At 38.0% G+C, this 81,217-nt stretch carries 61 protein-coding genes, 5 tRNA genes and 1 pseudogene; 64 read left to right on the top strand and 3 right to left on the bottom strand.

From position 1 onward, the window contains the following. The first annotated feature begins 539 nt into the window (after positions 1-539). The 38 genes from A2536_05660 to A2536_05475 all read left to right on the top strand — a co-directional run bounded on the left by A2536_05660 (position 540) and on the right by A2536_05475 (position 47,430). Positions 540-5,864, top strand: coding sequence for a hypothetical protein (locus A2536_05660; GenBank protein ID OGF45024.1), 5,325 nt, complete (start codon positions 540-542; stop codon positions 5,862-5,864). Further along, positions 5,864-6,580: a hypothetical protein gene (locus A2536_05655; protein ID OGF45023.1), complete on the top strand. Its 717-nt coding sequence runs from the start codon at positions 5,864-5,866 to the stop codon at positions 6,578-6,580. The genes A2536_05660 and A2536_05655 overlap by 1 nt, the downstream gene beginning before the upstream one ends. Positions 6,581-6,630: 50 nt before the next feature. After that, positions 6,631-7,830 carry a hypothetical protein gene (locus A2536_05650; protein OGF45022.1) on the top strand — a complete coding sequence of 400 codons (1,200 nt, stop codon included), beginning with the start codon at positions 6,631-6,633 and terminating at the stop codon, positions 7,828-7,830. Next, the gene (locus tag A2536_05645) at positions 7,772-8,560 is read left to right on the top strand and encodes a hypothetical protein (protein ID OGF45021.1); all 789 of its coding nucleotides are present in this window, start codon (positions 7,772-7,774) and stop codon (positions 8,558-8,560) included. The genes A2536_05650 and A2536_05645 overlap by 59 nt, the downstream gene beginning before the upstream one ends. A 16-nt stretch (positions 8,561-8,576) precedes the next feature. Continuing rightward, positions 8,577-9,593, top strand: coding sequence for a type I glyceraldehyde-3-phosphate dehydrogenase (locus A2536_05640; GenBank protein OGF45020.1), 1,017 nt, complete (start codon positions 8,577-8,579; stop codon positions 9,591-9,593). Between the two features lie 243 nt (positions 9,594-9,836). Continuing rightward, the gene (locus A2536_05635) at positions 9,837-11,018 is read left to right on the top strand and encodes a phosphoglycerate kinase (GenBank protein OGF45019.1); all 1,182 of its coding nucleotides are present in this window, start codon (positions 9,837-9,839) and stop codon (positions 11,016-11,018) included. Between the two features lie 4 nt (positions 11,019-11,022). After that, positions 11,023-11,889 carry a lipoyl synthase gene (locus A2536_05630; protein ID OGF45018.1) on the top strand — a complete coding sequence of 289 codons (867 nt, stop codon included), beginning with the start codon at positions 11,023-11,025 and terminating at the stop codon, positions 11,887-11,889. Between the two features lie 54 nt (positions 11,890-11,943). Beyond that, the gene (locus tag A2536_05625; GenBank protein ID OGF45017.1) at positions 11,944-12,855 is read left to right on the top strand and encodes a sugar kinase; all 912 of its coding nucleotides are present in this window, start codon (positions 11,944-11,946) and stop codon (positions 12,853-12,855) included. Positions 12,856-12,867: 12 nt separating this feature from the next. Next, entirely contained in the window at positions 12,868-14,049 is a 1,182-nt protein-coding gene (locus A2536_05620; protein OGF45016.1) for an alanine transaminase, read from the top strand. A 5-nt stretch (positions 14,050-14,054) separates the two neighbouring features. Continuing rightward, positions 14,055-14,273 (top strand): hypothetical protein, encoded by a 219-nt coding sequence (locus A2536_05615; protein OGF45028.1) that lies wholly within the window; start codon positions 14,055-14,057, stop codon positions 14,271-14,273. A gap of 8 nt (positions 14,274-14,281) precedes the next feature. Further along, a complete protein-coding gene (locus A2536_05610) occupies positions 14,282-15,337 on the top strand; it encodes a 3-methyl-2-oxobutanoate dehydrogenase subunit VorB (protein OGF45027.1) in 1,056 nt (351 codons plus the stop codon). Further along, a complete protein-coding gene (locus A2536_05605; protein OGF45015.1) occupies positions 15,334-16,158 on the top strand; it encodes a hypothetical protein in 825 nt (274 codons plus the stop codon). Before A2536_05610 ends, A2536_05605 begins: the two co-directional genes overlap by 4 nt. 87 nt (positions 16,159-16,245) lie before the next feature. After that, on the top strand, positions 16,246-16,785 hold the full coding sequence (locus A2536_05600; protein ID OGF45014.1) for a hypothetical protein: 540 nt from the start codon (positions 16,246-16,248) through the stop codon (positions 16,783-16,785). A gap of 28 nt (positions 16,786-16,813) precedes the next feature. Beyond that, entirely contained in the window at positions 16,814-17,233 is a 420-nt protein-coding gene (locus A2536_05595; GenBank protein ID OGF45013.1) for a secondary thiamine-phosphate synthase enzyme, read from the top strand. Between the two features lie 337 nt (positions 17,234-17,570). Then, positions 17,571-17,849, top strand: coding sequence for a hypothetical protein (locus tag A2536_05590; GenBank protein ID OGF45012.1), 279 nt, complete (start codon positions 17,571-17,573; stop codon positions 17,847-17,849). Between the two features lie 208 nt (positions 17,850-18,057). Next, complete coding sequence (locus A2536_05585; protein OGF45011.1) at positions 18,058-19,350, top strand: bifunctional hexulose-6-phosphate synthase/ribonuclease regulator; 1,293 nt, start codon at positions 18,058-18,060, stop codon at positions 19,348-19,350. A 123-nt stretch (positions 19,351-19,473) separates the two neighbouring features. Further along, entirely contained in the window at positions 19,474-19,962 is a 489-nt protein-coding gene (locus A2536_05580; protein ID OGF45010.1) for a hypothetical protein, read from the top strand. Between the two features lie 124 nt (positions 19,963-20,086). Further along, positions 20,087-20,683, top strand: a complete 597-nt coding sequence (locus A2536_05575) for a hypothetical protein (protein OGF45009.1) — start codon at positions 20,087-20,089, stop codon at positions 20,681-20,683. After that, on the top strand, positions 20,676-21,548 hold the full coding sequence (locus A2536_05570) for a hypothetical protein (GenBank protein ID OGF45008.1): 873 nt from the start codon (positions 20,676-20,678) through the stop codon (positions 21,546-21,548). The genes A2536_05575 and A2536_05570 overlap by 8 nt, the downstream gene beginning before the upstream one ends. Further along, positions 21,548-23,539 carry a disulfide reductase gene (locus A2536_05565; GenBank protein OGF45007.1) on the top strand — a complete coding sequence of 664 codons (1,992 nt, stop codon included), beginning with the start codon at positions 21,548-21,550 and terminating at the stop codon, positions 23,537-23,539. Before A2536_05570 ends, A2536_05565 begins: the two co-directional genes overlap by 1 nt. Positions 23,540-23,644: 105 nt before the next feature. Next, entirely contained in the window at positions 23,645-24,052 is a 408-nt protein-coding gene (locus A2536_05560; GenBank protein ID OGF45006.1) for a hypothetical protein, read from the top strand. Next, a complete protein-coding gene (locus A2536_05555) occupies positions 24,045-24,884 on the top strand; it encodes a hypothetical protein (protein OGF45005.1) in 840 nt (279 codons plus the stop codon). Before A2536_05560 ends, A2536_05555 begins: the two co-directional genes overlap by 8 nt. A gap of 115 nt (positions 24,885-24,999) precedes the next feature. Beyond that, positions 25,000-26,025: a hypothetical protein gene (locus A2536_05550; protein OGF45004.1), complete on the top strand. Its 1,026-nt coding sequence runs from the start codon at positions 25,000-25,002 to the stop codon at positions 26,023-26,025. Positions 26,026-26,208: 183 nt separating this feature from the next. Further along, a complete protein-coding gene (locus A2536_05545) occupies positions 26,209-27,039 on the top strand; it encodes a hypothetical protein (GenBank protein ID OGF45003.1) in 831 nt (276 codons plus the stop codon). A gap of 271 nt (positions 27,040-27,310) precedes the next feature. Next, positions 27,311-29,026, top strand: a complete 1,716-nt coding sequence (locus A2536_05540) for a formate--tetrahydrofolate ligase (GenBank protein OGF45002.1) — start codon at positions 27,311-27,313, stop codon at positions 29,024-29,026. A gap of 140 nt (positions 29,027-29,166) precedes the next feature. Continuing rightward, positions 29,167-29,487: a hypothetical protein gene (locus A2536_05535; protein ID OGF45001.1), complete on the top strand. Its 321-nt coding sequence runs from the start codon at positions 29,167-29,169 to the stop codon at positions 29,485-29,487. A gap of 103 nt (positions 29,488-29,590) precedes the next feature. Continuing rightward, positions 29,591-30,793 carry a hypothetical protein gene (locus tag A2536_05530; protein ID OGF45000.1) on the top strand — a complete coding sequence of 401 codons (1,203 nt, stop codon included), beginning with the start codon at positions 29,591-29,593 and terminating at the stop codon, positions 30,791-30,793. 190 nt (positions 30,794-30,983) lie between these two features. After that, complete coding sequence (locus A2536_05525) at positions 30,984-32,417, top strand: hypothetical protein (GenBank protein ID OGF44999.1); 1,434 nt, start codon at positions 30,984-30,986, stop codon at positions 32,415-32,417. A gap of 46 nt (positions 32,418-32,463) precedes the next feature. Then, the gene (locus tag A2536_05520) at positions 32,464-33,345 is read left to right on the top strand and encodes a hypothetical protein (protein OGF44998.1); all 882 of its coding nucleotides are present in this window, start codon (positions 32,464-32,466) and stop codon (positions 33,343-33,345) included. Between the two features lie 6 nt (positions 33,346-33,351). Further along, positions 33,352-36,267, top strand: coding sequence for a hypothetical protein (locus tag A2536_05515; protein OGF44997.1), 2,916 nt, complete (start codon positions 33,352-33,354; stop codon positions 36,265-36,267). A 73-nt stretch (positions 36,268-36,340) separates the two neighbouring features. After that, positions 36,341-38,575, top strand: a complete 2,235-nt coding sequence (locus A2536_05510) for a hypothetical protein (protein ID OGF44996.1) — start codon at positions 36,341-36,343, stop codon at positions 38,573-38,575. A gap of 110 nt (positions 38,576-38,685) precedes the next feature. Next, positions 38,686-39,918, top strand: coding sequence for a hypothetical protein (locus tag A2536_05505; protein OGF44995.1), 1,233 nt, complete (start codon positions 38,686-38,688; stop codon positions 39,916-39,918). After that, on the top strand, positions 39,900-40,715 hold the full coding sequence (locus A2536_05500; protein OGF44994.1) for a hypothetical protein: 816 nt from the start codon (positions 39,900-39,902) through the stop codon (positions 40,713-40,715). The genes A2536_05505 and A2536_05500 overlap by 19 nt, the downstream gene beginning before the upstream one ends. Then, positions 40,712-42,844: a hypothetical protein gene (locus A2536_05495; GenBank protein OGF44993.1), complete on the top strand. Its 2,133-nt coding sequence runs from the start codon at positions 40,712-40,714 to the stop codon at positions 42,842-42,844. The genes A2536_05500 and A2536_05495 overlap by 4 nt, the downstream gene beginning before the upstream one ends. Positions 42,845-43,010: 166 nt before the next feature. Continuing rightward, complete coding sequence (locus A2536_05490) at positions 43,011-44,315, top strand: hypothetical protein (protein OGF44992.1); 1,305 nt, start codon at positions 43,011-43,013, stop codon at positions 44,313-44,315. A 12-nt stretch (positions 44,316-44,327) separates the two neighbouring features. Further along, positions 44,328-45,476: a hypothetical protein gene (locus tag A2536_05485; GenBank protein ID OGF44991.1), complete on the top strand. Its 1,149-nt coding sequence runs from the start codon at positions 44,328-44,330 to the stop codon at positions 45,474-45,476. Between the two features lie 132 nt (positions 45,477-45,608). Further along, positions 45,609-46,850: a competence/damage-inducible protein A gene (locus tag A2536_05480; GenBank protein ID OGF44990.1), complete on the top strand. Its 1,242-nt coding sequence runs from the start codon at positions 45,609-45,611 to the stop codon at positions 46,848-46,850. Positions 46,851-46,863: 13 nt separating this feature from the next. Continuing rightward, positions 46,864-47,430: a 2'-5' RNA ligase gene (locus A2536_05475; protein OGF44989.1), complete on the top strand. Its 567-nt coding sequence runs from the start codon at positions 46,864-46,866 to the stop codon at positions 47,428-47,430. Positions 47,431-47,555: 125 nt separating this feature from the next. On the opposite strand, the gene A2536_05470 is transcribed toward A2536_05475, so the two are convergent. Further along, on the bottom strand, positions 47,556-49,331 hold the full coding sequence (locus A2536_05470) for a hypothetical protein (protein OGF44988.1): 1,776 nt from the start codon (positions 49,329-49,331) through the stop codon (positions 47,556-47,558). 165 nt (positions 49,332-49,496) lie between these two features. On the opposite strand from A2536_05470, the gene A2536_05465 reads away from it, so the two are divergent. The 7 genes from A2536_05465 to A2536_05435 all read left to right on the top strand — a co-directional run bounded on the left by A2536_05465 (position 49,497) and on the right by A2536_05435 (position 58,319). Continuing rightward, a complete protein-coding gene (locus A2536_05465; protein OGF44987.1) occupies positions 49,497-49,769 on the top strand; it encodes a DNA-binding protein HU in 273 nt (90 codons plus the stop codon). 116 nt (positions 49,770-49,885) lie between these two features. Then, complete coding sequence (locus A2536_05460; GenBank protein ID OGF44986.1) at positions 49,886-52,729, top strand: hypothetical protein; 2,844 nt, start codon at positions 49,886-49,888, stop codon at positions 52,727-52,729. Further along, complete coding sequence (locus A2536_05455) at positions 52,701-53,300, top strand: hypothetical protein (GenBank protein OGF44985.1); 600 nt, start codon at positions 52,701-52,703, stop codon at positions 53,298-53,300. Before A2536_05460 ends, A2536_05455 begins: the two co-directional genes overlap by 29 nt. Next, complete coding sequence (locus tag A2536_05450) at positions 53,288-54,163, top strand: 4-(cytidine 5'-diphospho)-2-C-methyl-D-erythritol kinase (protein ID OGF44984.1); 876 nt, start codon at positions 53,288-53,290, stop codon at positions 54,161-54,163. The genes A2536_05455 and A2536_05450 overlap by 13 nt, the downstream gene beginning before the upstream one ends. A 185-nt stretch (positions 54,164-54,348) precedes the next feature. Continuing rightward, the gene (locus A2536_05445; protein OGF44983.1) at positions 54,349-54,729 is read left to right on the top strand and encodes a septation protein SpoVG; all 381 of its coding nucleotides are present in this window, start codon (positions 54,349-54,351) and stop codon (positions 54,727-54,729) included. 33 nt (positions 54,730-54,762) lie between these two features. Continuing rightward, the gene (locus tag A2536_05440; protein OGF44982.1) at positions 54,763-56,838 is read left to right on the top strand and encodes a hypothetical protein; all 2,076 of its coding nucleotides are present in this window, start codon (positions 54,763-54,765) and stop codon (positions 56,836-56,838) included. Positions 56,839-56,939: 101 nt separating this feature from the next. Next, positions 56,940-58,319, top strand: a complete 1,380-nt coding sequence (locus A2536_05435) for a hypothetical protein (protein OGF45026.1) — start codon at positions 56,940-56,942, stop codon at positions 58,317-58,319. 67 nt (positions 58,320-58,386) lie between these two features. Here the strand turns inward: A2536_05435 and A2536_05430 are convergent, their stop codons facing one another. Both A2536_05430 and A2536_05425 read right to left on the bottom strand, forming a co-directional pair. Then, a complete protein-coding gene (locus A2536_05430) occupies positions 58,387-59,634 on the bottom strand; it encodes a hypothetical protein (GenBank protein ID OGF44981.1) in 1,248 nt (415 codons plus the stop codon). Next, positions 59,619-60,641, bottom strand: a complete 1,023-nt coding sequence (locus A2536_05425; protein ID OGF44980.1) for a hypothetical protein — start codon at positions 60,639-60,641, stop codon at positions 59,619-59,621. Before A2536_05425 ends, A2536_05430 begins: the two co-directional genes overlap by 16 nt. Before the next feature lie 509 nt (positions 60,642-61,150). Here A2536_05425 and A2536_05420 point away from each other — a divergent pair. The 19 genes and pseudogenes from A2536_05420 to A2536_05330 all read left to right on the top strand — a co-directional run bounded on the left by A2536_05420 (position 61,151) and on the right by A2536_05330 (position 81,081). After that, positions 61,151-62,431, top strand: coding sequence for a transcription termination factor Rho (locus tag A2536_05420; protein ID OGF44979.1), 1,281 nt, complete (start codon positions 61,151-61,153; stop codon positions 62,429-62,431). 127 nt (positions 62,432-62,558) lie between these two features. Further along, complete coding sequence (locus A2536_05415) at positions 62,559-62,834, top strand: 50S ribosomal protein L31 (protein ID OGF44978.1); 276 nt, start codon at positions 62,559-62,561, stop codon at positions 62,832-62,834. A gap of 5 nt (positions 62,835-62,839) precedes the next feature. After that, on the top strand, positions 62,840-63,913 hold the full coding sequence (locus tag A2536_05410; GenBank protein OGF44977.1) for a peptide chain release factor 1: 1,074 nt from the start codon (positions 62,840-62,842) through the stop codon (positions 63,911-63,913). Further along, positions 63,910-64,770: a protein-(glutamine-N5) methyltransferase, release factor-specific gene (locus tag A2536_05405; GenBank protein OGF44976.1), complete on the top strand. Its 861-nt coding sequence runs from the start codon at positions 63,910-63,912 to the stop codon at positions 64,768-64,770. Before A2536_05410 ends, A2536_05405 begins: the two co-directional genes overlap by 4 nt. Then, the gene (locus A2536_05400) at positions 64,763-66,013 is read left to right on the top strand and encodes a UDP-N-acetylglucosamine 1-carboxyvinyltransferase (GenBank protein ID OGF44975.1); all 1,251 of its coding nucleotides are present in this window, start codon (positions 64,763-64,765) and stop codon (positions 66,011-66,013) included. Before A2536_05405 ends, A2536_05400 begins: the two co-directional genes overlap by 8 nt. A gap of 184 nt (positions 66,014-66,197) precedes the next feature. After that, on the top strand, positions 66,198-66,569 hold the full coding sequence (locus A2536_05395; protein OGF44974.1) for a hypothetical protein: 372 nt from the start codon (positions 66,198-66,200) through the stop codon (positions 66,567-66,569). Positions 66,570-67,009: 440 nt separating this feature from the next. Then, positions 67,010-67,082: transfer RNA gene (locus A2536_05390), tRNA-Lys, on the top strand. A 309-nt stretch (positions 67,083-67,391) separates the two neighbouring features. Beyond that, positions 67,392-67,473: transfer RNA gene (locus tag A2536_05385), tRNA-Leu, on the top strand. Positions 67,474-67,563: 90 nt separating this feature from the next. Beyond that, positions 67,564-67,638 (top strand) — tRNA-Gly (locus A2536_05380). Between the two features lie 162 nt (positions 67,639-67,800). Beyond that, positions 67,801-67,877 (top strand) — tRNA-Val (locus tag A2536_05375). 132 nt (positions 67,878-68,009) lie between these two features. Next, positions 68,010-68,087 (top strand) — tRNA-Asp (locus A2536_05370). 205 nt (positions 68,088-68,292) lie between these two features. Further along, complete coding sequence (locus tag A2536_05365) at positions 68,293-69,024, top strand: hypothetical protein (protein ID OGF44973.1); 732 nt, start codon at positions 68,293-68,295, stop codon at positions 69,022-69,024. 547 nt (positions 69,025-69,571) lie between these two features. Then, a pseudogene (locus tag A2536_05360) lies at positions 69,572-70,748 on the top strand (AAA family ATPase). A gap of 230 nt (positions 70,749-70,978) precedes the next feature. Then, a complete protein-coding gene (locus tag A2536_05355; GenBank protein ID OGF45025.1) occupies positions 70,979-72,004 on the top strand; it encodes a cell filamentation protein Fic in 1,026 nt (341 codons plus the stop codon). A 750-nt stretch (positions 72,005-72,754) separates the two neighbouring features. Further along, positions 72,755-72,985 carry a hypothetical protein gene (locus A2536_05350; protein ID OGF44972.1) on the top strand — a complete coding sequence of 77 codons (231 nt, stop codon included), beginning with the start codon at positions 72,755-72,757 and terminating at the stop codon, positions 72,983-72,985. A gap of 270 nt (positions 72,986-73,255) precedes the next feature. Beyond that, a complete protein-coding gene (locus A2536_05345; GenBank protein ID OGF44971.1) occupies positions 73,256-76,735 on the top strand; it encodes a hypothetical protein in 3,480 nt (1,159 codons plus the stop codon). Continuing rightward, on the top strand, positions 76,716-79,871 hold the full coding sequence (locus A2536_05340) for a hypothetical protein (GenBank protein OGF44970.1): 3,156 nt from the start codon (positions 76,716-76,718) through the stop codon (positions 79,869-79,871). Before A2536_05345 ends, A2536_05340 begins: the two co-directional genes overlap by 20 nt. Then, a complete protein-coding gene (locus tag A2536_05335; GenBank protein ID OGF44969.1) occupies positions 79,871-80,749 on the top strand; it encodes a hypothetical protein in 879 nt (292 codons plus the stop codon). The genes A2536_05340 and A2536_05335 overlap by 1 nt, the downstream gene beginning before the upstream one ends. Positions 80,750-80,826: 77 nt before the next feature. Further along, positions 80,827-81,081 carry a hypothetical protein gene (locus A2536_05330; protein ID OGF44968.1) on the top strand — a complete coding sequence of 85 codons (255 nt, stop codon included), beginning with the start codon at positions 80,827-80,829 and terminating at the stop codon, positions 81,079-81,081. Positions 81,082-81,217: the final 136 nt, after the last annotated feature.

The raw sequence follows: 81,217 nt of genomic DNA, 5'->3' as shown, positions 1-81,217 counted from the left end.
CGTTCCTCCTTATAATTTTGTTCTCGTAAAACTTATTATACAGGATACGTCGCTGTTTTACTTCATACACATCTTTTGATTATAACTCGACCCGAAATCCAAAGTAGAAAGCATGCCATTGTTGACTTGCAAAATATTAAGGGTTTGCGGGATTTCGGGTTTGATTTCGCAGATTGCAAAGCTACAGGATTCTCCGCCCTTGGCCCGCCTATTGGCGAGGTCTCGCACAGCATAGTAGCGGACGAGATCTCACCATAGGTGGACACTGATTATGCAATAGACATAAAGGTTGTATTAATTCTAATTTGATAGTTTTACTTTGTTTTTAGGGGTATGATTCAAAAAAATAAACTATAAAAGTACATCTTAAAGCAGAAGAAGAGTGCAGTAAAGTTGATTTATCTGTGTCATCTCTCTTCTATCTGTGATATCAGACCCGGAATCCTCTCAATATTCGGGTCAGGTTTCATATTGTAAATTAATAGTTTTTGTGATAAAATCAATATAATTATACTTGATTTAAGGAAAAGGGATCAGAGATGTTTTTGAATAGAAAAACAGAAATCTTCTCTTTAATATGTATTATTGCTGGTTTTACTATTTTTGTAGTTTTCAGCGCAGGTTTTCCTGTCTTCTGTCTTGCTGAGAGTATAATTTCACAAAATGAACCGATAACAAAAGAAGAAAAACCTGTATTTGTTCCTGAAATAACCAATATTAATGTTGAAAAAAAGGAAATAACAGCAGAAGATTTAATAAAATTACTAAATGTTACTGAAGAAGGGACTATTCAAAGCAAGCAGATTCCTGTTTTAAATCCTCCTGTACAAAATATTACACCGGAATGGAAATTTACAGATAATTTTACTTTTTCTCCAATCGTACAGTTAAGCGATGTTACTCCGGAAATAGGCCCAATTGCTCCTGAATCAAAATCACTTTTAATATCAGGAGATTTGAACAATAAAAAAACCGACGTTGATGTTACACTAAAAGAAAGTATGCCTGAAGGTTTGTTTGGTAAAATTGGTGTTGATCTCCCTTTAGAGTCAAGGCTTGAAATTACAGGCAGAAAAGGTGTGTCAATTAATTATGGCAATGTAATTCGTACAAATCCTCCTGTAGGTGTCCCTGTGTCTGGCGGCAGTTCAGCCGGAGGAATTACAAGCGGGTTCTCTCTTACACAGGATTTACAGGTAAGATTATCGGGGACTGTCGGAAAAAGAGTAACAGTAAATGTTGATTATGATGATACAAAAGAACAACAAAGGGATATTTCACTTGTTTACAAGGGTGAACCTGATGAACTAATACAGCAAGCGCAATTCGGAGATGTAATACTATCTTTGCCAAATACAGAGTTTACCGGCTATAGTAAAAGTATTTTTGGAGGCGATATAGAATTAAAATATAAAAATCTGTCACTCAAGGCTATCGGAGCGCAAACGAAAGGTAAAACAAAAACTGTCAGTTTCTCCGGAGGTTATTCGCAGCAAAAACTGGATATCAGCGATACTTCTTTTGTAAAACAAAAGTATTTCAAACTCCAGGCCAACGATACGCATCTTCCGTTAACTCCGGGAACAGAGCAAATATGGATTGATGACTTAAATGGATACAATAATAATTATCCTCCGAATTATACTACTACGGGAGACCGAGGAGGAAAAGATATTACAATATATACACAGAAAACAGTATCTGGAAAATATTCACTTGATTGTCTGCATCCCGGTACAGATTATACGATTGATTATACTACAGGAATAATCACCTTTAATAGATCAATACAAACTAATTATGTTGTTGTAGTTGCTTATAAGTATTCTAATGGAACAATCAAACTCGGATATGATTCAAATGATATTTTTGATTTTGATGATTCTGCTTATACTTCGGATAGGGTTCTCCAACCATTATTGGGTGATGCTTCATATTATGACAGACAATTAATGAATTATTACGGGTTAGGAAACAAAAAAATTCTAAATCCTCAATATGATCCCGAATTTGTTTTTAAGATTTACGATCAAAATAATACAGAGTTGCCGATTACTAATTTTAGTTATTCCATGGATTTAGATAACGGACTGTTTTGTGTCAAAACATCTACAACAAGCTCGACAAATTATGAAAAACCTTTTGCCTTACCGACAAAACCTGATGCATATCCCACAAAAGATTCCGCTTTGACGCAGAACAGATATAAAATACATGTGGAGTATAAATATAAATTTAAAACTTATCAATTACCTAATTTTAGTATAGTTAAATATAGCGAAACATTGCTTATGGATGGAAATAAACTTTCCCGAGATGTTGATTATACAATTGACTATGATTCCGGTTTTATTTTCTTCTTTAATGAGGATAAAATAACAGATAAAACAAAAATCGATGTTACGTATGAATACATGCCTTTTGGTGGCGGTTTTCAAAGCAACCTTTTTGGAGTTAGAGCTGAGTTAAGGCTTGATCCTCTGTCGATTGGTTCAACATATTTATATACAGGCGGGCAGACGCCTATTGATGTACCTGCTGCCGGCTCTACACCCGCAAGTTTAGGTTTACTGGATATTGACGGCAAAATTTCTATTTCTCAAACGATGATCGATTCTGTTTTTGGAAGAATATTTTTCTTACCCACGGATATAAGTATATCCGCGGAAATGGCCAAAAGTACATATAATCCGAATATATTCCAATCAAAAACAGGTGAACCCGGAGTGGGGATGATTGACGGAATGGAAAGCTCGGATAATATAACAGGACTTGGAATAGACTATAATGCATGGTTTACTTCCAGTGTACCAACTGATCAAACGGCTACTTTAACGGATAACAACAGATATCTTATAAAAGATTTTTTATATTATGAAGAGTACAGTCATGACACTACGATAACGACCAAGAAGCAGATGCTAAAGATTGAATATAATCTGAATCCAGGGAATTGGGATTCAATAAGATATGTTATTTCTCCGAATGGTTCTGACTTTAGCAAATTTAAATATTTAGAAATATGGATGAATACAGACTGGTCAAAAGATGTTGACTTCAATGTTGATATTGGAACTATTTCTGAAGACATTAATAATAACGGTAAGTTAGATACGGAGGATACAAATGGTGATGGAGCTATAAATATTGGAGAGGATGTCGGTATATCCGTAAACACAAGTACAGGTTTCTCAACCGTTGGAGCCGGCAATAATAATAGCCAGAGGCCGAAGCCTGATACGGAAGATCTTAATAATAATGGAATATTAGAAGGTAACGATAAAGAGAGTTTTTTTAGATATTCTTTTAATACCGGAAGTATTCCTGCGTCAAATATAGCAAGCACTGTTGTTAACTCACTTGGCACCTGGAAATTGATAAAAATACCTTTACAGTTTGAAGCTCCTGTTACTCCTATCGGAAGTCCTGCACCTAATGCTTCTTTTGTAAAGCATGCAAGAATTTGGTTGAAAAGCGCGACGGGAGCTGCAAGTTCAATTTTGCTTGAATCAGTGCAGTTTTCCGGGAATAAATGGGAGCTAAAGGATTTAAACCCCGTGAAAACGTTAAATGTTAGAGCCGTTAATCAGCTGTTGGATAGTTCTTACATCCCGTTAACAGATGTTTTTTTTATTGCAAATACAACAGCTGATTTAAACAGAGAGCAATCACTCAGCCTGACGTATAGTTCTACAAATACCAGCGGTTTAACAATACCTTATGTTTATAAAAGTATATCAAAACCGATAAATTTCATGGAATACAGAAATATCAGGTTTGATATTTATAAAAAGAAAGCTACGACCGGTGATAAAATATTCCTTAGAATAGGAAGTGATGAGACAAGTTATTTGGAATATAGAGTCAGTCTGGACTCTGTTGCCGCCGGCTGGCAAACAATAACAATACCTATTTCCGGTCCGGATGATTCCGCTCATGCTGCAAGTTTTTATCTTAACAATGTAAAGGTTATAAGCCTTGGTGTTTTAAGTTCCGGCACCGATGGGGAAATCTGGTTAAATAATTTGAGATTGTCTGACCCCGATATTAAAGAAGGTTTGGCTTCTAGACTCGGCGGTACTGTAAGATTTGGAGATTTCTTTTCGACTACGCTTGATTATAAGAATATTGACAGCATGTTTAACTTCTTCGAAGATTCCAGTGTTAACTCCTCACTTGCGGTGTCTCAGACTTACGCCAGTGTAAAACAGAACCAGATGTATTATTCAGTATCCTCAAATTTAAAACTCGCAGATTTTATGCCTGTTAATATCACCTACAGAAGGGATGAAACAACAACAAAAGATACGGATAAAACCAACCCGAATTACATATCATACCCGGAAAAAGCAAGTGATAATTATGGAGCAGGAATGAATCTGTCTCTTTTTAATCCTCTGAATATAAATCTAAATGCGGCGTATAAAACTGAAGACATTCAATATTTGCCGGGAGCCGTAAGCACTGTTGATAATACCAGATCTAAGGTCTACAATTTATATTCAAGAGCGACCTATACTCTTCCAAATACTTTATTCGGACTTATACCTCTTGGTTCAAATAATTTTGAGGGTGAATTTAAATTTGCGGAAGATCAGATGAATCATTCGGTTGATCCAAGTAGAAATTCATATTCTATTATGCGGGAATCTTACGGAAAATGGAACGGCGGGTATGAATTACTATCAGGATTTAATATAAATCCGTTTTACCAGCTAAGACAACTTGATAAAAGAGGGAATGTAGCTGCCTATAATCCTTCTGTTGGGAACAGTAACACATCCTATCTTAATGATTTTGAGACCCAGACGCTCGGCAGAGGGGCAGGGCTTAATGTGGTATACAGTAAATTACCGGGATGCTCGCCAAAAGTAAATTATAACGCTACCGTCGACAGGGATTATAACGTAAATCAATTAAGAACCGGTACCTCTCTGGAAATTGCTTCTGATTTTAGACTTTCCGAATGGTTTGAATTTTTGGCTTCTGCTTCACCTTCTATTAATTTAAGTCATAGAATTTCTGCCAATGCTCTTTATGACAAATATGATAACAGCGCTTCCACAGCTCCAATTACGAATCTTACCGACTTGGATATCTGGGGTCTTGTACCTGCAGATGCATATTCCTTTAACAGCTCCCAGCTTATCACTGATACAGGCAGCGGAAGGTTTAAAATAGCAACAATAACCTTTAATCCCCGAGGCAGTATAAGTTACGAGGGAAACCGGCAGTCACAATTCCTGACAAAAACAAATGTTTATTCCCTTGGCAGCGGAATAAATATTGAAAATCCTCCTATTCCTCTTTTGAGCATACTCAACCTGACTAATCTTGATATGCAGTATGATTTTAAGAATATAGCAAGAAAAGATTCAAATGATAAGATCATCTCAAATTCTTTCTCTCATTCCGGTAACCTGACTATGCCATTCCGGGTTTCTGAAGCTTTCAACGGCTCCTTGTCTTTCTCAACAAATATTGAAGACAGGCTGGAAAATAACGTAATCTACATGAATAGGGCTTTTAATCCGGGAATCGACATTTATCAAAATTTAAATTTTTTAGATCCAATAAAACTTCCTGATTTTCTTTTTGGCGGAGCAATAATAAAAATTGAACAAACAATAAGGATTAATTATAAATTTAATCTGGCTATGACCAGAAACACTTCAAACAGTATAACGGTTTTATCAAATGTTAATACTGATAATTATATCGCAGGAGCCTTTATTCAGTACAGCTTTTCGAAAAACATCAGAGCTGATATAGGACTTCAATTTAATTATTTTGTGGACAATGTCTCAAATGTGAATAACTATTACGCGTACGGTTTAAATGTTAAAGTAAACGCGGTATTTTAATGAAAAATATATTTACGAATATTCTTGATTTAATATTCCCTCCGAGTTGTAAAACTTGCGGTAAAGTAATGAGAGGTGAGAGAAAAGTATGTTTTTGCAGAGAATGTTGGGATTCGATCAGGAAGATCAAAGATCCCTTTTGTCTTTATTGCGGGAAACAACTTATCTTGTCTGATGATCACTTTTGTGCGGATTGCTCCGTCAGGCGGCTTTCTTTTGTGGATAACAGATCCTCAGGAGTATATGAAGGTGTTTTGAAAGAAGCCCTGCATGAATTCAAATATAAAGGCAAGAAAAGTCTGGGAAAATATTTGGGTGAATTCATGGTTGCCTGTATCAGGGAAAACGGAGGCTGGAATGATATAGATTTGATAATCCCTGTACCAATATCAGATAGTAAGCGGGAGAAAAGAGAGTATAACCAGACTGAAATATTGGCTGAGTATTTAGGTGCGGAGTTTAAGATACCTGTAATAAAGAATGTATTAATCAGGTCCAAAGATACATTAGCTCAATATAAGCTTTCAAAAGAACAAAGATTTAAGAATATTAGCGGTGCTTTTAACGTAAAATACACCGAAAAAATCAAATGGGCGTCTGTTCTTCTTGTAGATGATCTTTTTACAAGCGGTGCGACCGCGGATGAATGCTCAAAAACGCTTTTAGGAGCAGGTGCAAGCCAAATAAGAGTCTTTACTTTAGCCCGCGGATTATAGTAAAATAAAGCTGCTTAAAGCATTACTTTAAAACGTAACTTGGAGACTAAATGAATATATCCTTACCCGGAGATGATTATTTACCGTCTACCGATGGAGCTGTTACTTCTATAAGAGCCTATGCAAAAGAGTACAGGAAGCTTGGACATCGAGTTTACATCCCTTGCCCTGAATATCCTGATTTAGTCAATACCTCGCAACTTTATAAAGATGAAGAGCCTGATATAATAAGATATAAATCTCATAAAGCCCCTTTTCCTCCAAAGTATCGTCTTACTTTTACCTGGCAGACTAAAATTGACTGGAAATACATGAATCTCGATATAATACATTCGCAATCACCGTTTCCGTTGGGATATCATGGAATAACCTGGGCAAGAAAACTCGGGATTCCAATTATTAATACATATCACACCTTATACCCTGAATATATTAACACCTATATGAATATTAAATGGCTGAAACGCCCTCTTTCCTGGATAACAAAACTATTTTCCAGGTGGGTACTGAATAAAGGGGATATGGTTATTTCTCCGTCTCCACAGATGAAGGATGCTCTAATTAAATACGGCGTTACTGTCCCTATTGAAGTTATGCCCACAGGAATAGATTTAGATAAGTTTGACAATCCGGATGGAGGTTCTTTTAGAAAAAAGTATAATATAAGCAAAGACGAAAAAATGCTTCTTTGTATGTGCCGTCTTGGCCGTGAAAAGAATATTAACTTCTTGATAGACGCAATGCCTCTGATACTAAAGAATATTCCAAATGCAAGGCTGGTAATTTCCGGAGAGGGCGTAGCCAAACAAGAGCTTGAAGATCAGGTGGAAAAACTTGGTATTGCCGACAAAGTACTTATCCTTAAATTTTTAAATCATAGAGATTGGGTTGATGCTTATGCTGCAGAGGACCTCTTTGTTTTTGGCTCAAAGACAGAAACCCAGGGTTTAGTTTTATTGGAAGCAATGTATTTTTATAAGCCTGTAGTGTGTATAGGTGAGATGGGTGTAATAGATATGCTGGAAGGCTTTGAAAAACAGACCGGCGGGTTTCTTACAAAAGATGATGTAAATGATTTTGCGAATAAAGTAAATTTGGTTCTTACCGATAAAGCTCTTTATGATAAGAAAGCATCGGAAGCTCATGCAAGAGCTATGGAGATGTCTTCAGAGAATATAGCAAAGAAAATGCTTGGAATATACGACAAAGTTATTGACGAAAATAAGAGGAAAAAAGCTGAAAAGAAGTAAGTTCTTAATAATAGCAGTTCTTGCTTTAATTTTGATCTTTGGAAATACGTCGTTTTTTTGCGACTGTAAGTTACTGGATCATTTGTCAACTGAAGTTGCTTTTCCTTTAAGACTGGATAGCGGGAGTGTTGTACCGCTTATAGAGGTATTATCTCTGGGTTCTGTTTGCTTTGTTTTTGATAAAACGTTAAATGAAAATTTAACCTCTTTACGATCTCAAAACCTGGATATTTTTAAAAATGCTGATATATTAGGAGATGGATATTTTACAATAGGTTCAGCTCTTGCAATGTATTTAATCGGCGGAGACAAAGAAAGAAAAACTGCTCTTAATATTGTCGAATCTTTTTTAGAAACTGGACTTGTAACAGGTGTAATTAAAATAGGCTTTGGTAGAAGAAGGCCTGATAGCGGATTTGATGAATTTACTTTTGAACCGTTTGGGTTGAAAAATGATTCTTTTCCGTCAGGTCACACTGCAGTGGCCTTTTCTACCGCTACGGTGCTTGCAAGTTCTTATGATATCGGAATAATAACATATCCTCTTGCGGCTTTGGTGGGTTTTTCAAGGATCTATAATGAAAAACACTGGTTGTCTGATGTTTTTTTGGGAGCTGTAATAGGAACTTTAATAGGGAATCTACATAATAATTATATCAAAGATGATTTTAGCGCGTACTTCGAATATAATGAGACAGGAATGTCTTTAATATTAATTAATAAATTTTAGAAGGAGGAACAATATTATGGCAACAAAAGTGGCAATAAATGGTTTTGGCAGGATCGGCCGTCTCGTAATGAGGGCCGCAGCGCAGAATCCTGAAGCTTGGAAGGATCTTGAAATAGTTGCGGTTAATGACCTTGCAAAAGCGGGTACGTTGGCGCACCTTTTCAAATATGATTCTGTGCACCGGACTTTTGCGGGAGAGGTTAAGAATACTGACAACTCTATTACGATCAATGGAAGGGAAATAAAAATTACCTCGGAAAAGGATCCTGCAAATCTTCCGTGGAAAGCTCTCGGTGTTGATATTGTTATAGAATCCACCGGAAGATTCACTGATAAAGAAAAAGCAGTTGCGCATATCTCCGCGGGAGCAAAAAAAGTTATCATTTCCGCCCCTGCAAAGAATGAGGATATTACTATCGTTCTTGGCGTAAACGAAGGAAAATATGATCCGGCGAAGCATCATATTATTTCTAATGCGTCTTGCACTACCAATTGTTTGGCTCCGATGGTAAAAGTACTTATTGACAGCTTTGGTGTAAAAAGAGGGTTGATGACCACTATACACTCTTATACCAATGACCAGAGGATTTTGGATTTCGAACACAGCGACTTAAGAAGGTCAAGAGCTGCTGCACTTTCTATGATTCCTACCAGCACCGGTGCGGCAAAAGCGGTCGGGTTGGTATTACCCGAAATGAAAGGCAAACTTACCGGTTTTTCTATGAGAGTACCGACTCCTAACGTTTCTGTTGTGGATCTGGTAGCCGAGCTTGGAAAGAATGCCACAACCGAAGAAGTAAATGCAGCCCTTAAAAAAGCTTCAGAAGGTCAGATGGGTAAGTATCTTGAATATTGCGACAAACCGCTGGTTTCGATCGATTTCTGCGGTAATCCGAAATCTTCTATCATTGACGCAATGTCAACAATGTCAATAGAAGGTAACATGGTAAAAGTTCTTTCCTGGTATGACAATGAATGGGGCTACTCTAATAGAGTAGTTGAGCTTTCCCAGATGGTAGCAAAGAAACTATAATAACTAATATAGTAAACGGTTATCCCCGTGCAGGCCTTAAAACCTGCTCGGGGCTAACGTAGGTAATACAAATAAAATAACTAAGATTTAAGTTCTAAGCACTAAACAAAAAAAAATATTTAAGCACTAATTATTAAACAAAGAAAGGCGGAAAGGTTGTAGTTTAATGATTAAAAATTGATTCTTAGTAATTGTTTAGGATTTAGAATTTAGTTATTAGTGATTGATTTTTAGGGGGACAACATGGAAAAGCTTTCAATAAGGGATATTAATGTAAAAGGCAAAAGAGTTCTTGTTAGAGTTGATTTTAATGTACCTCAAGATGAAAATATGCAAGTTAGAGATGATACCAGAATAAGAGAAGCTTTAGTTACTATAAAATATATTATTGATAACGGGGGAAAAGCAATACTTGTCTCTCATCTCGGAAGGCCTGACGGAAAAATAGTTGAAAAATTAAGAATGGCTCCGGTTGCCGCAAAATTACAGGAACTTTTAGGTAAACCTGTTCTGACTGCAAAAGATTGTGTCGGAGAAGAAGTTATAAAAATAGTTAGCGGGATGAAGGACAGAGATGTTCTACTCCTTGAAAATGTCAGATTCCACGCCGAGGAAGAAGAAAATGATCCTGCATTTAGCAAACAACTTGCCGATCTGTGTGATATATATGTTAACGATGCTTTCGGGACTGCGCATAGAGCTCATGCCTCAACTGAAGGCGTTACAAAATTTGTAAAACAGGCTGCAGCCGGCTTTCTAATTGAAAAAGAGATTAAATATCTGGGGATGGTTCTTGAAAATCCCACAAGGCCCATACTTGCGATAATCGGCGGAGCGAAAATATCATCCAAGATTGATTTACTTAATAATCTTATAAGTAAAGTTGACAATCTGATAATTGGCGGAGGAATGGCATATACTTTTATGAAGGCACAGGGAAAAGGAATAGGAAAGTCCCTGCTTGAAGCCGATAAAGTTGAAGTAGCAAAGGATATTCTCGAAAAAGCTAAAACAAAAGGCGTTAATATATATCTTCCGGTAGACCACATTGTTTCGAGCACAAAAGATAATCCTCATAACATTGAATGTGTTAATGAAATACCTGACAATATGATCGCTTTTGATATCGGGCCTAAATCCATAGCTGAATTTGAAAAAGTTGTAAAAATATCAAAAACTATATTTTGGAACGGTCCTCTGGGCTTGTTTGAAGTTGATGCTTTCGCAGCCGGCACTATTGCAATAGCAAAAGCAATTGCAAACAGCGGAAATGTGTCTGTAGTCGGAGGCGGGGATTCTGTTTCTGCCATTAAAAAAGCGGGAGTAAAAGCAAAAATAACCCATATTTCTACGGGCGGAGGAGCTTCACTTGAATTTATTGAAGGAAAAGAGCTTCCCGGTATAGCGGCTTTAATAAATAAATAATATTATGGGAAATCAAAGATTTCCTGAATGGTTAAAAAAAAGGTTCCCAAACAACAGCAAATATAATGAAACTTACAATTTATTAAAGAAAAGCGGCTTGTCTACGGTTTGTGAGAATGCAAGATGCCCGAATATAGGCGAATGTTTTTCAAAAAAAACAGCTACTTTCTTGATTTTAGGGAATGTTTGTACCAGGGGTTGCTTGTTCTGTGATATAAAGATCGGTAAACCCGGTCTGCCGGATCCAGAAGAACCAAAAAAAGTTCTTAGTGCGGTAGAAAAACTTGGACTTAACTATGTAGTTATAACCTCGGTCACTAGAGATGATCTGCCTGACGGGGGTGCAGAGCATTTTAAAAGAGTTATAAATGCTTTAAAAAAGCTGAAAGGACTAAAGATAGAAGTTTTAATACCGGATTTTAACGGAAATACCGGTGCTCTGGAAAAAATTGTAAAGGCGAAACCTGTAGTTATAGGTCATAACATTGAAATGGTAAAAGAGCTCTACGGGGCTTTGAGACCGAGTAACGCTCAATATGAAAAATCTTTAAAGGTCTTAAAAGAATTAAAAATACTTGATCCGGATTGTATCACAAAAAGCGGTTTTATGGTGGGGCTTGGAGAAACTGACGAACAGATCTCGGCCCTTATTGACGATATATGTGCCACAGGGTGTGATATTCTAACGATTGGACAGTATTTACGGCCTTCGAAAGGAAGGGCGGAAGTAAAGGAGTTTGTCTGTCTCGGACGTTTTGAAACTATGAAACAGGAAGCCTTGTCAAAAGGTTTAAAAACTGTTTATAGCGGGCCTTTTATCAGGAGTTCTTACAGAGCGCTAGATTTGTATAAGGAAACCAAACATGAATAGTTTACAGAACGTAAAATTTATACTGAGCACTAAAGTCAGGCTTGCGGGGTTGAAATGAGCCTGGCCGTTGTAGGTTCGATTGCTTTAGATACGGTGATTAATCCTTTCAAAAAAGCTGTGGATGTTCTTGGAGGGTCCGGAACGTATTTTTCTTATGCTGCAAGTTATTTTAACAGGGTAAAGCTTGTCGGAGTTGTCGGTAAAGATTTCCCTGCTAAACATCTGCAAAGCATGAAAAAACGTAATATTGATTTGGAAGGCCTCACCACCGCTGACGGATTGACTTTCAGATGGACGGGTGAATATAAATTTGACATGAATATAAGGGAAACAAAGAAACTTAATCTCGGCGTATTTGCCGATTTTAAACCGCGATTACCGGAATCCTATAAAAAAGCTAAATATTTATTTCTTGGCAATATTCATCCGGCTCTTCAGCTTGATGTGCTAAAACAGATGAAGGCCCGGCCAAAAATAGTTGCCTGCGATACAATAGACTTTTATATTAAGACGGATTATAATAACCTGCTTAAAGTCTTAAAAAATGTTGATATTTGTTTCTTTAACGATTCTGAAGCCAGAGAAATCTCGGGAGAATCTAACCTTTTTAAGGCCGGTAAAAAGATTTTAAAACTTGGCCCCAGAATGGTGGTCATAAAGAAAGGCGAACACGGATGTATTATTATATCTGACAGTTGGCATTTTCTTGCACCTGCATATCCTCTTGAAAGTGTCTTTGATCCGACAGGCGCCGGAGATTGTTTTGCCGGAGGCTTTATGGGATATATCTCTTCCGTTAATAAAATAAACGAAGAAGAAATAAAAAGAGCGCTTATTTTTGGAACAGTTACTGCTTCCTACTGCGTAGAAGATTTTTCTATTGACAGGTTCCTAACTTTAAATATGGCAAAGGTAAACGAACGTTTTAGGGATATAAAGAAGTTTACACACTTTGAAGCTTTCTAAAGAGGGATTATTATGTTTGAACAGTCAAAAAGAATAAAAAGCTTACCGCCTTACGCGCTTGGCGCGGTTAAAGGCCTTATGCAGGAAGAAAGAGCTAAAGGCATCGATGTCATTGACCTTGGAATGGGGAATCCTGACAAACCGACGCCCCAGCATATAGTTGATAAACTTTGCGAAGTGGCAAGAGACCCAAAGGCCCATAGGTATTCCGTTTCCAAAGGACTTTCCGGTCTTCGAAAAGCTGTTTCTTACAGATATAAAGAGGACTTTAACATAGATCTTGATCCTGAAAGTGAAGTAATAGCTACTATAGGTGCAAAAGAAGGGATCTCGCATCTTGCGATGGCTTTACTTGGTGACGGAGATCAGGCGCTGGTGCCTAATCCGACATATCCTATACATCTTTATTCAATTGTAATAGCAGGCGGCAAGGTTATCAGCATGCCTCTTTTAAAAGAGAACAATTTTGTAATTGATCTTAAGAAGATCAAAATGGATCAATATTTTCCCAAACCAAAAGTTTTACTTCTTAGCTATCCTCATAATCCCACTACGGCAACAGTTGATCTCAAATTCTTTGAGGATGTTGTAGCTTTTGCCAAACAGGAAAACCTTATAGTTATCCATGACTATGCGTATAAAGATCTCCATTTCGACGGTTATAAACCTCCGTCTTTTTTACAGGTAAAAGGGGCAAAAGATGTCGGAGTGGAGTTTTACTCTTTAACAAAGTCGTACAATATGGCAGGCTGGCGTATTGCATTTTGTCTGGGTAACCCGAAAGTAATATCTGACCTTGCAAAGCTAAAAGGTTATATGGATTACGGTATTTTTACGCCTATTCAAGTGGCAGCTATTACGGCTTTAAAAGGTGACCAAAAATGTGTTGCTGAAATAGCGGATGTTTACCGGGTACGGCGTGATGTTCTGATTGACGGTCTGGGAAAAGCCGGTTGGAATATTCCTAAACCTAATACTACAATGTTTATTTGGGCGGAAATTCCCGAGAAGTTTAAAAGTATGGGTTCCGTCGAATTCAGTAAGTTAATATTGCGTGAAGGTGCTGTAACAGTTTCTCCGGGTATAGGGTTTGGAGAGTACGGGGAAGGTTATGTCAGGTTCGCTCTCGTGGAAAACGATGAAAGAATTAAACAAGCGGTTCGCGGGATAAGAAAAGTGCTGGAAAGAAAATGAATAAAATGCAAAAAGTAAATATAAACAAGGAAAAATGCAAGAGTTGCGGTTATTGTATCCTTTACTGTAATAAAAGTAATTTAGCTTTATCGAAATCTTTCAACGCTAAAGGTTATCTCTTTGTTGAGTTTGATGATAAAGAAGGTAAATGTACCTCCTGCGCTTTGTGCGCTTTGATGTGTCCTGAAGCTGCTATAGAGGTGTATAAGGAAGAAAAGAAATGACAACAGGAATTAATAAAAAAATACTTATTAATGGTAATGAAGCAATTGCTGAAGCAGCAATTTTAGCCGGCTGCAGGTTTTATGCCGGCTATCCGATAACCCCGCAAAATCAAATACCGGAATATATGTCCTGGAGAATGCCGGAAGCCGGCGGAGTTTTTATACAGGCAGAAAGCGAATTAGCCGCTATTAATATGGTGTTCGGAGCTTCTTTGACCGGAACCCGGGCAATGACCAGTTCATCAAGCCCCGGAATATCTTTAAAACAGGAAGGTATTTCTTATATGGCTGGCTGTGAATTACCGGGAGTAATTGTAAATATGCAGCGCGGCGGTCCCGGACTCGGCAATATTCAGGGTTCGCAAGCGGATTATTTTCAGGCAACTAAAGGCGGCGGGCATGGAGATTATAAAATGCCTGTGCTGGCTCCTTCAACAATACCGGAAGCGATAGAACATGTAATGGATGCTTTTGATCTGGCAGATAAGTACAGGACACCTGTAATGATACTTTCTGACGGAATTCTTGGACAAATGATGGAAGCTGTGGAATTTCCGGAGTACAGACCTAAAATGAAGTTGCCAAAAAAAGACTGGATCCTTGACGGAGCAAAAGGAAGGGCCCCGAGGTCCATATTTTCGTTAATGATGCAAAATCCTACTATATTGGAAAAACATAATTGGAAACTTTCCGAAAAATTTAAAAAGATGGAAGTCGAAGTACGCCATGAAACATACCATACGGAAGATGCCGAAATACTGATTTGCGCATACGGCATTATGGGCAGAATCTGTAAAGGCGCTGTTGATATGGCAAGAAAAGCGGATATTAAAGCAGGTTTATTCAGGCCGGTTACAGTATGGCCCTTTGCTTCAGATATTGTATCAGAGCTTGGGAAGAAGGCAAAGAAAGTTCTTGTTGTGGAATTAAATCTCGGCCAGATGGTCGAGGATATCCGTCTGGCAGTGGAAGATAATAAAAAAATATCTTTCCACGGCAGGCCGGGCGGGGCAGTTGCAACAAAAGAAGAAGTATTTGAAAAAATAAAGGAACTCGCAAAATGAAAGTAGTCTACAAAAGACCTGAAAGTCTGAAAGAAGCGGCAAATTCCTATTGCCCCGGATGCGGGCACGGACTCGTGCACCGTATAGTTGCGGAAGTAATAGACGAACTTGATGTCCGGGAAAAAACTATCGGGATAGCCCCGGTGGGCTGCGCCGTATTTGCTTACGATTATTTTAATTTTGATGTAACTGAAGCGCCTCATGGCAGACCGCCGGCGGTAGCTACCGCTATTAAACGCTGTTTGCCTGACAGGATAGTTTTTACTTATCAGGGCGACGGTGATCTTGCTTCAATAGGTACCAATGAAATCATACATGCCGCTAATAGAGGCGAAAATATAACAGTCATCTTTATTAATAATGCTAATTATGGAATGACCGGCGGTCAAATGGCGCCGACAACATTAGCAGGTATGAAAACGACTACAACTCAGAGTGGCAGGGATGTCAAAGTTGCCGGATATCCTCTCCGGGTTTCCGAACTTTTATCTTCAATTGAAGGTGCGGTTTACATAGAACGTGTTACCGTTATAGATCCTGCTAATGTTATTAAAGCAAAAAAAGCCATTAAGAAAGCTTTTCAAAATCAGATAGACAAAGTCGGGTTTTCCTTTGTTGAAGTTCTTTCCCCCTGTCCTATCAACTGGGGACTTAAACCTTTAGATGCCTTAAAGTTCGTTAAAGAAAAAATGATGGATTATTATAAACTGGGAGTGATTAAAGACAGCAATGGAAGCAAAGAAAGCAAGTACAGTCGACAAAGTAAGAGAAGAAAAGAACGTAATATTGAAAATGAATTTATCAGCGCCATCAGCTTTTAAAATCAGCGATATCACCTGCTGAAAATTGTAAGAAAAACAGGAAAAAGGCTGAATAGATGGAAGAAAAGAAAAAGGTAGGAAAATGAAATGGAGAACAACGTAATCATCTGCGGCAGCGGGGGACAAGGTGTACTGCTTGCGGGTACAGTGCTTTGCAAAGCAGGGCTTTTAGAAAATAAATATGTTACCTGGCTTCCTTCTTATGGCGCGGAAAAGCGGGGCGGGCTTTCTTATTGTGCTGTGGTAATTTCTGATGCACCTATTGCTTCACCTGTGATCGGAAGGCCGGAGGTTATAATTGCGCTGGATAATATAGGCTTTGATAATTATGAGAATTCCCTTGCCGATAAGGGGTTGATTATTTTAAACTCTTCTCTTATTAAAAGAGAAGTAAAACGTAAAGATGCTGAATTATATCAAGTTCCTATTACTGATCTTGCAAGAGAACTTGGAAATGCAAGAATAACTAATATGCTGGCGCTTGGCGTTTACGCAGGAAAAACTAAAGTTGTTAAGATTGCATCAATTATTGAGGCTATGGAAAGTTATGCCTCTGAAAAATACAAAGAACTTGTTGCAATAAATAAAAAAGCTATCGAGAAAGGTTATGAGATCGGGAAAAAGTAATGACAAATTGAGATCTGAAAGGAACAACATGCAGGTATGCACCGAAAAGTTGAAGTTCAAGACTACAGGTAATTTAGATGTAAAAGATATTACAAATCTTATTGACAGGGCGGTGCAGGACTGCGCAATGAATACCGGAACGGTAACGATCTTTGTTCCCGGGGCTACCGGTGCGCTTACAACAATAGAGTACGAACCCGGACTTGTGACTGACCTCAAAGAGTTTATGGAAAAGATAATTCCGGAAAATGATAAATACAAACATAATGTAACACATTCAGATAAAAATGGGCATTCTCATATCAGAGCCACTCTCCTTGGACCTTCACTTGTAGTGCCTTATACCGATAAAAAACTTCTTCTCGGTATATTTCAACATATAATCTTTCTGGATTTTGACAACCGCCCTCGCGACAGGGAAGTGATCCTTCAAATCATGGGCAAGTGAAAAGAAGCAAGGGAAGCAAAGACAGCAAATAAAGCAAGTACAGGAAGTAAAAAAAGCCTGGTCGCCGGTATCTGGGTGAGCAGTCCACCACTCTTTAGTGGTGAGACCTCGCTAAGGGCGGGTCCGCCAACGCTTTATGGCGGAAAGTAAAGCAGGGGAAGCAAGAGAAGCACAAACAGCAAATACGGCAAATACAGGAAGCAAAAAAAAGCCTGGTCGCTGGTATCTAGGCGAGCAGTCCGCCAACGCTTTGTGGCGGAAAGTAAAGATAAAGCAAATACGTTAGTAACGTGATAACGTGAAACGTTTTAACGTAACTTCTTAAGGTACGGTTCAGGTGGTCAGTGATCAGGATAAAAATAAATTTATAAAGTGCCTCGAAGAAATTACTGCTTTATTGATTAAAACAGATCCGGCCGGACTTATGAGCGGCTGTCCTGAAGATGAATATGACCCGGAAGCCTGCAGGATTTTGGTTACCATTACCAAATTCAAACTTAAAGAAGAAGTTATCAGAGAAATCAGCCGTGATTTTAAAGACTCCTTAGGAATATCCAACGTAGGCCATATAATCGGCGAAGAAGTGTGGAAGATCAAGGAAAAGTATGAAATATAGTTCATAAAGTTTATAAGGTTTGTAAAGTTGTATTCAGATGAGTCTTTATATATAGCCTAATCAAGATAAAAATCAAGAATATTTGTTTTTAATATAATAACTATCAAGATTTTAGACTTTTAAAGACCTTTATGGACTATTACAGACTTTTATAGACTTTGTTCTACTTCCATGCTAAAATAACCTATCTCAATAAAAAGGAATATGTATGCAGAAGAAACCTATTTTACAAGTCGCTTTAGACTTTGTTGATATGCACCGCGCACTTTTAGCGGCTAAAGAGGCGGTTGCCGGCGGAGCTGACTGGCTGGAAGCGGGAACACCGCTTATTAAGGCAGAAGGTTTAAATGCCATTCGCGAACTTAAAGCAAAGTTTCCCAATAAAGTTATAGTTGCGGATATGAAAACAATGGATGCAGGGCGGGCAGAAGTTGAGATAGCGGCTAAGGCGGGAGCGAAAGTCGTTGATGTACTGGGTGCTGCTGCTGATTCTACTATTTCAGAGTGTGTTGAAGCGGCAAAAAATTATGGGTGTGAAGTTGTCGTTGATATGATAGCTGTAAAAGATGTTGTGAAAAGGGCTATAGAGGTTGAAAAACTTGGTGCAAATTATATAGCCATTCATACTTCCATAGATGACCAAATGCGGGGTAAGTCTCCCTTTGAAATATTAAAACAAGTAACAGCTGCAGTGAAAATACCTGTAGCGGTGGCTGGCGGGATAAATTCTGAAAATGTTGTTGATGCTGTTAAGGCGGGCGCGAGTATAGTGATAGTCGGCGGCTCAATTACAAAAGCAAAAGATGCAAAGAAAGCTGCGGCGGATATAAAAAAAGCAATGTCATCGTTAAAGAAAATTGAAACGACTTTGTTTAAAAGAGGCGGAGAGGCTGATATCTTGAAGATATTAAAGCAGGTTTCAACCGCTAACATCTCTGATGCTCTTCATAGAACTCCGTCGCTCCCGGATATAAAGCCTGTTTTAAACGGTCTAAAGATGGTCGGCCAGGCTGTTACTGTAAAAACTTATCCCGGTGACTGGGCAAAACCCGTAGAAGCAATTGATATAGCAAAACCCGGTGAAGTGATAGTTGTTGATGTTGCAGGAGTCGGTCCCGCAGTTTGGGGAGGACTTGCAACGACCAGCTGTGTAAGAAAGAAGATCGGCGGCGTGGTCATCAATGGCGCTATCAGAGATACTGAAGAGATTAAAAACTTTAAGTTCCCGGCTTTTTCTAAACTAATCATGTCAAATGCCGGAGAGCCTAAAGGTTTTGGCGAAATTAATATCCCGATAACAATATCCGGAGTAAAAATATTCCCCGGAGACTGGATTGTCGGTGATGACGATGGAGTAATAGTTATCCCAAAAGAAAAAGCCGTTGAATACGCAAATAGAGCAATGGACGTTCTAGAAAAAGAAAACCGCCTAACAAAAGAGATCCTTGAAGGCAGCACCCTGTCTTCCGTAATGGATTTATTAAAATGGGAAAAAAAGTGACATTAATTCTCCAATCGTAATATAAAAGAATTAATGTCATCCCCGAGTGCTTTTATCGGGGATCCAGCGTCTTTTTTTGTAATTTTGTGTTTTTAAAACAGTTCCGTATTTAAGGCAAAATAAATGAAAAATAAATATTTTTCCACAATAATTTTGTCTACACTCGTTTTCTTCACATTTTCTTGCCGTACTATCCAGCTTAAAGATAATTCTGACGTAGTGGATACTTCCAAAAATATTAATATTGTACAGTCAGTGCAAATCACTCCTGAAAATATCATTTTAACCCCGGAAGTAAAACCAGCCCCGGAAAAACCACCGGTTATTATTACTCCTGAACCGGCAAAACCTTTGCCCGTGCCTGCACCAAAAACCGCAATGGAAACACTTAAAGCTGCTCCCGCAAAAGTTATAGATATTTCCAATAAAATAGCTGAAAAAGTCAAAGTAGAAACAAAAAACTCCCTTGACTACTGGCCCTTGCTACTTATTCTCTTTGTCGTAATAATTTTCGGGTACTTTATGTATGACACCAAAGAACAAAAACCTGTAAAGCGGACAAAGAAAAAAGTAAATAAACCGGTAAAAACCTCGAGAAAGTCTAAAAAATAGTCTAAATTTGGATATTCTTGCCGTATTTCGTTAGCTTTATTCCAATTGACTTTTCTTCAATTGCTATGCTAAAATACTCAAGATTTCTTTGTATTTACTTACTCTTTTTAGAAATGGGGTATTTGTGAAATACGAGCTTCAGTTAAAGAACATAAAAGAAGGGTTCCGGAAGGATGTCGAAAGGCTTAGCCAGCAAAAGATATCCAACTGTTATCAATGCGGAAAATGTTCCGCGGGATGTCCTGTGGCTTATGCTATGGAATACCCTCCCACAATGGCTATGCGCATGATTCAGCTTGGTATGCATGACCGTTTAATGTCTGCAAATACCTCCTGGTTTTGCGTTTCCTGTGAAACCTGCACTACTCGTTGTCCCAGAGAGATTGATATAGCAAAGGTTATGGATACTTTGAAAATAATGGCACAGGCGGGAAAGTACAAACTATCCGATAATGAAATACCGATATTTGACTGGATATTCCTTAAATCAATCGAATTAACAGGAAAAATATACGAAATAGGGATGATAGGGGCGTATAATATGCTCTCATTAAATCCTTTTAAAGATGTATTCCCGATGGGAGTCAAGATGATCCTTAAGGGTAAAATTAGTTTTATACCTCATCTGATATACAATCCCTTTGAAATGATAAAAAACATCAGAATGTTCAAGAGAATAAAGAAAAAAGACAGGGAAAGGATATACGAAAAGAATGCTTAAAGTTGCTTACTTCCCGGGTTGTTCGCTTTCATCCACTGCGAAAGAATATGATGTTGCTACGCGGTTGGTTTGTGAAGACCTGGAAATAAATCTGGTTGAAATTCCTGAATGGACCTGCTGCGGGGCCACTACTGCTCATATTACTTCCGAACTGACAGCGGCAGCTTTACCTGCAAAGTCGCTTATCTGGGCAGAAAAACACAATATGCCTATTACTTCTCCTTGTTCTGCTTGTTTTTCCCGTTTAAAGATGGCTCATCTCAATATGGAGAAAGATGCAAAACTTAAAAAAGAAGTTGAAGAGGTGACAGGAGAAACTTACAACGGTAAAGCTGAGGTCTTACATCTTACACGCGTAATGCTTGAAAAATATGGTTTGGAAAATATTAAAGCAAAAATAAAAAAGCAGCTTAAAGGTCTAAAGATTGCCTGCTATTACGGCTGCTTGATGACCAGGCCCGCTGAGGTTTGTGAGAACGATAGAGTGGAAAATCCGATGATCATGGATAATCTTGTAGAAGCTCTCGGAGCTGAATCTATAAAATGGTATTATAAAACCGAATGCTGCGGCGCAGCGTTTTCTCTTACAAAAACAGAGATCGTAAGGAAACTTTCCGGTGATATTTTAAAAGAAGCGAAAGCTTGCGGAGCTGACCTGGTAATGGTCGCATGCCCGCTCTGCCACAGTAATCTTGATGCAAGACAGCCGGAAATATCTAAGTTGTTAAAAACAAACCTTAATATACCTGTTCTTTATTTTACCCAGGTTATGGGACTTGCGCTTGGTTATGATTATATGGACTTAATGATGAATAAACATTTTATTGACCCGAAACCGCTGCTTAAAGCAAAAGGAATATTATAATGGCCAGGATCGGAGTTTTTGTCTGCCATTGCGGCACAAATATCGCGGGGGTAGTCGATGTAACCCGTGTTGCAAAATATGCCGAATCATTACCCGGTGTCCGTGTTGCCGTTGATTACAAATATATGTGTTCTGATCCGGGACAAAATACGGTCATTGAGGCAATTAAAAAATATAATCTGGATAGGATTGTTGTTTCCGCATGTTCTCCCAGAATGCACGAAGGTACTTTTAGAAAAACAATGGAACGGGCCGGGTTAAATCCTTATTTAATGGAAATGGCAAATATCCGCGAACATGTTTCGTGGGTGCATGGTGACGACAAAGAATTAGCAACGCAAAAAGCTATGAAAGTGATGGAGATGGCGGTTGCGAAAGTAAGACGCAGTGAAGCGCTCTCCAAGATGTATGCTTCAATAGAAAAGCGTGCTTTGGTTATCGGCGGCGGTATTGCCGGTATTCAAGCGGCAATAGATATAGCAGGCGCTGGTTATAAAGTGGTGCTAGTCGAAAAAGAACCTTCTATTGGCGGCCGCATGTCCCAGCTTGACAAGACCTTTCCTACGCTTGATTGTTCTGCCTGTATTCTAACTCCAAAAATGGTTGCAGTAGCGCAGGACCCAAATATTACTCTTATGACCTACGCCGAAGTCGTGGAAGTATGCGGGTATGTCGGACAGTTTGAAGTTAAGATCAAACAGAAAGCAAAATCTGTTAACTCGAAATGCATCGGTTGCGGTGTGTGTGTAACCAAATGTCCCAATAAAAAAGCTTTATCCGAGTTTAACGAAAATCTGGCGCCCAGAAAAGCAATTTACACGCCTTTTCCTCAAGCCGTGCCCAATGTTCCCGTAATAGACAGAGAAACCTGTACTTTCTTCAAAACAGGCAAATGCAAAATTTGCGAAAAAGTCTGCCCTACCGGAGCTATTGACTATACTCAGCAGGATGAAATAATAAAAGAAAAATTCGGAGCGGTGGTCGTTGCTACCGGATTCAACATTTATGATCACTCAAACTACGGTGAATATGGCTATGGCGAGATAAAGGATGTTATTTCCAGCCTGCAATTTGAAAGACTGATCAATTCATCAGGTCCTACTGACGGGCATGTCGTGCGGCCTTCAGATCATAAAGAAGTGAAAAATGTTGTTTTCATTCAGTGCGTGGGTTCACGGGATGAATCAAAACACCGTCCTTATTGTTCAAGAGTTTGCTGTATGTACACTGCAAAACAGGCGATGCTCCTTAAAGATCATTATCCTGAAACACAGTCTTACGTATTCTATATTGATATAAGATCTGCGGGTAAAAACTACGAAGAGTTCGTACAGCGTGCCCAAAATGATTATGGTGTTGTCTATTTGAGAGGCAGAGTCTCAAAGATCTATGAGCGCGGGGATAAATTAATAGTAAAGGGTGCAGATACTTTATCCGGTGCTCAGGTAGAAGTAGAAGCGGATATGGTAGTCCTTGCAAACGGGCTTGAACCGAAAGCCAACGCAAAAGAGCTTGCCCAGCTTTTCCATATGTCTTATGATCAGTACGGTTTTTATAACGAACTTCATCCGAAACTTGCGCCGGTTGAAACTGCAATTTCCGGTGTTTTTGTAGCAGGCTGCTGTATTTCACCCAAAGATATACCTGATACGGTTGCCCAGGCTTCGGCTACTGCCGCAAAAGTATGCGCTCTCTTTTCAAAAGAAAAGTTAGAAGTCGAGCCTTTAATAGCAAATGTAAATCAATTGACCTGTTCGGGTTGTGAAACCTGTTACAACGTCTGCCCGTACAGTGCGATTGAAATGGAAGATAAAGAAGTTAAAAGAGGCGATATGCGCCACGTCGCTAAAGTACTGGAAAGCGTATGTAAAGGCTGCGGTGCCTGTGTCGGCTCTTGCTATTGTAAAGCAGTAGACCTGAAAGGTTTCTCCGATAGACAGGTGATGAATCAGATAGAAGCAGCGACAACGGAATTAAGTACTAGTGACTAATGACTATTTTAGGAGTCATGATCTTATAAATATGGCGGGAGCTTTTACCCGCTACAATAAATAGTCAGTAGTCATTAGTACTTAGTCATTAAACAGAAGGTGGTTATGGTAGACGATAAGAAGAAGCTCAACGTAGTCGGTTTTCTCTGCAACTGGTGTTCTTACGCCGGTGCGGATATGACCGGGCTCGGAAGGAATATTTATCCTTCTAACATTAAGATCATTCGGATTCCCTGCACGGGAAGAATGGATCCTATGATGATAATTGAGGCGTTTCATAACGGAGCGGATGGAGTTCTTGTTTCCGGTTGTCACCCAGGAGATTGTCACTACAGTGAAGGTAATTTTTACTGGAGACGGCGTTATCCTCATTTAAAAAGCTTGCTCGAGCATTTTGGAATTGATAAAAGAAGATTCCACGCGAGCTGGGTTTCAGCTTCTGAAGGTAAGAAATTTGCGGAAGTAGTAAAAAAAGTAGTAGCTGAGGTAAAGGACTGGCAGGAAAATGGATAAAGAATTACAGGAACTGATAAAGAAACTTTTAACCGAGAAAAAAGCGGAGTGGGCTATCGGTTATGAAAAAGCTTATGATGAATTTTCTACGAGACCGGCATTTGTAGCTGATCCGGGTGATACTTCACGCTTGATATTTAATAAATATTGTATTAATAATCTGGGTTTATACCTCACGAAACTTAAAAAGAACAAGCTTGCGGTGGTCTGCAAAGGTTGTGATATAGCTACAGTTTTTGAGTTAATCAGGGAAAAACAGTTCAAAAGAGAGAATGTAATTATAATCAGTGTGGCGTGTGATGGTGTCCTGGATAAAAGAACAAATAAACTTCTGGAAAAGTGCGAGAACTGTCAGGTTAAGCAGCCGAAAGGCGGAGATTTTACTATTGGTACGGCTAAAAATTCCGAAAATCCTAAAAGTTTTGAAGATGTTTCTCTTTTTGAAAAGAAAAGTTCAAAAGAGAAAATGGAGTTCTGGAACAGGCAGTTTGAAAAGTGCATCAGATGCTATGCCTGCAGGAATGTATGTCCGGTATGCTACTGTCCGGATTGTTTTGCCTTGAGAAGCATGCCGGAGTATTTGAGCAAGCACGTGGATGCGAATAAGAATAAGCTGTTTCACATGATTCGGATGCAGCATGTTTTTGGCCGCTGTACGGATTGCAAAGCTTGTGATACGGCGTGCCCGGTAAATATACCTTTAAGCATTCTTACTAAAAAACTTGCAAAAGATGCAAAAGAGTTGTTTAACTATGAAAGCGGAGCGGATACGGATGCAAGACCTCCTCTTTCCACGTATGATGAAGGTGATTCTGAATCTGATATTATGTAAGTCCCGTTAGAAAATGTTACAGACGGGTTGAAACTAAATACGAACGAACACGAGAAGAATAGGTAAATTTAGAGTCCTGTGTATTGTGATTTTCTAACGGGATAAACGGGAGAATATGGCTTATTTAATTTCAAAAGAAAACATAAAAGAATTGTTAAATGCCCTGATAGCGGCGAAAATTGTTTACGCTCCTAAAAGGGATGCCGAAGACACCGTATTATTTGGAAAACTATCGAATGCTTCCGAATGGCACGGAGATTCACTGCTTACGCATACTACTGCAAAAGATAAGGTGTATTTACAATCGGAAAGGTTTTTTAAGATAAAAAAAGATAAGAACGGAGTTACTATCGAAGATCCTGCTGAACCGGAAGAGATAGTTATTTTCGGCTGCCGTCCTTGTGACGCAAGAGGGTTTGATGTTATTAATAAGCTCTTTAATTGGAGTGATTTTGTTGACGAATATTACACAAAAAGAATGGCGAAAACTACTATTGTCACTATTTCCTGCGAAAAGCCGGAGAGTACCTGTTTTTGTACTTCCTTTGTTAAGGGTAGTCCCGTTAACGAAACAGGAAGCGACTTATTGTTGACACCTCTAAAAAACGGGAAATACCTTGCGGAAGCATATTCTGATAAAGGAAAGAAAGTAATAAATGACAATTCTAAGTATTTTGCTGAAGCTTCTGAGACCGATGCAAAAGAGAAAGAAATATTTAAGGCTGCTTCTGAGTCGAAGATAGTAAAGAAACTTGACCTTTCGGCGATCAAGAAACTTATGGAACCTGCTTTTGAATCGGCTTACTGGGATACGGTTCATTTACCCTGTGTAAAATGCGGGGCCTGCACTTTTGTATGCCCTACTTGTTTCTGCTTTGATATTACCGAAAAAGCTTTTGATAATATAAATTCGGAAAGAGTGAGAAGCTGGGATACGTGTATGAGCGAGATCTTCACCAGAATGGCAGGCGGGGTCAATCCCAGGTCAGACACAAAAAAACGCTTCAGACAGAGGTTTATGCATAAATTCAATTACCATGTTGATAATTTTAAAGAAGAACTCTGCACGGGTTGCGGCCGATGTATTAAAGCCTGCCCGGTCAGTATAGACCTTAGAAAAGTGATAGAGGGAATAAAGTAAAACAATAACTAAGGTCAAAGCACTAAACGGAAGGAAGTATAATAAATATAATTTCAATGATGTAGTTTAAGTATTGTTTTATTAAGTATTAGTAATTGTTTAAAATTTAGTGCTTAGATCTTAGTGATTTGTTTTCTTTTTAAAGCGATAGTGTTACAGAAAAATGTTTATTACAGGAGTGTTATGACGGGCAATATATATAAGCCTCATATTGCAAAGGTAGTCGATATTAAGGTTGAAACCGGCGACATTAAAAGTTTCAAATTTCAATTTGTGGACCAGGCTGCTCAAAAAGAGTTCACCTGGAAAGCAGGTCAATTTTTGATTCTTAATCTTTTTGGTATAGGCGAAGCGGTGTTTACTTTTGCGAACCCGCAAACAAGAAACGAATATATTGAATGCTCTATAAGAAAAGTCGGGCTTATCAGTGAAGCCGTTCATGAACTGGAGATCGGAGATACTGTCGGAATCAGAGGTCCTTATGGGAACTGGTTCCCGTTCGATAACTGGCACGAAAAGAACCTGCTTTATGTGGCAGGCGGTGTCGGTCTGGCTGCTTTAAGATCCCCGATAGAATTTTCACTGGATAACAAAAAAGATTTTAAAAATATTACGATTCTTTACGGCGCGAGAAGCCCGATGGATCTTTGCTATAAAGATAAGTTCTCGGATTGGGAAAAAGTAAAAGACACGCAAATGATACTGACTGCCGATAAAGGCGCTGATGGCTGGAAACATAAAGTCGGATTTGTGCCTGCAGTATTAAAAGAAGTACACCCTTCACCAAAAGATACGGTTGCAATAATTTGCGGACCACCGATAATGATTAAGTTTGTTCTTAAAGAACTTCTGGATCTCGGCTTTACTCCTGAACAAATTGTTACTACACTTGAGATGAAAATGAAGTGTGGTTTGGGTAAATGCGGCAGGTGTAATGTGAAGCATCTTTATATTTGCAAAGATGGACCCGTCTTTACATATGCGCAGCTGAAAGATCTGCCTGATGAATATTAAATAAAAACTAGGTGCCTGATTCTGGGTACTGGGGACTAGGAAAAAGCACAGCGGGTGAATTACTAAGGATTAAGCACTAAATTTAAAACAATAACTAAGGTCAAAGCACTAAGCACTAAAAAGGAAGATGTTTATATAAGTGCAATGATTTTGTTTACAATTTTATTCTTAGTGCTTGGTTTTAAGTTTGTTTAGTGCTTAGAATTTAAATCTTAGTTATTGGATTTACACTGTATCAGTGGAATCTTTTTTGTAAAGGGGGATTGTTTAAATGAAAGTTAAAAAGTCGAAAGTACCTTCGGATATTACTATTGCACAGGGTATAAAGCTTAAACCTATAACTGAAATAGCTTCAAAAATAGGGATTAAAAGAGAAGAACTTGAGCTGTACGGGGATAATAAAGCCAAGGTAAAGCTCGAACTTTTAAACCGCTTAAAAGCAAAACACACCGGTAAATATATTGATGTTACAGCGATCACCCCGACTCCGCTTGGAGAGGGGAAAACAGTAACAACAATCGGATTATCACTCGGGTTGGCAAAAATCGGAAAAAAGGTTATTACAGCAATAAGACAACCGTCACTGGGGCCTGTATTTGGTATTAAAGGCGGGGCTGCAGGCGGTGGGTATTCCCAGGTTGTACCAATGGAAGATTTTAACCTCCATCTGACCGGGGATGTTCACGCGGTTTCTATTGCTCATAACCTTTGTGCAGCTTTTCTTGATAATCATCTTCATAAAGGAAACAAATTTAACATAGATTTAAATCAGATCCTTTGGAGAAGGGTGGTTGACATATCCGACAGGGCTCTGAGAAATGTTATAATTGGTCTCGGCGGTAAAGACGATGGTATTGCAAGACAGAGCGGATTTGATATTTCTGTGGCTTCTGAAGTTATGGCTATACTTGCTTTGACTACAAGTTTAAAAGACTTAAGGCAGCGCCTGGGGCGCATTGTGGTTGCTTTTACAAAAGACGGTAAACCTGTTACCGCTGAAGATCTCGGAGTTGCGGGCTCCATGACAGTGCTAATGAGAGATGCAATAAAACCGACGCTCCTTCAAACCACGGAACATACACCCTGTTTTGTTCATGCCGGTCCTTTTGCCAATATTGCGCATGGAAATAACTCCATACTTGCGGATCAGATGGCTGTGAAACTCGCGGATTACGTTGTCACAGAATCCGGTTTTGCCGCGGATATGGGCATGGAAAAATTTATGAATATTAAATGCCGTTACAGCAAACTTGTACCTAACTGCGTAGTGATGGTTTGTACGGTCAGAGCTTTAAAGATGCACTCGGGGCAATTTACGATAATTCCGGGTAAATCGATTCCGGACGATTTGTTAAAAGAAAATATGACAGCAATTGAAGAGGGGATCTGTAATCTTGAAAAACAGATAGAAAATGCAAAACTCTTTGGCGTTCCTGTGGTTGTCGCTATAAATAAATTCACAACGGACACTGATAAAGAAATTGAATATATCAGACAAAAAGCAATTCAGGCCGGAGCGGAGGATGCCGTACTTTCTGAAGTCTGGGAAAAAGGCGGAGAAGGCGGAAAAGAACTTGCACAAGCAGTGGTTAAAGCCTGCGAAAAGAAATCAAAATTCAAATTTCTTTATCCTCTTGAAGCTTCAATTAAAGAAAAGATTGAAATTATTGCCACTAAGATCTACGGCGCAAAAAATGTTTCTTACACTGCGGCCACTGAGGATAAGATCAAGCTTTATAGCGGTTTAGGCTGGGACAAACTTCCTATTTGCATGGCTAAGACCCACCTTTCCCTTTCTCATGATCCGGCGCTAAAAGGGCGTCCGACCGGCTTTACTTTACCTGTCAGAGATATCAGAGCTTCAATAGGCGCAGGGTTTCTATATCCGATCTGCGGTGACATGAGAACAATGCCCGGACTTCCTTCTGTACCCGCAGGCACAAAGGTTGACATTGATAAAGATGGAAAAGTGGTAGGACTGTTTTAAAAGATATTTACGATTGACGAATGACAATTGACGATTTAAGGTAGGCGGATAAAAACCTCCGCTAAATAAAATATATAAAAATACTATATTGTAAAACGTGAGTAACGTTGTAACGTGTAACGTTCTGAACGGAGGTATGATTGTATCTTAAAAAGTTCAAAAACGGTATTTTGCTTGATAGAAAGACATCGATAAACCTTGAACTTGGTCTTGTGAAAAAGAAAAAGGATCAGTTGACTGCTCTTGGTCTTCATTTGGATGAGGAAGAGGTGTATATTGTTTTAAAAGGTAAAGGCCGTTTGCTTTTGGGTAAAAAGTATAAAAATGTCGGACCCGGAACCGTTGTTTATGTCCCCGCCGGTGTTCCGCATCAGTTCAAAGCTCTGTCAAATGATTTTGAATATATCTATGCCGCCACCTGGCCGGAAGAATTGAAAAAAAAGAAAGGCTCTAGGTCTTAGGGGCTGGGTACTGGGTTTGTATTAATGAGTTATGATATGAATTCAAAGATTTTGTTTAGGATTTAGAATTTAGTCATTAGTGATTGTACTTAAAGGAGGAATCATGTCCATATTTGATCTGGATATAATAAAATCCGAACTGGAAGGTAAGGAAAATGCAAAAAAACTTCTTCTAAAATCAGAAGAAAAAAAGATAATCAATCTTAATATCTGGATTGATAATAAAACCTTAGTGGTAGCTGATGCTTATGTGGTTTATCACAATACTGCAAGAGGGCCCGCTAAAGGCGGGATAAGGATCGATAAAAATGTCACGCTTGAAGAAACCACGGATCTTGCGGAGCGTATGACCTTAAAAACCGCTCTTACAGGTATTCCTTTTGGCGGCGGAAAAACCGGTATTTGCCTGGACAGTTTGAAGCTCGACTCCTATATGAAAAAGGAGATAATGAAAGAACTCGTTCATATAATTAGAGGGGATCTTTCTTCCGGTTACTATATACCTGCTCCTGATATGGGGACTGGTCCAAGAGAAATGGCGGCAATTTATGGAGAACTTCACATTTCAGAATGCGTAACAGGAAAGCCTATAGGAATAGGCGGTCTTCCCGGTAGAAAAGAGGCGACCGGTAGAGGAGTTGCTTTCTCCGCATCTTACGCCTCAAAGAAACTTTTAAAGTGTGACGTAAAAGGTCTTAAAGTAGCGATACAGGGTTTTGGAAATGTAGGAAGCTGGACTGCCTATTTTCTGCAGGAGATGGGGGCTAAAATTGTCGCCGTATCCGATGTTAACGGAGGCTTGTTCAATGCGAATGGTCTGGATATAAAAAAACTTATGGAATACACCAATAAAAACAGATTTGTAAAAGGTTTCGAGGGTGATTCTATTACCAACGAAGAACTGCTCGGCGTTGACGCGGAAATATTAATTCCTGCCGCGTGTGAGAATGTAATTACGAATAAAACCGCGCAAAAGGTAAAAGCAAAACTGGTTGTAGAGGGCGCAAACGGGCCTACTACAAAAGAAGGCGATGAAGTATTAAACAATAAAGGAGTCGAGGTGATTCCTGATTTTCTGGCTAACTCGGGCGGAGTTATCGCTTCTTATATAGAATGGAAGAGCGCAAAATCAGGTTCGCTTACTTCAGCTGAAGAGGTTTTTGAGTTTATTGACAGGACTATTGAGAAGAGTTTCGAAAAATTGCTGGCTCTTTCGAAGAGCAGGGATCTAACCAGCAAAGAAGCAGGTCTGGTTTTGGCGGTACAGGAAGTTATCCACGCCATGGAAAACAGAGGATGGATTTAAAAAGAAATTTACGATTGACCAATGACAATTGACGATTGAAGGAAGGCGGTAGAAGCATCCGCCGGATTATAAAAAACCAAGTTACAAATATTTGTTCGGATGTGTTATAATCGATTCTGGAAATTAGCGGTAACGATATAATTCTTCTGGGACTTAAATGTCCGGAACACAATGCTTGGAGGCATTCATTATGGCAAAAGAATACGCAATAGATATGAAAAAGATCCAAAAAGTTTGTACACCTTTTCGAAAGATGGTTTCTGACAGGTTCCCTGTGCCAAGATCTATTGAAGTTCTAAAAAGACTGAGAAAATACGAGCCCAGGTCTATGTCAGGACAGCCGCTTGCTGTCTGGGACCATGCATCAGGCGTAAATGTATTTGATAAATACGGCAACAAATGGCTGGATTGGAGTTCGGGTGTTCTGGTGGCAAATATAGGACATTCAAACCCTGAAATAAAAAAGGCCATGATCAAACAGATCAATCATAATTTGCTTCATAACTACTGCTTTCCTTCGGAAGCCAGGGCAAATCTCACGGAAAAAATATCCAAACTTCTTCCAAAACCTTTGAAAAAAGTATTTCTTTTAACTACAGGTTCGGAAGCTGTGGAAGTCTGTCTTAAATTAGCCAGAACTTACGGTCAGAAAGTCGCGGATAAAAAGAAAATTGCTATAATTTCTTTCAGCGCCGCTTTTCATGGCAGAACCCTCGGGGCCCAGATGATCGGCGGTTCTCCCGCTCTGAAAGATTGGATCGTAAACATGGATAAGGATTTGCACAATGCTCCTTTTCCAAATTGTTACCGTTGTCCCTGGGGCAAACCCAATTACCAGGGGTGCGACACGGAATGTTTCAATAACTTTTCTAAATTCTTAAATAAAAAGATAGGTGCGAAACCTAAAGACAAAATTGCCGGTATTATTCTTGAAAGCTTCCAGGGCGGCGGCGCTACATTTGCGCCAAAAGGTTTTATGAAACTGCTCAGAAAATTCTGTACGGCAAATAAGATTCTCTTGATCTGCGATGAAGTACAGGCCGGTTTTGGCAGAAGCGGAAAGATGTTCTCCTTCCAGCATTACAATATTGTTCCTGATCTTACGACTTTTGGAAAAGGCATTACAAGTTCTATGCCTCTTTCCGCAGTTGCGGGAAGGCCCGATGTAATGGATATTTATGAAGCAAACACTATGACCAGCACGCATACCGGAAATCCTATATGTGTTGCGGCCGCGACAGCGAATATAGATTATATGTTAAAACATAAAGTAGTTCAGAATGCGGCAAAAGTTGGCGCTGTACTAAAATCCGAGCTTTTCAAAATCAAAGAGAGACACAGCGATATAATCGGAGAAGTACAGGGTGAAGGTATGGTTTACGGGATACATATAGTGAAAGAAGGCTCTAAAGATCCGGATGGCGATCTTGCACACCTTATCTGCGGTAAATGTGTGGAAAAAGGACTGATGGTATTTGCGCCGGTAGGTTTAGGCGGCGGTACGGTAAAGATAGCCCCGCCTCTTATTATGACCATTCCTGCGATTATGGACGGCGTAAAATGCCTGGAAGAGGCAATAACGGAAGCAAAGAGAGAAATACTCGGAGAAGGCGACAATCTTTAACGAAGCTTCCCGCAATATTTTATTTTCTATAACTGTTATTTTTATAATGATAGGTATAGGATTTATTGCCGGAAAGTTGAAACTTATTAAGCAGGAACTGACAGCGGATCTTACAAAGATAGTTTTCAAGATCTCTATTCCCTGTTTAATAGTTGCAAATATGGTGACCACTTACAACCGGGAGATGCTAATGAAAACATTAGCTCTTCCGGTTTTTGCTTTTATTACTATGATCCTTGTTAACCTGCCTATGGGTTTTCTTGCTTCCAGGATCTTCAAGATTAAAGAAGAAAGGCGCAATCAATTTATCTATTTAAATTTGATACAGAACTACTATTACATTTCTTTGCCTCTTGCGTTGTTACTTTTTGGCGACATTGGAGTTGTTTATATCTTTCTTTACAGTTTTATCGCAGACATGGTTTTGTGGACCCTGGGTGTAAGACTGTATGATTCAGGTAAAACTAAGATCTCCTGGAAACAATTCGTTAATCCCGCTATTGTAGCGTTGTTTATCGGTTTCATACTCGCCATGCTTGAGATCAAACTGCCCCAAATAATTATTTCTCCTCTTAAATCTATAGGAAGTATTACAACACCCCTTGCGATGCTAATAACCGGAGCCATTATATCAAATGTTGAAATCCATAACGCAAAAACAATGCTTAGAAGCAAAGACATGGTGTTAACTGTCGCGCTTAAACTTTTTATAGCTCCTGCAATAATAGTATTTTTAACGGGGCTTTTTAACCTTGATCCCGTTGTAAGATCTATAATAGTACTGCAGGCCTCAATGCCTTGCGCTTTCTCGGCAATACTTTTTGCCACAGAGTACAAGAAAGATACGGATTATGCGGCAGCAGGGGCGCTTTTAACAACTGCTATTTCGCTTATAACAATACCGGTATTTTTATATCTCATAAGGTAAAAGACAATGGTTTCAGACATAAAGTCGTTTATAAATCATCTAAGCAGTGACAGCAGTCATTCCAAATGTCTTGTTCATGCCCATTATATCCAGGCTAAAAAAGGGTCTTATTCTGATTTTCCGGAAGGGATATCAGAGTCTTTAATAAATTATCTTCATTTTCAGGGGTTAAAACAACTCTACTCGCATCAGACTGAGGCAATTGAGCTCATACGAAAAAATAAAAATGTCTGTGTTGTAACGCCGACAGCCAGCGGAAAAACTCTCATATATAATATCCCCGTAATTGACAGTATCCTTAAGGAGCCAAATACCCGGGCGCTTTATCTCTATCCTATTAAGGCTCTTGCGCATGACCAGTTTAATACCGTTATGGATTTTAAAAAAGATCTTTTTGCCGGGGATTTTCCTTTAGCTTCTATCTATGACGGAGATACTTCGGCCTATCAGCGTTCTAAAATAAAAAAAGAGTTGCCAAGAATTATACTGACAAATCCGGACATGCTTCATTTTGGTATTTTACCGTATCATGGCGGCTGGATCGAGTTTTTCAAGAATTTAAAATATGTGGTTATAGATGAAGTACATTCTTATAGAGGTGTCTTTGGCTCCCATGTGGCGCATATAATAAGACGTTTAAGAAGGATCTGCCGGCATTATGGAAGTGATCCTGTATTTATCTGTTCCAGCGCTACAATATCAAACGCTTACGAATTTGTTACCGGACTTACAGGGTTGGATTTTGAAATGGTGGAAAAGAACGGCGCGCCTTCTTCCTCAAAGTATTTTTTACTCTGGAACCCATCTGAAAGTCCGTATACGGAAGCGGCTCACCTGCTCAGAGAATGCGTGAGTAATGATATGAAAACGATTGTTTTCACAAAAGCCAGAAAGGTAACGGAGCTGATTTATCAGTGGATCTCTGCGCTTGGTTTAAAATACACAAGTAAGATCGCAGCTTACAGATCCGGATATTTGCCGGAGGAAAGGCGGGAGATCGAAAGAAAACTGTTTTCAGAAGAACTTGTCGGCGTGATCTCAACCTCTGCGCTTGAAGTCGGTATTGATATAGGTGGTTTGGATGTATGTATTCTGGTCGGATATCCGGGCAGTATCATGAGCACGTGGCAGAGAAGCGGAAGGGTGGGAAGAGTAGGCGATGCGCTCGTAATCCTTATCGGGCTTCAGGATGCGCTGGATCAGTATTTTATGACCAATCCCGTGAAATTATTCGAAAAACCGTGTGAATCCGCAGTTGTTGATTTTCATAATCCGGTTATCTCAAAGGCCCATCTGGCCTGCGCAGCTTCTGAATCTCCTTTAGATGTCGAAACTGATAAAGATATTTACGGCGATACATTGCCATATTTCCTGAGCGAGCTGACCAGGGATAACAAACTTCAAAAAAGTAATGACGGAAAATACCACAGTTTTGAAAGACAGCCTTCAAGGTTCTTGTCCATCAGGTCTATTGGAGATTCTTTTGTCGTCGTTGATGCCGCAAAAAATAAAGTAATAGGTGAGGTAGATTATCCCAGAGTACTGCGGGAATGTCATCAGAACGCCATTTACCTGCATTCCGGGAGTCAATATGAAGTTATTGAGCTTGACCTTACCGCAAAAAAAGTAAGAGTAAAGGAAGCGGACGTTGATTATTTTACGGAAACAAGAGCCACCGAAGAAATAGAAGTTATTGATACTTTCAAACAAAAGCAGCTGGGAGAGATAATAATAAAACTTGGGAAAGTCCGGGTTACGGAAAAAGTTGTAGGTTATGTCAGGAAAAAGATATACAGCCAGGTGATATTTGACGAGCATGAACTCACACTGCCTCCGCATATATTTGAAACGGTTTCCATCTGGATGGAGATACCTGATGCTCTTAAAGGAAAGATCATTACGTGTGATATCGGTGATTTTGCCGGGGGTATTCACGCAATAGAACACGCCGTAATATCTATGCTGCCGTTACTTACTCTCTCTGACCGCCAGGATATAGGCGGTGTTTCAATGGAGTTTAACGGGAATCTGAAATGTCCCGCTATATTTATTTACGACGCGCATCCCGGAGGCGTGGGTCTTTCGGAGAAAGCTTATGAATTAGCCCCTGATCTGATGAAGACGACTCTTGAGATGTTAAACAGCTGCCCGTGTGATTTTGGCTGCCCTTCCTGCATACAATCCTCAAAATGCGGGAGCGGTAATAAACCTTTAGATAAAAATGTCGCGATAACCCTGCTAAATAGTTTTATAAACAGTACGGATAAGCTGGATTGTGTTGAATTAGTTCATAAGGATAAAACAGACCTTCTAAAACTTGTTGAAGCCGGTATAGACGAAGAAGATGTAAAACAAAAACTGAAAGGCAAAAACGTCCTGGTTTTCGACGCGGAAACACAAAGAAGCGCCGCCGAAGTCGGAGGCTGGAACAACCCGCATCTTATGGGTCTTGCTGTCGGTGTGGTATATTCCTTTAAAGATGACAAATACTATTCCTTTACCGAGGATAAAGTAAAAGAGATGATAAATATGTTCCTTCAGGCGGATCTGGTAGTCGGTTTTAATATTAAACGTTTTGATTGGGGTGTCCTCCGAGGTTACACCAATATTGATTTTACAAAAATCCCCACTCTTGATATGCTGGATCTGGTTTACGACCAGCTTGGTTTCCGTTTGTCCCTTAACCATTTAAGTTCAGTAAACCTGAACAAAGGAAAATCCTCCGACGGCCTGCAGTCCCTGCAATGGTTTAAAGAGGGTAAAATAGACCTGATAATAGAATATTGCAAACATGACGTAGCCATCACAAAAGAACTTTTCGAATACCTAATCGAAAAACACCATTTCCTTTATAAAACCAAAGACGAAAGAATCCTCCAAATCCCGATCGATCTATCGGTGCTGAGTAAGATTTTATCGTGATGAATTTGGGGGTTGCTATATGAATAGAGAACAATTATAATACATTTATAAAGATTATTACGAGGGGGATTTCATGAAAAAATATATTTTTCTCAAGACAGTTTTATTTTTAACCTTAATTGTTTGCCTTTGCCTATCTGAAGAAGTCAATATTTCAGCAAAAAATATTTACCTTGATACTAATATTGAAAAAGCGGCTTCTTTTAAAACGGAAAGAGATTCAGCTTCAAATGTATGGACAGTAATAGATTCCGAACTTTACAAGTATTCCCCCGACGGACTTAGAAAAATTGCCGATAAAGATTCCGGAATTATACGCATCTGGTGTTTTGATACGTTATATGCTTTGTGCAAACATAAAGATATTTATACTTTGGAAACGGTTGAAGGCGGGAAACTGAAAATACTGGAGAAAAACTCCAAAATATTTAATTTCTTTCTAACAAAGAATGGGAAGAGAATAACTGTTAATATTGACGGGGAAATAAAAATCAATGGTCTTATTAAAGAGCGCATTCAAGGAAAACAATCCGGCGTTGGGCGCATAAATGTCGATTCAATAATGTTCTCTGAAGAGGCATCCGGTAATGTTTGGATCTGGGCCACAGAAAAGACAGCGCATGAGAGCCTTTTCGATAAAAATATCATACTTATTAAGAACAAAAATATTCATAAAATACCGTGCGATAAATTAGGTTTGATAATTGTAAATGACATTTTTGAGATATCAGGAGCTGTTTATATCAGCCAATTTGTTAATGATTTTAAATGTGCAAAGATAAATTACAGTACAAACAATGATGTGCTGGAATTTAAAAAAGATGCTGTTTTTAATGAGAACAGCTTTGTTCCAGTTTTACATCATCATTCAGATGATGGAAAATTATGGGTATTGAGTATGATTGATAAACTTGTCTATGAATTGTTCTATGTTTCCGAGAGTAAGTTCATAAAATATGCTACAAATGTTGTAGAAAATACATTTTATCCTAAAGACCGGCAATATTTTATGCTTGAAGACAATGGTTTTGTGTGGATGCTGAAAGGAGAAGGACGCGGCGTAAATCTAATTCTTCCTGATGGTAAATTGTATTCTTTTGACGCTTCTCAAGGAGTAAATCTTGTAAATATAAAACAAATATTAAAACTTCCTGACGGAAATATTCTTCTTATAAATGATATAAGTAATGGATTGAGGCCAAGTACTCTTTTTCAGATCCTCAAGAAGAACGCTGCCAAAACATTAAGTTCTTTGAAAGTTGAAAAATATTGTGCGGAATTTCAGAATTACGGTAAAGTTATATCTGACAGTAAAAATAATTACTACTGGGACAAAAGAGAATTAAGATTCGGTCATAAAACTCTTTACAAATATGATGGAAAAAATACTGTAAAAGTTGTCTCCGCCTATGATTTTTGGGGCCAAATTGGATCAGTCAATGCAGAGCTCAAGGATAGTTATTTTATATCTTTTGGAATAGACTCGAATGATAGTATATGGTTGGTCTTTGCAAACATGCATGTGGCTATATTAAAAAGTGATGGTACATATATAATAGAGAGTATTTATAAAGCATATCTTGATAAATATAAAGATAATAATAATTTTCAACTGAAACTGATTAATGGAGAAATGGATTTATATTTTTCAGCTCCTGATACTTTATTTATTAAGGGAAAACCATTGCCTGCTAAGTTAACCAGAATGCCTTCAGATGCATTCAGAGAAATTATTACATTTACTGGGAAATCTCCAAATATTGCAAAAGTTTTTAGCAAAACTGACGTCCGTGAGTTGTTTTTGGAGGGATTCAACAAGACTTCTGAAGGAAAAACATATATTACAACGTTAAATAATTTCTCCAAGAAAAGTTATTATGTTTTCGATAAAGACGATTGGGCAAAATCTTATATATCTGAATTAAAATCTGATCCAAAACTTCAAATAAAGGAAGAAAATAAGCTATCTGCTAAAATAAGTAATATGTTTGGAGCTGAAAATATAGGGCAAACCATAGAATGTAAACCGGAAATAGTTATATTTACGCTTAAGAGCCCCGGATTGTTTTTAAAAAAACGTGACTCTATTCACAGGTTAATTAATATTCCCTGGGAGTTTTATAGCGAAGATATAGACTTGAGCGGTACGTTTATTGATGTTTATGACACCCTCTGGATAAGCAACAATGATACTTGGATCAGAATAAAAAAAGAAAATATTCCAAATGTTTTAGAAGAAATTAATATGAGAGATATTAAATCTGGCATGTATGTTAAAAGCAAAAATAGAAAGAGATTTGGAAATTAATCTGATATTGAAGATTATTTTAATGTAAAATGTCATAACTTTTTCAAAGGTGTATGAATGTCGAAAAAAATGGATTCAAATAAAAGAAAGTCCGTCTAAAGGATTACATGATGAATGGTATGATTTTTATAATAGTATTATTAGCTTCATTAGTATCGTCTGCTGAAGATCAGTCGTTATCAATTGTCAGAAATCCTCTTTTAGATGCAAATACTCGAACAGTCTTCATGCGCCCGATTTTAGGTCAGGATGAAACAGTTTGGTATTTTAAGTCGTCGGAAGATGAATCTGATTTTGCTCTGATAGCAGAGGGAAAAAATGGAGCGGAGATAAAGATCCAATCTTTAGGCCGTTTAATAGATCAAACAAAGTCAATAATTCCGTATTTTAAATCCTTAAAAAGACTTTTTCTTGACTCAGAAGGGCGTATTTGGATTATTGTTTTAATAAAAAACGAGACAGTAGACTTTGATTATTTTGCCATTATTTATGATCCTAAAATAGGACGGATACAAACCGGACCGTATGAAGATATTCTTGCTCTTGCCATTGATAAGAACAACGGTAAGATGCATTTTGTTGGAAACGGTAAAACTATTGAGCCATTTGTAAATACTGATGGAACTGTCTTTTATATTTGTCCTGACAAGCCGGTCATGAAAAATATTTCCATTATTTTTTATGAAAAGACAGCTATTAAAGAGTTCAAAGCTTCGCGCTTAAGATACTATCAAAAAGGAAAATGGTGCACTTATTCCTGTGAAATCAGTGGATGGAACGGATTTCAAGCTCCTTTTTTTATTGATAATAATGTCCTTTGTGTTAATGCAACGAAATCCTATGAATCATATAATATCTATTCTTCGGACTGGATAGCATATGATTCAGAGGGACTTCACCCAAAGTACAAAGAATGGAAAACCTATGTTTACACCGGGTCGACCTGGAAGCTTTCGGACAGAAATATTGATCCGGAAATTAATTCGAAAGAAAGAAATGATGTATTGGAATGCTGTGAACTTGTTAATGATAATAATATAATCGGGGCACTTCGATTAAATAATTCCGAAATGATATACTTGTCGAAAGGGTCTGTTCCTGGGAAGGACGGGCTTTATCTAATCAGAGAAAATATTTTATACAGGATTGATCTGGATGTTTCATTTATGGATATTTCTGAATTCGGTGGACGACTAAAAGCATTTAAGTCAAATGGAAAAATATGGGTTTCAAAATACAGGAAGGTTTCTATTGAAGAAGAAAAACAGCATTATTTTGTTTTACTTGATAGTGTTATCAAGGAAAAAGATTTGATCCGTGTTAAATGGTCAAAATTAAAATAAGAGGGAATCAAATTATGAAAAGCAGGGCAATATTTATTATGATAGTATTTGTGTTATGCGGTTATTTGTATCCTGCAGGATCCAAAAATATTGTAGTATTTCCCCTGGAAAATTCAACCGGCAGTGATAAATATGAGTATTTAGGAGTATATCTGAAAGAGCTGGTCACAATCGATTTATTGAATAATAATATTCAGGTTTTGGAAAGAGAAAATCTTGATGAGATCATTAAGGAACAAAAACGAAGTTTAACGGGGGCTTTGCCTGAAGAATTAACTATAAAGGTAGGGAAAATAATAGGTACGGATAATATTGTAACCGGAGGTTTTGTCCTTTCCGGGACGGAGTTGAAAATAAATATTCATATCCATGATGTTGAAACAGCCAAATTACTAAGATCAGAGGAAATAACCGGAAGCCTGGTGGAAATAGTGAAACTTTCCGGAATAATTGTTAAAAAATTACTTAATAATACCGCAGCAAATAAAGAGAACATTTCAAATAAAGTAAAAACAATTGATCCCCGGTTATCAAACGTCGTGAGGTTTTATTATTCCGGGGAATATGATAAAGCCATATTTGAATCCATGAAAATAAAAGAAGGTGACTATTCCTACTACGATTCATTGTTTTTAAGGGCCGAATGTTATTTTGAGTTAAAAGATTACCGGCATGCCATGTTTGATTATGAAAGACTGCTGGGAATAACAATTAACTCGAAAATTGTTCAAATAGTGAAAGAAAAAATAAATATTTGTATGAAAAATATTCCCGGGACAAGGATTGAGGCTAAATGAACAGAACAATTAAATATATTCTGGCAATATTAATAATAATCGCCTGCCCGTATAACGGCTATGCTCAAAGCGAACCCGCGCAAAATAGCAAAAATGTGCGTGATAATTTTGCCGTTGCTTCTTTTGAAAACAAAGGCAAAGAATGCCAGTGGCTATCAAAAGGGATCATGGATATGTTAATAACAGATTTGTCTAAATGCGATTCCTTCCGGATAATTGAAAGAGAAAGAATGCAAAGGATCATTAAAGAACTGAAATTAGGTTTAACCGGGCTTGTAGATGAGGCTACGGCAAAAAAAATAGGAGAAATCGGCAGTGCGAAGTATGTGTTATACGGCAGCTATATTAAGCAGGGAGAAAAACTGACAATAGAAGCGGTATTAATGGATATCGAAACGGGAAAAGTAGTAAAAACCGTAAAAGTGGAAAGCCGATTCGATGATTTTATAGACCTGGAAAAAGAATTGGCTTTTAAGATAATTAATAATATCGATATTAAATTATCCTTAGACGAAAATATGAGAATTAAAGTAAGGCCGACAAATTCATTAAATGCACTACAGCAATACTATGAAGGCTTGGAATACTTTGACGGCGGTAATTATCAGAGCGCGTTTGCTGCATTTATGCAGTCAAAGAATAAAGACAGCAATTATGATAAACCAAGATTTAGCCTTGCTAAAATATATTATTATTTAGGGGAATATAGGCATTCGGTAATTGAATATGTTGAGATGTTTAAACATGCAAATAATTTAAGCGAAGAATGGGAAATACTGTTGCGCATGGAGGTTGGAAGGATTTGCATGGATGAATTGAAGGATTATAGGACGGCCGAGGAAGTATTAAATAGAGCAAATGATATATTTAAAGAAAAGTGTAAAAATATTAGAAACAATCCAAATAATAATACACGAGAATTAAAAATGACCGAAAGTGATTATTTGTCTCATATTGAATACTTGGGTGCTAAAATAAAAGAACTTTTATTATTCAATATCGAGAAAGCCGGCGATGTGCTTCATGGAAAGTCCAGCAAATGGGAGCAGGTAGTAAAGAGACCGCCTTATGCTCATCCGACTGCCAATAAAATGTGGAGCAGTGAAATAAATATTGTTGATTGTGGCGGGGTGGATAAATTCAGCATGTATTTTGATGAGACTAATCAAAAAAGTATAATAGTTTGGCAACAGCAGGGTTATACCTTTAAAGACACGGAAATATATATTTCTACTGATAATACAAAGGAGAAAAATGAGTGGTCAACTCCGAGGAAACTGTTTTTAAGTTCAAATATGAGGAACATTCTTCTCGGAAGCTATATGCGTCCAAACGGGGATTATTGTGTGGTATTTGAAACTAGGCAAGACAGTTCGGCTTTAATTTCTGAAGGAGATAAGATAGTCGATAAACCAGGTTATTACTTGAGTTTGAGCCATGACAAAGGCGTCAATTGGGAAGATCCCATATTTATAAAGAAAAGTGTATATATCACACCAACTGTGTATGCATTAAATGATGGGATGATAACTACTTTAAAATATAACGGAGTTGAAAAGGGTTTAAAAATAGAATATAGTAAAATTGGAAAAAGCGGTAATGATATTGCCTCCATTTGCGATCAACTGCCGAAAGATACGTTATTTGGTGAAAATAAAATAATCCGTGATAAAAAAGGGATTTATTGGGCAATATGGCAGACGATATTTTTTAAAAACAATAGTGGGAAATATGATCAACTTATGATTGCGTCATCAAGTGACTGCAAAAACTGGAGTAAACCTGTTGAATTGGTGAATACAGAAAACCTTTCAGAGAAAATAAAACATTCTGCACATATTGCCAATATAAATATATTCTGTGATAACAATAACGTATTATTTGTTTCATATTTTAATTATCAAGGTCAAAGTGTAAATCTTTCGTATTCAAAAGATGGAAATAATTGGAGCAAATTTAAAATAGTATTTCAATTCATTTCAAATTACAATGTAGTTCAAGATGATTCCGGAAAGTATTGGTTGTCTTATCCGAGCCATACGCCAACAATTAAAAATAAAAATCAGACTTCCTTTAAATTAAGAAGTTGTGATGACCTTATCTCAGAATTGGATTTGCTCCAGCGCTGACCAGCCTTCCTGGTTGTTTTTATTTTCCAGTTAAATATATAAGTGGACTCTTTTGTCTTGATAGTCACTTTCATAGATGTCACTCTTTGATGCAGACAGGGCTTGACATAATATTTATTTTGTGTATAATTAATATATATAAAAAAATTATCAGTTATGGGGGTATATGAAGTTATCTGGTCCTAAAATACCCGGAGTTTGGATTTACTTGTTTTTAGTTGTTTTTTTTATTAACACTGCATATTGTGATACATACTTTTTAAAAGACGGCAGTCGTGTAGTAGGCACTTTAGTCAAGGAAAATGGCAGTACAAGCACAGTAAAGACAGATCAATTTGGGGAATTAACACTGCAAAAAGAAAATATTGTATCTGTTTTAAAAGATGATGAAGGAAAAGAAGATACTCCAAAAGCAGTTATTACAGGCATAAAAAAACAGATAATAAACCTTGTTGAAAATCTGATTAAATCTTACAAAACCGCCCAGGAAAATACCCGAAAAAATATAAAGATTGTTGTTATTCCTTTCCAAACTGAAGACAGCAGGTTAGCTAAACAACAGGTGGGTTTTGGCATAGCGGAATTAATGACAGACTATATAGTAGAATACGAGAAAGACAGTATTGAAACCGCTTCGCGCAGTGATTTGAAACAAATACTTGAAGAGCAGAAACTAAGTCTAAGCGGTCTGATATCTGAGGCCTCCGCAATAAAAACCGGGAAAATATTAAATACAGAAGCAATAATAATCGGCAGTATTTCTGTAGTCGGAGATTTTTACCTTGTAAGCGCAAGGGTAGTGGATACCGTGACCGCAAAAGTTCTTTCAACGGAATCTGTTAAACTTCCGTTAAAAGAACTCAGAAAGGAAGCGGATGAATACCTTATAGCGCCTGAAGATTGGTGTTTTTATATAAGTTGGAATTATGGCAGGGTAACCCAGACCGCAGGAGCCGCATCAAACGGAACCCTGACATACAGTAATATCAGTACATTTAGCGATGTCGTAAAAGTAGGGTTTGGAATAAAACGCATATTTTTTGAACATATATTATTTGATTTCGGAACACAATTTACGAACCTTACAAGTATCTCTGTAAAATATGATATTATTGATTCTTCAGGCAGTCCTAAACTTGAAGGTGTAGAAGAATTATGGTTTCATGTACCGGTTTGCGCAAGTTTATCATGGCTGGAGGAACTTGGTCCGGGCAAAATATCCGCAGGTTTTGGCGTGCATTATTTTCAGAAAACTTCGCCCGGCGGAACATTTGTTCCGACGGCTATTTTAGGTTATGAGTTAAGATTAAAAAAAAGGGTTGGACTGGGGATCTATGCCAACTATTTCTTAAGCGGAACAGACATCTCGATAACCGTACCAAATGATAATATGGTGATTAATAAAGTGAGTATGCCTGTGGGAACTTTTTCACCTCTTTTCCTGCAGATGAAACTGGGTTTTTACTTTTAAAAGGGTACAAAGATGCTAAATACAAAACATAGCAGAAGAACAGAAAAAAAGATGATAATTGTAGTTATATTTTTGATGACTGCAAGTATATCATACGCCTCGTTTCTTGACCGCGAATTATCCACAATGTCCAGAAAATTTGCAGGTGAAATAGAAAGATCGGGAATGGGCAAGTCAGTAACTCTTGGTGTTTCCAACTTTAACTGTCTTGATTTAAGCATGAGCCAGCGTCAAATAGGCACGGGAATAGCAGAACTTCTGGTAAGCGCTTTAAATAAAGAAAAAGGTGATACAATTATTCTGATTGAAAGAAACCAGATAAGCAAAGTGCTTGAAGAACAGAAAATCTATCTGTCCGGTATGACCGAACAGTCTGCAGTAGAAAAAGTCGGGAAGGTTTTAGGGGTAAAAATACTTATTACAGGGGACATTTCTATTGAAGGTGATGCATACGCAGTTAATGCCCGGGCCGTATCAACGGAAACAGGAAAAATTCTGGCAAGTTATAAAACAGCTTTGCCTATAACGGAATTTGAAAACAAAGCAAAACATTATATAATACAGCGGAGAGAATCAACCGCATTTTATTTTGGATATCTTTCTAATTATGTTACACCCGTTACCGGAGTAACAACCACAAAAAATGGTGTGACTATCTCGGATGTTTCATTGCTTAATAATATGCTTGATGTTATTATTTTTGGCGGAAGGGCATTTTTTTCAGACTATGTTGCTTTTGATATTGCAATGCTTATGGGTTATAGATCTTCGGGTGATCATGCTCTTGCATATGTCGATAATATTTCTTTTAAAGTAAATAACAATCTTGATTCGGTCAAGTCCTTTGGAACCTCATTTGGGACGGCCTTTACGTTGTATGGTGTTTATCCGATTAATCCTGCCACTGATTTCTTTATAGGACCGGGATATGAACTCTGGTCGATTGGCGGGGGTGAATTTTTAAATTTTTCAAGCGTTACGCTTTCATATGGAATAGAATGGCGTTTTAGCTCCGGAATAGGAATAGACATATTCGGCAAGTATCCGTTATTTAATTCGTCGGATATTGAAACTATATACAATTACAATACTACCATCATGAAATTCCCGATGGCAAAATTTGGGCCCTCATTTGCTGCTAACCTGATATTCTATTTTTAGTAAAACTCCAAGTCAGTCTCAAGCCTCTGCTATTTTTCATTAACGTTGATTCATTTGATATGAACCTCTCCGAGCTTTGGCATAACGTCATAAATATCTGTAATTATTTTCATCCATAAGGTATAATTAAGCATGAATGCAGAAATTATTACAGTTGGGACAGAACTTCTTTTAGGGCAAATTATTGATACAAACTTTGCTTTTATCGCTGAGAGACTTGCCGAGGCGGGGATCAATCTTTATTTCAAGAGCTCTGTCGGCGACAACGAAAAACGCATGTCGGAAGTTCTTAAACTTGCCATTTCGCGCTCTGATGCGGTGATTATAACAGGGGGGCTGGGACCTACGGTTGACGATGTAACCAGAGCTGCACTGGTAAAAACATTAAATCTAAAACTGGTTTTAAATGAGCATGTATTGAAGAATATTCAATCTTTTTTTGATTTGCGAAAGATTAAGATGTCCCAAAATAATGTTTCCCAGGCATTGGTTCCGAACGGCGCAACCATAATTGAAAATAAAAACGGTACCGCTCCAGGGCTCCTCATTCCTTACAATAATAAATTCTTTTTTATCATGCCGGGAGTTCCCAGAGAAATGAAACCCATGATGACTGAGGTTGTAATTCCTTTTCTTAAAACACATTTTAAAACAGAAGGTATAATAAAATCACGGGTATATAAAACATTCGGACTCGGAGAATCAAGAGTGGATGAAATTATTGGGGATTTATTCCGCTCGAGCACCAATCCCACGATTGCTCTTTTGGCCTCAGGTACGGAAGTAAAGATAAGATTAACTGCAAGAGCGAAAGATGAGGCCGAGGCGGAATTATTGATATCCGGACTTGAGGTAAAAATAAGAGAACGTCTTGATGAAAATATATTTGGGGTAGATGATGAAACTATGGAAAAGAATATCGGGATGCTTTTGACCATGCAGAAACGCACAATAGCAACCGCAGAATCCTGTACCGGAGGTTTGATTTCAAATAAAATCACAGACGTACCCGGTTCATCCGGTTACTTTATTCGCGGAGTTGTATGCTATTCAAACCAATCAAAAATAGATACTCTTGATGTTAAAAGAATCACTCTCGACATGTACGGAGCCATCAGTAAACAAGTTGCCGAGGAGATGGCGGAGGGTGTAAGAAAAGTAGCAGGTACGGATATCGGACTTGGTATTACGGGTATAGCAGGTCCGGGCGGAGGGACAGAACAAAAACCCGTAGGTCTGGTTTATATTGCACTTTCAACCGATAATGAAACCATAAGCAGAGAATGCAGATTCAGCGGAGAGCGTATTCTGATAAAAGAAAGAGCTGCTCAAACAGCCTTGGATATGCTCAGGCGTTATCTTTTAAAAATTTAAATGGAGTTCCGGTATGAGATTGTTTATTGCTATACACCTTTCCGAAGAAATAAAATCAAAAGTAGAACAAACAATCGTGTCTCTAAAAACGGCAAACGCTGATGTAAAATGGATAAATAAAGAAGCTCTTCATCTTACCCTGAAATTCCTTGGAGATACTGATAAAAGCCGTGTTAAAGGGATTATACCTATGCTCTCAGAAATAGCCAAAGCATCAAAACCATTCACCATTATTACAGGAAAACTAGGAGCTTTTCCGGAAATAGAAAAGCCGAAAGTACTGTTTTCAGGATTTTCCTCCGGGAAAGATGAGACAATCGCTTTATCAAAAAAAATAGATGAAATGCTCGTTAAAGCCGCCTTTAAACGCGAGGAAAAGCCCTTTAACCCGCATATAACTCTTGGAAGGTGTAGAAGTGTAACAAACATCTCTAAACTCTCAGAAAGCCTATTAAACACTGTTTTTCCGGAAATAAAGCAGAAGGTAGAGGCATTCTACTTAGTCAAGAGTGAACTCGTGGGAAATACAGTGGGATACAAGGATTTGGCAGAGTTTAAGCTTAAAAATAGCAGTTTGTAAAGTTCCTAAAGTTTGTAATGTTTATAAGGTTAAAGATCGGGATGGATATTATATAAGACTTAAATACTGTTATCGTAAATATTTATCGAGAATTTTGACCTTATGAACCTTAAAAACCTTATAAACTATTTCTTTAATATTTGCTGTACCAGCAATTTTGCTTTTGGAGCGGCGACGTCCATGCCTTTCCCGCCGGTTTCACAAATTATAGCTACTGCAATTTCCGGATTTTCTGCCGGGGCAAGGAAGATAAACCAACCGTCAAGACCTTTTTTGGAAGATCTCGCTGTACCTGTTTTACCTGCGATCGTAATATTGTCAACTTTAGCTTTTTTCCCGAGTCCGTGAACAACAGCATCTATCATAAGTTTCTTAACAGTTTCAGCAGTTTCTTTTTTTACGGTATTCTTTAATACCACAGGGTCATTTTTATAAATTATATCCCCTTTAATGTTTTTGATTTCTTTTACGAGATAGGGCTTCATACAAATCCCGTTATTAGCAATTGTAGCCGCAAGCATAGCTGCTTGAAGAGGCGTTATTTTATAATTTTTTCCCAAACCGTTGGCTTTTTCAGCAACCTCAAATTTATTTTCCGCTTCAATTCCTATTGTGCTGGCTGCAACAGGCAGCTGCATATCAAAGGGATTGTTAAATCCAAATCTGTTGGCAAAATCAACCAATTTATCATTCCCGATATAATTTCCGATAGCGGCAAAAGCGACATTGCAGGATAAATCAATAGCTTGCTGAATATCTTTAACACTTCCGTGTTTTTCCCAGCACCAGAAGGTTTGTTTATCTATTACTACAGAGCCTTTACAATTTACCGGAAAAATATCTTTCATGTCTGCATTCGATTCTATTGCTGCTGATGTTGTAATAATTTTACATATAGAACCCGGTTCATACAGCATTTCAAAAGCACGATTTAAAAACACTTTATTTGAATTGTATTTATAACTGTTAAATTTCTTATCTATTCCACTGGGGCTGAATTTTGGATGGCTGACTGCCGCTAATATTTCCCCTGTTTGAGGTTTTAAAATTACAATTGATCCCATCTGGTCGTATAAAACTGATGTTGCAGCCTTTTGAAGATTTAAATCAAGAGTAAGCGTAATCTCGTTACCCGGAATATATTCTCTTAAAGCATATTCAATTCCAAATTTTCCAAATTCTTCAGAGTTCATACCAATTATTTTATCAGTAGCGCTTTCGGCAGGATACAGAGATTTTCCGTGTTTAACATCTTTTTTAAGAAGGGGTTGAGCATTCCTGTCTAAAACACATACAATACTTCCGGATTCCTTTTCTTTTTTTGCTTTTTCAAAATAACTGATTATTTGCGTATTTTTTGGACTGATATTCAAGGCATTTTCATAAGTATCAATGGCTTCTTTTATTTTTCCCATACCATGATAAGCCAATCCCATCCCAAAGACACCTTTTAAATCCCGCTCGACAATTTTATTCAAGTGTTCAAATTCTGCAAAAGCCAGAGAATATTTTCCCTTAGAAATATAATCAAAACCTGTATTTCTATGATCAAATATTCCACTATTGGTAACCTTTTTTTCTTCTGCTTTTGTATAGAACTCTTTTGCTTTATCAACTTCACCTTTATGTACATATAAATAACCAAAACCATCATATGTAAGAGCATTTTCCGGATCAATCGCCAGTGCTTTGTTTAGCTCATCCAAACCGGTATCATAATTACCTTTTAATATACTGTTTTTCGCTGTCTTTAAATGGTTGGTAATCTTAGAACTCTTGAAGAATAAAGCTTTAACCCCAAAGAAAAGCCCAATAAAAACAATGATTATTATGACTACTTGCAAAGTACGGCTTCTTCTTGCCTTATTGGAAAATAAAGGATTTCTCCTTAATATTGGCATTATTTTGCTCCTTTTTGATTCGGATATTACATACTACTAAACTTGAGAATTTTTGTCAAGTGCAATTTATATTGAAAATACTATTGACAAATAAGGTCTTTTTGTATATAATTCTCTAAAGATAGTAAATCCTTGTGAAAGGATTAAAAAAACGGAGGTGCCTAAATGGCAAAAACGGACATAGTACAGAAGATAGCAGATATAGCAAAGATCAACAAGGCAGAAGCAGGAAGAGCGCTGGACAGTTTGGTTGCATACATAACAGCGGAAGTAAAGGTTGGTAACAAAGTGAAAGTAGCAGGACTTGGTACGTTTGTAATGAAGGAAAGAGCAGCAAGAAAAGCAAGGAATCCGAAAACCGGTGCAATGGTTGACGTTCCTGCGAAAAAAGCTGTTCGCTTCAGAGCAAGCAAGTCTCTGAAACAGGCAGTAATCTAACATAAAGTTTAACAAAGAAGCCTCTTTTAATTAAGGGGCTTCTTTTTTTCTAGCTGCAGTCGAAGGCGATTTTACTTGTGTTAATTTAAAATCAAACCACAACCTATAGCGTGCAAATGAATTATGATGTAATTATAACAGGTTCCGGACCTGCAGGATCTACCGCAGCAAATCTCCTTTCTAGAAAAGGTTTTCAAGTATTGCTCCTCGAAAAAACTATTTTTCCAAGAAAAAAAATATGCGCAGGGGGCTTAACTCCTAAAACAATCAAATTATTAAATGAAATAGATATTATTTCTTATAAAGAACTTTTTTCTGATACAGTCAATATTAAAAAAATAATAGGGGTAAAAGTATTTCTTGAAAACCTAAGCTATACCGGGACTTTTGAAGGTGATTTCGGAGCCACTGTCAACAGAAAATATTTTGATGAATTGCTTGCGAAAAAAGCTGTCAAATCCGGGGCAAAACTCATTGAAGCAGCGGAGGTTTTTGAGCCCATACTGGAAAATGGCTGCGTTTGCGGTGTTAAATATAAAAAAGTTGAAAACAGTCTGGTATTTGTAAAAGAAGCACGCGCAAAAATAGTCATAATTGCAGAAGGAGCATCTTCCCCTGTTACAAGGATACTGTCCGGTTTTAATAAACATCATTTAGTTAGAGCTGTAAATACTATTTGTGAACCGCCTAGGCCTGGAGAAAAAGAGCATTTTGAGTTTTATTTTGACAAAACGCTTCTTCCCGGTTATTTCTGGTATTTTCCTTTTGTTTCCGGAAAAGAGTACGGTTTTGCCGGCTTTGGACTTGAAAAAAATGTAAATCTAAAAAAAGAATACTTTCAAATGCACGAGAAATATTTAAACGGAGTAAAAGTCCTTACAAAACCGCATACCTGGATTATTCCATGTGATTATCCGAAGAAAATAGCAGGTGACGGATGGCTTTTAATAGGAGATGCTGCCGGTCTGGCAAATCCAGTTACAGGTGAAGGAATATATTATGCAATAAAAAGCGGAGAATTTGCGGCCTTAACCGCGGAAAAAGCTCTTCATAAAGGTAATTACAGCTTAAATACCTTAAAGGAATTTAAAATTTTGATTGATGATAGATTCAAAAAGGAATATAATCTTTCTAAAGTCATTAAGAAGCTGCTTCCGCTTGGTTTTCATAAAGCATTTTTTTCTGCCGCAGCGAGAAAAAAGGGGATTTTGGAAAAGTTTATGACCGGAGATATGGATTTTAATAAGATTTCTATTAGAAAGATTTTAAAGTATCTTTTTTTTATTACTTTTATTGCGCTATTTTTTCATGGCTGCGGAACCGCGCCTGCTATAAAAGAAGAAAAAAAAGCATATTATCCGCCATATCAATCCTATCTTTATTATAGCCAAGGAGCGCTGTTATCCCGCAACTGGCTTTTCGATGAAGCAATCGAAAAATACAAGAAAGCTTTAACTTTAGATCCTGAGTCAGAAGTTATAAACCAAACCCTTGCAAGCGAGTATACAAGAATTGGAAAGCCTGATGAAGCATTAAAGATTTATGATAAGTTGTCGTCTCTTAGCGGGGATTTAAAAACACTGCTTCAAAGCGCGGCATTTTATATAGAAAATGATAAATTCGACCGGGCTATAGAGATCTGCAGCAGAATTATTCAAAAAGAACCAATAAGCCCTGATGCTTATTTTTATCTCGGGAATATATATTACAAACAGGATAAAACCGACGAAGCAATTAATATGTTCAATAAAGTTATAGAATTAGATCCAAAGGCAGATACTACTTATTTTAATCTTGGACTGGCTTATGGAAAAAAAGGGGATTTTAATTCGGCAGAGAAAAATTACAAAAAAGCCGCAGAAATTAACTCTGAATATACTTCACCTGTTTTCGCTCTTGGTTTATTATATCAAGTTCAAGGTCAACCTGAGAAATCTATAGAAGTATATAAGAAACTTCTCTCCTTATCAGGTTATGATGCCAGAGTTTATAAAAATATGGGTCTGGCCTACGGACAGATGAAAAAATATAAAGAGTCCATAGAAAATCTCAAAAAAGCAATAGAGCTGGATTCCTCTGATCTTGACAGCTTGCAGAGAGTTGCAGTGATGCTTTATCAGGAAAAGGATTTTAACGGTTCTTTGGAAATTGCTAAAACACTTGCAGCATCCGACCCTAATAATGCGGATGCATATCAAATTATGGGGTCAGATTACACTGAGCTTGGGAAAAAGGACGAAGCTATTATTGCTTATAATAAATTTGTGGAATTAGACTTCAAAAATCCATTGGGATATATCTACCTGTCATATCTCTACGCAAAAAATAACGAACAATCGAAGATGATACCTCTTCTTGAAAAAGGCATAAAGATTATCCCTGATAACATTGATCTTTTGCTGTATTTAGGAGGAGCTTATTATGAGATTAAAAACTACGAAAAAGCTGAAGCTGCTTATAGAGAGATTTTAAAGAAAAAAGAAAACGACGAGCGGACCCTCTATTCTCTGGGTGTGTTATTAGAACATACGGCAAAATATGAAGAAGCCGTAGCTTGCTTTAAAAAAGTAATAGCCATAAATCCTAGATATGCGGATGCATATAACTATGCAGGCTATATTTATGCCGACCGTAACGAAAAACTTGAAGAAGCTGTGTCTCTGATTTCAGAAGCTTTAAAACTCGAGCCTGAAAATGGAGCTTATATTGACAGTCTGGGCTGGGTTTATTACCGTCTGGGGAAATTTGATGAAGCACAGAAAGAAATAGAACGCGCTGTTATAATACTTAAAAAATCGGGATATGAGGACCCTACTGTATTTGAGCATCTGGGAGATATCTATTCGGTTAAAAAATTATCTGCAAAAGCAAAGGAAATGTATGAAAAATCCCTCAAACAAATGGAAAATACTTCTGTAAGGAGAAAACTTGATGAACTTAAAAAGTCTGAGTCTAAATAGTACTTCAATAATTATTGCCCTGCTTATTTCAGGATGCGGAGGCCCTCAGGTTAAACCAACTGAAGCTATAAAGATAAAAACTCTAAAATCTTCCGTAATGGCAACTTATTCCTGTCCCGGTACAAAAATCAAAAAAAAATCCATACTGGCAGTTAAATCTCCCGACATGCTCCGTTTTGAAATAAAGGGATTCTTCAATGAACCTTTTTTTATGATGACCTCAAAAGGCAATAAAATTCAGGCATACTTTGTTCAGGACAATGCTTATTTTGAAGGGGAAATATTTGATTCCGACTCTGATTCTTTAGCTTCGATCTTATTAAATAAAACCGGTAAACTTAAAATAAAAGGACTTGATATAAATTCCGTTTTTACAAGGAAAACGACGGAATCTCCGGATTTGGCTGCAGCTGAATTCAGCTCGGGTGAATACAAATTTTCTTTTTCATTTACGGATCCTATCCTGGACAAAGATATTCCGGACAGTATTTTTGAGTTAACACCGCCAAAGAAGGCGCGCAGAATAAGCGAATCAGAGATTAACAGGTATTTTTCTAAATGGAACAAATAACGCTCAAGTCGTTTGCAAAGATTAACCTGTATCTGAAAGCGGGAAGCAAACGTCCGGACGGTTATCATAATATTAAAACCATTTTTCAGACAATAGATCTTGCTGATGAAGTTACAATATCAAAAACCTCAAGTGATATAACTCTTATTTGCAACCATCCTGAAGTTCCGCTTGACAACAGGAACATTGCCTACAAAGCTGCAGAACTCATCTTAAAGAAAAATAAGATTAAAACAGGTTTAAATATAATTATTAAAAAAAATATTCCTGTAACCGCCGGACTTGGCGGTGGAAGCAGTAATGCGGCGGTTGTTTTAAACGGTTGTAACCGGATATTTGGTTTAAAATATAGCGAAAGTAAACTGGAGGAACTTGCACTAGAACTGGGAAGTGACGTACCTTTTCTGTTAAAAGGCGGTACTGTACTTGGAGAGGGAAGAGGTGAAATACTGACAGATTTTAGACCTGTAGCTGACACCTGGGTTGTTCTCGTAATAGAAGGGAATAAGCCTTCCACCGGCAGGATTTATTCGGAATTTACAAATACATTGACAAACGCCAAAGTATCTGATAAAAAACTGGAAGAATTTAAATTAGTCAAAGAAGCAAAAGGAGGTGACCTGGTAAAGTTACTTTATAACAATCTGGAAGTCCCGGCTGCAAAGTTTTTCCCTGTTTTATTCAAGGTAAAAAAAGATTTACTTGAAGCCGGAGCAATCGGAGCTCTTATGAGCGGAAGCGGCCCGACAGTTTTTGGAGTAGCTGAATCAAAGGCTAAAGCAGAATATATAGCAAGCAAGCTCAAAGAAAAGTATGAACGGGTAATTCCGGCAAAAACAGTAAAAACAGGTGCTGGGTCCTAGGTTCTGGGGATTAGGTTTACGTTTAGGAGTTATTGAATATGTTAATGCCGCGATAATGTAAGACGTTGCGGACCTTTATGGATGTTCTTCTGTCTATATCAGTGGAATCCGGTAGCTTTGTAATCTCCTCAAAAGATCCGCCCTAATAACTGGCGGAAGTGGAATCTATTTCTAAAGGAGTTCTAATGGAAATCACAGAAGTAAAACTACACTTAAGGAATGAAGAAAAATTAAAAGCTTATGCAACAATAACAATAGATGACTGTTTTGTAATACGTGATCTAAAAGTAATACAAGGAAATACAGGGATGTTTATATCTATGCCTTCGAGGAAAAAACCGGATGGTTCATTCAAAGATATTGCACATCCGTTAAACAATGAAACCAGAATAATGATAGAAAATAGAATCCTGCAAGCTTACAAAGACAGCCTTGCCGGGTTGAAAGATAAAAATATTAATGTAGAGCAGGGGAAGGAAGCAAAAAAAGAAGCGAAAGCGGTAACTATTGACGAGAAAATGTCAGATTTAGAAAAAAATCTAGAAAGTAAATTTTCAAATATTTAGAAGTAACTAGAGTAATACCAGGAGCATTTTATTATGCATAAGTTTGGAGATTTCACCCAAGGGTATTATGATGTAAAAGACCAGCTGTCTCATTACCTTCTTAAGAAAGCGGAAGCTTTTTTTGAAAAGGAAGCGCTTGAAAAATCCCGCATTACAACTGTAAAAGAATTTGAAAAAAGACGAAAAAATATTAAAAATTCATTCCTTGCCGCAATTGGAGGGCTTCCTGGCAAAAAAACACCGCTAAACCCCATATGTTCTGGTGTAATAAAAAAAGAGAACTACAGGATAGAAAAAATAGTATTTCAGAGTCAGCCCGAATTTTATGTTACTTCAAATCTTTATGTTCCCGAAAAACTAAAAGGTAAAGCTCCCGGTATCTTACTTGTCTGCGGGCATGCATTTGAGGCAAAATCTTACCCGGTTTATCAGAAAGTCTGTATTGACCTTGTAAATAACGGTTTTGTGGTTTTAACAACAGATCCTATCGGACAGGGCGAAAGAATGCAGTATTACAACCCGAAAACAAAAAAAACAGATGTTGAATGGGGGGTTATCGAACATAGTTATGCCGGCGCTCAAAACATTATAGAAGGGTCCTGCATAGCAAGGTATTTTATTTGGGACGGAATAAGAGGTATTGATTATTTAATAAGCAGGCCTGAGGTTGATAAAGATAGAATTGGGATAACCGGGAATTCCGGCGGAGGAACACAAACTTCATATCTTATGATGACGGATGAAAGAATAAAATGCGCAGTCCCCTGTACTTATTTGACAAACAGATACGAATACATGAAAACAATGCAGTCGCATGATGCCGAACAGAATATCTTCGGCGCGGTTAAAAACGGATTTAATCATGATGATATAATGACGGCTCTGGCGCCAAAACCCGTTCAGATCGGCGCGGTATCCTATGATTTCTTCTGTATAGAAGGAACAATAAAATCATTTGAAAGAGCAAAAAAGATTTATTCGCTTTATGGAGCCGGAAATAATATAAATCTCGTAATAGATGACAGCGTTCATCTTTATTCTGATGTGTTAAGACAGGCCTCGGTTAACTGGTTTAAAAAACATCTTAAAAATGAACCTATGAATTTTGTAACAAGCAAGAATATTGCAACAGAAGAACCCGCGAAACTTAATTGTACGCAAACCGGGCAAATTTTGGATAAATTTCCTGATTCTAATAAGGTATATAATCTGAATGAAACTTTCTCAAAAGAAAACGCGCCTGAAAGAAATATTATTAAGACCGGAAAATCCCTAAATATTTATATTGAAGAAACCCGGGCGAAGCTGATAAATTTACTGCAATTTAATGCCTCCAGGGAGAAGATATTTCCCAGAATAATTTCCAGCGAAACGACAAAAGATCATATTATTGAAAGTCTGTTTTTCTTCGCTGAAAAAGATATCATCGCAACTGCTTATTATTTTAAACCACTAGAAATAAAAACACCCGGCAAAACATATATATTGCTTTTAGAAGGCGGCACAAGCGAAGCTGAGAGTAAACTCTCTATAATTAAAAGTTTTACAAATAAAGGATATTCTGTTTTAGTATTTGATCCGAGAGGGGTCGGCGCCGTGAAAAATCGCAATGTTTCCTGGGGCCATGGAGAAATTTATTGTACTGAATTCAAGTTAAACTACGATACAATCATGATGGGGACTTCTTTAATGGCAATGAGGGTATTTGATATAACTCGGGGGGTTGATTATTTGTACGGAAGAAAAGATGTGGATAAGAATAATATCGGAATAATCGGTTATGGCGCAGCAAGTATATGGGCTTTATGTGCCGGAATATTACAGCCCAAAATAAAGGAATTAATCCTTAATGATATGCTTTTCTCTTATCAGGATATTATTGAAACAAGGCTGTTCAAATATGATAATAAAATTATTTTACACGGGTTTCTTAAAAACTTTGATCTTGTGGATTTAATACCTTGTTTTAGCGGTAAATATATTAAATTAGTAAATTTAAAAGATGCAGGCGGCAATATCAATAAGAATAAATTGAACAATAAATTTGTAAATATTTTAAAAACATATTATCCTGCATATAAGGTTAATATTAACGCTTTGATTAAGTAAGACATGCTCTATATCTTAATATTTCGTTTTTGAATATATTAAACGGGGGATCAATGGCAAAAATTGTATTTACAAAAGAAAAAAAAGGGGAAAGCTCTATCATACGGAAAGTAGAATGCGGTAAACCTTCTGACTTAAAAATTGCTTATATCGGCGGCGGAAGCCGCGGCTGGGCACACGCTTTGATGAATGACCTGGCTCAAACGGTTCATTTTAACGGTGAAGTGAGACTTTACGACATAAATTATAAATCAGCTGATTTTAACGCGAAGTATGGCAATTGGCTTCAGACTAATCCAAAAGCAGTGTCAAATTGGAAATATAGAGCGGTAAAAAATATTAAAGAATGTCTGAAAGACGCAGATTTCGTTTTCCTGTCAATACAACCCGGAAAAATAGAGGACATGGGAGTTGATATTTTAGAACCGATGAAATATGGTATATATCAGCCTGTAGGTGATACAGTAGGCCCCGGAGGGCATATAAGATCACTCCGGACAATTAAGGATTATCTTTTCTTTGCAGAAGCGATAAAAAAGTACGCGCCTAAAGCATGGTGTATTAACTTTACTAATCCAATGACGATTTGCACAAGAACTTTATATCAGGGATTTCCGGAGATAAAAGCCTGGGGCTGCTGTCATGAAGTATTTGGCACCCAAAATCATATAGCGGATATTTACAGCAAGATAACCGGTGAAGAGAAACCGGACCGCGAAGAAATAAAAGTTAATGTACTTGGTATCAATCACTTTACCTGGTTAACCAAAGCTGAATACAAAGACATAGACCTCTTTAAGATGTACCTGGATCATGTAAAAACTCCCAAGGTCACAAATAAACTCGGGAGATCAAAAGGTATAAAAAAAGATCTGTATTTTAACAGTGAAAGCCAGGTCTCTAACATACTGACAAGAAGATTTGGAGCTATTGCGGCGGCCGGAGACAGACACCTTTCAGAATTTGTTCCCTGGTTTTTGTCAAGCAAGGACTCATGCAAAAGATGGGGCTTTAATTTGACCCCGTACTCTTACCGAATAAAACGGTTTAAAGAGGCTCCTATTCAGTTTGCAAAAACATTAAACTCCGGCAAACATCAAGAGCTTTACGGGAGCGGTGAGGAATATATCAATCAGATGATAGCTGTAACAGGAAAGGGCAAATTTACAACTAATGTAAATCTCCCGAATAAAGGCCAGCACAAGGGAGTCCCTCTTGGAGCTGTTGTAGAAACAAATGCCGTATTTTCTTCTAAAGGTGTAAAACCTGTGGAGAGCGGAGCCTTACCTGAAGAAGTTACACAGCTTGTCCTTCGCCATGTAATAAACCAGGAAACAATCTTAAAATCAGTTTTAACAAAAAACGAAGATCTTGCTTTCACCGCCTTTGCAAATGATCCTCTGACAGGAAAGATCGCATTGGATGACGCATGGAAACTCTTTAAAACAATGATAAAGAAAACAAATTTTAAATTTAAGTAAACTATATATCCTTCAGGATTTTAGACTTTACAAACCTTATAAACCTTACTAACTTTATAAACTTACTCTACAGCGCTTTTCTATATGACTCTTTAAAACACACAAATATCATCCCTAAAAACAATACAAAATTCCCAATAAACATTCCGGAAAAACTTTGCATGAAGGGGTTCACTCCGGTATAGGTGAATATTATCGCCAAAGCGAGGCAAAGAGTTAATATCAGCTTCCCGATCCTATCCGCATAAATGTCGGTAATGTAGCCTACTGAAACATAGTACGCAAATAAGACCGTAATATAGTGGCTTAGCCACGATGAAGGTGAAATATAAAGTATTAAAAAGAATACTATTGCGTATTCGAACCTTGCTACTAATTTAAACTTCCTTGTTCTCCAAAGCGCAGCTGCAGAGAGTAAAAGTAAAACTGCTTTCACTATTAAACCTACCCTTTTCATCTGCTCCTGTGAGAATTTCGAAATATCAAGATGACTGTGCAGCCAGCCGGGGTAGTTTACAATTCCAAGGTCAGTAAAATGTCTTACCAAAAAGGCATCCAATGATTGGTTTGGATGTGTATAGTAAACCGTTTCTCTAATTATTGCGTCATTCTTGAAGAACGGAAATACTACAAGTTTTACGAACTCTCCCGAAAGATACCACGCTCTTTCAAAACCGTAAAACAAAGAGGGTATAATCAGGAAAAATACCGGAAGACCTATTAGCGTGGCGATAACAGCTTTATACTCTTTTCTGTATAAAAAGTAGATTATAAAAAATGCAGGGGTAAGCTTTATTGCCGCAGCAGCAGCAATAAAAAGACCCGAAGCTATAGGATTTTTATTTTCCAGCAGGTAAATAGCAGAAACACAAAGGAAAAAGACAAATATATTTGCCTGTCCAAGATAGAGATTGTCAGCGACTATCGGGAGAGCGAGAATGAATGGTAAAAACATCTTTGTCCGGCTCTTTGAGTCAAATCTGAAAAACGTACTTTCCGGGTAGATCAGCTTTAATATCATGGCTATCGAAAATGTCAGTATTGTTACGCTAAAGCAATACCAGAGCGCCAGGGATACTTTAACGGGGAAAATTGCAAAAAAGATTATGATGTTGTAGAAAAACGGAGGGTACGAGAAGGCAATATACCTTTTATAAAGGTCGATATTACCGTAAACAGTTTCCCTGGCTATCTTCCAGAAGTTCAAGTAGTCCACTGTATGTCTTGTCAAAGTATAAACAAGTAAAAGCAGAAAGAAACCCGCAAGGTATAGCGTGGTTTTTTTATTTAAAAGCGCTTTTAAGTAGGCTGCCATATTTTTCGTATCCTTGATTTTTCGATAAAGAGAATTATAAATAGTGCGATCATGAGAATGAAATTTCCGAGGAACATCCCTGAGAAGCTTTGAGCATCCTTACCCAAAGAAGAAAGAGCCATAAGTGTAAAACAGATAATCAAGCTGATCTTCATGAACATTCTTCCGAAATAACTGTTGGAATCGTCCCGCATATAATTAGCAGTGACATAATAGGCAAAGAAAACCGGCACAAAATGATTTAACCAGGAAGCAGGCGACAGGAAAAGAATAAGCAGGAACATAAGAGCGTATTCAAATTTTAGCAAATGAGGATTTTTCTTTTTACTGCTCGTAAAGGCAAGAGCGGCAACGGCTACCAGGAAAAGTTTTATGATAAGGCCGAGTTTTTTTATCTGGACAAGGGTCATATTTGCAGGGTCAATAAGATTGTGAAGGCCCCATATCGGATAATTATTCTTACCGAAATCCGTAAAGTGCCTGCCTAAGAAGCCGTCAATAGACTGGTTTGAATGCCAGAACCCCGTAGTCCCGCGGATAGCGACGTCATTATTTACGAAAGGCATGATGACTGCGCGGACATAGTCTTGAAGGTAGATCATGGTTTTCGGTACGCCGTATACCACAGAAGGAACCATGAACATGAATAAAAAAACACCGCCGATGGTCCAGGGCAAAACTTCGTAATCCTTTTTATATAGAAAGTAGATCAAAAATAAGACCGGCGTTAGTTTTACGGAAATCGCTAGTGCAATTAAGAGCCCGACGGCCCAGCTTCTGTCTTTAAGATGGTTGTAGATAGCAGCAACGCAGAGGAAGAAAGAGATGATGTTTGCCTGTCCCAGCCATAGGTTGTCACAGATTATAACGGCGCCGAGAATAAAAGGAAGGACATAATTCCCTGTTTTTAAATGCTTTCCCTGGTTCCAGCCACCGTCATAGCGTTCGCCGAATCCCAAGATATTTGAGGATATAATAATAGTAAAGACCACCAGGAGCATCTGCATGATATTCCAGAAGAAAAGAGCTACTTTGTAGGTGAAAATAGAGAAAGCTGAGACCAGACAGAAAAAGAAGAGTGGTTGGGAAAAGTCCGTGTTAACATAATATATGTCATAACCAGGGGTGAATATCGCATTACGGCTGATCAGCCAGAACTGGTAAAAGTCCACCGAATGGCGCGTGAGGGCGTATATAATATTGGCAAAAAAGAACAGCCCTAACCAGAAAGTGCTCTTTTTTCTAAGAAGCTCCGAAAAGTCTTTTAGCATAAAAAACATTATACATTAAATATATTTTGTTGACAATATAAATAAAATACTGTAAAATACTTAAAACGAAAGCCTAGATAAACCTACGATGATAATAAAAACTAATCAGTAGTGCAGTTAAATCTGCAAGTCAAACGTTTAAAATCAAAACGCTTTTCAGGCTTTTAGAAAATAGAAATTTTGCTTTAATCAGTGGAATCAAATGATATGTAATCTGTGGAATCGCTCTAATAGGAGGAGTTTTAATGGATATAATTGAACTAAAGAAGAAGAAGATCGCAGAGCTTTTGGAAATCGCGGCGGAAATGAAGATTGAAGGTGCAAGAGGGTTAAAAAAGCAGGATCTCATCCTGAAGATTGTCCAGACCAAATCAGAAGAGGTAAAAACCGATGCAAAAGTAAAAGACGGTCTTACTTTTAAAGACGGTGTTCTTGAAATACTCCCTGATGGTTTTGGGTTTCTAAGATCGGATGCCTATAATTACCTGCCGAGTCCCGACGATATTTATGTCTCACCTTCCCAGATTAGAAAATTTGACCTGAAAAAAGGTGATACAGTCGCAGGTCAGGCAAGACCGCCAAAAGAAGGCGAAAGATATTTTGCCCTGCTAAAGATAGAAGCTGTAAACGGCGAACCGCCTGAGTCGGCAAAGAAACGAATATTATTTGATAATCTTACCCCGCTTTACCCTTTTAGAAGAATAAAATTGGAGAGAGAAAAAGAACCGTTGGAAATTGCAATGCGGGTTATGGACCTTATTGTGCCGATAGGTAAAGGCCAGAGAGGTTTGATAGTATCCCCACCCAAAGCCGGTAAAACAATTCTGCTGCAAAAAATGGCCAACAGTATAACAATGAATCATCCGGAAATCAAACTCATAATACTTTTAATCGATGAGCGCCCTGAAGAAGTTACAGACATGCAGCGTTCAGTTAAAGCAGAAGTTATAAGTTCTACTTTTGACGAACCGGCCGAAAGACATGTGCAAGTAGCAGAGATGGTTCTCGAAAAAGCAAAACGTCTTGTAGAACATAAAAAAGATGTTGTAATTCTGCTCGATTCTATTACCCGTCTTGGCAGGGCGTACAATACAGTCGTTCCTCCCAGCGGCAAAGTTCTCTCGGGCGGCGTTGACAGTAATGCTCTGCAAAAGCCAAAAAGATTTCTGGGCGCCGCGAGGGATATTGAAGAAGGCGGCTCTCTTACTATAATCGCAACAGCGCTTGTGGATACCGGAAGCAGAATGGACGAGGTTATCTTTGAGGAATTCAAAGGTACCGGAAATATGGAAATAGTATTGGACCGCAAGCTCGTTGACAGGCGTATTTTCCCTGCAATAGATGTAAATAAGACTGGCACCAGAAAAGAAGAACTGCTTTTAACGGAAGGCGAACTCAAAAAAGTCTGGACTTTAAGGCGGCTTTGGAATACAATGTCTCCTGATGAAGCCATGAATCTTTTAAATGATAGACTGAGAAAAACGAAAAGCAATAAAGAGTTCCTGAGTACTATACGCGAAGTATAGGAGGTTTTAGATTATTCATGCCAAATTCATCCTACGAGCTCATCCGCCTAAAAGATTGGCGGACAGGCTGCTCGGGGTTTTCTTTGGCATAACGTCATAACAAAAGAAATCCAAAGGAGAAGATGCAATGAAAGAAAAAATACACCCGTCTTATAAAGAAACTGTAATAACCTGTACTTGCGGTGCGCAAATAAAGACCAGATCTACAAAGCCTGAACAAAAAATTGAAGTATGCTCAAATTGCCATCCTTTTTATACGGGACAGCAAAAATTCCTTGATGTAGCCGGGCGCGTTGACAAATTCAGAAAAACTTTCAAAAAAGCCGGAAGTACTAAACCGGTAAAAGCGGCTCCCAAAAAAGTTGCCAAACCAAAAAAGAGAATAGTAGCGGCTGAAGCATAATATAAATGGGGTTCCTTGACAGTTTGACAGACATAGAGCGAAAGTATAATGAGTTAACAGATGGTCTGTCTGACTCCAGGGGTGGTTTGGATTATCAGACTAAACTTAAACAACTTGCTACTCTTGGCGCTATTGTCGAAAAATATAACGAATATAAAAAGGTCGTTGGAGATATTACCGGTTCCAACGGCCTTTTAATTTCCGGCGATAATGAAATGAAAGAAATGGTCAAGGAAGAGTTGAAAATCCTGGAAGAAAGAAAAACCCTGCTGGAAAAAGATATAAAATTCCTTCTGCTACCCAAAGATCCCAACGATGACAAAAATGTAATCGTAGAAATAAGAGCAGGTGCGGGCGGGGATGAATCTGCCCTTTTTGCAGCAGAATTACTCAGGTTATATACAAGATACGGAGATGCCCGTAACTGGAAAACAGAGATGTTATCCAGTAATCCTATCGGCATCGGCGGTTTTAAAGAGGTAATTTTCCAGATTACCGGAAAAGGTGCCTTTAGCCGCCTAAAATATGAAAGCGGAGTGCACAGAGTACAGCGAGTACCGGCTACCGAGGCCTCGGGAAGAATTCACACTTCTACAGTTACCGTTGCAGTTTTACCGGAAGCTGAAGATGTTGATGTAAGTATTAAACCTGACGATCTTAAAATAGATACTTATTGCGCCGGTGGTAAAGGCGGACAAAGCGTTAACACTACTTATTCCGCAGTTAGGATCACTCACATTCCGACAGGTATAGTTGTAACCTGCCAGGATGAGCGCTCCCAGCTAAAGAACCGCGAAAAGGGAATGAAAGTATTAAAATCCCGTTTACTGGCTCAAAGAATGAAAGAACAGCATGATGCCATTGGTGATGAAAGACGCTCTCAAATAGGAACAGGAGACAGAAGCGAAAAAATACGAACTTATAATTTCCCGCAAAATAGAGTTACAGACCACAGAATTGGCGTTTCAATATATAACCTGCCGGAAGTAATGGAAGGCTCAATTGACGGGCTCCTGGATCCTTTGATAGAAGTTGAACATGCGGAACGTCTTAAGGAACTGGAAGTGACCGGAAAATGATAATAAGTTCTCTTATGATAAACGCCTGCGGCACTCTAAGAGGATCAAATATAGCGGACGCAGCAAAAGATGTTGAACTTTTCTTGTGTGAGATCTTAAAATGCAAAAAAATGGATCTTTACATGAACTCAAGAAATACCATACCCGCGGAACAAATTGATATTTTCAATTCATATATATCCCGCCGTTTAAAGAGAGAACCTGTTGCCTATATACTCGGTAAAAAGGGTTTTCTGGATTATGAACTTATAGTTGATAAAAATGTTTTGATCCCCCGTCCGGAAACCGAGCTTTTGGTGGAGACGTGTTTTGATATGATAAGAAAAGATGTTAAAGGTTATGAGATACTCGATCTTTGCACAGGTTCAGGCGCAATCGCTGTAGGAGTTGCAAGAAAATATCCTTTTGTAAAAATGACAGCTTCGGATATTTCCAAAAAGGCTCTAAAAGTGGCAAAAATAAATGCGCAGAAACACAAAGTAGAGGATAAAATTAGATTTTTACACAGCGATCTTTTTAGAGGTCTTGATAAAGAAAAGAAATTTCATCTCATTATCAGCAATCCTCCCTATGTAGCAAGAGAAGAAATGAAAAGCTTAATGGATGATGTCAGACTTTTTGAACCAAAAGAAGCTCTGGATGGCGGCAAAGAAGGGTTAAAATTCTATAGAGAAATAATCAAAAGAGCTCCTTATTATTTGCATCCAAACGGATTTCTCGCGCTGGAAGTCGGGTATAATCAGGCAGGCTTGCTAAAAACAATGTTTATTGACAGCGGCAAATTTGATATAATGAAAACAGTCAGAGATTATGCGATGATTGACAGAATTATAGTAGTAAAGGTAAAAAATGGATAAATTTATAGTGGAAGGCGGGGTTGCCTTAAAAGGAAGAGTTAAAATATCCGGCAGTAAAAATGCCGCCCTGCCGATAATAGCCGCGACCATTCTAACAGACAAAGAATGTATACTGAAAAACATTCCTCATCTTAATGATACCAATGTAATGAACAAACTGATTAACAGCCTTGGGGGAAAAGTAGTTTTTGAATCTAATACAGTGAGGACAAATAATAAACTCATTAAAAAGTTTAAAGCCCCATATGACCTTGTAAAAACCATGAGAGCCTCCGTTTATGTAATGGGAGCCCTGCTCGGACGGTATCATAAGGCCGAAGTCGCAATGCCCGGAGGTTGTATCATAGGAGAACGGCCTATTAATCTGCACCTTATGGGATTTGAAAAACTCGGAGCAAAGATAAAAATAGAGCACGGATATATTAAAGCCACCGCAAAAAAATTAAAAGGAGCTGATATATATCTGGATACGGTAAGTGTAGGTGCAACAGCAAATCTTCTGATGGCTTCCGTTTTAGCAGAAGGAGAAACAATATTAAGAAATGCAGCTCAAGAACCGCATATACTTGACCTCTGTAACTTCCTAAATAAGATTGGAGCAAAAATAACAGGGGAAGGCTCCAATACTATAACTGTTCAGGGCGTCAACTCATTAAAAGGCGGCACTTATCAGGTCATATCTGATTATATTGAAGCAGGCACTTTTATGGTTGCCGCAGCAATTACAAACGGAAAGATAACACTTGAAAACGCCCCTACCGGTAACTTGGAAGCAGTCAAAATGAAGTTACTGGAAACAGGAACAGAGCTCAAAGAGACCGGGAAAAACATTACTATCCGGGGAATCAAAACACCAAAACCGTCAAATATTGATACTGCTCCATATCCCGGTTTTCCGACAGATATGCAGGCTCAATGGATGTCCCTGATGGCAGTTTCATCAGGAACCGGTATAATAAACGAAACCATCTGGGAAAAGCGCTTTATGCATGTCCCGGAGTTAAACAGAATGGGTGCGAGCATCTCAACAAAAGGCAACACTGCAATTGTAAAAGGCGTTAAAGAGCTTTCCGGAGCCCCTGTAATGGTCTCAGACCTTCGAGCAGGTGCGTCACTGGTCTTAGCAGGACTTCGGGCCAAAGGCACAACCGAGATTTCTAGAATATATCATCTCGACAGAGGCTATGAGAAAATAGAGAAAAAGCTTGAAGCTCTGGGAGCCAGGATAAAGAGAATTAAGTAAAACGCCACGCCCTTACGGACGTGGCGTCATTTCATACTTGAGCTATGCTCAAGCCAAAGGAGTATCCTCCTTTGGAATCCTCTTGTGAGCGGAGCCTATTTATTATACGCGGTTTTTTGATCCACGGGCTTACGCCAGTGGTTTTCAAAACCGCCTGCACAATAAAACGAGGGAAAAGAAAGGAATGGAAAAGAATAAATATACAATACTGGCAATTGATGATGAAAAGTTGATAAGGGATTTGATTTCCGATTTATTACAGCATTATGGTTACAATGCCGTAACCGCAAGCAGCGGGACAGAAGCAATAGCCCTTATAAAAAATTCTCATTTCGATGTAATACTTTGCGATATTTCGATGCCCGGTCAGACCGGTTTTGAGGTGTTTGACGAGGTCAAGAAAATAGCACCTGAAGCAAAGTTCATTTTTGTATCCGCGTTTGACAATCAGGAAAATATTAATAAAGGTATGAGTATGGGCGCAAAAGCTTTTATAGGAAAACCCTTTAGCCCTGACGAACTTCTTGATGTTCTTGAAAATATTTTAAAAAATTGAAAACAGGACAAGCCAATGGACTGTAAGAAGAAAACCAACTTAACAGAATGCAACTGTACATATCAGTGTTCCCGCAAGGGAATCTGCTGTGAATGTGTCACATATCACCGCGCTTCCGGAGAACTACCCGCCTGTTATTTCACCAAAGAAGGTGAAGCAACCTATGACAGGTCAATTGAAAATTACAAGAAACTGCAAGGAAGATGAAAAACAATAAATTAATGTTTCAATCACGTAAAAACCGAGAACCTTCTTTTACTAGAGAAAATATCTTGTATTTATCAATATTTTTGATATAATACTAGAACAAATTTTTATTTAAGTTTAATTGAAAATGGGCCATTAGCTCATCCACCTAGGTGGACGACTCTTAACAAATATTAAGAGGCGAAAATAGTCTTAATAACATAGAAAAGATAAAATTATATTGGATTAAAGATGGGCCATTAGCTCAGCTGGTAGAGCAGCCGACTCTTAATCGGGAGGTCGTGGGTTCGATTCCCCCATGGCCCATATTTATTCAATACCCTGTTTTTAATAGTATTTAAGGACAGGGCAGTGAGAAAGCCCAAAGATTATAATCATTAAATTTCAGTAATTGAAAAATGGGCTATTAGATTATCCACCTAGGTGGACGATATTAATCGGGAGGTCGTGGGTTCGATTCCCCCATGACCCACCAATTTTACAGAATGTAAAATTGGTGGAGAAATTGAACAATAGACGTTAGAATACATATAAAAATAATTTCGATCTATTGCTCGATTTTCTATTTTCAAAGTTTTTATTTGATTATAACCTCGACCTTAATGTATTTAAGGAGCGAGGGTGGCGGAACTGGCATACGCGCTGGACTTAGGATCCAGTCCCTCACGGGTTGCGGGTTCAACTCCCGCCCCTCGCATTATAATTACTGATAGCTAATAACTAATAGCTGATTATAGAAGTGAATAGGTTTGATAAAAGATTTACGATTTGCTATAATACTAAACATGCGGGCGTAGTTCAGTGGTAGAATGTCTCCTTGCCAAGGAGAAGGTCGAGGGTTCAAGCCCCTTCGCCCGCTCCATAATTTTGCTCGGCAAAATTAGAGCAATAGAAAATCGACAATAGAAATTAGATTATGGAATGATTATTATTTTTATGAGCTCTAAATGTTTTTAAAATGTTTGGTCGTTTGCCTTATAGACCTTACAAACCTTAAAAACTTTATGAACGTTGTTCTTGTTTAGGGCGCTTAGCTCAGCTGGTTAGAGCACTGCCCTTACAAGGCAGGGGTCACAGGTTCGAGCCCTGTAGCGCCCACCATGAAAGTGTTTAAGAATTTACGATTGACGAATGACTAATTAATGAAGGCGGAAGAAAGCCTCCGCCACATTTATAAATTCTTGATCATTGTTTAGAATTTCGAATTTAGTGCTTAGAATTTGCTTTTAGAGTGGGGTCGTGGTGCAGCTGGTTCAGCACGTCTGCCTGTCACGCAGAAGGTCGCGGGTTCGAATCCCGTCGACCCCGCCAAATTTATCCGAAGGATAAATTTGGCAGAGCGGTAGCGGTCAATTGCTCTATTGTTCTATTTTCTTGTTCCGGGGTGAAACAGAAGTAAATTAATCAGTAGGTTGTTTTTTTTGTTCTTATTTAATATTCGCGGCATCTTTACGCCGTGTACATAAAATCGTCAATTGTCAATCGTAAATCGTCAATTTTTTCACTTGGGGTGAAAATGGAATTAAACGAACACCGCATCGGTCACCGCGAGCGCTTACGCGAGCGTTACCTGCGCGCCGGATTAGAAAGTTTTCACGACTATGAAATAGTCGAACTTCTTCTCACATTTGGCACTCCAAGACGGGACGTTAGAATGATGGCAAAGGAGCTTACAGAGCGATTGGGAGGGCTTAGAGAGGTTCTGGATGCATCTCCTGACGAGCTAACAAAGACAAAGGGAGTGGGGAAGAACAACTGTATAGCCATCTGTCTGGTAAAAGACATCCTCTCAAAATACCTGGAACAGCGCCTTGAAAACAAAAAGTTCTTATGCCGTTCTTCCAAAGAAGTATTCGATTACCTGTACGCATCTATGAGAGGCCTCGAAAAAGAAGTCTTTAAAGTCCTCTACCTGAATGTCAAAAACAACCTGATAAAAGCCGAAACCGCCTTTGAAGGCAGTCTTACTTCCACCTCAATCTACCCCAGAGAAATAGTCAAGAGAGCCATCTCCTGCAAAGCCGCCGCTTTGATATTCGCCCACAACCACCCGTCCGGCGAAACCGACCCCAGTGAAGCCGATAAAGAAATCACAAAGAGCTTAATCACCGCAGGCACCATCATGGAAATGAAAGTACTCGACCATATCATTATTGGAAACAACAAATACTTTAGTTTTGCTGATAACAGCTTAATTAGAGAGTACGAGTTACTAGCACGTGCCAACGCTTCCAGGACCCAAAAATGAAGTGTTGAACATATAAGGTCTTAGACAAGGCAAAGCTTTCTTGTAAGAATAGCGGCTATCCTATTGCTCACCATTTTGCTGAGGTCAGCAAAATCGTGGAAGCGGGAGTTGCTTCAAATAGTTAAAATGGTGCTGAGCTGTCGACAATTTGTCGACAACTGCAAGAGGGAATACGGAGGACGAACATCGGCAAAAAGAAAGTTCGAAACTCTAAACTCGTATCCTCCAAAAAGACTGGCGGACGACAATATCTAAATTAATTAAGGTTAGTCGAATTAGAAAAAGAGAAACAAAGGACTGATAAATTATGAACGAGTCAGAATTAAAAGCGATTATAAGCAAAGGAGAAGGCTTGCGAATTGAATTCAAAGAATGCAAGTCAAATCTCAGTAAAGATATCTATGAGACTGTCTGCGCGTTTTTGAATAGATTTGGCGGAGAGCTTTTACTTGGAGTTGAAGATAACGGGGATGTTGTCGGTGTGGACGAAGATTGTGTTCAGAAAGTAAAAAATGAATTTATTACGGCTATAAATAATCCTCAGAAAATATCTCCCACATTTTACCTGTCGGCAAAAGAGGTGAAAGTTAAAGATAAAACTGTTATTTATATTTATGTCTCTGAAAGTTCACAGGTTCACAGGTGTAATGGGAAGATATTTGATCGAAATGAAGACGGCGATTTTGACATTACTGATAATACAAATCTGGTTGCCAATCTTTATATGCGTAAACAGTCGGAATATTACGAGAACAGGATATTTCCTTTTCTAACTCTTGGGGAGCTCCGTAAAGATGTAATACGAAGAGCAAGAAAGCTGGCTGTTGTTCAAAATCCCGGGCATGCCTGGGGAGAGATGGACGACCTGGAGCTTCTTAAGAGCGCTCAGTTGTATGGTAAAGATTATAAGGCAGGGAAGAAAGGTTTTACACTTGCGGCTGTCCTGCTCTTTGGGAAGGATTCTGTTATTGCTTCAATTCTGCCGCATTATAAGACAGATGCTGTTGTAAGAAGAGTTGATACCGACCGGTATGATGATAGAGATATTGTAAACACAAACCTGATTGACAGTTATGACCGTTTGATGGCTTTTATCGGTAAGAACCTTCCTGATAAGTTCTATATTGAAAATAAACAGAGGATAAATTTGCGTGACCATCTTTTTAGAGAAGTTGTCAGCAATATATTAATTCACAGAGAATTTACTAATCATTTCCCGGCGAAACTTGTTATTGAAAATGATTGCGTGGTTTACCGAAAACAGCAATAAACCGCACGGGCATGGCTTAATAAATCCGGCTCACTTTTCGCCTTACCCAAAAAACCCTGTAATTGCTAAAGTTTTTAAAGAAATCGGGCGGGCTGATGAGCTTGGTTCCGGTGTTCGTAATTTATTTAAGTATTCAAAGGCGTATTCCGGCAAGAGTCCGAAACTTTTTGAGGGGGATATTTTTAAGATCAGCATACCGGTTACCCCCCAAGTCACCCCGCAAGCTACCCCGCAAGTTGACGAGAAAAAGGTAAAGAAAATATTGGATTTCTGCCGTGTGCCGAGAACAAGAACTGAAATACAAAAGTATTTGAAATTGAGCGATCGGGAGCATTTTAGAAAAGAGATATTGAGCCCAATGCTTAAGGTGGGAATGCTTCTGCCAACTATATCGGATAAACCAAAGAGCCCCAAACAGAAGTATTACTCCGTTAAAAGAAAAGTGTTGAAATAACGGGGACTGACAACATCTGAACAACCATAATGTAAAATACATATTTGTTCATCCGCCAATCTCTTAGGAGGATATTTCGGTGTCTGTCCCCAATAGTACGAACTCCTCGCATTTCTCCTTTATAAAACCTTACATTTGTAGTAAAATATTAGAACAAAATAAACAAGCAGAAGGGAGATATAAGGAGCATAATGTCACAAGTTGAGAACAACAAAATATCCAGGGATTTAATGAATAATTCATCAATTATGATGTATCAGGCAGAAGACGGGAAAACGAAGCTTGAGGTTCGTTTTCAGGATGAGACGGTTTGGCTTTCCCAGCAATTGATGGCGGAATTGTTTCAAACTTCGATTCCCAATATTAACATTCACATTAAGAATATTTTCACGGAGGGCGAACTTGAGCGTGCGTCAACTATTAAGGAATTCTTAATAGTTCAAAAGGAAGGTAAACGCAATGTTTCCAGAGATGTTGAGTTCTATAACCTTGATATGATCATTTCTGTTGGTTATAGAATAAGCAGTATTCGCGGCACTCAATTCAGGCAGTGGGCAACGCAACGACTAAAAGAATATTTGATTAAAGGTTTCACCATGGATGACGAGAGACTCAAAGGCTCGGGCGGGGGGAATTACTGGAAAGAGCTTTTAGAACGTATCCGCGATATCCGCAGCAGCGAAAAAGTGCTGTACCGCCAGGTCCTTGAGCTCTACGCGACCAGTGTTGATTATGATCCTGACACACAAGAATCAATACGGTTTTTTAAAACAGTACAAAACAAACTTCATTATGCAGTCAATAAAAAAACCGCAGCTGAAACGATTTATTCGCGCGCCGATGCTGAAAAAGATTTTATGGGATTGACAACTTTTACCGGTGAGATACCGATAAAAGCAGAAACTAAAATCGCCAAAAATTACCTTAACGAAGATGAATTGTTTCGTCTTAACCGCCTGGTATCGGCATTTTTCGACCTTGCTGAGATTAAAGCCCGGGAACATACCCGGATGCTGATGAAAGACTGGATAGCGGAACTTGATAAATTTACTAAAATGTATGGGAAGGGTGTGCTGCCTGACGCGGGTAAAATCAGCCACAATGAAGCAATGCAAAAAGCTGAAAAGGAATACCTTAAATATCATGTTAAAACACTTTCTCCTGTGGAAAGAGCCTATTTGGAAACCATTAAAACCGTGCAGAAAAAGGTTGAGAAGAAACAAAAGCGGGGACTGACAACATCTGAACAACCATAATGTAAAATACATATTTGTTCATCCGCCAATCTCTTAGGAGGATATTCCGGTGTCTGTCCCCAACATATTTAATGAAGGTGAATTAGAAAAGCAATCAGTTGTTCGGAAATTCCGAACAACCACTTCAGATCAAAATAACGCAAAAACAGCAGCTAACAACAATCTTGATAGCCTTTTAAAGATTTCAAAGAATAAAAACAAAATCAACGAGTAGTTAAAACGGTCCGGACGCAATTCCTTTCGCATCATGCCGTCAGGCATGTTTTCGAATTTCTATTGCTCTATTTTTCTGAGGGCGACCGCCGGCCCCTAAATAAAATCCTCGTAAATGACTTCCTTTCTCTCCCATAAATCCATAGAAAAGCGTTACTCTGTAATGAATATATTGGTCCAAAAACCTTTGTTTTAAGTCACTTTTGTGGTAAAATTGTTTTTATTAAATGAAAGGAGCAATTCAATGCCCGAATATAGAATCAACGTGGTGCTGACGGAAATAGAGAAACTAACGCTAAATTCACTTTCAAATACTAAGTTTCTTCTTCCTGCGGAAATAAAGCTTTTAAAAAAGTTTGATGAATCTGCCGTTAAAGTTAATGAAGCGGGCTAAAAATCTACGATAGGCAAAGGTTGAAATAGCGGGGACTGACAACATCTTTGAACGACTATAATGTGAAAATTATATATTGTTCATCCTCCGATCTTTTTGGAGGATAAGCGGTGTCTGTCCCCAATATTTTCAAGGGGGGCAAGATGAACGATTTTGGCATTGATGAAAATAAAGTCCGGATTATGATTTTAAGGCGCATTTTAGAAGAAGAATCAGCAGGGATAACGAAAAACATTTGTGATGACCACCTGTTCCATATAGAACAAAAAAACTTGTACGACAGTGTTCTTTTTGGTACAAATGATGATGAAGAAATGAAGAATATCATTGCAGATTTAAAAGTAATTCAAAATGTGCTGCAAAACTGCAACTAATAACTAGCTTGATAGCCTTTTAAAGAATTCATAGAATAAGCGAATAGTTAAAACGGGCCGGACGCAATTCCTTCAGGTCGCTCCGTTTCACCCCTTGAGTACCGAATAGGGGCGACCGCCGGCCCCTAAATAAAATCTTTTAAATCCTACTCATATTGCCTTGTTTTTACATCGAAATGCAAATTCCCACTATTTAAAAACCTTTTTTTATGGTAAAATCATAATAGTTGTATGTTGTTTGGGTGAAAATTTAGCAGGGGCGGAGAATAGATGGCAAGGTTACCAAAGATAATTGACAATAAAAGAGTCTCCCTTTTGAATGCAATTAAAAACATTTCCTCTGATTTTGATACACTTTCTATTGCTACAGGATATTGGAATCTTGCTGGAACAGACCTTGTAATTGATAATCTAAGGAAATATAAGAAAATACGGCTATTGATAGGACGCGAGCCGTTAATCCCAAGGCATCAATTAACTTCCCCCGAAACGGATTATCCTGATCAAGATTTTAAGTATGATTTAGCAAGCATGCCTCCAAGCGGAAAACTCAAAAATACAATTACTTGTTTAAAAAAATTAATTGATCAAAAGGTTCTAGAAGTCAAAGTATATAGAAAGACTTTTTTGCATGCCAAGTGCTATATATTTGGAGATTACTCCTGCAAAGAAGGTATCGGCATCATTGGGTCATCAAATTTTACGGAAAGCGGATTGACCCATAACACTGAGCTAAACGCTTTAGAATCAGACCATAGAATAGTGTATTTCCAACCAAAAAGTAAAGATCAGGAAGCAGGCCATCTCTTCTGGTTTGATGAATTATGGAATGATCCGACAACGGAAGACTGGGATGGAAAATTTAGCGAGATATTGGAGCTTTCTCCGGTAGGAGATACTCTTTACAGTCCTTATGAAACTTATATCAAGACTTTATATGAACTGTACAAAGAAGAACTTGAAGAAGAAGAGCTTGATACCAGCCTAAAAGGCGCGCACGATCTCATGAGCTTTCAGATAAAGAATGTTCACGCTCTTATCCGAAGGTTAAGAAAATACAAGGTAGCGATGCTTGCCGATTCCGTCGGTTTGGGTAAGACATACACGGCAATAGAAGTCATCAAACAGTACCTTACCGGAGACGGTGTACAGAAGCGGATTGAGGTGATTTGTCCAAAGTCGTTAAAGAATCAGTGGACCAAGGAATTGACTACCCAAGGTGTTTTAAACATTACACCTCTAACCCTGCAAAATCAAAAGGAGATAGAATCTCGGATAGCGTTGGATAAAATAGCTGGTGTAAGCTTGTTTGTTTTAGACGAATCCCATAACCTACGGAATAAAGCCGGAAAAAGATTTGACCAGATAGTTAATTGGATAAGAACTAATAAAAACTGCCATGTGCTTCTTCTGACAGCCACTCCGATTAACAATCAGATAAATGACTTGTCAAATCAGATCCTTCTTGGCACAGGTGGGGAGGCTGATGTTTTCAGGGTCACTGCTGTTGATAATAAACTTAAACACACAGCTCCTCTTGATTTTTATACTGCAATACAAAATCTTAAAAAGAAAATGAATCAAGATTATAGTGAAAAGGGCGAGATAGATTTTGATTATGTAAGGCAGATAATGGCGCCGATTATTAGGGCTTTTGTGGTGCGTAGAACAAGACAGGGGATAATAAAAGAATATGGATGTTTGAGAATTGACGGTAAAGAATCAGGCTTTCCGGTACCATATCCCGAAGTAAAAAAATACCGTTTTAAGGAAGAAGTCCTAAAGGAAATACAGGGGCTTAAAAGTAAAGAAATAGATTTGAAAACAATATATTGCCTCCAAACCGGTGACATTATAGATAATACAAAAGATCTGCTGCATCCTTTAAGGCAACTTAGAAGTATTAAATGTATGGAAAAAGAGAAAACAGATGAGTCTCCGATTAGCTATGTTTATAAAACACTCTTAATGCTAGGTTTTATCCATTACAAATGGAGAATGTATCAGACAAAGTATTATGGAAAAACGCGTGAGCAGATAAAAGCGCTGAACCTACCCGGCGAAGAAAGAATGGATTTATACAGGCAGATTAGCTTATATGGGATATTAAGAACCTCGCTTTTAAAGCGACTTGAATCTTCTGTTTCTGCTTTGCGGTATTCTCTTGATAATTACGGAGAGAAGCTGGAAATATTCGAAAAGGGACTGAATAAAAATATAATTGTTAGTATGGATGATCCCGATGCTATAAGCCAATTACTTGAGATAAGTGATGATGAGGCAGATGCGGAAGACCAGGATCAAATCAAAGAACTTGAGCTTGATAAGGTTGATGATAAGAGGTATGCGCTCAAGGAGCTAAAGCAAGATATAGAAAAAGAAAAACAACTTCTTAAAGTCCTTGACCAACAGCTTGCGATTATTGAAAAGGACGACTCAAAGATAAAAGCATTTGCCGATCTGCTCAATGAGATTAACAAGAAGAATACTAATGGTGGAAAAGTACTGGTTTTCTCGTTCTTTGCAGACACGGTTGAATATCTAAAAAGAGAACTACCCAAACACACACCGTTCATAAAAGGTAAAGAGGGCTTTCTTTCTTCAAGAAACAGAGTCGATGCAGATATTTTATCAGGAAGCTTTGCACCTAAAGCACAAAAATACGAATTGAAGGGCAAACCAGAAATAAAATGGCTATTCTCCACCGATATTTTATCTGAAGGTCAGAACCTTCAAGATTGCGGTATTCTTATAAATTATGACCTGCATTGGAATCCAGTAAGGATGATACAAAGAAACGGCAGAATAAATAGGATTGGCTCAGAATTTAAAAATGTTTACATATATAACATAAGCCCAGAACAGCAGCTTGAAGAGCATTTAAGGTTGGTAGAGCGTCTGGAAGGAAAAATCAATCTCATAAAGAATACAATAGGTACGGATACTCCGGTGTTGGACGAGAAAGAAAATCCTATTGAGTTTACAGATACTTGGAAAGACATATATAGTGATGATCAGGCAAAAAGAATGAAAGCGTTTGAGGAGGCTGAAAAGGAGTCCGATTTGCTTCTCGCGGAAGATGATTATGTGTCAGATCTTAAAATATTCCATGAAGATGAAAACATACCTGAAGCATATAAGAAAGACATATACTGTATATCAGAAGGCAAGTGGGCTGTAATGCCGGAATGTGAACACCATGGTGAAAAGCGCGGCGATGTTTTGATTCTTAGCAGGCTTGACTCCGAAAAAGAAAAAGGAATTGGCTATGCCTTTTATGCCACAACAAAAGATGGTGATGATTTCAAAGCGGTGCCTCAACTTCAGGCCTTGGAATGGCTAAAGACAAATAAAGACGATAATAAGCGTGTTGCCGATAAAATTAGTATCAGCAAAGTGGAGGTATCTGAGATTGTTAGGCAAAAGTCACAGTCATATACGGTTTCGGAAGCAGCTGGTTCACCTATTGGCCAGCAGAACAAGGTTCTTGAACTTATGTATAACCTTCACTTTGAGATGGAAGATATTAAGTTAGCTCGAATATCTTTTCAGACTAAAAATGTATTGGACAGTCAGAAAATCAAAAAGCTGACCAGGGAAATTGTAAAGAGAGCAAAAGAAAACAAAGACATCCTTGAATTAATAAAAGAACTTGTGAAAATCTCCAAAAACAAGGGAGCAAGTTCCAATATCACTGCAAAGGTTGTTGAGTCAAGGGAGATGTTATATTATGTCAGGGACAATAAATAATAAGCTAGGCATTATTGATAAAGCATTAATAGCTTTAAATAGTAAGCATTGCTTTGGTAATGCCCAGGCTGTTATTGATGGTATTATTTCCCTTCTTGATGTTCCTTCCAAAGACAAGTGGGTTCTCTTTAATGATAATCAAGGTAAGATTCGCTCGAATGCAAGTTTCTTTATGCAGGCAGAAGGATTTGCGGATAAAAGGGCAGCTTATAAAATCGCCGATGGAAGCGGAAACAATGTTGATATAAAAGCATTCTGGCTGAAGAACTCATCAAAAGCAAATGTTAGCTGGGCTGTTGCCCTCACTCCCAACTTCGAAGATGCTCCATATTTTGCAGACTTAAATGTTGGCATTGATTTCATCATTCCCGAAGAGGCTGATAGAGTCATTATTGTATTAAGCAAAAACTATGTAATAAGAACATTGGAATTAGAAGAATCATTAAAAGTAACGCAACAGGAAATTCTTGCGAAGTGGCTGCAACCCATCGACTTTAGTAACAAAGCCCAAGCGCACGAAATTCTTTGGTCAAGTTTTGACCTTGAACCGGTCAATAAGCAGTTCTATAAAGATATAAGCGGTTTCTTTACAGAGCTAAGACAGTACTTAAGTGAAGATATAAAATATCTTGATGAAAAACACGCAGCACAGTTTGCAAATAGGTTATTAGGTCGTATTATCTTTTGCTGGTTTTTGAACAAAAAAGGTGTTATTAGTCCAGACAATAAATACTTTGATGCTGAGGCTGAAGACGGAACAAAATATTATAAAGGAAAGCTTGAAACGCTGTTTTTCAAAGTGTTAAACACTGAAGTCAACAAAAGAGAAAAAGGCGTTGATAGAACAACCCCTTTCTTGAACGGTGGTATCTTCGAACCTAAAGAGTTCGACGGCTTTGAAGATAAGAAACTCAAATTCCCTAAAGATTACTTCATCCGTTTATATGGTTTTTTTAAGCACTATAATTTCACAACTGACGAGAGTACCAGCACATACCAGCAAATAGCAATTGATCCTGAAATGTTAGGAAGAATATTTGAGAACCTCCTTGCCGAACAGGTAGAAGAAACTGGTGAACAAGCAAGAAAGGCCAAAGGAGCCTTCTATACTCCCAGGGAAATAGTTGATTTTATGTGTAAGGAAAGTTTAAGGGAGTATCTTAAAACTCGACTCAAGGATGACCAGAACAAGGAGAAAATTCTTGGGCTCCTCCTTGATACCAAAGACCATGAATTTCGGGATCAGGCAAGAAACTATCGCGCTGATTTAAAACAATACAAATATGATATTGAGAAAGCTCTTGATGAAGTTAAGATTATAGATCCTGCCTGCGGTTCCGGTGCGTTTCCGATGGGAATGCTTCATCTTATCCTTGCCAGCTATGAAAGAATAGAGCCAAGCATTGATCACTACAAGAAAAAAATGGAAATCATTAAGAATAGTATTTTTGGCGTTGATATAGAGCCAATGGCTATTGAGATAGCCAGGTTAAGGGTTTGGCTTTCAATAGTGGTGGATGAACACGCAAAGACAGGGAAAATAGATCCACTTCCGAACCTTGTCTTTAAGTTTGTTTGCGCTAACAGCTTGGTGAAGCTAAAGAATGAAAGCGTACAATATGCGTTTGATGATGACACATCGCTTGAAGGTAAAGTGTCTGAAGCAAGAGAAGAGTATTTTGTGCCTGGAGATTACAAAGCTAAAAAGGCAATAAAAGAAAAGTTTTACAAATATATGGAGGCCAAAAACAAAGATAATAAGGGTATTAGGAAATCAGAGTTAAGCAAGCAACTTGAGAGCTATGATCCATTCAGGACGGATATATCTGCTTTGTTCTTTGATTCAAAAATGATGCTTGGTGTTGAGAGATATGATATTTGTATAGGGAACCCTCCTTACGTTCAGCTACAGAGAAACCATGGTGCTCTAGCAAACTTGTATGAGAATGTAGGGTATAAAACGTTTGAGCGAACAGGAGATATTTATTGTTTGTTTTATGAATTAGGACTGCAGCTAGTAAAAAAAGAAACTGGAATATTCTGCTATATAACATCTAATAAATGGATGAGATCTTCATACGGTGAAGCCCTTCGTGAATATTTCTCTAAAATGAACCCATTGATTTTGATTGATCTTGGTGCAGATGTATTTGAAAGCGCTATGGTTGATACAAATATTATGTTGTTGCAAAATTCAGAAAATAGAGATGTTTTACAAGCCCTTAATTATAATCAATCACTTAAAGAAAAGATATCATTTGCGGAAATATATAAAACAAACAAAGTGTTTTCTCCTAATCAAGGCAAAGAGACATGGTTTATTGGAAGTCTTACGGAAAGAAATTTGAAAGAGAAGATAGAAAATATTGGGAAACCATTATCTGATTGGGATGTGAAAATATTTCGCGGAGTTTTGACTGGACTAAATGAGGCATTTATTATTGATAAAACGACAAGAGATCAAATAATAAAAGAAGATTCAAATAGCAAGGAAATATGCAAGCCAGTGCTTGGCGGAAGTGATCTGATTAGATATTATTATGATTTTGGGGAGCTATATTTATTACAAACAGGTTTTGACACCAACATACCAAAGAAGTATCCCTCCATCATGAAACATCTTAGAAAATATGAAGAAAAAGCAAAAATAAGAAATGATCAAGGTGAAAATTGGTGGAATCTTCGTTCCTGTGATTATTATGATGATTTTGAAAAAGAAAAAGTAGTCTGGCTTAATTTGAATAGAAAATGGAAATACTCCTATGTTGAGCCAGGTATTTATTTGGACGTCTCGCTCAATACTATAGCATCAGATAAATACGCAAAATTGCTCGTTGGTGTTTTATCATCAAAAGTTCATCTTTGGTTTTTTAAGAAGACTGGGAGAATGCATGACGACGGCGGGTTTATGTGTAAAATAGATTCAATTTCAAAGTTCCGCGTTCCTTTGCCTGATGAAAGCAATAAAGACATTTATACCAATATAGAAAAGATAGTTAATTCAATAATCAAAACGAAGAAGAAAGATCCAAAGTCTGAAACGAGTTCTTTAGAATTAGAAATAGATAGATTGGTCTACAAACTTTATAAACTGACAGCGGATGAAATTAAAATAGTAGAAGGTTCAAAGCTATAATGGATTGCGAATGGGAAATTTACGGCGATGAGTCAGGTCATGAGAGATATAGGGCAGTAGGCGTCCTGTCAGGCAAAAAAGAAGATATTGTAGATTTAAGAAAAGAAATATCTGCGTCGCTTCTAGATAATAGTTGCAAAGAAATTGAGTTTAAAGAAATCAGAGGTAGTAGTAAAGATAGAAAATGCGCATGTGAAGTCGTTAAACTTGGCGTGGCCTGTGCTGCGCAAAAAAAGATTAGGATTGATGTCCTTGTTTGGGATACGCAAGACACCCGGCACACCATTGAAGATCGGGATGACACTAAGAATTTAGAAATAATGTATTATAGAGTTTTAACACATGCTTTTAATTGCTGGAAAACGAAATCTTTACAGTGGGCTTTTTATCCGGATGAAAATGGCAAAATCAAATGGGAAAATATCATTGCGCACACCGAGAAAAAGAATCTTAGCAAAGATAAGGCATTAGAACAAACGCTTTTTGGCTTAGTCGAAAATATGCATATCGTTGCCATTAATGATCACAAGCAGGTTGAATCAATAAAAGAACCGATAACTCAGCTGATAGATGTATTTACTGGTTTTGGTCGGTACTCCATAGAAAATGGTAGTGCATTCTTGAAATGGCGAGAAGAAAACAAGAATAAAGAACAGTCTTGCTTATTTGAAGCGGAAAAAGAAGAAGATTTATCCAGCAACAGTGATTTAGCAAGATATGAAGTATTACGTTGCCTTGATGCTGAGTGTAAAAAGAATAAGCTGGGTGTAAGTATAAAAGGCAAGGGTTATTTGTGGACACCAAAACCAAGTAATCCAATCAATTACTGGCTCTATGAAGTTCAACATCAATTGGATAAAGCACCTTTAAAAGGATGAACGGATCAAATATGGATTGGAAGCAAATGAAGGAAAATTTGAGGGACAGATACCGATAAATAGCTTCGAGGGTAAAAATGGATAAGAATAGAATAAGTTATAATGGATATATTATCGAAGCGAACACTCATCAGCTGGAAACAAAAAAATGGACACTGGATATAACCATATATAAGAATTATGGAAACAAAGTAGTCGCAAAACCTTTTTACAGTAATAATACGTTCGAAAACAAAGAGGATGCGATAAATAATTGTTATATTTTTGGGAGTAATATTATTGATGGAAAAATTACAAAATGCTCATTGTCTGAAAATAAGTCAATCTGGTAGCAAAGCATGAAGATGACTGGTAATGAGGGGACTAGACATCCAATAAATGGACAAAACTCTGTTCTTTGTTAAAATTTTAGGCAGAAATCTTGAAAGAATCGTGTAATTTGGCATACTTTTTGAAATCAACAGGATG

Source organism: Candidatus Firestonebacteria bacterium RIFOXYD2_FULL_39_29 (genome assembly GCA_001778375.1).
In the GTDB taxonomy this organism is placed as follows: Bacteria; Oederibacteriota; D2-FULL-39-29; order D2-FULL-39-29; family D2-FULL-39-29; genus D2-FULL-39-29.
Note: the sequence above shows the minus strand (reverse complement) of the source record. Positions and strands in the feature narration are given on the sequence as shown.

Bases quoted from the DNA above. Each gene is read 5' to 3' on its own strand.
- A2536_05660 (OGF45024.1), top strand. From the start codon at position 540: ATGTTTTTGAATAGAAAAACAGAAATCTTCTCTTTAATATGTATTATT.
- A2536_05655 (OGF45023.1), top strand. From the start codon at position 5,864: ATGAAAAATATATTTACGAATATTCTTGATTTAATATTCCCTCCGAGT.
- A2536_05650 (OGF45022.1), top strand. From the start codon at position 6,631: ATGAATATATCCTTACCCGGAGATGATTATTTACCGTCTACCGATGGA.
- A2536_05640 (OGF45020.1), top strand. From the start codon at position 8,577: ATGGCAACAAAAGTGGCAATAAATGGTTTTGGCAGGATCGGCCGTCTC.
- A2536_05635 (OGF45019.1), top strand. From the start codon at position 9,837: ATGGAAAAGCTTTCAATAAGGGATATTAATGTAAAAGGCAAAAGAGTT.
- A2536_05630 (OGF45018.1), top strand. From the start codon at position 11,023: ATGGGAAATCAAAGATTTCCTGAATGGTTAAAAAAAAGGTTCCCAAAC.
- A2536_05625 (OGF45017.1), top strand. From the start codon at position 11,944: ATGAGCCTGGCCGTTGTAGGTTCGATTGCTTTAGATACGGTGATTAAT.
- A2536_05620 (OGF45016.1), top strand. From the start codon at position 12,868: ATGTTTGAACAGTCAAAAAGAATAAAAAGCTTACCGCCTTACGCGCTT.
- A2536_05615 (OGF45028.1), top strand. From the start codon at position 14,055: ATGCAAAAAGTAAATATAAACAAGGAAAAATGCAAGAGTTGCGGTTAT.
- A2536_05605 (OGF45015.1), top strand. From the start codon at position 15,334: ATGAAAGTAGTCTACAAAAGACCTGAAAGTCTGAAAGAAGCGGCAAAT.
- A2536_05600 (OGF45014.1), top strand. From the start codon at position 16,246: ATGGAGAACAACGTAATCATCTGCGGCAGCGGGGGACAAGGTGTACTG.
- A2536_05595 (OGF45013.1), top strand. From the start codon at position 16,814: ATGCAGGTATGCACCGAAAAGTTGAAGTTCAAGACTACAGGTAATTTA.
- A2536_05585 (OGF45011.1), top strand. From the start codon at position 18,058: ATGCAGAAGAAACCTATTTTACAAGTCGCTTTAGACTTTGTTGATATG.
- A2536_05580 (OGF45010.1), top strand. From the start codon at position 19,474: ATGAAAAATAAATATTTTTCCACAATAATTTTGTCTACACTCGTTTTC.
- A2536_05570 (OGF45008.1), top strand. From the start codon at position 20,676: ATGCTTAAAGTTGCTTACTTCCCGGGTTGTTCGCTTTCATCCACTGCG.
- A2536_05565 (OGF45007.1), top strand. From the start codon at position 21,548: ATGGCCAGGATCGGAGTTTTTGTCTGCCATTGCGGCACAAATATCGCG.
- A2536_05560 (OGF45006.1), top strand. From the start codon at position 23,645: ATGGTAGACGATAAGAAGAAGCTCAACGTAGTCGGTTTTCTCTGCAAC.
- A2536_05555 (OGF45005.1), top strand. From the start codon at position 24,045: ATGGATAAAGAATTACAGGAACTGATAAAGAAACTTTTAACCGAGAAA.
- A2536_05550 (OGF45004.1), top strand. From the start codon at position 25,000: ATGGCTTATTTAATTTCAAAAGAAAACATAAAAGAATTGTTAAATGCC.
- A2536_05545 (OGF45003.1), top strand. From the start codon at position 26,209: ATGACGGGCAATATATATAAGCCTCATATTGCAAAGGTAGTCGATATT.
- A2536_05540 (OGF45002.1), top strand. From the start codon at position 27,311: ATGAAAGTTAAAAAGTCGAAAGTACCTTCGGATATTACTATTGCACAG.
- A2536_05530 (OGF45000.1), top strand. From the start codon at position 29,591: ATGTCCATATTTGATCTGGATATAATAAAATCCGAACTGGAAGGTAAG.
- A2536_05525 (OGF44999.1), top strand. From the start codon at position 30,984: ATGGCAAAAGAATACGCAATAGATATGAAAAAGATCCAAAAAGTTTGT.
- A2536_05520 (OGF44998.1), top strand. From the start codon at position 32,464: ATGATAGGTATAGGATTTATTGCCGGAAAGTTGAAACTTATTAAGCAG.
- A2536_05515 (OGF44997.1), top strand. From the start codon at position 33,352: ATGGTTTCAGACATAAAGTCGTTTATAAATCATCTAAGCAGTGACAGC.
- A2536_05510 (OGF44996.1), top strand. From the start codon at position 36,341: ATGAAAAAATATATTTTTCTCAAGACAGTTTTATTTTTAACCTTAATT.
- A2536_05505 (OGF44995.1), top strand. From the start codon at position 38,686: ATGAATGGTATGATTTTTATAATAGTATTATTAGCTTCATTAGTATCG.
- A2536_05500 (OGF44994.1), top strand. From the start codon at position 39,900: ATGGTCAAAATTAAAATAAGAGGGAATCAAATTATGAAAAGCAGGGCA.
- A2536_05495 (OGF44993.1), top strand. From the start codon at position 40,712: ATGAACAGAACAATTAAATATATTCTGGCAATATTAATAATAATCGCC.
- A2536_05490 (OGF44992.1), top strand. From the start codon at position 43,011: ATGAAGTTATCTGGTCCTAAAATACCCGGAGTTTGGATTTACTTGTTT.
- A2536_05485 (OGF44991.1), top strand. From the start codon at position 44,328: ATGCTAAATACAAAACATAGCAGAAGAACAGAAAAAAAGATGATAATT.
- A2536_05480 (OGF44990.1), top strand. From the start codon at position 45,609: ATGAATGCAGAAATTATTACAGTTGGGACAGAACTTCTTTTAGGGCAA.
- A2536_05475 (OGF44989.1), top strand. From the start codon at position 46,864: ATGAGATTGTTTATTGCTATACACCTTTCCGAAGAAATAAAATCAAAA.
- A2536_05470 (OGF44988.1), bottom strand. From the start codon at position 49,331: ATGCCAATATTAAGGAGAAATCCTTTATTTTCCAATAAGGCAAGAAGA.
- A2536_05465 (OGF44987.1), top strand. From the start codon at position 49,497: ATGGCAAAAACGGACATAGTACAGAAGATAGCAGATATAGCAAAGATC.
- A2536_05460 (OGF44986.1), top strand. From the start codon at position 49,886: ATGAATTATGATGTAATTATAACAGGTTCCGGACCTGCAGGATCTACC.
- A2536_05455 (OGF44985.1), top strand. From the start codon at position 52,701: ATGAACTTAAAAAGTCTGAGTCTAAATAGTACTTCAATAATTATTGCC.
- A2536_05450 (OGF44984.1), top strand. From the start codon at position 53,288: ATGGAACAAATAACGCTCAAGTCGTTTGCAAAGATTAACCTGTATCTG.
- A2536_05445 (OGF44983.1), top strand. From the start codon at position 54,349: ATGGAAATCACAGAAGTAAAACTACACTTAAGGAATGAAGAAAAATTA.
- A2536_05440 (OGF44982.1), top strand. From the start codon at position 54,763: ATGCATAAGTTTGGAGATTTCACCCAAGGGTATTATGATGTAAAAGAC.
- A2536_05430 (OGF44981.1), bottom strand. From the start codon at position 59,634: ATGGCAGCCTACTTAAAAGCGCTTTTAAATAAAAAAACCACGCTATAC.
- A2536_05425 (OGF44980.1), bottom strand. From the start codon at position 60,641: ATGCAGATGCTCCTGGTGGTCTTTACTATTATTATATCCTCAAATATC.
- A2536_05420 (OGF44979.1), top strand. From the start codon at position 61,151: ATGGATATAATTGAACTAAAGAAGAAGAAGATCGCAGAGCTTTTGGAA.
- A2536_05415 (OGF44978.1), top strand. From the start codon at position 62,559: ATGAAAGAAAAAATACACCCGTCTTATAAAGAAACTGTAATAACCTGT.
- A2536_05410 (OGF44977.1), top strand. From the start codon at position 62,840: ATGGGGTTCCTTGACAGTTTGACAGACATAGAGCGAAAGTATAATGAG.
- A2536_05405 (OGF44976.1), top strand. From the start codon at position 63,910: ATGATAATAAGTTCTCTTATGATAAACGCCTGCGGCACTCTAAGAGGA.
- A2536_05400 (OGF44975.1), top strand. From the start codon at position 64,763: ATGGATAAATTTATAGTGGAAGGCGGGGTTGCCTTAAAAGGAAGAGTT.
- A2536_05395 (OGF44974.1), top strand. From the start codon at position 66,198: ATGGAAAAGAATAAATATACAATACTGGCAATTGATGATGAAAAGTTG.
- A2536_05365 (OGF44973.1), top strand. From the start codon at position 68,293: ATGGAATTAAACGAACACCGCATCGGTCACCGCGAGCGCTTACGCGAG.
- A2536_05355 (OGF45025.1), top strand. From the start codon at position 70,979: ATGAATAATTCATCAATTATGATGTATCAGGCAGAAGACGGGAAAACG.
- A2536_05350 (OGF44972.1), top strand. From the start codon at position 72,755: ATGAACGATTTTGGCATTGATGAAAATAAAGTCCGGATTATGATTTTA.
- A2536_05345 (OGF44971.1), top strand. From the start codon at position 73,256: ATGGCAAGGTTACCAAAGATAATTGACAATAAAAGAGTCTCCCTTTTG.
- A2536_05340 (OGF44970.1), top strand. From the start codon at position 76,716: ATGTCAGGGACAATAAATAATAAGCTAGGCATTATTGATAAAGCATTA.
- A2536_05335 (OGF44969.1), top strand. From the start codon at position 79,871: ATGGATTGCGAATGGGAAATTTACGGCGATGAGTCAGGTCATGAGAGA.
- A2536_05330 (OGF44968.1), top strand. From the start codon at position 80,827: ATGGATAAGAATAGAATAAGTTATAATGGATATATTATCGAAGCGAAC.